Origin of the sequence: Pseudoroseicyclus aestuarii, from assembly GCF_003217255.1 — a bacterium.
Lineage (GTDB): Bacteria > Pseudomonadota > Alphaproteobacteria > Rhodobacterales > Rhodobacteraceae > Pseudoroseicyclus > Pseudoroseicyclus aestuarii.
Genome location: NZ_QJTE01000001.1, coordinates 610,670 through 723,799 on the forward strand (window position 1 = coordinate 610,670; position 113,130 = coordinate 723,799).

The window sequence follows — 113,130 nt, forward strand, 5'->3', positions numbered from 1 at the left end:
GGCAGGCTCTCTCGACGGGATCGTCCCGGCGGGGCTTCTGGCCGGCCTCATCGGCATCGGCGGCGTCGCGCTGGAGGGGGATGCCGAAGCGCTGCGCCCGGCGCGCGAGGCGCTTGCCGCCCGGCTGGGCGCGAGGGTGCCGCTGCTGGCCGAAGAGGATCTGCTGCAACGCGCGGTCTTCGAGCGGCATCTTTGCGTCGACACCACCGCCGCCGGCGGCAATGCCGCGCTGATGGCCGAGGCCAGCTAGGCTGGGGGCGCGACGACGGGCAGGGGGCCGGGGGCTCGCCTGCCTGTCCGGGCCTGTCCGGCGTCAAGGCAGCCGAAGCGCCCTAGCCGGGGCTGTCTTCGAACCAGCCCGTCTTCAGCGCCCGAGCCCAGTCGTCTCGCTGGTACCGCGCCGCGCAATCCGCGGCGCGCTGCGCATCATAGGGGACGGAGCGGAAGGTCACGCTCCAGCCCTCTTTCCGCCGTTCGGCAAGCGCGTAGGAGGCATTCGGCGTCCCCGTCTGCATGACGTGGTAACGGGGGCTGTCGTCATCGTAGGCAGGACAGCCGATGCTGCCGGGGTTTACGATGGTCCGCCCGTCCGGCAGGCGAATGCAGCGCGGGATATGCGTATGGGCGCAGAGGATCAGGCTCGCCTCGACCCCCCTCCGCCTCCGCCGTGATCTCGGCAAGGCTGGCGGAGCGGACGGCACCGGTCTCCTCCACCCGCTCCAGCCAGTAGGTCGAATCCGAGTTTGGCGTCGCATGGCAGAGGAAGACATCGCCGAAGATGGTCTGCGTCTCGGGCAGGCCCGCGATCCACTGAAGATGGTCCCGCGACAGGCTCTCAAAAGCGACCCGGTCCGAGGGGCCCATCCGGCTGGGATCCTGTTCGATCAGGTAGCGATCATGGTTGCCGCGGACCGTGGCAAAGTCTCGCGCCATGAGGAGGGCGGCTGTTCCGGCCGCATCGATGGGGCCGCTGAAGACATCGCCGAGGTTCACGGCCTGCTCGACGCCCAAGGATGCCATGTCCCGAAGAACGGCATCAAGGGCGAAGGAATTGCCGTGGATATCGGCCAGAATTGCAAATTTCACGCGCGGGACCCCTGCGATTGACGTCACGCGCCCGAGTGTAGCCTGCACGGGGCCCCGGCGTTAAGGGCGCACGCCCGGGCCCGGGACGCTGACGCGTGCCGCGCCCTCAGACCGTCTCGCCGCAGGCGCGGCGGAAGCGGCGCACCGTCTCGGCCATGCCATGCTCGAGCGCATCGGCTGTCAGCCCATGGCCGATGGAAACCTCGGCCAGCTGCGGCAGCGCGGCGGCGAGGGGCGGCAGGTTGGCGACCGTCAGATCGTGCCCCGCGTTGACGCCGAGGCCCTCCTGCAGTGCGGCGGCCCCGGCGCTGCGCAGCCGCTCCAGCTCCTGACCCGCGGCATCGGGATCCGAGTGGGTGCCGCCGTAGGGGCCGGTGTAGAACTCCACCCTGTCGGTGCCGGTCGCGGCCGCGGCGGCAATCTGCCCGGCCTCGGGATCGGCAAAAAGCGAGACGCGCCGCCCATCGGCCTTCAGCCGCGCCACCACCGGGCGCAGCAGATCGGCCTGACCCGCGAAGTCCCAGCCGTGATCCGAGGTCGGCTGGTCCGGATCGTCGGGCACAAGGGTCACCTGCTCGGGCCGCGCCTCGGGCAGCAGGGCGAGGAAGTCCTCGCTGGGGTAGCCTTCGATGTTGAACTCGGCGCCGGGAAATTCCGCGTCGATCAGGGCGCGCAGATCGGCGAGGTCCGAGAAGCGGATGTGCCGCTGGTCGGGGCGCGGATGCACCGTCAGCCCATGCGCGCCGGCCTGCAGGGCGATCCGCCCCATGTCCACCACGCTGGGCCAGGGCAGGTCGCGCCGGTTGCGCAGCATCGCCACGGCATTGAGGTTGACCGAGAGCTTGGCGGGCATGGGGTCTCTCCTTGATCCTGTGCCCCTGTCGTAGCCCCGGTGGCGGCCCGGCGCCAGCGCCCCGGCGATCTCGCCGCGCCCGATGGCCAATCCGGAACTTTGCGTGCAGGGTGCGCCTCGCCGCGGGCGGGGCACCCTGCCGCGCGGGACAGGTCGGAACGACGAAGGAGACGGAGATGCACGATCTGGTGTTGCGGGGCGGGCGGGTGATCGACCCGGCCAGCGGGACCGACGCCGTGGCCGATGTCGCCTTTTCCGGCGGGCTTTGCGCCGGGATCGGCACGGGCCTCGAGGGGCGCGAGACGCGGGACGTGACGGGCTGCATCGTCACGCCCGGGCTGATCGACCTGCACACGCATGTCTACTGGGGCGGCACCTCTCTCGGGGTGGACCCCGAGGATTACGCCCGCAGCAGCGCGGTGACGACCATGGTCGATACCGGCAGCGCGGGTCCCGGCAATTTCGCCGGCTTCCTGAACCACGTGATCCGCCCCGCCAGCCCGCGCATCCTCGCGCTGTTGCATGTCTCCTTCGCCGGGATCTTCGGCTTCGGGGTGCGCAGCCAGGTCGGGGAAAGCCACGATCCGCGCCTGATGGCGCCGCGCGAGGCGGTAGAGGTCGCGCGGGCGCATCCCGGCGATATCGCGGGGATCAAGGTGCGGGTCGGCTTCCACGCCTCTGGCCCCACCGGCATCGCGCCGCTGGAGATCGGCCTGCAGGTCGCCGAGGAGACCGGCCTGCCGCTCATGGTGCATATCGACGAGCCGCCGCCCAGCTACGAGGCGGTCGTCTCGCTCCTGCGGCCCGGCGATATCCTGACCCATGCCTTCCGCCCCTTCCCGAATGCCCCCGTGGCCGGGGGCGGGGTGCGGCAGGCGGTGCTGGATGCGCGGGCGCGCGGCGTCCTGTTCGATATCGGCCACGGGCAGGGCAGCTTTTCCTGGGAGACGGCGCGGGCGATGCTGGCCAATGGCTTTGCGCCCGACACGATCTCTTCGGACGTGCATGCCTTCTGCATCGAGGGGCCGGCCTACGACCTTCTGCGTTGCATGACCAAGTTCCTCGCCCTCGGGCTGCCGCTGGGCGATGTGATCGCCGCGGCGAGCCTTGCGCCCGCCGAGGCGCTGCGGCGCCCCGACCTCGGGCGGTTGGCGGCGGGGCTGCCGGGCGATGCCAGCGTGATCGCGCTGCAGCCGGGGGAGATCGCGCTCGAGGATGTGGAGGGGCGGATCGTCACGCATGACGCGCGCTTGGTCGCCCGCGGCACCGTGCTGGGCGGCGCATGGCGGGACGCGGCATGAGCGACGCGGTCTGGAGCTATGCCTGGGATCTGCAGGACATCGGGCTGGAGGAGGTCGCGCGCCGTACCGGCGGGCGCGGCGTCAGCCTTGCCACCTCCTACCACGCAGGGAGGTTCCTGCAGCCGGGCAACCCGCGCCGGCGCAGCTACTTTCCGCAGGACGGCACGGTTTACTGGCAGGTCGATCCCGCGCGCTGGCGCGGCGCCGAGATCGCGCCGGTCGAGGCCGATATCGTCGCGACCGAGGGGGACAAGCTGGGCGCCCTGATCGCGCGGCGGGACGCCGGCGGGCCAGAGGTCGCGGCCTGGTGCGTCTGCCTGCACAATACCCGCGCCGGCATGGCCCATCCGGAGCACGTGACCCGCACTGCCTTCGGCGATCCGAATTTCTACGCGCTCTGCCCCTCGAGTCCCGCGGCGCGCGCCTATGTCACCGGCATGGTCGCCGAGATCGCCGAGCGCTACGCCCCAGACAGGATCGAGCTGGAGAGTCCCGACTTCCTCGGCTTCGCCCATGGCTACCACCACGAGAAGGACGGGCTGGGGCTGCTGGAGGAGGATCTTGTCCTGCTGGGCCTGTGCTTCTGCGAGCATTGCCATGCCCGCGCTTCCGAGGCGGGCGTCGACCTGCGGGCGGCGCAGGAGAGGGTGACGGGGCTTCTCGAAGCCTCTTTCGCGCGAGAGATGCCCGAGGCGCAATTTGCAAGCCTCGCCGAGCTTGCCGCGCTGCCCGAGCTGGCGCCTGTTTTGGCCTGGCGGAGCGAGCCGGTGACGTCGCTCATCGCCGAGGCCAAGGCAGCGGCGGGCGAGGTGCCGGTCTACCTGATCGATGCCGAGGGCAGCGCGGCGGGCGGCGTCGACCGCGCGGCGGCGGCCGCGGCCTGCGACGGGCTGGTGTTCTGCGCCTACGACACGCCCGCCGAGCGGCTGGGCCCGCTTTTGGCGCAGCTGCGGCAAGAGATCGGGACGGCGGGGCTGAGGGCGGGGCTGAGCCTGGGCCTGCCGCAGGTCGCTGGACCCGCGGATCTGCGCGCCCGGGTGGCGGCGGCTCGCCCGCATGTCGAGGGGATCAACTTCTACAACCTCGGCCTCGTGCCGGCGGCGCGCTGGGACTGGCTGGCCGGGCACTGAGCCCCGGCGGGGCAAGCGGGGGGCCAGCCCCCCGCACCCCCCGGAGTATTTCGGGAAACATGAAGGCGCGGCTTCTGGACAGGGGCGGCTGGCGACCCGATATTGGCAGGTATGAAGCTGCCCCCTGGATTCCTGGACGAGTTGCGAGACCGCGTCTCGCTTGGCCGCGTGGCCGGGCGCAAGGTGACCTGGGATCCGCGCAAGTCCAACCAGGGCAAGGGCGATCTCTGGGCGCCGTGCCCCTTTCACCAGGAGAAGACGGCGAGCTTCCATGTCGATGATCGCAAGGGCTTCTACTACTGCTTTGGCTGCCACGCGAAGGGCGATGTGCTGAACTTCGTCCAGGAGACCGAGAACCTCGGCTTCATGGAGGCGGTCGAGAGCCTGGCGCGCGAGGCCGGTATGCCGATGCCCGCGCGCGATCCCGCGGCCAAGGCGAAGATGGACCGGCGCGGGCAGCTGACCGAGGTGATGGAGCAGGCGGCGCGCTTCTACCGCATGCGGCTGCAGGGCGGCGGCGGGGCGGCGGCGCGCGACTACCTGGCCGGGCGGGGCCTGTCCGAGGCGGGGCAGGAGCGCTTTGGCCTGGGCCTTGCGCCCGACGGCTGGCGCGCGCTGACCGATCACCTGACGCAGGCCGGCGTGCCGATGGAGATGCTCAAGGCGGCGGGCCTGTCGAAGGAGAGCGCGAAGGGCGGCAAGCCCTACGACGTCTTCCGCAACCGGCTGATGTTCCCGATCCGCGATGCGCGCGGGCGCTGCATCGCCTTCGGCGGGCGGGCAATGGATCCGGGCGAGAGCGCGAAGTACCTGAATTCGCCGCAGACCGAGCTCTTCGACAAGGGGCGGAGCCTTTACAACGTGGGGCCTGCGCGGGCCGCGCTGGGGCGGGAGGTGCCGTTGATCCTGGCCGAGGGCTACATGGACGTGATCGCGCTGAGCGAGGCGGGCTTTGAGGCCGCCGTCGCGCCGCTGGGCACCGCCGTGACCGCCGATCAGCTGCAGCTGATCTGGCGGCTTTGCCCCGAGCCCGTCGTGGCGCTGGACGGCGATACCGCCGGGGTCCGGGCCGCCGGGCGGCTGGTGGACCTCGCGCTGCCCCTGATTGAGCCGGGGCAGGGGCTGCGGTTCGCCGTGCTGCCGGGCGGGCAGGACCCGGACGACCTGATCAAGGCGCAGGGCGCAGAGGGCATGCGTGCGGTTCTGGAGGGCGCTCAGCCGATGCTGCGGATGCTCTGGCGCCGGGCGACCGAGGGGCGGGTGATCGACAGCGCGGAGCGGCGGGCCGGCCTCGAGCACGAGCTGAAGCAGGCCATCGGCGCGATCCGCGATCCCGGTCTGCGCCGCCATGCCGAGAGCGAGATCCGGCAGCTGATGTGGGACAGCTTCGGCGGCGGTCGGCGCAAGGGGCCGGCGCGGCCGCGCGGGCAGGGCGGAAAGCCCGCCTGGGGCCGCGACCTGCCGGTGCAGGCCAGCGCCGAGGCGCTGGCGGCGGCCGCTGGCGATGCCGATGAAGAGGCGCTGCGCGAGGCCGTGGTGCTGGCCGCGGTGCTCTCGACGCCCGCGGTCCTGCCCGAGGTTGAGGCCGCGCTCGAGCGGATGGAATGCCGGACGCCAGCGCATCGGGCGATCCGCGACGCGGTGCTGCATCACGCCGGTCGTGACGATTTGAGACAATCGGTGCGGCAAGAGCTGGGGGGCGAGGTGCTTGACAGCTTCCTGGGCCAGCACCATCTGGCGATCATGCCGGCGGTGCGGCGGGCGGGCGATCTGGACATCGCGCGCCAATGCATCCTCGAGGAGCTGGCCAAGCTCGCGGTCCAGCGCGGGGTGCCGCGCGAGATTGAGGAGGCGGCCGCGGCCCTGGGCGCGGCGGGCCATCCGCTGGACGAGGCGCTGACCTGGCGCCTTGGACAGGCGGCCGCGGCGCGCGACCGGGCCTGGCGCGGCAATGCCGAGGACCGGACCGAATACGAATCGGCCTCCAACGGTGCGTTGCTTCGCCGGGACGAGCGCGAAGAGCTGAGTGCGCTTCTCGGGGGAATCGACTACAGCAAGTCGTCGGGTCGGCGGTAGCCGCAGGCCCGCGGCGGGACAACCTGGCGGCGCAAAGACAGCGTTATCAGGAAATTAACCAAGGCCGGTTGCGAATCGGGGCAGGGGACGATTGATTCGTCTGGTCCGAATCACTTGTCGGTCGAAGCCTGAGCTCCAGGCTTTCAGGATCACGGAACGCGAGGAGACCCTTGATGGCCGCGAAAGACGCCAGCGACGACCGCACGAAGGACGAGGCCCAGGACGGCGATATCTCGCTGGATATGAGCCAGGCCGCGGTCAAGAAGATGATCGCCGAGGGGCGTGAGCGCGGCTACATCACCTACGACCAGCTGAACGCCGTCCTTCCCCCCGATCAGGTCAGCTCGGACCAGATCGAGGACGTGATGTCGATGCTCTCGGAGATGGGCATCCAGATCACCGAGGCCGAGGAAGGCGAAGAAGCCGAGGATACCGGCAGCCGCGAGGTCGCGACGACTGGCGGCACCCGCGACGTCGCCGTCTCGGCCGGCGATACCGAGAAGCTGGACCGCACCGACGATCCGGTGCGCATGTACCTGCGCGAGATGGGCTCGGTCGAGCTGCTGAGCCGCGAGGGCGAGATCGCCATCGCCAAGCGGATCGAGGCCGGGCGCAACACGATGATCGCCGGGCTCTGCGAGAGCCCGCTGACCTTCCAAGCCATCACGATCTGGCGCGACGAGCTGTTGTCCGAGGACATTCTGCTGCGCGACGTCATCGACCTCGAGACGACCTTCGGCACCCAGATGGGCGAAGAGGAGGCCGATGCCCCCGTGGTCGAAAGCCCGTCGCAGGACAGCGGCGAGCGGCGGCAGGAGGGCGGCTCGGGCCAGGAGCTCGACGCCGATGGCAATCCGATCAGCGGCGACGACGACGAGGATGATGACGAGCAGGCGAACATGTCGCTTGCCGCGATGGAGGCCGCGCTCAAGCCGCGGGTCCTCGAGACGCTCGACACCATCGCCGAGAACTCCGCCCGCCTGAGCGAGATGCAGGACGCGCGCATGAGCGCGACGCTGAACGAGGATTCGAGCTTCTCGAAGGCGGAGGAGCAGGGCTACCAGCAGCTGCGCAGCCAGATCGTCGAGATGGTCAATTCGCTGCACCTGCACAACAACCGCATCGAGGCGCTGATCGACCAGCTCTACGGCATCAACCGCCGGATCATGTCGATCGACAGCAACATGGTGAAGCTGGCCGACCAGGCCCGCATCAACCGCCGCGAGTTCATCGAAGCCTATCGCGGTGCCGAGCTCGACCCCTCCTGGGTGGAGCGGATGGGGCAGAAGCCGGGCCGCGGCTGGCAGGCGCTGTTCGAGCGGTCGACCGACAAGGTCGAGGATCTGCGCGCCGAGATGGCGCAGGTCGGGCAATACGTCGGTGTCGATATCGGCGAATTCCGCCGCATCGTGCAGCAGGTCCAGAAGGGCGAGAAGGAGGCGCGGGCCGCCAAGAAGGAGATGGTCGAGGCGAACCTGCGCCTGGTGATCTCCATCGCCAAGAAATACACGAACCGCGGGCTGCAATTCCTTGATCTCATTCAGGAAGGCAACATCGGCCTGATGAAGGCCGTCGACAAGTTCGAGTATCGCCGCGGCTACAAGTTCTCGACCTACGCCACCTGGTGGATTCGCCAGGCGATCACCCGCTCCATCGCCGATCAGGCGCGGACGATCCGCATCCCGGTCCACATGATCGAGACGATCAACAAGCTGGTCCGCACCGGCCGGCAGATGCTGCACGAGATCGGCCGCGAGCCGACGCCGGAAGAGCTGGCCGAGAAGCTGCAGATGCCGCTCGAGAAGGTCCGCAAGGTGATGAAGATCGCCAAGGAGCCGATTTCCCTCGAAACGCCGATCGGCGACGAGGAGGACAGCCAGCTTGGCGATTTCATCGAGGACAAGAACGCGATCCTGCCGCTGGATTCGGCCATTCAGGAGAACCTGAAGGAGACGACGACGCGGGTCCTCTCCTCGCTGACGCCGCGCGAGGAGCGCGTGCTGCGCATGCGCTTCGGCATCGGCATGAACACCGACCACACCCTCGAAGAGGTGGGCCAGCAGTTCAGCGTCACGCGTGAGCGCATCCGCCAGATCGAGGCGAAGGCGCTGCGCAAGCTCAAGCATCCCAGCCGCTCGCGCAAACTGCGCAGCTTCCTCGACCAATGAGCCTCTGGTCCAAGCTCTTCGGCGGAGGCACCGCCGAGCCCGCGCCCGAGCCTGCAAAGGCAGAGGATTACAAGGGATTCTCGATCCGGCCCGAGCCGATCAAGGACGGCGGCCAGCACCGCGTCGCCGCCCGGATCGAGAAGACGGTCGGCGGCACCCTGCGGTCCCATTACCTGATCCGCGCGGATACCACCGGCAGCGCCGACGAAGCGGCCAGCATTTCGCTGGCCAAGGCCCGGCAGGTGATCGACGAGCAGGGTGAGGCCCTGTTCGACTGATAGCCCCGGTGCCGGTTTCGCGCTGTCGCGGGAAGGCTCCTTTCGCCGCTTGACCTCTTCGGGGTAAAAGGGGAACATCGGGGCAGATTGATCGGAGGCCCGATGCCCGACCTGTCCCTGCTTCTTCTTGCCGCGCTCGGCCTCGTGCTGCTGTGCCTTTGCCTTGCCGCTTTGGCGGGCCTTCGCACGGCGCGCGCCGAGGTGGCGGGGCTGCGCCGCGGCCTCGAAGAGGCGCAGGAACGTGCCCATCGTCACGCCGCCCTGGCCGATGCCCGCGAAACTCGCCTTTCCGAAATGACTGACGAAATCGCCGCCGCGAGGGGCGACCTGCGGGAGGAGCGCGCCGCCCATGCCGCCACCTCGGAGCAGGGGGCCCGCAGTGGCGAGGCCGCCGAGGCCCTGCGCCGGACAGAGGCGCGGCTCTCGGCAGAGCTTGCGGACCTGCGCGGGCAGCACCGGGACCTGCAGGAGCGTCACAACGAGTTGCAGCGCGATCACGCCGCACTCTCCGCCGATACCGAGGGGAAGCTGGCCAGCGCCGAGGAACGCCTGAAGGAATTCAGGGAGATGCGCGAGAAGATGCGCGCCGAGTTCGAGCAGCTGGCACAGGGTGTCCTGCGCTCCACCGGGAGCGACCTGTCCAAGGCGCATGGCGAAAAGCTGACCGAACTTCTGACGCCTTTCCGCGATCACGTCTCCCGCTTCGAGACGGAACTGCGGCAGGTGCACGGCAAGGCCGACGAGGAGCGCGCCCGCCTGGGCGAGCAGATCCGGATGCTGACCGTGCAATCCGAGAACGTGCGCACCGAGGCGGCCAACCTGACCCGCGCCCTCAAGGGCGAGAAGCAGAAGCAGGGCGCCTGGGGCGAGATGATCCTTGAGCGGATCCTCGAGGCCTCTGGCCTGGAACGGGGCACGCATTACGTCGTGCAGGAAAGCCGCACCGATGCCGAGGGCGCGCGCTGGCGCCCCGACGTGGTGGTCAAGATGCCGCGCGAGAAGAGCCTGGTGATCGACAGCAAGGTCAGCCTCGTCTCCTACGAGGCGGCGGTGAACGCCGAGGAAGAGGCCGAGCGTGCCCGGCACATGAAGGACCACGTCCTCTCCGTGCGCCGCCATATCGATCAGCTCGCGGCGAAGGGCTACCACGCGCTCGACGCGGGATCGGTCGATTACGTCCTGATGTTCATGCCGATCGAGGGTGCGCTGTCCGCCGCATTGGCAGAGGCGGGCGATCTGACCGCCTATGCCGTGGCCCGCGGGGTGGGGGTGATGACGCCCTCGACCCTGATGGTCACGCTGCGCACCGTGGATCACATCTGGACGGTCGAGCGGCGCGAGAGCAATGCCGAGGATATCGCCATCCGCGCGGGCCGGCTCTACGACAAGGTCGCAGGCTTCGTCACCGACATGGAGAAGGTCGGCGGCGCGCTGGGGCAGGCGGCCCGGGCGCACGAGGATGCCATGGGCAAGCTCAGCCAGGGCCGCGGCAACGTGCTGGGGCAGATCGACAAGCTCAAGGTCATGGGCGCCCGCACGACGAAATCGCTGCCGACCAGCTTCGACGCCGACGATGACGACGAGGACGCGGCGCAGCCGACCGCGCTGCTCGGCACCGAGGGCTGAGGCATCCCGTTGTCGTGACGCAACGGCAGAGGCCGGGGGAGGCAGGAGCGGGTGCAGCCGCTGGAACCTTGGCCGCGCCAGCCGGTTGCGCTTTCGACTGTTACGGGAGTGCAAGCGATGTCCGCAGGTTTTGCCGCGAAAATCCTCGATCACCTGACCATTGCGATTGCGGCAGTGCTCGCCGCCGTCCTTCTGTGGCTGGCCGGAACGATGCCCTCCCGCGCCGCGATGCCGGACACCACGGCCCCGGCGCAGGGCGTCGAGGTCATCGAGATCACCGTGGCCGCGGATGAGCTGGCGGCTTGCGAGGCGATGCTTTCCGCCGTGACCGGCGCCGGCGCGGCTGCCCCCGGGGCCGAGATCGTGCCGCAGGACGCGCAGGATAGTTCCCTCACACTCGTCTCGGCCGAACAGCAGCAACAGGGTCTTCCGGTCGCGCGCTGCGTCGCGGGCTGATGCACAAGCTTTTCGAGATCGCGACGCGCGGCCCCGCGCTGTACGAGTTCACCGATGACGTGGCCCATTGGGCCTCGAACTGGCCCGAGGAGGAGGGGCTTCTCACGCTTTTCGTGCGGCACACCTCCTGCTCGCTCCTGATCCAGGAGAATGCCGATCCGGAGGTCCGCACCGATCTTCTCGCCTACCTCCGCCGGCTGGTGCCGCCGGGCGACGATGCCAGCATGGCCTACCTGACCCATACCTACGAGGGCCCCGACGACATGCCGGGCCACATCAAGGCGGCACTGCTGCCGACGAGCCTGCAGATCCCGGTGGTCAGCGGGCGCCTCGCACTCGGAACCTGGCAGGGGATTTACCTGGTGGAGCATCGCGACCGTCCGCACAGGCGCAGCGTGCAGGCGCTGCTGCGCTAAAGGGCATTTACGCCACGGTATCTGGTAGGGCCGCCCCCGGATCTACCCAACCCCTGCCGGCTTGCCTATAGTCGTCGCGGGCGCCTTGGCACGGCGTTCTAAAGGCGAGGGGTCCGATGCGCTGCCCATTTTGCGGAAATGTCGACACGCAGGTGAAGGATTCGCGCCCGGCCGAGGATCATGTCGCGATCCGTCGGCGCCGGTTCTGCCCCGCCTGCGGCGGACGCTTTACCACCTACGAGCGGGTTCAGCTGCGCGACCTCGTGGTCATCAAGACCTCGGGCCGGCGCGAGGAATTCGACCGCAGCAAGCTTGAACGCTCGATCCGCATCGCGATGCAGAAACGCCCCGTCGAGACGGAGCGGATCGACCAGATGATCAGCGGCATCGTGCGCCGCCTCGAGAGCCTGGGCGATACTGACATCCCCTCCAAGCGCATCGGCGAGATCACGATGGAGGCGCTGGCCCGCATCGACACCGTCGCCTATGTCCGCTTTGCCAGCGTCTACATGAATTTCCAGGCCGTCGGCGACTTCGACAAGTTCATGTCCGAGCTGCGGCCCACCAGCACCCCCGACGAGGGCTGACCCTGCTGATCCATGCCCATGACCGCCGCTGAGGATCGCCGCTTCATGGCACTGGCGCTGGCCTTGGGGCGGCGCGGGGCCGGGCGTGTCTGGCCCAATCCGAACGTCGGCTGCGTCATCGTCAAGGCGGGCCGCATCCTTGCGCGCGCCCGCACCGCCGATGGTGGTAGGCCGCATGCAGAGGCGCAGGCCCTGGCCCTTGCCGGGGAGGCAGCGCGGGGCGCCACGGCCTACGTCACGCTGGAGCCTTGCGCGCATCACGGCCGCACGCCGCCCTGCGCCGACGCCCTGATCGCCGCCGGAATCGCCCGCGTCGTGGTGGCGGCGGGCGATTCCGATCCGCGCGTCGCGGGACGGGGCCTCGAGCGTTTGCGCGCCGCCGGCATCGCGGTGGAGACGGGGCTGATGGAGGCGCAGGCGCGGGCCGACCTCGCCGGGTTCCTGTCGCGGGTCGAGCGGGGACGCCCGCGCGTCATGCTGAAGCTGGCGACCAGCCTCGACGGGCGGATCGCGACGGCGAGCGGCGAGAGCCGCTGGATCACCGGGCCCGCCGCGCGGGCGCGGGTGCATGCGATGCGCGCCCGGCACGATGCGGTGATGATCGGCGGCGGCACGGCCCGGGCCGACGATCCGATGCTCACGGTTCGCGGCATGGGCGCGGTGCCGCAGCCGGTGCGGATCGTCGTCTCGCGCCGGCTCGATCTGCCGCCCGAGGGCGCGCTTGCCGCCAGCGCCGGCACCATCCCGCTCTGGCTCTGCCACGACGCCGCGCTGCCCGAGGCCGCCTGCGCGCCCTGGCGCGCGCGCGGCGCGCGTCTGATTCCCTGCGCGGTCGAGGGCGGGCAGATCGACATGTCATCCGCCCTCTCGGCGCTGGCCGAGGCGGGGCTGACGCGGGTCTTTTGCGAAGGGGGGGGCGGTCTGGCCGCCTCGCTTCTGGGGGCGGACCTTGTCGACGACCTCGCGCTGTTTCAGGCCGGCCTCGCGATCGGCGCAGAGGGCACCCCGGCGCTGGATGCCATGGGGCTGAGCCTTCTGGCCGAGGCGCCGCGCTTTGCGCTGGACCGCTGCGAGGCGGTCGGGCCCGACGTGCTGAGCCTCTGGCGGCGGGACTGATCGGGGTCAGCCGCGCCGCCGCAGGCGGGCGGGCAGGCCGGGTTGCAGCGCCGCCAGCAGGCGCAGCACCTGCGGCCTGAGCACCGCGCCCGCGGCGAGACGCTCCAGCGCGACCTCCGGCGGGCAGGGCATCCCCGTCACCGGGTCGTGGTAGCGCGGGTAGGCAATCAGAACCGCATGGACCAGCTGCAGCAGGTCGGGCCGCGCCCCTCGGCGCGGGATCGGCGGGCCGAGATCCCGCGTGAGCCCCCAGCCCGCGTAGAAGGGGCGGCCGAGGCAGGTCACCGGGATACCGCGCAGCAGCGCCTCGAAGCCCAGTGTGCTGGTCAGGGTCCAGACCTCCTCCGCCGCGGCCAGTGCGTCCTGCGCAGGAACACGCCGCAGGACCACCTCGGCCTGCCCCTCGGGCCCCTCGGCGCAGAGGGCGCCGGGGCGCAGCCCCGCCTCGACATCCGGGTGCGGCTTGTAGAGCAGCAGCGCATCGGGATTGGCCGCGCGCACCGCCTGCAGCAGCGCCGCGTTGCTGCGCAGCGGGCCGCCGCCCAAGCGCAGCGCGGCATCATCCTCGACCTGCCCGGGTATCAGGATACGCCGGCCCGGGGGCAGCCGTGGCAGCGGATCGCCGGGCAGGTTGTACTTGGTCAGATCGGCCTGCAGCAGCTGCTCCAGCAGCCGGGAGGCGCGGGCGCGGGCATGCTCGGGCAGCGGCCGGGCGATCAGCCGCTCCAGCCGGCTCTCGCGCGCGGGGTCGAAGGGCAGCCCCAGATCGTCCAGCGCCAGTGACAGCGGCGGGGTCAGCGCCGCCCCGAGCCCGCGCGAGCGCAGGACACCGTCCTCGACATGGACCGCGCCCGCCGCCAGCAGCGCCGGGGTGCCGCGCGTGCCCCAGACCATCAGCCGCCGCCCCTCCTGCTGCGCGATCCGTGGCGCACGCTCGGCCGTGGCAAAGCGGATGCGGCGGGAGGCGCCGAAGAAGTCTTGCAGCCGCGCCCGTTTCCAGCGGCGCATGCCGACGGCGACCCAGCCGCGGCAATCCTCGCGCCAGGCGCGGGTCTGCGCCTCGAGGATGTCGAGCGCCGTCTCCAGCGCGCAGAGGCGGTCGCGGTAGGGGTCGTACCAGACCGGCTGCAGGATCAGCGCCGCCGCCACGAGCTGCGCCGGGCTCAGCATACGGCCGCGCCGGGGCAGCGGCGCGCGGTCGTCGCTCAGGCCCCATCCGGCGTAGAAGGGCTGGCCCAGCACCACCGGGCGCAGCCCGGCGAGGATCGCATCGAAGCCAAGCTGGGAGCTGACGGTATAAAGCGCCGCCGCCCCCCTCAGCAGCGGTCCGGGCGGCAGGGCGTCGTCGGCAAAGGCCTCGCCGGGGCCCAGATCGCCGGCGAGGAAGTGGCCGGGCCGCCCGCCGCGCGTCGTCTCGGGGTGGCGGCGGATCAGGATGCGGGCGCCCGGATGCTCGGCCCGGGCGAGGGCCAGCATCGCCGCGAAACTGGCCTGCCCGGCGCCGCAGGCCCGCAGCGCGGCATCGCCGCGCAGCTGATCGGCCAGCAGCACGTAGCCGGGCCGGGGCAGGGGCGCGCCGAGGTCGAAGCCGCTGTACTTCGACAGCGCGCCCTCTTCCAGCCGCGCCATGGCATCGCGCGCCCGGCCCAGCAGCGCGGGCGAGTCCAGCGGCGCCGTCGCCAACAGCACCTCGAGGTCCGAGGGCCGGCTGCCGTCGAAATGCACGCCCCCCCGGTCAAGGAGCAGCCCAAGGGGGGCGCATCGCACCGCCCGCCCCGGCAGGACGGAGCGCAAAAAGGCATCCTCGATCCGCAGGATCGGGGCGCCACTGCGGCGGGCCAGCGCCTCGCCCCGGCGGGCACGCGGGCGCTGGCCCCAGACGCCGACCCAGTCGCCTGCCCGCGGCAGGCCGAGGCGCGGGGTCCAACCGGCCAGCGTCAGGATACGGCCGATCGGAGGGCGCCGCAGGCCGAGGGTCTGCACACAGAGCCGCTGCGGCCCGGGCGGGGCGGGGCGCGCGGCCCCGCCCGTCACTCCGCCAGCCCGTCGGTGGCGGCGCGGGTCGAGGTCAGCGTGCCGGTCACCGCGCCGATCACCTTGTTGAACTCGACGATCGGCGCCTCGGTCACATAGACCGTGTCCTCGTCGCGGATGGCGAAGTCGCGGGCCGTGAACATGCCGTTGGGGCGTGTCAGGTCCAGCACGTAGACGACGCGCTGCGGGCCGGTCAGCCCCTCGATGCCGACAAGCTGCGAGGCGATCTCGGCCGGTTCGTTGCGGAAGACGAAGACGCCGGTCGGATCGGCGGAATTGGGGTTCAGCCCGCCGACCTGTGCGATCGCCTCGATCGCGCTGATCGTGCGGCTGGAAAAGGGCATCTCGGTCTGCCGCAGGGTGGCGCCGAGGGCGGTGAAGCTGCGGTCGTCTTCGCTGACGAGGATGCGGTCGCCGCCGCGCAGCGCGATATCGGCGCCGGGCACGGTATAGAGATCCTCGAGCCAAAGGCTGCCGCGCGTGCCGCCGCGCGTGACGGTGACGCGCGCCAGCTCCGGCTCGACCGAGACGCCGCCCGCCGCCGCGATCATCGCCGAGAGGGTGCGGGTGGGCCGGTCAATCGGGTAGACGCCCTGCGCCACCACGCCCCCCGCGACCGAGACGGTTGCCCCGTCGCCGGCGGTGCGGCGCACCTGGACCTGCGGATCGGGTGTCTGCGTCTCGAGCCGGGTTGTGATCAGCCGGCGCAGCGCCTCGGGCGTCTGGCCCGCCGCGCGCAGGCGCCCGGCATAGGGCACGAAGATGAAGCCGTCGCCATCGACCTGCACCTCTTCGAGGACGGCGGCATTGGTGCCCGTGGGCACCAGCAGACCGGTCTCGACATTCTCCCAGATCGTCAGGCCCAGCACGTCGCCGGGCCGGATGGTGTCGGAGCCGATGACGCCGGCACCCTCGAGCGTCGCCGCGACCCCGAGGGCGGGAACGACGCCGGCGATGGCGTTCACACGGTCGTCCACGGTGACGACGAAGGCATCGCCCTGCCGCATGACCGAGCCGTCGAAGATCTGCCCCCGGCTGGGCCCGGCGCGCGGCACCAGCCCGCATGAGGCGAGGAGGGCCAGCGCCGCGAGGGCGCCCGCGAGGGGGGGTAGCCTAAGGAAGGGGGGTGTCACTGCCGGACCTCTTGCGATGGGGTCTGCCTCGGGCGGGCCTCTCATGGGCCCTCTTTCCCCGAGGGTAGCCGCGGCCCCCGCGCCGCGCCAGCTGGGCGCATCGGCGCGCGGCGCTTGATCGCCTCACTGTTGCGCATAGGGCTCTATGCGTGTCCCTGCGGTCTGCATATCTCCCTCAGGTTGCTGCTTCGATGCGACAAGACGCAGCGGGGGTCGCGCCTGCGCCGCCTCCAGCGCCTCGTAGGGATCGTGCTCTGCCAGCATCATGTCGGTGATCCGGCGCAGGAGGCGGCGTCGCCCGCGGGCCGAGTAGTAGCTGCCGGGTACCTGGCTCGTCGCCAGAAGGTAGCGGCGGTAAAGAGCATAGGCGGCGGCATCGGGGCGGCGGGGCGCGGCGAAGAAGGCGGGCAGGGTCTGCGGCGATGTCAGGCCCGGCTTGTCATAGACGGCGCGGCCGAAGATTCGCAGCGGGATGCCGCGCCAAAGCACCTGCTGCGCCGCCGTGGAATTGACCGTGACGGCGCTGCGGGCCTGGTCCAGAAGCCGCGCGAGCTTGCCGCCCGGAATGAAATGCACCCGCCCCCCCAGATCGCGCGCACGGGCGGCGCGCCGGATCATTCGGCGCAGCGCGGGGGCCGAAGCCTCCAGCGGATGGGCCTTGAAGACAAGGCGGTGATGCGGCGGCGCGCCTTCGGCAAAGCCATCGAGCGTCTGCTCCACCAGCTGCTCACTACCGGTCAGATCCGAGTGGTCTTGCAGGTTGCTGTCGTGATCGAGCTGCAGCAGCACGATGTGATAGGGCTGCCCGCTGCGCAGCAGGAGGCGCGTTGCAAGCCACCGCTCCAGCGCCTGAAGCGGCATCAGCAGCATCCCCAGCATGTGACGCCGCGCTTCCTCGCGCAGCGGATGGGCACGATGGCCGCGATAAAGGCGGTAGCGGTGGGTCAGGGCGAGGACGCACCAGTGATAGAGCGCGCCCCAGACCATGTGGTGCCGCATCTCGCCCCAGCGGTCCGCCGCCTCGCTGGCCTGCGGCGCCTCGGGCGGCAGGACCGCCCGCATCCGCGACAGGCCCAGCTCCATCAGCCGCGAATTTCCGTTGGTCCCGCCACGTTCGTAGGTGATCCACCAGGGCCGCATGTAACCCTCTTCGAAGACATGCAGCCGCAGTGCCTGCTCCCGCGCGGCCTCCACGGCGGCGGCATGGAGCGGGCGGCTGTCGCCGTAGAGCACGAGGTCCGTGATGCCATGCGCCTCGATCAGCTCGCGCAGCTTCTCGGGCCAATCCTCGGGCGCGCCGCGATAGGGGATGTAGCTGCCGGGCTCATGCCAGAAGAGGGCGTCGCCGCCGTTGAAGCCGACGCGCCATGTCCCGGCCCCCGCGGCCCTGAGCGCCCGTCCGAGGCGGTCGAAGAAGGGACCATGCGGCCCTTGCAGGAACAGGAACTGGCGCGAGGCTGGCTGGCTCATGGCCGGCAGCATGGCGCCCGCAGGCCTTTCCATCCGGTTAACGCGGCCCGCTTGCCCGCCCCGGCGCGGGGGCTTAGGTCTTGTGCCCAGCACAGCAGCAAGGGGCCGTCTTCATGTTCACCGGCATCGTCACCGACATCGGAGAGGTCGTCGACATCCGCAAGAGCGGCGACACCACGCTGCGCATCGCCTGCAGCTACGATCCCGACAGCATCGAGATCGGCGCCTCCATCGCCTGCGAGGGGGTTTGCCTGACGGTCACCGCCCTTGGCGCCGAGCCCCGTCCCTGGTTCGAGGTGCAGGCCAGCGCCGAGACACTGGCCCTGACCACCATCGGGCAGGGCAATGGCTGGGGCATCGGCCAGCGGCTGAACCTTGAGCGGGCGCTGAAGGTCGGCGACGAGCTCGGCGGCCATATCGTCTCGGGCCATGTCGACGGCATGGCGCGGGTCACCGGCTTGCGAGACGAGGGGGACAGCCTGCGCATCAGCTTCGAGGCGCCCGAGGCGCTGGCCAAGTTCATCGCGCCCAAGGGCTCCGTCGCGCTGAACGGCACCTCGCTGACGGTGAACGAAGTCGACGGCACGCGCTTCGGCATCAACCTGATCCCGCATACCCGCAGCGTCACCACCTGGGGCGCCGTCGAGGAGGGGGATGCCGTCAACCTCGAGGTCGATACCATGGCACGCTACGTCGCGCGGCTGCAGGAGGCGGGCTGACCATGGCCGGGATCGGGCACAACCGCGGGCCAGAGCTTGGCAGCACCGCCTGGCGTCGCCATGCCTGGGGCCGGGCGCGGCGCGACCTGCTGCCCAGCCTGCCGATCGAGGTCGTGCGGCTGCGCGTCGCGCGGGCGCAGGCGCTGGGGCTGGACTATCGCACCTATGCCTCGGTCCGTGCCGCCACCGGGCATGACGTCGTGGGCTTTCTCTTCTCGACCAATGCGCTGCAGATGCTGCGCCGGGGCGAGGCGCCGCCCGAAGCGCGCGCCGCGCGGCTGGCCCAGCTGGCCGCCGATCGCACCGCGCTGGCGCAGCCCCCCCTCGATCCAGCGCAGGTGCTGGGGCTGGCGCCGCTCGACGCCGCCCATTCCGCACCCTCCTTCGGGCTTGGCTGGGCCGCCATGCGCGACCACCTCGCAGGGGTGATCCGCAGCCGCGGGGTGCCGGCCAACAGGCTGCTGGTGGTGGGCGAGACGGCGGCAGAGCGCGACTGGTCCGAGGCCGCGCGCACGGCGGGCTACCTCAGCGGCGCGCGCTACTTCGGCGCCGCCTGAGAAAGCTTACGCCTGAGAAAGCCTGTCAGCCCCGGCAGATGCCCTGCAGGCTGACCCAGTTCCCGTCGCTCAGCACCGGGGCATAGCCCCTGCTGCCCTCCTGCGCGAGCCGTTCCGCCAGGGCGCCAGAGGGGTCCCGCCAATTGGCCCAGGGCTGGGATGGCACCTCGGCCTCCTCGAAGGCCGCGCGCAGCGCCTCGACCGGCGGTAGCGGCTGCGGCGCCGCCCCCTGCAGGCCCCGCGCCCAGTCCTGCAGCACCTCGGGCGGCACGTCGCCGGTGGTCAGAAGCGTCAGCACCGTCCCGAATCCGGCCTGCCGCAGCATCGTGGCGAGCGGATCCTGCGCCGCGCGCGCCTGCGCGGCGGCCAGCAGCGCGCCCGCGACCACGGCGGGGTCCTGCGTGCGCTCGATCATCGCGCGGGGCAGGGCGATGATGCCCCCCGGCAGGACGGCGGGCGCCTCGAGGCCTGCGGGCAGCACCACCACGGGCTCCGCTGCGGGACCGAGCACGCGGGTGCGCAGGGCGGCCAGCGCCTCGGTACCGAGGGGGTTGCGGCAGGCGGCCTCGCCGGTCTGCTGCTGGATCAGGCCCAACAGCGTGGTGCCGATCTCGCCGCGCCTTGCCTGCGGCACCGCGCTCAGCGTCTGCCGCGTCAGCGCGCCGGGCAGCCAGAAGACGGCGCCCCAGAGCGTCAGCACCGCGAGACCGATCAGCAGGACCCCGCGCAGCCGGCCCGGCCGCGGCCGCTGCGCCGCGACAGCCCGGCGCACCGTCTCGATGGCCTGCACCATGGTCTCGTCGTCGATCTCGAGCGTCTCTGTCGCCTCGGCATCGGGGGCATAGAGCGCCGGCTCCTCGCCGCCGTTCAGCCGCTGCACCGCGGGCAGCGACCAATGCGCCAGCGGCCGCCCCGCCATGTCCGAGATCATCAGCGTCGCCTCGCCGAAGGAGACCGTCACCTCGCGGCGTTGCGCCTCGGGCTCGGGGCGCCAGAGGCCCACCGTCTCGAGCCGCGCGAATTGCTTGAGCGCCGTCATCTGATCCCTGCTGCCGGTGACGGCGGCACCTTAGCCGCCGCCCGGACAAAGGAACAGGGCCAAGACGGGGGCAGACGGCTGCCCCCTCTTCTCTTTGCAAATATCCCGGGGGTGCGGGGGCTGGCCCCCGCTCCACCCGCTTCCGCAGGCACCAAAGTCAGGCGGCCTGCGCCGCCTCTCCGCCGCCCCAGCGGCCGTAGAAACTGCCGCCCCCCTCGGCGAGATCGCGCAGGAGGTCCGGCACGGCAAATCGCGCCCCATGCGCCGCTTCCAGCGCAGAGGCCCTCTCAACCGCCGCGCCTGCACCAAGGATGTCGAGCCAGGAGAAGGGTCCGCCCGACCAGGGCGCGAAGCCCCAGCCGAGGATAGCGCCGACATCGCCTTCGCGGATATCCGTCAGCACCCCGGCCTCGAAGGCGCGCACCGCCTCGAGCGCCTGGACGTAGAGCAGGCGGTCCCGCACCTCGGCCAGCTCCGGCTGCTCCGCGGCCCGCGGGTAGGCGCGCTCCAGCTCGTCCCACAGGCCGATGCGCTGGCCCTTGTCGTCATAGGCGTAGAAGCCGGCGCCGGCCTTGCGCCCCAGGCGGCCTCTTTCGGCCATCGCGAAGAGGACCTCGTCGACCGCCTCGTCGGGATAGGCCTCGCCTAGGGCCGCGCGCGTCGCCTTGGCGATCTTCACGCCGAGATCGATCGAGGTCTCGTCGACAAGCTGCAGCGGGCCGACGGGCATGCCCGCCTGCTTCGCGGCGTTCTCGATCAGCGCGGGGGCGATGCCCTCGGCCACCATGCGGATCCCTTCGTTGATATAGGGGATGATGCAGCGGTTCGCGTAGAAGAAGCGTGCGTCGTTCACCACGATCGGCGTCTTGCGGATCTGGCGCACGAAATCGAGCGCCTTGGCCACGGCCCGGTCTCCGGTGGCCTCGCCCTTGATGATCTCGACCAGCATCATCTTGTCGACGGGGCTGAAGAAATGGATGCCGATGAAATCCCCGGGCCGATCGGAGGCCTTGGCCAGCTCGGTGATCGGCAGGGTCGAGGTATTGGTGGCGAAGATGCAGTCCTCGCCCACGGCCGCCAGCACCTTGGCCGTCACCTCCGCCTTGACGGCAGGATCCTCGAACACCGCCTCGACGACCAGGTCGCAGCCGGCGAGCTGCGCGTAATCCGCGCCGGGGGTGATCCGGCCGAGGACCTCGGCCTTCTTCTCCTCGGTCACCTTGCGCCGCTTGATCCCCTTGTCGAGGATACCCTCCGCATGGGCCTTGCCGCGCTCGGCCGACGCCGCATCGGCATCGATCAGCACGACCTCGATCCCGGCATTGGCGGCGACATAGGCGATGCCGGCCCCCATCATCCCCGCGCCGATCACGCCCAGCTTGCGGACGCTCTGGTCCGGCGCCTCGGGCCGGTTGGCGCCCTTTTCCAGCGCGCCCTTGTTGATGAAGAGGCTGCGGATCATCGCCGAGGACGAGGGGTTGAGCAGCACCGAGGTAAAGTGCCGCGCCTCGATCCTGAGGGCGGTGTCGAAGGGCACGAGCGCGCCCTCGTAGACGGCCTTCAGCAGCGCCTTGGGCGCGGGATAGGCGCCGGCGGTGCGCCCGTTGATCATCGCGCTGGCGCCGGTGAAGGTCATGAAGCCGGCGGGGTGATAGGGCGCGCCGCCGGGCATCTTGTAGTCCTTGCGGTCCCAGGGCTTGACGGTATCGGCCTCGGTGGCCTGCAGCACCCAGGCCTTCGCCGCCTCCAGCGGGTCTGCAACCACCTCGTCGATCACGCCCATGCTCTTGGCGCGGGCCGGATCGTTCAGCTTCGCCTCCAGCAGCAGCGGCGCCGCGGCCATGACGCCCAGCTTGCGCACGAGGCGCGTGGTGCCGCCGGCGCCGGGGAAGATGCCGACCTGGATCTCGGGCAGGCCGATCTTGGCCTTCGGGTTCTCGGCGGCGAAGATGCGGTGGCAGGCCAGCGGGATCTCTAGCCCGATGCCAAGGGCGGTGCCGGGCAGGGCGGCGGCAACGGGCTTGCCGCCCTTCAGCGTCTTGGGGTCCATGCCCGCCCGCTCGATCCGGCGCAGGACGTGGTGCATCTGCATGATGCCGTCGAAGACGCTGGCGGCGGGGCTCTCGCCGCCCGCCTCCTTCATCGAGGCGAGCACCTTGAGGTCCATGCCGGCGGCGAAGTCCGCCTTGCCCGAGGTGATGACGATGCCCTTCACGGCCTCGTCGGCCAGCGCCTCCGCGACGGCCTCGTCGAGCTCGCGCAGGGAGTCGAGCGTCAGCACGTTGAGCGGCCGGCCGGGCACGTCCCAGGTCACGACGGCCACGCCGTCCGCGCCCTTGGAAAGGGTGAAATCGGTCATGACGACCTCCTGGACTTGAAGGAATGGAAGAAGGGGCGAGGATCCGATACCGGGCCGCGGCCCCTGCCGCGCCGAGTCAGAGGCCCAGGACCAGCACCTCTCGGGCGACCTCGGGCATCGCGGTGCTGCAGGTCTGCGTCTCGACCATCTCGATCCGCATGCCGGCCTCGTCCTGCCGGCAGAAATGCACCGTGGGCGTCACCGTGACCCCCGCGGGCGTGGAGACGATGAAATCGCACCACAGGCGGTAGCGCCCCTGCCGCGGCAATTCGATGGCCCTGACGTGCGCCTCGTAGCGCGGCGGCACGCCCTGCGGGATATGGTCGCTCAGCGCCTCGAGAAAGGCTTCGGGCGTCTGATAGATCACGAAATGCTCGTCCCAATGGACGGGCAGGGGAAAGTCGTAGAACCGCGTCACCTCGCGCAGCTTTCGCTCGCTGAGCATGCGCATGATCTGCTGCATCTCTTGTCCAAGGGACTTCTTCACTCGACACACCGCGATAGGGGACGACGGGAGGGCCTTGCCATCCTTCCGTGCCCGACAGGACCTTACCTGCCCACGACAAGGCAAGGCGCGCTGTTTCGGCAAGTCCGGAATTCCCTAGCATCACCCCTCCTTTCGTTCGAATTTTGCAAAAATCAGACGCGTTCGATCACCGTGGCCGCGCCCATGCCGCTGGCGATGCAGAGCGTGGCGAGGCCGACCTCCCGGTCCTGCCGCTCGAGCTCGTCGAGCAGCGTGCCCAGGATGATCGCGCCCGTGGCGCCCAGCGGATGGCCCATGGCGATGGCGCCGCCATTGACGTTCACCCGCTCGGGATCGGCCTCGAAGGCCTGCAGGAAGCGCAGCACGACGCTGGCGAAGGCCTCGTTCACCTCGAAGAGGTCGATATCGCCGATCTCCATGCCGGCCGCCTGAAGCACCTTCTGCGTCGCCGGAACCGGGCCGGTCAGCATGATCGTCGGATCGGTGCCGATCTTGGCGGTGGCGCGGATGCGGGCGCGCGGTGTCAGCCCATGCGCCTCGCCGAAGGCCTTCGACCCGATCAGCAGCCCGGCGGCGCCATCGACGATGCCGCTGGAGTTGCCGGCGTGGTGGATGTGCTCGATCCGCTCGAGGTGCGGGTACTTCAGCAGCGCGACCTTGTCGAAGCCGGGCATCACCTCGCCCATCTCCTTGAAGGCGGGCTTGAGCGCGCCGAGGGCCTGCATGTCGGTTCCGGGGCGCATGTATTCGTCGCGCTCGAGGATCGGCAGGCCGTTCAGATCGCGCACCGCGATGACGGAGCGGTCGAAGCGCCCCTCCTCCCAGGCGCGGGCGGCGCGGCGCTGGCTTTCCACCGCGAGCGCATCCGCATCATCGCGGGAGAAGCCGTATTCGGTAGCGATGATATCGGCGCTGATGCCCTGCGGGACGAAGTAGGTCTCAAGCGCGAGGGAGGGGTCGACCGCGATCGCCGCCCCGTCCGAGCCCATGGGAACGCGTCCCATCATCTCGACGCCGCCGGCGATATAGCCCTCGCCCGCGCCGCCCTTGACCTGGTTGGCGGCGAGGTTCACCGCCTCCAGCCCCGAGGCGCAGAAGCGGTTGATCGCGAGGCCCGGCACGCTCTCGTCGAGGTCCGAGGCCAGCACGGCAGAGCGCGCGAGGCAGCCGCCCTGCTCCTTGACCTGGGTGACGTTGCCCCAGATCACGTCCTCGACCCCCGGCCCCTCGAGGCCGTTGCGCGCCTTGAGCGCGTTGAGCACACCGGCGGAGAGCTGCACCGAGGTCACCTCGTGCAGGCTGCCGTCGGGCCGGCCCTTGCCGCGGGGGGTGCGGACGGCGTCGAAGATATAGGCGTCGGTCATCTGCGGGGCCTTTCGGTCAGGCCGCGCCGGGCAGGGCGCGGGGCATCAGGTCGTAGGGGTGGCGCCAGCCGGGCAGGGCGGCGATGCGGTCCAGCCAGGCGGCGATGGCGGGATAGCTCCCGGCATCGAAGCCGAAGGGTTCGGGGTAGTAGAGATAGCCGCAGCAGGCCGTGTCGGCGAGGCTGGGAACATCCCCGGTGATCCAGTCGCGCGCCTCGAGATGGCGGTCGAGCGTGGCAAGGGCGGCCTGGACGCGTCCGGTCAGGAAGGCGATGACCTCGGCGCTGCGCTTTTCCTCGGGCAGGAAATTCATCTGGAAGCGCAGGGTGCCCTGCTGTGAGGAGCCCTTGTGCGCGTCCCAGAACATCCAGCGCAGCATCTCGGCGCGGTCCTCTGCCAGCAGCTTGCCGGTCCGCTCGGCGACATGGAGCTGGATCACGCAGGACTGGCTGAGGGTGACATCGCCGTCGACGAGGACCGGGACCTCTCCCATTTCGTTCAACGCAAGGAAGTCGGCGCTGCGGCCGGCGCCGCGAAAGAAGTCGATCGGCACCGCCTCCCAGGCGTAGTCCGAAAGCTGCATCGTCAGCGCCGCCTTGTAGGCATTGCCGCTTTCGCCGAAGCAGGTCAGCTGGGCGGTCATGGGCGACCTCCTGCGCGGCGCCGGCGGAGAGCGCCGGGGGCCAGCCCCCGGACCCCCGGAGTATTTCGGGAAACATGAAGGGACGGGGGCATCAATCTATCCTTAACCTCGTGGCCGCAGCCTCGGTCGCACGGTACAGGCGGGAGCGCCGATGACCGTGAAACGTGAAGCTCCGCCCCGGCCCTGCTCCTGGAGACTCCGGCCGGGGCGGGGTCGCGTCCTGCGTGTTTCATGTTTCTAAAAATACTCATGCCCGGCCCGCAGCGAGTGCGCAGGCGAGGACGAGGGCGACGTGGCCGGCGCAGGCCGCCGGGCGTCCGGTCGCGGGAGAGGGTCGAAGCTCGCTCGCTGCGCGTGGACAAGTTGCCTGAGCAGCAGAGCTGTGAGGTGCCTGGCGGAGAGCGGGATATTGTGCCCGATCCCCAATGGGAAGGGCCGGGTCCCGCAGGGCGGCCGGGCCGGGGCGCCCCATGCAAGCGCCACGCCCGGTCCGCCGCAAGCGGCCTTGGCCTCTGGTGGCGCGAGACGGGTGCGGGTCCTGCGGCATCGGTCTCTCCTCCTCCTCGCGCGGCCTGATCGGCCTGCGCCCCCTGTGTCCGGCGCCGCCTCCCCTGCGGCGCCGGGCGCGGATGGCCTCAGAAGTTGGCGGCCTCCAGCGCCATGACCGGCTCTGCCCCGCTTTCGATGCGCGTGAGGTGCATCTTCGTCGCCGGCAGTTGCCTGGCCATGTAGTAGCGCGCCGTCGCCAGCTTCGTCTCGTGGAACGTCACGTCGCGGCCCTCGGCCAGGGCGCGGCGGGCGGCATGGGCCATCTGCGCCCAGCTGTAGCCCAGCAGCACGTGCCCCATCAGGTGCATGAAGTCGTAGCTTCCGGCGAGGGCGACATTGGGGGTCTTCATCCCCTGCTGCATGAAAAGCATCGCCGCCGACTGCAGATCCTTGGAGGCCGATTTGAGCGGGTCGAGGATCGTCTTGCGGAAGGCCTCGTCCTCCTCAGGGGCGGTGGCGACGGCCTTGATCCGCTCCATCAGGCCCATCAGCGGCTTGCCGCCGTGCAGCGCCAGCTTGCGGCCCACGAGGTCGAGGGCCTGGATGCCGTTGGCGCCCTCGTAGATCATCGCGATGCGCGCGTCGCGGGCGAACTGCGACATGCCGTGCTCTTCGATGTAGCCATGGCCGCCGTAGACCTGCTGCGCCTGCACCGCGCCTTCGAAGCCCTTGTCGGTGAGGAAGCCCTTGATCACCGGGATCAGCAGCGAGACCAGCGCCTCGGCCTCCGCGTCGCCCTTGCGATGGCCGCGGTCGAGCAGCATCGCGCCCCAGTAGGTCAGCGCGCGCGCGCCTTCGAGGAAGCTTTTCTGGTCCATCAGCGCGCGGCGGATGTCGGGATGCACGATGATCGGATCGGCGGGGGACTCGGGCGCCTTCGCCCCGGTCACGTCGCGGCCCTGCAGGCGGTCCTGGGCATAGGCGAGGGCGGCCTGGTAGGCCGCCTCGGCGGTGGCCCAGCCCTGCATGCCGACGCCCAGCCGCGCCTCGTTCATCATGGTGAACATGGCGCGCATGCCCTTGTGCTCTTCCCCGACGAGCCAGCCCTTGGCGCCGTCGAAGTTCATCACGCAGGTGGCATTGCCGTGGATGCCCATCTTCTCCTCGAGCTTGCCGCAGGAGAGCGGGTTGCGATCGCCGAGGCCGCCATCCTCGGTCGGCAGGATCTTCGGCACCACGAAGAGCGAGATGCCCTTGGTGCCCTCGGGCCCGCCGGGGATCTTGGCCAGCACGAGGTGGACGATGTTGTCCGCCATGTCGTGATCGCCCGAGGAGATGAAGATCTTCTGCCCGGTGATGGCGTAGCTGCCGTCGCCCTGCGGCTCGGCCTTGGTGCGCATGAGGCCGAGGTCGGTGCCGCAATGCGGCTCCGTCAGGTTCATCGTGCCGGTCCATTCGCAGGAGGCAAGCTTGGGCAGATACAGCGCCTTCTGCGCATCGGTCCCGTGGATGGCGAGGGCCGAATAGGCGCCGTGGGTCAGGCCCTGGTACATGTTCAGCGCCATGTTGGCGCTGACCATCGGCTCGTTGGCCGCGGTATGCATGATGTAGGGCAGGCCCTGGCCGCCCCATTCCTCGGCGCAGTCGATGGCGGTCCAGCCGTCGTCGCGGATGCGGTCGAAGGCCTCCTTGAAGCCGTCGGGGGTGCGCACGACCCCGTTCTCGATGCGGCAGCCCTGCGTGTCGCCGACCGCGTTCAGCGGCGCGAGCACGTCCGAGGCAAGGCGGCCGGCGGCTTCGAGCACGCCGGCCGTGAAATCGCGATCAAGATCGCTGTAGCCAGGGATGTCCTGGTCCGAGATGCTGAGGAAGTCATGCAGCACGAACTGCATGTCCTTCAGGGGTGCGCGGTAGTCAGGCATCTCGGTCCTCCCTGGACGGTTATGATGCGAGGGTCACGCCGCTTCGGAGGCGCCGGCCCTCATGGTTGCGAGGCTGCGGCCTCCCTGGGCGATCTGCTCCTCCAGATCGGCGATGGCCTTGTCGAGCTGGGCGCGCTGCGCCTGCATCTCGGCGAGGTGGGTCTGGGCAACCTCGCGCGTGCGCTCCAGCTGCACGGCGGGGCCGTCCGTGTCGTAAAGGTCGAGGAGCTGGCGGATCTCCTCGAGGCTGAAGCCGAAGCGCTTGCCGCGCAGGATCAGCGTCAGCCGGGCCCGGTCGCGCTTGGTGAACAGGCGGCGGGTGCCCTGACGGATCGGGAAGAGCAGTTCCTTCGCCTCGTAGAAGCGCAGGGTTCGCGGCGTGACGTCATAGGCATCGCACATCTCGCGGATCGTCATGGTCTGTTCGGTCATGTCTGTCGTGTGCCCTCGGTGGCCATCTTGTTGTGAGATGGCGCCACCTGAAGCCTCGAGGCAGAGCATACAAGGAAACAGATTATGGGCATGACAGTGACGCGGCGTCACGGATTTTCTGACGAAACGTCAGAGCCGGATAGGGCCGATTCGAGACATTTTCTTCCGCAGCTTTCCTTACGGAAACGGCGGCGGGCGACCCGAGGGAAGGCGCGAGAATCGGCGGCGGCAGTCCGCGGCTGCCGCCGGTGAGCGAAAGGGGGCGCCGCCGGTCCCTTGGCGGCGCCCCCCCTGGGCCTGGCTTAGAGCCGGATCACGAAGCGGGCGAAGCCGTCAGGCCCCTCGCCGGCGGTGGAGATCTCGACCCCCTCGACCGCATCGACATAGGCCGCGGCCGCTGGGCCGCTGTCGAAGAGGACGGTGGTGCCGTCCATCGGCGCGAAGCCCCAGTTGCCGTCGGCCGAGGGGCTGATCGTGCCTTGGTCGACGATGTAGCGGACGATCACGTCGCGGTTGGTGTCCGGCCCCTCGAAGATGATGGTCGAGCCATCGGCCCCGGGGAAGCTGCCGCCGCCGCTGGCGCGGTAGTTGTTGGTGGCGATCACGAACTCCTGCTCGGGATCGACGGGCGCGCCCTCGAACTGGAGGTTCACGATCCGGTTCGTGCCCTCGTTGATGACATTGCCCTCGCGGTCGAACTTCATCGGCTGGCTCAGGTCGATCTGGTAGGTGACCCCGTCGATGACATCGAAGTTGTAGCTGGGGAAGTCGGGGTTCAGCAGGACCTGATCCTCTTCGCCCGGGGTGATCTGGTTGAACATCCCGGCAGAGCGTTCGAGCCAGTCCTTGAGCTGGGCGCCGGTCACCTTCACCGCCCGCACCGTGTTGGGATAGAGGTAGAGATCCGCCACGTTGCGGATCGCCACGTCGCCCACCGGCACGTCGGTGTAATACTCCGGCCCGCCGCGGCCGCCGGCCTTGAAGGGGGCCGCCGCCGAGAGGAGGGGCAGGTCGGCATACTGCGTGTCGCGCAGCATCTGCTCGATGTACCAGGTCTGCGCGTTCGAGACGATCTGCACCGAGGGATCGTCCGCGACCAAGGCGAAGTAGCTGTAAAGCGGCGCATCGGTCTTGCCGACGGCGCGGCGGACGTAGTCCAGCGTCGCCTCGTGCTCGGCCGCGATGCTCTCCAGCACGGCCTCGTCGCTCTCGACCGTGGCCGAGACATCGCCTTCCTCGTCGCGCAGGTAGATCGGGCGCGCCTCGACCTCGCTGCCGACGACACGCCAGCCCTCGCCCTCGCGCTCAAGCATCAGGTCGATCAGGCCCATGTGGCTGCCCCAGAAGCCGGCCATGACGCCGGGCTTGCCCTGGATGGTGCCGGCGGTCGCATCGAGGCCGTCCCAGCCTTCGTAGTCGGGGCCGGGGAAGACGAGATGGCTGTGGCCGGTCAGGATCACGTCGATCCCCTCGAGCCCCGCCAGCGGCACGGCGGCATTCTCCATCATCGGCTCGTGCTCGGCAGCGCCGATGCCCGAGTGGCAGAGCGCCACGACAAGATCGACGCCCTCGCCGCGCAGCACCGGCACCCAGGCCTCTGCCGCCTCGAGGATGTCGCGCGCCTCGACACGCCCCTCGAGGTGCTTGGCGTCCCACTGCATGATCTGCGGCGGCACGAAGCCGATCACGCCGATGCGGATCGGATGCGTCTCGCCGGCGCCATCGGTGATCTCGCGCTCGACGATGGTATAGGGCGGCACCAGCGTCTCGTCCTGATCCGGCGTGGCGCCGGTGCGGGTCGCGACGTTGGCGCAGACGATCGGGAAGTTCGCCCCGGCGATGGCATGCTGCAGGAACTCCAGCCCGTAGTTGAACTCGTGGTTCCCCAGCGTGCCGGCCTCGATCCCCACGGTGTTCATCGCGGTGACCACGGGGTGCATCTGGCCCTCTTCCATGCCGCGCTCGTAGGCGATGTAATCGCCCAGCGGGTTGCCCTGCAGGAAATCGCCGTTGTCGAAGAGCAGCGCGTTGGTGGCCTCGCTGCGCACGTCCTCGATCAGCGCGGCGGTCCGCGCCATCCCGTGGGTATCGACCGCCCGGTCAGCGTAATAGTCGTAGGGATAGACGTGGACGTGGATGTCCGTCGTTTCCATGATCCGCAGGTGGGCCTGCCCGGCCTGCGCCTTCACGGAGAAGGGGTGCAGGGCGAACATGGCCGTTCCCCCGGCCAGAAAGCCTCTGCGGTTGATGATCAGCGCCATGATGGGTCCCCGGTTTGCCTGATGTCCGGCGTAGGTTAGGCGCCTTTCGTCACAGCGCAATGACCCAAGGCCTTGGGGACGCGGGTGCCGGCGCGGCAGCGCCGCGAAACTGGGCATTGCTCGACGTCCGCTGCGGCCTAGATCGGTCCTGCGGGCGGGCCGCCATGCTGCGGTCGCCCCGATTTCCGAAAGGACACGACATGCGATACAGAACCCTGGGCCGCTCCGGCCTCAAGGTCTCCGAGCTTTGCCTCGGCACGATGACATTCCACGGGCAGGGCGAGATGTGGAGCCAGATCGGCAAGCTCGACCAGTCCGGCGCCAACGAGATGGTCAAGACGGCCTTCGACGCCGGCATCAACTTCTTCGACACCGCCGACGTCTATTCCGAGGGCCGCTCCGAGGAGATGCTGGGCCAGGCCCTGCGCGACACCGGCCTGCCGCGTAATGAGGTGGTCGTCGCCAGCAAGGGCTTCGGCCCGGTGCACGACGGCCCGAACGGGCGCGGTGCCAGCCGCGGGCATATCATCGACGCCTGCAAGGCCTCGCTCAAGCGGCTCGGCACCGATCACATCGACCTCTACCAGCTGCACGGCTTCGACGCCGAGACGCCGATGGACGAGCAGATGGAGGCGCTCGACATCCTCGTGAAGCACGGCCACGTGCGCTACGCCGGCGTGTCGAACTGGACCGGCTGGCAGATCGCCAAGGCGCAGGGCCTCGCCGAGCGGCGCGGCACCGCGCCCCTGCGCTCGGTGCAGTCCTACTACACGCTGGCCGGGCGCGATCTCGAACGCGAGGTGATCCCGGCGATCCGCTCCGAGGGGCTGGGCCTGCTGGTCTGGAGCCCGCTTGCGGGCGGCTATCTCGCCGGCAAGTACACCGATCAGGACGGCTCCGAGGGGCGGCGCGCGAATTTCGACTTCCCGCCGCTGGACAAGGACCGCGCCGACGGCGTTGTGCGCCGCCTGCGCGAGATGGCCGAGGGCAAGGGTGCCAGCGTGGCGCAGCTGGCGCTGGCCTGGCTGCTGCACCAGCAGGCGGTAACCAGCGTTATCGTCGGCGCCACGCGCCTCGAGCAGCTGACCGACAACATCGGCGCCACCGACATCGCCTTCACCGACGAAGAACTCTCGGTGCTGGACGAGGCGAGCAAGCTGCCCCCCGAATACCCCGGCTGGATGCTGGAGCGTCAGGGCGGCAACGCCTGAGCCCCTGAAACAGCAAAGGGGCGCCAGACCCGGCGCCCCTTGTCTTCTCTTTCCAAATATCCCGGGGGGCGAGCCGCAGGCGAGCGGGGGCTGGCCCCCATACTGCGCTGGGTTCAGCCCGAAAGACCGTCCTCCAGCGGGCGCCCGTCCAGCCGCTTGGCAAAGAAATGATGCGTCTCGCCCTTGGGGTAGTCGGGGATTCGGCCGAACTCGGTATAGCCCTGCTTGGCGTAGAAGCCGGGCGCTTGGAACGACAGCGTATCGAGCCAGACGCCGATCTTGCCCCCCTCGCGGGCCAGGCGCTCGATCTCCTCGATCAGCTGCGAGCCGACCTTCTGGCCGCGCGCGTCTTCCGTGGTGGCCAGAAGGCTCACGAAGACCCAGTCGACCATGAAGCGCGCGTGCAGACCGCCGAGATAGGTCTCGCCATCCCAGGCCTCCAGCACCGCCTCTTCGTAGCGGAAATTCTGCCCCGCCGCCTCGGCATGACTGGTGAGCGAGCCGAGGATCCGGGCCACCGCCTCGTGCGGCTCGGTCTTGGGGAGGGGAATGGTGCGAATCTCGACGGTCATGTCTTTGGGTCCGTGTCTTTCGCCGGCGCGGGCCTGCCGCGCGGGCGCCTGAAATGAAAAGGGCCGGCCCGTCGCCGGGCCGGCCCATGCTCGCGTCGGCCTGAGGGTCAGGCCGCGGCGATCAGGACTGCTCGTCCTGGGTGTCGGCATCGTCCTGCTGCTCGCGCGGACGATCGTCGTCATCGTCGTCGCGACCGGCGGCACCGATCTCGTCGAACAGGCCCTGAATCTCGAACTCGGCAGCGGCTTCCTCTTCGGCGGCCAGCTCCTGGATCGATTTGCCCGAAGCCTGAAGCTCGGCTTCCTCGGGGCTGCGCGCCACGTTCAGCTCGACCGTGGCCTCGACCTCGGGGTGCAGAACGATGGTGACGCGGTGCAGGCCGAGTTCCTTGATCGGCGACAGCTGGACCTGCTTGCGGTCGACGCTGAAGCCCTCGGCAGTGATCACGTCCGCGGCGTCGCGGGTGGTGACCGAGCCGTAGAGCGCGCCGCTGTCGGAGGCGGAGCGGATCACGATGAACTGCTGCCCGTCGAGCTTCTCGCCGAAGGCCTCGGCCTCTTTCTTGGTCTCGAGGTTGCGGGCCTCGAGCTGGGCCTTCTGCTCTTCGAAGCGGGCCTTGTTGGCCTCGTTCGCGCGCATCGCCTTGCCTTGCGGCAGGAGGAAGTTGCGGGCGAAGCCCTCTTTGACTTTCACGATCTCGCCCATCTGGCCGAGCTTCGCGACGCGTTCCAGTAGAATGACGTCCATGACGGCCCCCTTACTTCACGGCGTAGGGCAGAAGGGCCAGGAACCGGGCGCGCTTGATCGCACGGGCGAGCTTGCGCTGGTTCTTGGCGCCGACGGCGGTGATACGGCTGGGCACGATCTTGCCGCGCTCGGACACGTAGCGCTGCAGCGTACGGGTGTCCTTGTAGTCGATCTTCGGGGCGTTCTCGCCCTCGAAGGGATCGGTCTTGCGGCGACGGAAAAACGGTCTGGTGGCCATGGCTGTGATCTCCCTTGCTTACCGGCGCTCGCGGCGGCTGTCGCGCTCGTCGCGCTTCTGCATCTGGATGGACGGGCCTTCCTCGTGCGCGTCGACCTTGATCGTCAGCACGCGCATGACGTCGTCGTGCAGGCGCATCAGGCGCTCCATCTCCTGCACGGCCGGCGCGGGGGCGTCGGTGCGCAGGTAGGCATAGTGCCCCTTGCGGTTCTTGTTGATCTTGTAGGCCATCGTCTTGACGCCCCAGTACTCGTTCTCGAGCACCTTGCCGCCATTGTCGGCGAGGACGGTGGAGAAGTGCTCGACGAGCCCTTCTGCCTGCGAGCCGGACAGATCCTGGCGCGCGATGAAGACATGCTCGTACAGCGGCATGCTCACTCCAATCATAATCTGGCGCATTTCAAAGGACGGGGGGTGAGCCTTCCGCACCCCGTCCACGAGAGGCTGCGCATCAAGCGGTCACGCGGAAGGATGGCGCCTTATACGGATCGCGCGCCGGGATGCAAGGGCGCCCGATCCCCGGCCTGCCTGAAACCAATCGCCGCAGGGGCCGGCGCGTATAGTTTGACCATTCCTTCGTCGCATTGCTGCCCGGATCGGAGGTCAGCGTTAACCATAGTGTAACAGCAACTGATGAGGGCCACGATGACTTCGTTCCCCGACGTCGGTACCCAGTTAACCGGTTTAGAGCCGCGCCTGTTCGGGCGTCTGCCCGGTGTCGATGCTGCCCCCTGGGGCTATGCCATCAAGGACCGCGCGGCGCGTCCGCTGCGGCTCAGCGCGCGCAGCCTCGCGGCCTGGGCGGTGGGCGTTGTGCTGACCGATATCGCGCTGGGGGTCTGGCTGCTCGGGCCCCTCGGCCTCGATCCCGCGCCCCTGGTGCTGAAGCTGGGCGCCTCGCTGGCTTGTGCCGCGCTGGCCTGGCAGTTCTTCGTGCTGGCCAATGCCGATGGCCCGCGCGAGTTGCAGATGGATCGCCGCAAGCGGCAGGCGCGGGTCCTGCTGCGCCGCCGCGCCGGCCGGCCCCTGGTGATCGTGACGCTGCGGCTCTCCGATCTTTGCGCCTTCACCCTGCGCCCGGTCGCGGGCTCTGGCGGCGCGCGCAGCGCCTTGATGCTGATGCCGCGCGGCGGCACGGCGGTCGAGATCCTGCGCGGCCCGACCCTCCGGCTCGAGCCGCTGCGCCTGCGGCTCGAGATGGACCGCGCGCTCTGGGCGGGGCGCCGCCCAGGCGCTTGAGCGTTCCGGCCCGGCGCGCTATCTGCCGCTCCCGAACGCAGGAGGGATCAGATGCGCGCATTCGTGTTTCCGGGGCAGGGCTCCCAGACCATCGGCATGGGGCAGGCGCTGAGCCAGGCCTACCCGGCCGCCAAGGCCGTCTGGGACGAGGTCGACGAGGCCCTGGGCGAGAGCCTGAGCCAGCTGGTCTTCGACGGCGATATCGAGACGCTGACTCTGACCCGCAACGCCCAGCCGGCGCTCATGGCGACCTCGATCGCCGCGATGCGCGCGCTCGAAGCCGAGGGCGTGGATATTGAGGCCGCCAGCTACGTTGCCGGCCATTCGCTGGGCGAATACTCCGCGCTCTGCGCCGCCGGCGCGCTGACGCTGGCCGATACCGCCCGGCTGCTGCGCCTGCGCGGCGAGGCGATGCAGGCCGCCGTGCCGGTGGGCGAGGGGGCCATGGCCGCAGTGCTCGGCCTCGATCTCGCGGCAGTGCGCCAGCTCGCGGCGGATGCCGCCGAGGGCGAGGTCTGTCAGGCCGCGAATGACAACGATCCCTCGCAGGTCGTGATCTCGGGCCACAAGGGCGCGGTGGAGCGGGCCGCCGCCCTCGCCAAGGAGTGGGGCGCGAAGCGGGCGTTGATGCTGCCCGTCAGCGCGCCCTTCCACTCGGCACTGATGCAGCCCGCCGCCGAGGCGATGCGCGCCGCGCTGGCCGATATCGCCCTGAACGCGCCCGCCGTGCCGCTGATCGCGAATGTCACCGCAGCTCCGGTCACCGATCCCGACACGATCCGCGGCCTGCTGGTCGACCAGGTCACCGGCGCCGTGCGCTGGCGCGAGAGCGTCGAGGCGATGGCCACCGCCGGCGTGACGGAGTTCTGGGAGATCGGCGCCGGCAAGGCCCTGACCGGCATGATCCGCCGCATCGCCAAGGGCAGCGAGACGCGCAGCATCGGCACCCCGGACGAAGTGGCCGAGGCCGCCGCCAGCCTGAAGGCCTAGGCCGCTGGCCCGCCGCGCGGCGGGCTGCTAAACCCTGCGCCAACGCAACGAGAAGGGGACGGCATGTTCGACCTGACGGGAAAATCGGCGCTCGTGACGGGGGCCTCGGGCGGCATCGGCGCCGCCATCGCGCGCAGCCTGCACGAGGCCGGCGCCACGGTCGCGCTTTCGGGCACCCGCACCGGCCCGCTCGAGGAGCTGGCCGCCAGCCTTGGCGAGCGGACCCATGTCCTGCCCTGCAACCTCTCGGATGCAGAGGCCGTGACCGCGCTGCCCAAGCAGGCGGCCGAGGCGATGGGATCGCTCGACGTGCTGATGAACAATGCCGGCATCACCCGCGACAACCTGATGATGCGGATGAGCGACGAGGACTGGCAGACGGTTCTGGACGTGAATCTCACCGCCACCATGCGCCTGTGCAAGGGCGCCATGCGCGGCATGATGAAGGCGCGCTGGGGCCGGATCGTCAACGTCGGCTCCATCGTCGGCGCGACGGGCAACCCGGGGCAGGCGAACTACGCCGCCTCCAAGGCCGGGCTCGTCGGCTTTTCCAAGAGCCTCGCGCATGAGGTGGCGAGCCGCGGCATCACGGTGAACTGCATCGCGCCGGGCTTCGTCGCCACGGCGATGACCGACAAGCTGACGGACGACCAGAAGTCCGGCATCCTCGGCCAGGTGCCGATGGGCCGCATGGGCGCCCCCGAGGAGATCGCGGCCGCCGCGCTTTACCTCGCCAGCTCCGAGGCCGCCTACGTCACCGGCACCGTGCTGCACGTGAACGGCGGCATGGCGATGCTTTGACCCCCGGCACGCCGAGGGCAAACGGATCAAGGGGCGCCTCCGGGCGCCCTTTTCAGTGCCTGCGGGGCGGTCAGTCCTGGCCGCCGCGGCCCCGGTCCTCGTCGGCGGGGCCGTAGGACAACCAGTCCTCGCCCTCGTCGTTTTGGCCGCTTTTGTGCAGGGCGACGGCGACCTGAGCGAGGCGCGGCAGGCCGATCCAGGCGGCCATCAGGGCGGCGGTGGTCGCGAGGGCAAGGCAAGCCCGGCCCGGGGCGGCGGCCAGAAAGGCAAGGCCGCTGTGCGAAACTGCTGAAAACATCGTCGACTCATCTACAATTTAAGTAACAGGTCAGAGCATGGCACAGGCGCGTGGGCGGTGCAGTGTCCCCCTCGCGGCAGCTCCGTGTCCATTCGACGGCCCGCCGCGCCATCATTCCGGCGCCGATCCGCCGGCTGCGCGAAAGCGTTTGCGCTGCCCGCAATCTCTGGTAAACGACGGCAGGATTTGCCGGGCCGTCCCTTGGGATGGCGTCCGGTCCGGCACCCGTACGGGGGCCGATCATCGCCCCTGACGGGGCAGGCAGAACAGGCCCCCCGGGCCGAAAAGAACGTGAGGAAATGAGATGAGCGACGTCGCCGATCGCGTGCGCAAGATCGTGGTGGAGCACCTGGGTGTCGAAGAAGAGAAGGTGACCGAGAACGCCTCCTTCATCGACGATCTGGGCGCCGACAGCCTCGACACCGTGGAACTGGTCATGGCCTTCGAGGAAGAGTTCGGGATCGAGATCCCCGACGATGCCGCCGAGACCATCCAGACCTTCGGCGATGCCGTCCGCTTCATCAAAGAAGCGCAGTAAGCATTTCCTCCCCTTCGCGGGACGATACGGCGCCTTCGGGCGCCGTTTTTCGTTTCAGGGGAGGGGAGCGCTGACGCCTCGGTGAACCCGCGGCCCGCTCTGACCTGTTCCGCCGGCCGGAATTGCCTAGTATCAGCGGGCCATGGATATCGTCATCGCCGTCGCGATCCTCGCGACATTCTTCCTGCTGATCGGCCTGGGCGAGCCCCTGGCGGCCAAGCTGCGACTGCCTTTCACCGTGCTGCTCGCGGGGTTCGGCATCGCGGTGGGCATCGGCGCGGTGTTCCTGCTGACGACGCAGATCACCGATGCGCTGAACCCGGTCGCCGAGGCGATTTTGGGGCTGCCGATCCGCTCGGGCGTGTTCCTCTACCTCTTCCTTCCGACGCTGCTGTTCCAGGTGACGCTGGGGGTGAACCTGCGGCGGATGCTGGACGACTGGGTGCCGGTCATGGTGCTGGCGGTGGTCGCGGTGATCGTCGCCACGCTGGCCGTCGGCGGCGCGCTCTATGCCACGGGCGTGCTGCCGCTGACCGCCTGCCTGCTGATCGGGGCCATCGTCTCGACCACCGATCCTTCGGCCGTCGTCGGCATCTTCCGCAACCTCGCCGCGCCGCGCCGCCTTGCGCGGATCATCGAGGGCGAGAGCCTGCTGAACGACGCCGCCGCCATCGCGCTCTTCGGGCTTTTCATGGGCTTCGTCATGCGCGGCGTCCCCGATCCGCAGATCGGGGCGGCGCTGGCGAAGTTCCCGGTGCTGTTGGGCGGCGGCGCCCTTGTCGGCTGGCTGGCCGGGCAGGCGGGGCTGTGGCTGATGGCGCGGCTGGGGCGGTTCCTGCTGGCGCAGATCTCGGTCTCGGTGGCGCTGCCCTACCTCTCCTACGTGCTGGCCGAGCAGGTGCTGGGCGCTTCGGGCGTCATCGCCGTGGTGGCGGCGGGGCTGGCGGTGAACCTTTCGGCGCCGGGGCGCCTGTCGCCAGCGGCCTGGACCGCGCTGCGCGAGGTCTGGGACCTCCTCGCGCATTGGGCCGGGGCCTTCATCTTCCTGCTCGCCGCGCTGCTGATCCCGCGCCTTCTGGACGGCGTGCGCTGGTCCGACCTCGGCCTCGTGGCGGTGGTGGCGGGAGCGGCCATCGCGGCGCGGGCCCTGATGCTCTGGGGCGTGCTGCCGGCGCTCGCGGCGCTGCGCCTCTCGCCGGCGGTGCAGCCCAGCTACCGCGTCGCGATCCTCTGGGGCGGCCTGCGCGGCGCCGTGACGCTGGCGCTGGCGCTGGCGGTGACCGAATCCCTGCGCGTGCCGCCAGACGTGCGGCGGATGACGGGCATCCTCGCCACCGGCTTCACCCTGTTCACCCTGATGGTGCAGGGTCCCTCGCTGCGGCCGCTGATCCGCTGGCTGGGGCTCGAGAAGCTCTCGCCGCTGGACGCCGCGCTGGCCCGGCAGGTCGTCGCCGTCGCGCTGCAGGGCGTGCGCGAGGAGGTCTCGCGCCGGGCCGAGGCCTACGGCCTTGCGCGCGAGGTGGTGCGCCCCGAGGCCAAGGAATTCGCTGCCCGGCTCGACCGGGCGCTGGCGGCGGCGGAAGAGGGCGAAGATATCCACGCCCGCGACCGCATCACGCTGGGGCTGATCGCGCTGGCCGGGGCGGAACGCGACCGCGTGCTCTACCTGTTCCGCGAAAGGGCGATCTCGGCGCGCATGGCCGAACGCGCCCTCGCCAATAGCGACCGGCTGATCGAGGGCGCGCGCAGCGGCGGGCGGCTGGGCTACAACCGTGCCGCCCGCCGCAGCCTGGGGCAGGGCGGCGCCTATGGTCTTGCCGCCCTGCTGCACACCCGCGCCCGGCTGTCGCGCCCGCTGGCCCGCGCCGCCGCCGACCGCTTCGAAAGCCTGCTGACGCAGCAGCTGATCCTGACCGCGCTGCCCGAGTTCATCGAATCGCGCATCCGCCGCATCCATGGCCGCCGCGTGGCAGAGCTACTGCGCGAGCTGCTTGAACGCCGCTCCGAAGAGATCGCGCGCGCCCTCGCCGGTCTGCGCCTGCAATTTCCGGGTTACGCCGAGGAGCTTGAGCGGCGGTTCCTGCGCCGCACCGCGCTGCGGATCGAGGAACGGGAATACGACCTGCTGCTGGGCGACGGGCTGATCGGCCCCGAGCTGCACGCCACGCTCAGCGGCGCGCTCGACCGGCGCCGCGGCGCCGCGGAAGAGCGGCCGCCGCTGGATCTCGCGCTGCAGAAGGCCGATCTCGTGGCGCAGTTCCCGCTTTTCGCCGATCTGCCGCCCGCCTCGCGGCGCGGCCTCGCGCGGGCCGTCGTGACCCGGTTCGTCGCCCCCGGAGAGGTGCTGCAGCGGCGGGACGAGGCGGTGACCTCGGTCAGCTTCATCGCCAGCGGCGCGGTCGAGGCCGAGCGGGCGGGCAACAAGGTCCGCCTTGGCCGCGGCGAGATGTTCGGCCAGCTCGCGCTGCTCAGCCGGACGCCGCGGCGGGCCGACGTGCGCGCGTTGACCCATGGCGTCGTGCTGCAGCTCGACGAGGCGCGGTTCCTGCGGCTCCTGCGCCGCAGCAGCAAGCTGCGCCGCGCCGTGCGCGACAGCGCGGTCAAGCGCGGCGCTCCCGCAGATCTCGTCGCGACGCTTGGTGCGCCCGAGGCGGATCAGGACACGGGCTGACAGGCGGCACGCCAGGCCTCGAATTCTTCCGGGCGGCGGCGATGCAGCCGCGCCAGAACGCCCTGCGGCAGTTCCAGCGGCATCGGGGGCGAGACGTTCAGCCGCTGCAGCTTCGGCAGCGGGCCTAGCCGGTCTTCGAGAAACCGCATGAGCTCGGGCATCCGGTCGTGGCGGAACAGATGCGTCACGCCGATGCCCTCCGCGCCCGCGATGAAACGGGCCTGACTGCCGACACCGGCATGGGGCGGCGGCCTGGCGCGCGCATAGTCCGAGACGAATTGCGCAAAATCGACATCGGCGGTGCTGGCGGGCGTGCCGGCGAGATCGGCCCGCCGGCGATAGCGCCACCAGCTGCCCAGCCAATCCACCGGCTCGCGCAGGACGGCCAGCGTCTCGAACCCCTCGGCGCCGACCTGCCGCAGCATGGGCTCGACGAACCGGCGATAGCGGTAGAGCGGCGCATGCTTGATCTGCGGCGGATCGCGCAGCACCAGCCCGGCCCGCGGCGCCAGCGCGGCCTCGAGCGCGGTGGTGCCGGTCTTGGGCACGGCGAGCAGGACCAGGCGCTCCTTGACGAAAATCAGCATGACCCGTTTTCGTCTGCGGGCGTAAACGCTTCATTAACTGCCGTAGTCGAAAGCTGGATCGCGTAAAGGGACTTGAAGTGTTCTCCTTTTGGCCTCATATCTCGGTGCAGAGAACAAGAGGCGAACGAAGCAGCGATTGCCGCCCCGCCCGCGGTGTGGAATAAGGAGCCGATTTTCATGGCAACGGCAGATCTTCTCCAGATGACGGACAAGCGGACAGCGGACCGGCAGAAGGCGCTCGACTCGGCGCTTGCGCAGATCGAACGGCAGTTCGGCAAGGGCTCCATCATGCGGCTCGGCGGCGAGCACCAGATGGCCGATATCGAGGCGACCTCGACCGGCTCTCTGGGCCTCGACATCGCGCTCGGCATCGGCGGCCTGCCGAAAGGGCGGATCATCGAGATCTACGGCCCCGAAAGCTCGGGCAAGACGACGCTGACCCTGCATGCCGTCGCCGAAGAGCAGAAGAAGGGCGGCGTCTGCGCCTTCGTCGACGCCGAACACGCGCTCGACCCGCAATATGCCAAGAAGCTGGGCGTGAACCTCGACGAGCTGCTGATCTCGCAGCCCGACACCGGGGAGCAGGCGCTGGAGATCGTCGATACCCTTGTGCGCTCCGGCGCGGTCAGCATGGTGGTGGTCGACAGCGTCGCCGCCCTGACCCCCAAGAGCGAGCTCGAGGGCGACATGGGCGACAGCTCCGTCGGTGTTCATGCCCGCCTGATGAGCCAGGCGATGCGCAAGCTGACCGGCTCAATCAGCCGCTCCAAGTGCATGGTCGTCTTCATCAACCAGATCCGGATGAAGATCGGCGTCATGTTCGGCAGCCCCGAAACGACGACGGGCGGCAACGCGCTGAAGTTCTATTCCTCCGTCCGTCTCGACATCCGCCGGATTGGCGCGATCAAGGACCGCGACGAGGTCGTCGGCAACGCCACCCGCGTCAAGGTCGTCAAGAACAAGGTCGCGCCGCCCTTCAAGCAGGTCGAGTTCGACATCATGTACGGCGAGGGCATCTCCAAGACCGGAGAGTTGCTGGATCTGGGCGTGAAGGCCGGGGTGGTCGAAAAATCCGGCTCCTGGTTCTCCTATGGCGATCAGCGGATCGGGCAGGGGCGCGAGAACGCCAAGCAGTTCCTCAAGGACAACGTCGATATCGCCTCGCAGATCGAGGACAAGATCCGCGCGGCCCACGGCCTCGATTTCCACATGACCGAGGAAGACAAGGACGAGGTTCTGGACGAATAGTCCGGGCGTCGGTCCGGATCGGTCCGTCAGGGGCCGGGGCGGTGACGCCCCGGCCCCTTTGTCATCTGCGTGGGCGAGACGCTGCGATCCCTTTACGCCCTGCTGCGGCAGGGCTAGGACTGCCCGGCCTGTTGCCTGACCTGAGGACCCCATGACCAGCCTCGCCGATATCCGATCGACCTTCCTCGACTACTTCGAACGCAACGGGCATGCGCGCGTCGCCTCCAGCCCGCTGGTGCCGCGGAACGATCCGACGCTGATGTTCGCCAATTCGGGCATGGTGCAGTTCAAGAACGTCTTCACCGGCGTCGAGAAGCGCGACTACAGCCGCGCGACGACGGCGCAGAAATGCGTCCGCGCGGGCGGCAAGCACAACGATCTCGACAATGTCGGCTATACCGCCCGGCATCACACCTTTTTCGAGATGCTCGGCAACTTCAGCTTCCAGGACTACTTCAAGGAACAGGCGATCAGCCACGCCTGGGACCTGCTGACCCGGGACCTGGGGCTGAACAAGGACAAGCTGCTCGTCACCGTCTACCACACCGACGACGAGGCCGCGGCGCTGTGGAAGAAGATCGCCGGCCTGCCGGACGAGAAGATCATCCGCCTCGCCGACAAGCCCGACGGCAGCAGCGACAACTTCTGGATGATGGGGCCGACCGGGCCCTGCGGCCCCTCGTCGGAGATCTTCTACGACCACGGCGATCACATCTGGGGCGGCCCGCCGGGATCGGCGGAAGAGGACGGCGACCGCTTCATCGAGATCTGGAACCTCGTCTTCATGCAGTTCGAGCAGTTCGAGGACGGCACGCGCCGCCCGCTCGACCAGCCCTCGATCGACACCGGCATGGGGCTGGAGCGGATCGGCGCGCTGCTGCAGGGCAAGCACGACAACTACGACACCGACCTGATGCGGAGCCTGATCGAGGCCTCGGCCCATGCCACCAGCTCTGACCCCGACGGGCCGGGCAAGGTGCATCATCGCGTGGTCGCCGATCACCTGCGCTCGACCTCCTTCCTGATCGCCGATGGCGTCATGCCGGGCAACGAGGGGCGCGGCTACGTGCTGCGCCGGATCATGCGCCGCGCGATGCGGCACGCGCATCTTCTGGGCGCGCAGGACCCGCTGATGTACCGGCTGGTCCCGGCGCTGGTCGGCGAGATGGGCGCGGCCTATCCCGAGCTGGGCGAGGCCCGCGCGCTGATCGAAGAGACGCTGCGCGCCGAGGAGACCAAGTTCCGCCAGACGCTGGACCGCGGGTTGCGCCTTCTGGACGAAGAGCTCGCGCAGCTGCCCGAAGGGGCCAATCTGCCGGGCGAGGCGGCCTTCAAGCTCTATGATACCTACGGCTTCCCGCTGGATCTGACGCAGGATGCCCTGCGCGAAATGGACCGCAGCGTCGATACCGCCGGCTTCGATGCCGCCATGGCCGAGCAGAAGGCCAAGGCCCGCGCCGCCTGGGCCGGCTCGGGCGAGCAGGCCGATGCCGCCGTCTACTTCGACATCGCAGACACCCACGGCGCGACCGAGTTCCTCGGCTACGACGATGAGCAGGCGCATGGCCAGGTCCTCGCGATGCTGAAGGGCGGCGAGCGGGTCGAGACCGCGCAGGAAGGCGACGAGGTCCAGGTCGTGCTGAACCAGACGCCCTTCTACGGCGAAAGCGGTGGTCAGGTCGGCGACACCGGCACGCTGACGACCGACAGCGGCATGATCCGCATCAGCGACACCCGCAAGATCGCCGGGCTGCACCTGCACATCGGCACGGTGACGAAGGGCCAGGTGGAGCGCGGGCAAGGCGCGGAGCTGACCGTCGATCACGCGCGCCGCAGCGACATCCGCGCCAACCACTCGGCCACGCACCTTCTGAACGAGGCGCTGCGCCGCGCCCTTGGCGCCCATGTCGCGCAGCGTGGCTCGCTCAATGCGCCGGACCGCCTGCGTTTCGACTTCAGCCACGGGCAGGCGCTGAGCCGCGAGGACCTGGCCCGCGTCGAGGAAGAGGTGAACGACCTCATCCGCCAGAACGGCAGCGTCGAGACGCGGCTGATGGCCCCCGACGATGCCAAGGCCCTCGGCGCACAGGCGCTGTTCGGCGAGAAATACGGCGACGAGGTCCGCGTGGTCTCGATGGGCCGGATGGATGGCACCGGGAAGGGCGGCTCGGGCGATGTCTACTCGGTCGAGCTTTGCGGCGGCACCCATGTGCGCAGCCTTGGCGAGATCGGACCCTTCGTGATCCTTGGTGACAGCGCGTCGTCTTCCGGCGTGCGCCGGATCGAGGCGCTGACGGGCTGCGCCGCGCTGCGCCACCTCGCCGGCAAGGCCGAGTCGCTGGATGCCGTCGCGCAGATGCTGAAGACCGCGCCCGCCGATGTGCTCGACCGGGTCAAGGCGCTGACGGAAGAACGCCGCGCCCTGACCAACGAGGTCGCGCAGCTGCGCCGCGAGCTGGCGCTTGGCGGCGGCAAGGGCGGCGCGGCGGAGGTGCGGCAGGTCAACGGCCTGGCCTTCCAGGCGCAGGTCCTGCCCGGCGTCACCGGCAAGGAGCTTCCCGGCCTGATCGACGAGATCAAGGGCCAGATCGGCACCGGCGCCGTGCTGCTGATCGCCGATACCGGCGGCAAGGCGGCTGTCGCGGCGGGTGTGACCGAGGATCTGAAGGATCGTCTTTCGGCGGTGGATCTTCTGCGCGCCGCGGTCGCCGAACTGGGCGGCAAGGGCGGCGGCGGCCGGCCAGACATGGCCCAGGGCGGCGCGGCCAGCGCCGAGAACGCGGAGGCGGCCTTTGCCGCCGCCGCCAGCATCATCGAGAACCTGTAAGGGAGGGGCCCATGCCCGCAGCACTCTGGATCGCCCATAGCCGCGTCAGCGACGATGCCGCCTACGGCGAATACGCCAAGCGCGCCACCGGCGCGATCGAGGCTCATGGCGGCAGCTTCATCGCCCGCGGCGGGCGTTACGTCCAGCTCGAGGGGCAGGACAGCCCGCGAAACGTGGTGATCCGCTTCGCCTCGCTCGAGGCGGCGCAGGCCTGCTACGACAGTGCCGAGTACCAAGAGGCGCTGAGCTACGCCAAGGGCGCGGCAGAGCGCGACGTGGTGATCGTCGAGATCAACGACTGAAGCGCGGGCCGTTTCTCTCCGGGGGCGCGATGACCTCGCGCCCCTGATCCGTCAGGCGCCAGGCCTCGCGCCCCTCGATCACGGCAGCGGTCAGCGGCCCGCCGAAGGGGGCGCCGGTGTCCAGCGCGAGCCGGTTGCCGAAGTGCACCGGATCATCGCCGACGACCGTGTGCCCGTGCACCACAAGCCAGGGGAAAGGCTCCGGGTCCGAGAGGAAGGGCTCGCGCAGCCAGATCAGCTCGTTCGGATCCTGATCCTCGATCGCCACTCCGCGCCGCACACCCGCATGGACGAAGACGCAATCGCCGCGCCGGTGCCAGTAGGGGCGGGCGCGCAGGAAGTCGACATGCGCCTGCGGCACCGCCTCGTGCGCCGCGCGGTGAAGGGCGGGCAGGTCCAGCCGCGACCAGCCCAGCCGCGGCACGGTGACGCCATAGCTGCGCAACGTCTCGGATCCGCCCCAGGCCTTGCTGAGCCAAGTCTCGTCCTCGGGCAGGACGGGGTTGGGGCGCGCGGGGTCCAGGACGAACTGCAGGAAGGTCTCGTCATGGTTGCCGCGGATCACGAGCCAGGGCTCGCCCCGCGCAATCCCCTCGATCAGGTAGTCGATGACGCCGCGGCTTTCGGGGCCGCGATCCGTCAGGTCGCCCAGGTGGATGACCGGGGCTGCGGCATCGCCGCAGCGCGCCCGGTCGGCGGCGATCCGGTCGTGCGCCGCGCGCAGCTTGTCCAGATGGCCGTGAATGTCGCCGATGGCGTAGCTTCGTTCCATGCCCGCCACCCTAGCGCGCGGCGCCGCGGCATCAATCGTCCAGCGTCACATCCGGCAGGCTGTCGAAGGCGGCGCGCAGCGCATCGCCCCATCCGGTGGAAAGCCGCGCGAAGTCGGCATCCTCGACCTCGACCCGCCGGATCGGCGGCGCGGTGAGGCTGCCTTCGGGATAGAGCGCGTAGTCCAGCGGCAGACCGACCGAGAGATTGGCCTTGATGGTCGAATCGAAGCTGACCATCAGCAGCTTCATCGCGGCCTCGAAACTCATCGCCGGATCGAAGGCGCGGACCAGGATCGGGCGGCCATATTTGACCTCGCCCGACTGGAACCAGGGCGTATCGGCGCCGGCCTCGATGAAGTTCCCCTCGGGGTAGATCATGAAGAGGCGCGGCTCCGACCCGCGCACCTGTCCGCCAAGGATCAGCGTGGCGCCAAAGGCCTCGGCGCTCTGCCCCTCGCCGGCAGAGCGGGCAATCTCGCCGCGCAGGATCTCTCCGACCGCGCGGGCGATCTGGAACATCGACGGCAGGCCCAGGATCGAGGGGCTGCGGTCCCCCGGCGCCTTCATCCGCTCGTCGATCAGGCTGATGACGGCCTGTGTCGTGGCAAGGTTGCCGGCCGCCAGCAGGGTGATCGCGCTTTCACCCGGCTCGGACCATGTCGTCATCTTGCGATAGGTCGAGATGTTGTCGAGCCCGGCATTGGTGCGGGTGTCCGACATGAAAAGCAGCCCGGTCTCGAGCTTCAGCGCCACGCAATAGGTCATAGGGCGCGCCCTGCGGGATCAGTCCTGCCGCACCTCGAGCGCGACGTGCAGCGATTCGCCGGGCGCGCCGAAGCGGAAGCCGGTGATCGGCGCAGCGCCGAGGTAATCCAGCCCCGTCGCGACGCGGACATAGCGCGTGTCGGGGCTGATGGCGTTCGACACGTCGAAGCCGACCCAGCCCAATCCCTCGACATGGCCCTCGACCCAGGCATGCGTCGCCTCCTGCTGATCCCGGTCATCCATCTTCAGATACCCCGAGACGTAGCGCGCCGGAATGCCTGCCGCGCGGGCACAGGCCAAAAATATATGCGCATGGTCCTGGCACACGCCGCTGCCCGCGACGGCCGCATCCTCTGCGGTGGAGGTCGCGGTGCTGGTCCCGACGAGGTATTCGACCGCGCCGGAGATGACATGCGACAGCGCGTGCAGTTTCTCCAGCGGGCCGAGGGCGGGATCGACCTCGCGCAGGAGGGCGCGGCAGCGCGGGCCGGGCCGGGTGAGGGGCGTCGTCCGCTCGAACAGCCACAGCGGCACGTAGCCGGCATGGGGGCCGTGCACGCCGCTGGTGTCGCTCATGCCGACTTCGCCTTCGGAGACGATGGTGATGCGGTCGACGCCCGGCTCGACCGCGACCAACTCGACCCGGTTGTTGTGCTCGTCGTCGAAGAACAGCTGCCGGGCGCCGCCGGTGATATCGGTGCGCCAGTGCTTCACGGTCTGGGCGCCGGTGGATTTCGGCGTCAGGCGCAGCTGCTGAAGCCCGTATTGCACGGGTTCATCGAAGCTGTAGGTCGTCTCGTGGCGGATGCGCAAAGTGGTCATAGGGAGAACCGGTAATCCATTTCGGTCTGCTGGCCCAACGCGGCCACGCGCGTCTGGAAATCCTGCAGGAAGTCGTGCAGCCCCTCGTCGAAGATGCTGTCGACCGAGGCGCATTTCAGCCGCTGCCGCAGGGCGTCGGCGATATCATGCGCCGGCCCGCGCAGCCCGTAATCGGCGGCCAAGTGATCGAGGTTCTCGCAGAGCATCTCGGCGCAGAACATCAGGCTGCGCGGCATCCGCTGGTCGAAGATCAGGAACTGCGCCACCAGCCGCGGCCGCACCCTTTGCCCCATCGTGTGGCGATAGGACCCCTCGGCCGAAACGGAGCGCAGGATAGTCTCCCACTGCACCGTGTCGAGGCTGCTGCCCACCGCCGAGGCCGAGGGCAAGAGCACGTAATACTTCACGTCGAGGATGCGGGCGGTGTTGTCCGCCCGCTCGACGAAAGTGCCAAGGCGGCAGAAGTTGTAGCGGTCGTCCCGCATCATCGTGCCGTTCATCGCGCCGCGCACGAAGGCGATGCGGGCGCGGATCAGGGCCAGCACCTCTGATAGGTCGCGGTCGGCGACCCTGCGGGCCAGCGCCGCCTTCAGCGTCATGAAGCTTTCGTTCACCGCCTCCCAGACCTCGCGAGTCAGGGCGGTGCGCACGACACGGGCATTCGTTCGCGCCGCCTCGATCGAGGCGAGAACCGAAGAAGGGTTGTCGCGGTCGCGCAGCATCCAGTCGATGGCCAGGTCGCGGGTCACAGCCTCGCCGTACTTGGCCTGAAAGCCTTCGCCGACGCCGGCGGTGTTCAGCACCGAGGCCCATTCATCGTCCGAGGAGGACCGGGTCAGCGCCATGCGCTGCCCCACCTCGACGAGGCGAGCGCCGGTTTCCGAGCGTTCGAGGTAGCGGGACATCCAGAACAGGCCCGCGGCGGTCTTTCCGAGGATCGTCATTCGTCGAGCACCCAGGTGTCTTTCGTTCCGCCGCCCTGGCTGGAGTTCACCACAAGGCTGCCTTTCTTCATCGCCACGCGCGTCAGGCCGCCCGGCGTGATGCTCACGCCCTCGGGGCTGACCAGCACGAAGGGGCGCAGATCGACATGGCGCGGGGCCAGCCCCTTGTTGGTGAAGATCGGCACGGTCGACAGCGCCAGCGTCGGCTGGGCGATGTAGTTCTCGGGCCGGGCGATCAGCTTCTCGCGGAAGGCGGCGATCTCGCGGCGCGAGGCGGCTGGGCCGACGAGCATGCCGTAGCCGCCCGATCCGTGCACCTCCTTGACCACCAGCTCCGGCAGCTGGTCGAGGACGTATTTCAGCGCCTCCGGCTCTCCGCAGCGCCAGGTCGGCACGTTCTGCAGGATCGGCTTCTCGCCGGTGTAGAATTCGACGATCTCGGGCATGTAGCTGTAGATCGCCTTGTCGTCGGCGATGCCGGTGCCCGGCGCATTGGCCAGCGTCAGCCGCCCCGAGCGATAGACGTCGAAGATCCCCGGCACGCCCAGCGCGCTGTCGCGGCGGAAGTTCAGCGGGTCGATCCAGTCGTCGTCGATCCGGCGGTAGAGCACGTCGATCGGCAGGTAGCCGCGGGTCGTGCGCATCGCCACGCGCCCGTCGACGACGCGCAGGTCGTGCCCCTCGACCAGCTCCACGCCCATCTTGTCGGCGAGGAAGCTGTGCTCGTAATAGGCCGAGTTGTAGCTGCCGGGCGTCAGCACGCCCACCACGGGCGGATCGTCCGTCACCATCGGCGCGCAGGCCGAAAGAGAGCGGTGCAGCTTCGACGGGTAGCCCGAGACCGGCTGCACCCGCTGCTTCATGAAAAGCTCGGGGAACATGTGCAGCATCGTCTCGCGGTTCTCGAGCATGTAGCTGACGCCCGAGGGGGTGCGGGCATTGTCCTCGAGCACGTAGAACTCGTCGTCGTCGGTGCGCACGAGGTCGATGCCGACGATATGGGTATAGATGCCGCCCGGCGGCTCGACCCCGATCATCTCGGGCAGGAAGGCCTCGTTGCGGGCGATCATCTCGGCGGGCAGGCGGCCGGCGCGGACGATCTCCTGCCGGTGGTAGATGTCGTGCAGGAAGGCGTTGATCGCCCGCACGCGCTGCTCGATCCCGCGCGAGAGGCGCGACCATTCGCGGCCCGAGATGATGCGCGGGATGATGTCGAAGGGGATCAGCCGCTCGGCGGCCTCTTCGCGCCCGTAGACGTTGAAGGTGATGCCGGTCAGGCGGAAGAGGTCCTCCGCCTCGCGCTGCTTGCGCCGCAGCCGGGCCGGGTCTTCGCCCGAGAGCCAGCCCTCCACCCCTTCATAGGGCCGGCGCAGGCTCTCGTCCCGCCCCCACATCTCGTCGAATGTGCCGCTGCTCTGCGACTGGCTCTGGCCGTTCTGGCTTTGCGTCTGCGTCATGACTTTGATGATATGGGGCGAAACTGCGGCGGCAACCCTTTGCAGTGCCTCGGGCCATCGAGAGCCGGGCGGGGGGTGCTGCCCTTACGTAATTCGATTAAAACTTGTGCAAAATGTGGCTGCCCCCGGCGGGGCGGGCCGGGGTGCGGGTGCGGCGCTTCCGCGCGGCGCCGCCGGGCCTGCCTTGCCGAGGTCATTCTTCGACGCATAGTTGAGCCGAACCGGCAGCGGAGGATCCGAGCATGGAACGACGGGGCAGGGCTATCGCGCCGCGAGGCCGCGGGCTGTTTCGGGCCGCCGTGCTGGCCGCAGCCGGCATCGGCCTCGGCGCCGGTGCGGCGCATGCGGGACAGGTCGAGGTGACGGCGAGCGCGCTGCGCAACACGCAGGGCATGCTTCTGGTGGCGCTATGCAACCGCGAGACCTTCACCCGCGCCGGCTGTGCCCATACCGGCAGTGCGCCCGCCAGCGAGGGGCGGGTTGTCCTGCCCGATGTGCCGCCGGGCATCTACGCGGCGCAGGTCTTCCACGACGAGAACGGCAACACCGATCTCGACCGCAGCCTGCTGGGCAGGCCGCAGGAAGGCTTCGGCTTTTCCAACGACGCGCCGATGCGCTTCGGCCCGCCCGATTTCGACGATGCGGCAATCCGGGTGCCGGACACAAACGTAAGAGTCCCTGTCACGATCAGGTACTTCGAATGATGCTACAGAAAACCGACCACAAGCGCGTCGTCATCGTCGGCGCCGGACCCGGTGGCCTAGCGACGGCCATGCTGCTGCGCGCCGCCGGTGCCGATGTCACGGTGATCGAGCGGGCGGACCGCGTCGGCGGGCGCACCGCCGCCATCGAGCAGGACGGCTTCACCTTCGACGTCGGCCCGACCTTCTTCTTGTACCCGGAATCGCTCGAGGCGATCTTCGCCGCCTGCGGGCGCCATCTCTGGGACGAGGTCGAGCTGACGCGCCTCGATCCGATGTACCGGCTGCAGTTCGACGATGGCGTCCGTTTCGAGGCGACGGCGGATGTCGATGCGCTGGCAGAGCAGGTGGCGGTGATCGACAAGGACGACGCCCGCAACGTCCGCGCCTATCTCGACGCCAACCGCGCGAAGTTCGACAGCTTCCTGCCGATCCTGCGGCGGCCCTTCCTCGGGCTGCGCGACATCCTGCGCGGCGACATGCTGCGGGCGCTGCCGAACCTGCGGCCTTGGTCCGGGGTCGACGCCGACCTCGGGCGCTGGTTCAAGAACCCCGACGTGCGCCTCGCCTTCTCGTTCCAGTCGAAATACCTCGGCATGTCGCCGTTCAAGTGCCCCTCGCTCTTCACGATCCTGGCCCATGTGGAATACGGCTTCGGCGTCTGGCACCCGACGGGCGGCTGCAACCAGCTGACCCGCGCCATGGCCCGCGTCGCGACCGAGATGGGCGTCGAGATCCGCCTGTCGGAGCCGGTGACCGCGCTGAGCTTCGAGGGGCGCAGGGTCACCGGGGCCACCACCGATCACGGCCATTACCCCTGCGACGCGCTGGTGATGAACGCCGATTTCGCCCAGGCCATGCGCACCCTCGTGCCGGACAATCTGCGCCGGCGCTGGACCGACGCCAAGATCGAGGCCAAGCAGTATTCCTGCTCCACCTTCATGCTCTACCTCGGGCTGGAGGGAGAGTTTCCGGACATGCATCACCACACGATCTACATGTCGAGCGACTACGCCGAGAACGTGCGCGAGATCGACGCCGGGCTGGCCCCCGAAGAGCCGACGATCTACGTGCAGAACGGCTCCGTCACCGATCCCACCCTCGCGCCCGAGGGGCATACCGCGCTTTACGTGCTGGTGCCGGTGGGCAACCTGACGGGCGGCGTCGACTGGCAGGCCCTCGCGCCCGCCTACCGCGAGAAGATCCTCGACCGGGTGGCGCGGCTGACGGGGCGGGACGTGCGCCCGCTGATCCGCACGGAGGTCATGTTCACCCCCGAGGACTGGCAGGCGCAGGCCGCCGTCTTCCGCGGCGCGACCTTCAACCTTGCCCATAACCTCGGGCAGATGCTGCACCTGCGGCCGCGCAACCGCTTCGAGGATCTGGACGGCGTCTACCTGACAGGGGGCGGCACCCATCCCGGATCGGGCCTTCCGACCATCTTCGAAAGCGCCAAGATCGCCTCGACCCTCGTGGCCGAGGACCTGAACCTGCCGGAGGCGGACGTCCCGGCGCATACCCTGACGGAGGCGGCGGAATGAGCGGCATCGGCATCATCGGCGGCGGTCTCGGCGGGCTCGCCGCCGCCTGCACCCTCGCGGCGCGGGGCCACAAGGTCACGCTGCTGGAGCGGAACGACTGGCTCGGCGGCAAGGCCGCGGTGCTGGAACAGGACGGCTTCCGCTTCGACATGGGGCCCACGATCCTGACCATGCCCCGCGTGCTCGAGCGGATCTTTTCCGAAAGCGGGCGGCGGATGGAGGATTACCTCGATCTCGTCCGCCTCGATCCGCAGTGGCGCTGCTTCTACGACGACGGCACGGTGCTGGACCTCAAGCAGGACCAGGCCGAGATGGCGCGCGATCTGAACGAACTGGCGCCGGGGCAGGGCGATGGCTACCGCGCGTTCCTGAAGGTCGCCTCGCAGCTGTCCGACGTCTCGGACCGGTTCTTCTTCTGGAAGGCGGTCGAGGATCTGAAGGACACGATGGACTTCAAGGCGCAGATGTCGCTGGACACGCTCAAGGACGTGCTCAGCCTGCGAATGCACCGCACCGTCGCCGACCAGGTCAAGCGCAACGTGAGCGACCGCCGCGTGGCGCAGATGCTGGAGCATTTCATTCAATACGTCGGCTCCTCGCCGCTCGCCTCGCCTGCCGTGCTTTGCGGCATCGCGCAGATGCAGGTGGGCGAGGGGGTCTGGTACCCGATGGGCGGCACCCGCGCCGTTCCCGCCGCGCTGGCCAAGCTGGCCGAAGAGCTGGGCGTGACCTTCCGCACCGGCGTCGAGGTCGAGCGGATCGAGACCGAAGGGGGCCGTGCCCGCGCCGTCGTCGCAAAGGGCGGCGAGCGGATGGCCTTCGACAAGGTCGTGTCCAACATGGACAGCGTCCGCACCTACCGAGAGCTTGTCGGCGGAAAGGCCTGGGAGGGCTTCCAAAAGGGCCGCAAGCGCGAGGCCGCCTGTTCGGGCGTCGTCCTCTACCTTGGGCTCGACCGGGGCTACGATCACCTCGCGCATCACGACTTCGTCTTCTCGCGCGATGCCGAGGAAGAGTTCGACGCGATCTACAACAAGGGCGTGCCCGCGCCCGACCCAACCGCCTATATCGCCGCCCCCGCGCGGACCGAGCCGGGCGTGGCGCCAGAGGGGGGCGAGGCGCTGTATGTCCTCGTTCACACGCCCTACCTGCGCCCCGGCCAGGACTGGAGCCAGATGCTGCCGGGCTACCGGCAGGTGATCCTCGACAAGCTCAAGCGCACTGCCGGGCTCGAGGACATCGAGGAGCGGATCACCTTCGAAAGCGCGCTGACCCCGCAAGACATCAACGACCGCTACAAGGTGCTGGACGGCGCGATCTACGGGCTGGCCAGCCATGGCAAGGTGCTGGGCGCCTTCAAGCCCGGCAATCGCTCTCGTCAGGTCGAGGGGCTGTATCTGGCCGGCGGCTCGGCCCATCCGGGGCCGGGCATGCCGATGGCGCTGATGTCGGGCTGGATCGCCGCCGATGCGCTGGACAGTGATGCCGGCGGGCGGGCCGCGGGGGCCGATGTCGCGGCCGAGTGATCCTGTCGCCCTGCGCTCGCCGGTCATGCTGCGCTTCTTCGCGCGGGTCATGGACCGGCAGCTCGGCCGCAACTTCCACGCCGTAAGGCTGGCGCGTCCGGGCCTGCCCGATCTGCCCGAGGGGCGGCCGCTCATGGTGGTGGCCAACCACCCCTCCTTCTGGGACCCGGCGCTGTTCATGGCGCTGGCGACGCGGCTTTTCCCGCAGCGCGAAAGCTACGGGCCGATCGACGCCGAGATGCTACGGCGCTATCGCTTCATGGCGCGCATCGGCCTTTTCGGCGTGGCGCAGGGCGACCCTCGCGGCGCGGCGCAGTTCCTGCGCACAGCCCAGCCGCTGGTCGAAGATCCGGGCCGGATGCTCTGGATCACCGCGCAGGGGCATTTCGCCGATCCGCGCGACCGCCCGCTGCGCCTGCAACCCGGCGCCGCGCATCTTCTGGCGCGGGTGCCGGGGCTCATGGCCCTGCCCCTGGCGGTGGAGTATCCCTTCTGGACCGAAAGCCGCCCCGAGGCGCTGGCCTGTTTCGGCGCGCCGGTCGAGGCCCGGCCCGGCGAGGGACCCGAAGCCGCGAATGCGCGACTGACTGGGGCGCTGGAAGCGGCGCAGGACCGGCTCGCCGGCCTGTCGCAGGGTCGCGACGCCTCGGCCTTCGACAGGCTGCTTGGCGGGCGGGCGGGCGTCGGCGGGATCTACGACGCCTTCGGCCGCGCCCGCGCCGCGATGACTGGCCGCCGCTGGCAGGCCGAACACATGCCGCAGGAGCGCGCTGACAAGTGATCCTCATGCTGACTGTCCTTGCGGGGCTATGCTGCGCCCTCGCCGCCTTCTTCGCCCTCATGGCCGCCCTCAACCTGCTGGTGTTCCGCGCGCCGCCCCCGGCCGCTCCGGGCGCAGGCCCCCGCGTCACGGTGCTGATCCCCGCGCGGGACGAGGCCGCGACCATCGGCGCCGCAATCGATGCCGTCCTCGCCTCGCGCGGGGTCGTGCTGCGGGTGCTGGTGCTCGACGACGGCTCGACCGACGGGACCGCTGGCATCGTGCGGCGCCGGGCCGAGGCGGACCCGCGGCTGAGGCTGATCTCCGGCAGCGGTCTGCCCAAGGGCTGGAACGGCAAGCAGCATGCCTGCTGGCAGCTGGCCCAGGCGGCGGAGGATCCGCTGCTGGTCTTCGTCGATGCCGATGTGCGGCTGGCGCCCGATGCGCTGGCGCGGATGGCGGCGGGGCTCGAGGCGCGCGATCTCGACCTGCTCAGCGGTTTTCCCCGGCAAAGCACCGGCAGCCTGGCCGAGGACCTGATCGTGCCGCAGATCCTGGTGCTGCTGCTGGGCTACCTGCCGCTGCCCATCGCCCGCCGCCGCGGCGATATCGGCCTGGCTGCGGGCTGCGGCCAGCTCATGGCGGTGCGGCGCGAGGCCTACCTGCGCAGCGGCGGGCACCGCGCCTTCGCCGCCTCCATGCACGACGGGCTGCAACTGCCGCGGCTGCTGCGGCGCCACGGCTACAGGACGGATATCTGCGACGCGGCGCCGCTGGCGGTCTGCCGGATGTACGACGGCTGGGCCCAGGTCTGGAGCGGCTTTTCCAAGAACGCGACCGAGGGGATGGCCACGCCCGTGGCGCTTCCCATCTGGACGCTGCTGCTGGGCGGCGGACATGTGCTGCCCTGTCTGCTGGCGCCGCTGGCCTGGGCGGCGGGGGCCGGCAGCGCGCTGAGCCTGTCGCTGATCGCCGTGGCGCTGGTGCTGGCGGCGCGCGCCGGCATCGCGCTGCGCGGGCGGCAAAACCTGCGCTCGGTCCTGCTGCACCCCCTCGGCGTTGCGCTGTCGCTGGCGATCCAATGGCGGGCGCTGATGACGGCGCGGGCGGGGCGGCAGGTGCAATGGCGCGGGCGGCACTACGATGCCGGCTGAGGGCGGCTTTCCCTGGCACCGGGCCTTTCACCCGCTCTGCGGCGCCGACCCGCTGACGCTGGCCTCGCTGGTCGCGCGGCGCGGCGCGCCATCGTTGCGCGGGGCGCCGACGCTGGCCGTCGCCGCCCTGATGTCGCTGATGCGCGCGCCCTTCACGCTGGCCGAGGCGGCGCTGGACGCGGGCCTCGGCGATCCGGCCCAGCCGCCGGTCTTCGTCGTCGGCCATCCGCGCAGCGGCACCACGCATCTGCACAACGTGCTCGCCGCCTCCGGCGCCTTCGGCCTCGTGCCACCAGTGATCGCCACCCTCCCGTGGGAGCGGCGCAGCATCGGCCCGCTGATGCGCCCGCTGGTCGAGCCGCGCCTGCCGGCCACCCGGCTGATCGACGGCGTGGCGATGCATGGCGAGGATCCGACCGAGGACGAGATCGGCCTCGCGAACATGGGGCCTCTGTCCTACTTCCACGCGCTCTATTTCCCGTCCCGCTTCGCCGAGGACTGGGAGGAGGGGCTGCTGCAGGAGGGGCCGCCGCGGCGTCAGGCGCGGCGCGCCCGCGCGATCCGGGGCTACGTGCGCCGCATGGCCGCGCGCAGCCCCGGCGCGCCGCTGCTGCTGAAGAACCCGGCCTATACCGCGCAGGTGCCGCAGCTTCTGCGGCTGTTCCCCGGCGCGCGGGTGATCCACATCCGCCGCGATCCACGCGCCGTCTTCGCCTCGACCCGCCGCTCGCTGCGGATCGTGCTGTCGGAGATGGCGCTGCAGGACTGGCGCGAGGTGGATATCGAGGCCGCCGTGCTGCGGACCTATCCGCAGGTCATGGCGCGACTGCGCGAAGGGGCGGAGGGCCTGCCCGAGGGCGCCTTCACGGAGGTCGCCTTCGAGGATCTCGTCGCCGATCCCGCCGCCACGCTGGAGGGGCTGTGGCACCGGCTGGCGCTGCCCGGCGGCGCCGAGGCCCTGGGCCGCGCGCGCGCCTATTGCGAGAGCCTGTCGTCCTTCCGCCCCTCCGACAATCCGCTGACGCCCTCCGAGGAGGCGCTGTTGCGACGTCGCTGGCCGCGGGAGCTGGCGGACTACGGCACGCTCAGCGCAGCAGCCGGCGAATGATGTCCTCTGTCCGCTTGCCGTAGGGCGGCTTCGCCATGTCGATCAGCGAGGGGCGCCGCCGCGTCAGCACGCTGCGCGGCCGGGTGAAGCTGCGAAAGCCCTCCTCCCCGTGGTAGCTGCCAAAGCCCGAGGCGCCGGCCCCGCCGAAGGGCAGGCCATGGACGGTGACATGCACGACGGCATCGTTGATCATCGCCCCGCCCGAACGGATCGCCGCCACCGCCGCATCGCAGGCGCGCCCGTCGCGGCCATAGACGTAAAGCGCCAGCGGGCAGGGGTCGGCGTTCACGCGGTCCTGCGCCTCGGTCAGGCTGTCGTAGGGCACCAGAGGCAGGACGGGGCCGAAGACCTCCTGCCGCATCACGGGCGCATCGGCGGGCGGGTCGATCACCGCCCAGGCGCCCATGCGGGGCGGGGCCGGCATCCGCGCCATCAGCGGCTCTGCCCGCTGCCCCTCCAGCAGGACGGCAAGGCGGGCGCGGTCGCTTTCGCGCGGGATCGCGGTGTAATCGCCGCTCTCGGGGTCGGGATAGAGCGCCGTGGTTGCCGCCTTCAGCGCCTGCAGCAGCGGCTCCATCTGCGCGCGCGGCACCAGCAGGTAATCGGGCGCGACGCAGGTCTGGCCCGCGTTCAGCAGCTTGCCCGCGATGATGGAGCGGGCGGCGGCCTCGAGGTCCGTGTCCTCCAGCAGCAGCGCCGGTGACTTGCCGCCAAGCTCCAGCACCAGCGGCGTCAGGTTATCGGCGGCAGCTGCCATGATCCGGCGCCCGGTCTCGGTGCCGCCGGTGAAGAAGAGCCCGTCCAGCGGCAGGCGGCAGAGGGCCTCGGCGGTCCGGGCATCGCCCTGCACCACGCGCACCCGGTCGGGCAGCGCCTCTTCCAGCAGGCCTGCCAGCGCCTGCGCCGTGCGCGGCGCATGTTCGGAGGGCTTCAGGATCACCCGGTTGCCGCCCGCCAGCGCGGCGATCAGCGGCACCAGCGCCAGTTGCAGCGGGTAGTTCCAGGGCGCGAGGATGCCGACGACGCCCAGCGGCACGCGGGACACTCGCCCGCGCGAAGGCCAGAGCTCGTAGGGCAGGGCGATGCGACGGGCCCTGCACCAGCGGCGCAACCGGCGGCGGGTCCAGCGGATGTTGCGCAGCGCCATGGTGATCTCGGCCAGCATGGTTTCGGCCCGGTGCCGCCCGCCGAAATCTGCGTCGACGGCGCGCACCAGCGCCTCGGCCTCGCGGCGCAGCACCTGCGCCAGGGCGTCGAGATGCGCCCGCCGCGCGGCCAGATCCGGCACCTCGGCCTCGGCGCGCAACGCCTCAAGCGCGGCGCGGGGCGCGTCCTGCGTCATCGGCCCGGGGCCGCCTGCGCAACGAGCAGCGCGGCGTGCTCGGCAAGGTAGATGCGCAGCCAGGCTGTGAACCGCTCTGGCGAGACCTCGACCTCCTGCCGCAGGGCCTCCCAGCCGATCCAGCGCGTCTCGCTGACCTCCTCGGGGTCGGGGGCGAGGGTGGGGCGCGCGGCAAGCTCGGCGGTGAAGAGATCGACCACCTCGTGCTCGATCATCCCGCCGCCGACATCGGCGCGGTACTCGATAACGCCGCGGTGCTGCAGGGGGGCGCCCTGCAGACCCAGCTCCTCGCGCAGGCGGCGCTGGGCGCAGGCCTCGGCCCCCTCGTCCCAGTCGGGGTGGGTGCAGCAGGCGTTCGCCCAGAGACCGGCAGAGTGGTATTTGCCCGCCGCCCGGCGCTGCAGCAGCGTCTGCCCCTCGTGGGTGACGAAGACCGAGATCGCCTTGTGCCGCAGCCCCTCGCGGTGAACCGCCAGCTTCTCGCTGGGCGCTAGGCGGCCGTCCTTCCAGGCGGGGATCAAAGTCATGCCGCGTCTCCTGTCCTCGCGCCGCCGTCGCCCGGCCCGGCGGGACAGTCGTAGTCCGGCCAGAGGGGCCTTGACCAGCCCGGGCCGCGGGCGCGGCCGCCGTCATCATCAATTCGCGGAACTGAAACAAAGCTGTCACGCGGCCCGCATAGCACCCGGCGCAGACCGTTCCCCAAGGAGACACTCCCGATGCATCGCAGCATTCTCGCCGGCGCCTCTCTCGCCGCCCTCTGCGCCAGCGGCGCCGCCGCCCAGACCGAGATCACCTGGTGGCACGCCATGGGCGGCGAGCTGGGCACCAAGCTCGAGGAGATCGTGCAGGGCTACAACGACAGCCAGGACGCGTTTGCCGTCACGCCCGTCTACAAGGGCAACTACACCGAGACGATGACCGCCGCGATCGCCGCCTTCCGCGCCGGCGAGCAGCCCGACATCGTGCAGGTCTTCGAGGTCGGCACCGGCACGATGATGGCCGCCGAGGGCGCGATCTACCCGGTCTACCAGCTGATGGAAGACACCGGCGCCGACTTCGACCCCGCGGCCTTCCTGCCGGCGGTCGTCGGCTACTACACCGATACCGACGGCAACATGCTGTCGATGCCCTTCAACTCCTCGACGCCGATCCTCTACTACAACCGGGACGTCTTCGAAGAGGCGGGCCTCGATCCCGAGCAGCCGCCCGAGACTTGGGAAGAGCTTGAGACCGCGTCGCGCCAGATCATGGAGAGCGGCGCGGCCGATTGCGGCTTCACCTCTGGCTGGATCAGCTGGATCCAGCTCGAGAACCTCTCGGCCTGGCACAACCTGCAGATCGGCACGCTCGAGAACGGCTTCGGCGGCATCGACCCCGAGCTGACCTTCAACGGCGAGACGCAGGCTCGCCACTGGGAGAACCTCGCCTCCTGGCAGGAAGAGGGCCTGTTCCGTTACGGCGGCGTCGGCGGCGGCGAGGATGCGGCGCCGGCCTTCTATTCCGGCAGCTGCGCCATGTACATGAACAGCTCGGCCAGCCGCGCCGGCGTCATGGCGAATACCGACTTCGAGGTCGGCTTCGGCATGCTGCCCTACTACGACGATGTCGAGGGCGCGCCGCAGAACTCGATCATCGGCGGCGCGACGCTCTGGGTGCTGCAGGGCCAGCCGGAAGAGGACTATGCTGGCGTCGCCGACTTCTTCTCCTACCTCTCCTCGCCCGAGGTGCAGGCCGATTGGCACCAGTTCTCGGGCTACCTGCCGATCACCCAAGCCGCCTACGAGCTGGGCCAGGAGCAGGGCTATTACGAGGCGAACCCCGGCTCCGAGGTCGCGATCCAGCAGATCACGCTGAACGCGCCGACCGAGAACTCCAAGGGCCTGCGCTTCGGCAACTACGTGCAGATCCGCGATGTCATCGACGAGGAGTTCCAGAACCTTCTTTCGGGCAGCAAGACCGCCCAGGAGGCGCTGGACAGCACGGTCGAGCGCGGCAACGCGCTGATTGCCGACTTCGCCCGCTCCAACAACTGAGCCCGTCCCAGGCCGGACCTTTAGGTGCCCGGCACCTCGCCCCCGCCGCGCGCGGGGGCACAGGCGGGCCTGCCGATGCGCAGGCCCGCCGCCTTCAGAAGACAGGCCTCGATGCAGACCAAACGCACGATCTTCCGCAACCGGTGGCTGCCCTACGCGCTGCTCGCCCCGCAGCTTGCGATCACCATCATCTTCTTTCTCTGGCCGGCGGCGCAGGCCGTGCGGCAATCCTTCCTGCGGCAGGATGCCTTCGGGCTGAAGACCAGCTTCGTCGGGCTCGAGAACTATCTCGCGCTGCTGAAGGACCCCAGCTACCTGCAGTCTTTCCAGGTGACGGCTGTCTTCGCGGTCAGCGTCGCCGCGCTGTCGATGGGGCTTTCGCTGGCGCTGGCCGTCGCGGTGGACCGCGTGCTGCGCGCCAACCAGCTCTACACCACGATGCTGGTCTGGCCCTATGCCGTCGCCCCCGTCGCGGCGGGGGTGCTGTGGTGGTTCATGTTCAATCCCAGCATCGGCATCCTCAGCTACGCGCTGCGCCAGATGGGCTACGACTGGAACCACAACCTCGACGGCACCGACGCGATGATCCTCGTCGTGGTCGCGGCGGCCTGGAAGCAGATCAGCTACAACTTCCTGTTCTTCGTCGCGGGCCTGCAGTCCATCCCGCAAAGCCTGCGCGAGGCGGCGGCGATCGACGGGGCGGGGCCGGCGAAGCGGTTCTTCACCGTGATCTTTCCGCTCCTGTCGCCGACGACCTTCTTCCTGCTGGTGATCAACGTCACCTACACGATGTTCGACACCTTCGGGGTGATCGACGCCGCGACCGAGGGTGGGCCGTCGCAGGCCACCAACATCCTTGTCTACAAGGTTTACCGCGACGGCTTCGTCGGCCTGAACCTCGGCTCTTCGGCGGCGCAATCGGTCGTGTTGATGCTGATCGTCATGGCGCTGACCTTCGTCCAGTTCCGCTGGATCGAACGCCGCGTGCAGTACTGAAGGGGCCTGTCATGGTTGAAAACCGTCCGTATCTCAACATCCTCGCCCATGTGGTGCTGATCCTCGGCGTGGCCGTCGTGGCCTTCCCGGTCTACCTCGCCTTCATCGCCTCGACGCATTCGCCGCGCGACTTTGTCTCGGGGGTCATGCCGCTGCTGCCCGGCGATGCGATGATCGAGACCTATCGCACGATGTTCACCCGCGGCGTCTCGACCGCGGGGGCGCCGCCGCTGTCGCAGATGATGTTCAACAGCCTCGTGATGGCGCTGACCATCGCGGTGGGGAAGATCGCGATCTCGATCCTCTCGGCCTTCGCCATCGTCTACTTCCGCTTTCCCTTCCGGGCGACAGCCTTCTGGATGATCTTCGTCACCCTGATGCTGCCGGTGGAGGTGCGGATCGTGCCGACCTTCGAGGTCGTCGCGAACCTCGGGCTGCTGAACAGCTACGCCGGGCTGAGTATCCCGCTGATCGCCAGCGCCACGGCGACCTTCCTCTTCCGCCAGTTCTTCCTGACCATCCCCGAAGAGCTGGTCGAGGCGGCGCGGATCGACGGCGCGGGGCCGATGCGCTTCTTTCGCGACATGCTGCTGCCCCTGTCGCGCACGAACATGGCGGCGCTCTTCGTGATCCTCTTCATCTTCGGCTGGAACCAGTATCTCTGGCCGCTTCTCGTGACGACCGACGAAAGTTACTACACCGTCGTCATGGGCATCAAACGGCTCTCGGACGTCGCCGACAGCGAGCCGCAATGGAACTACGTGATGGCCACCGTGATCCTGGCGATGCTGCCGCCGATCCTCGTTGTCGTCGGAATGCAGAAGCTCTTCGTCAAGGGCCTCGTCGAGCAGGAGAAATAGCCATGGCCGACATCGAACTGACACAGGTGCGCAAGGTCTATCCCGGCGGCGTCGAGGCGGTGAAGGGGATCGACCTGTCGATCGAGGACGGCGATCTCGTCGTGCTCGTCGGCCCCTCGGGCTGCGGGAAGTCGACCCTTCTGCGGATGATCGCGGGCCTCGAGACGATCTCGGACGGGGAGGTCCGCATCGGCGGGCGCCGCGTGAACGAGGCCGAGCCGGCCGACCGCGACATCGCGATGGTCTTCCAGAACTACGCGCTCTACCCGCATATGACGGTGCGCCAGAACCTCTCCTACGGGCTGCGCAATCGCCGGATGCCCAGCGCCGAGATCAAGACGCGCGTCGAGGAGGCCGCGCGCATCCTCGAGATCGACGGCTTTCTCGACCGCAAGCCGCGCGCGCTCTCGGGCGGGCAGCGGCAGCGGGTCGCCATGGGCCGCGCCATCGTGCGCGAGCCTGCGGCCTTCCTTTTCGACGAGCCGCTGTCGAACCTCGACGCCAAGCTGCGGGTGCAGATGCGCGGCGAGATCAAGCAGCTTCAGCGGCGGCTGGGCACGACCTCGGTCTATGTCACGCATGACCAGCTCGAGGCGATGACGCTGGCCGATGTGCTGGTGGTGCTGAACGGCGGCAAGATCGAGCAGGCGGGCCGTCCGCTCGACCTCTACCGCCAGCCGGCGACGACCTTCGTGGCCAGCTTCCTCGGCTCTCCGGCGATGAACCTGCTGGAGGCGAGGGCCACGGGCGGCACGCTGTCGGTGGGGCAGGTGCCGCTGGTGCGCGGCGTGGCCTGCGCCGAGGGGCCGGTGACGCTGGGCCTGCGGCCCGAGGCCTTCGGCCTGACGCCCGCGCCTTCGGGGCCCTTCGCGCTCGACTACATCGAGGAACTGGGGGCGACGCGCCTGCTGCATGGCCATATCGCAGGGCAGCGCATGATCTGCCAGGTGCCGATCGAGCAGCCCGTCGCCGACCGCATGCAGCCGCAGATCGAGGCCGGCGCGATCAGCCTCTTCGATGCGGCGACCGGCCGCCGGATCGAGACCGCGCCTGCCGCCGCATCGCCGCAGCTTGAGATGGCCTGAGGCGCCGGCCTCCGCCGGGTCTGGAGCCTCGGGGCGATCGGCGCTATGGCGCCGCGGGATCGGCCCGAGGCGAAGGAGACGGAACGCGGATGCTAAGCTGGGGGCCCCTTGCGCTGCTGTTGGCGACCATCGTCAACCAGCTGCCGGTCATCAGCGCTCTCGTGCCGACCGAGCCGATCTACGTCTACCTCGGCACGCAGGTGGCCGAGGGCAGCGGCTACACCAGCCTCGCGGCCTGCCTGATCGGGGCATGGATCGGGATGCAGGCCTCCTACTGGCTGGGCCGGACCGCCGGCGCGCGGCTCGTCTCGCGGATGCGGGTCGGATCGGGGGCCATCGCGCGGGCCAAGCGGCTTTTCGACCGCTGGGGGCCGGGCTTCGTCGTGGTCGCGCAGCTGATCTGGCCGATCGCCACGCTGGCGCAGGTGATGTCCGGCATCTGGGGCATGCGCTACCGCACCTTCTTCTTCGCCTCCGGGCTGGGGGCGATGCTGGCCATCGCGCAATATGCCGCCTTCGGCTGGCTCACTGCCATCGGCCTCGAGAAGCTGGGGCTGCAGCCCGAGGAGACGCTGCTGATCTGGCTCGGCCCCTATGCCGTTCTGATCGGGTTTCTAGTGCTGCTGGCGCTGGGCATCGGCCTGATCCTGCGGCGCGGGCGGCAACCGATGCCGCTGCGCCTCGCCTATGCCGCGCTGCTGGCGGTGGGGATGCTGATCGCCGTCAACATCGGCACCCTCTCGGGCTATACCGATCCGCAGGCGCGGATGGGCCCTGTTCCCTTCGACACCGCCTGCACGGCGCTTTCCGACACGCTGGTCGCGCGCAGCGGGCCGACGCTTCTCAATACCGCGCAGCCGGTGAACCTCGCGCTGATCGGGGTCGAGGATCCGGGCGCGCTGCTGCAGGGGCTGGGCTGGCTGCGCAACCGCACCTATGCCGGCGACGATCTGGACGCCTGGGAGGTGGTGACGCTGACCTACCGCGGGCGGCCGCCGGCCTCGACCCTGCTGCTCGAGGGGGTCAGCACCGACATGGCCTGGCAGGAGACGCGGGGCACCATCCCGCGCACGCAGCTGCGGCTCTGGCCCGTGGCCGTGCCGGAGGGCGCGCCGCAGGTCTTCCTCGCCTCGGTGGTGCGACTCGACTCCATCGCGCTGCGGCTGGCCGGGCGCATCCCATCGCTGGTTTACGATTTGACACCACTGACCGACCGCGCACGCAATCGTGAAGCCCGCTTGCTCTCCGGTGCTCTGGGCGGGCGCGTGGTCTTCGATGGGCCGCTGGATGAGCCGGCGGATGCGGAGGGCTTTCGCACGCTTGAGGAGAGCGATTTCCGGTCGGACGGGCTGATCGCGCAGGTCCTCGCCCCCGGCGCCCCCAGCCTCAAGACGCTCTGCGGCGCGGCCCAGAGGCCGGGCGCGGGCGGCTGAAAATCCGGGCGTTGCCTTTCGGATGCCACATTGCGGTCGCGAGGCCGGCCAGAACCTCGGACTAATCCATTGTTCATGGAACTGGCTCCTATGGCCGATCTCGCAGGGGATTGGCTTGGACGACGGGGGCCGTGAAGGGGAGAACACCGTGGCGTCCGAAGCCTATAGCCAAGCCTTAACCAAGTTGCGCATCAAGTTCCTCAGCGAGGCCCCCGCGCGAATCGAGGAGGCGCGGGCGCATCTGCAGCAGATTCCGGCGCCCGAAGCGCTGACGCTGCTGCACCGGAAGCTGCACGACATGGCCGGCAATGCCGGGATGCTTGGCTGCGGCGCCATCGAGGCCGAGGCCCGCGCCGCTCTGGCGCCGGTAGAGCGCGCCGACCGCCCCGGCGGCGATCTCACCCCCGAGGAGCGGAGCCAGGTCGCCGCGTCGCTGGAGGCCATGACGACGGCGATCCGCGCCGAAAGCGCGGCGCCGGACCAGGCGCCCTCCGCGCAATGAGCCGCCTGATCAGAGCTCTGCCCGCCGCCGCCCTTTTCGCCGCATTGGCCCTCCCGCCGCTGGTCCTGCCTGCCGCCCTCTCGGCGCAGGAGGCCGTCTCCTCCGCGCCCGTCGAGGCCGGCCTCAGGCGCGACATCGCCCTTGCCGAGATCGGCCTGACGCAGGGCCTCGACTTCAGCGGCCTCAGCGGCAGTTCGGAGCTGTTCTTCCCGATCGGCCCCTCCGGCGATGTGGTCACGGGCGCTGTGCTGCGGCTCAGCCTGCGGCACGGGCAGGCCGCCGAAGCCCAGCGCTACCTGCAGCTGCGGGCCGGGGGCCGCATCCTCGAGGTCGTGCCGCTGTCCGAGGAGGGAGAGGCGGCGCAGGAGATCGAGGTGCCGATCCCGCCCGAGGCGATGCAGGGCGGCTTCGTCCAGATCGGCCTGACCTACGGCGGCGGCAACAGCGACGAGGTCTGCTTCGATCCGCGCAGCGCCGGCGATTTCCTGTCCATCGGGCCGGAGAGCGCGCTGTCGCTGCGGCTGGACCCTGCGCGCCTCGACAGTCCCGCGGCCGTGGCGGCGCTGATGCCGGCGCGCAGCCGCGTCTCCATCGGCGCGGGTGTCGATGACGCGGCGGGCCTTGCCTTCGCCCTGCGCGCGGCGGCGCTGCGCGGCGGCGAGGCCGGTCTGGTCAGCGTCCAGCCGGAGGCGGCGGATGCCCCCGCCGCGCCGGGCTGGACCGAGGCGCGGCTTCGGCTGGATGCGGCGGGCGCAGAGCAGGGCGGGGCGGTGACGCTTGCCGATGTGGGCGGGGCGCCGGCGCTGGTCTTCTCCGGTGCGCAGCCGCAGCTGGCCCTCGCCGGGCTCGAGGCGCCATGGGCCGGGCTCGCGGATGCGCCGGGCCTGCGGGTCGATGCGCTCGCCCCCGGCGGCGAGGCACCGCAGGAGGCGGTAAGCATCCCGCTGTCCTCCCTCGGCGCGGGGCTCGCGCCGCAGGATATCGCGACGACGGGACGCTTCGAGATCGGCTTTTCCATCGACGATCTGCCGCCGGGCCGTCTGCCGCGCGCCGTGGCGCTGACGGTGGGGGCGGCGCCCTCGCCGCGGGGCAGCGGCATCAGCCTCTCGGTCTTCCTGAACGGCAGCTTCCTGGGCAGCGAGGCGGTGCCGCCGGGCGCGCCGCTGCGGCTGCGCTTTGCCCTGCCCGAGGCCCTCGTGGGCCGCGACAACGCCCTGCAGATCATCGCCCAGCGCCAGCCCGAGGGCGGCGGCTGCGTGGCCGCGGAGCAGGGGTATCCTGTGCAGATCCTGCCGGATAGCGCGCTCCTCCTCGGTGCCGCGCCCCGGGCGGACCATGACTTCTTCCTGATGCGGCAGGAGTTCGCTGCGGGGGCCGCGGTGATCCTCGACACCGATCTGACGCAGGCGCCGGAGGCGCTGCTGGACTGGCTGATGCCGCTGGCGGGCAGCTTGCTGCCCGGCACCGGGCCGATCACCGTCACCTCCGGCGCGCATCCCGAAGTCGAGGCCGCCGCCGAGGGGCAGTGGCTACCGCCCTTCCTTTACGTCTCGGATCAGCCGCCGGGCGGCAGCGATCCGGCCCTGCGCTTCGACGAGGGCGCGGCCCAGCTTGTCGATGCGGAGGGGGCGGTGGTCTACGGCGGCGATGCGCTGGAGCGGATGGGCGCGGTGCAGATCGTCACCGCGCAGGGCCGGCCGGGCATCTGGATCCGGCCCGGCAGCGGGCCGGCGCCCGAGCCGACGCAGGCCCAGCCGCTGATCCTCGACCGCGGGGATCTGGCGCTGATCGACGCCGAGGGCGTGGCCCTTGCGCTGCCGACGACGGAGCCGGCGCTGGCGCGGATCGGCTATCTCGATGCCAGTCTCTGGCGCGGCATGGCGCGGCAGGCCTGGCCCTGGCTGGTCGGGGTGGGCTGGCTGCTGCTGACGGCGCTGGCCCTGCGGGCGCTGGCACGGCGGCAGGCGCGGCGGCGCGACGGCGCGGAGGGCGAGGGCTGATCCATGGCGCTCGACGCGGAAAGCGAGGCCCTCGGCGATCTGCTCCTCGACCGGGGCGCGCTGACGGCCGACCAGCTGGACGAGGCAGAGGCGCTCTGCGCCGAGTGGAACGTCGGCCTCTTCGACGTGCTGCAAAGCCGGCGCTGGGTCTCGGCTGACGAGATCTATCGCCAGCTTGCCTTCTACCATGACCTGCCGCTGCTGGATCTGACTGGCGACAGGCCGGACGAGGCGCTGATCCGCGAGTACGACGCCCAGCAGATGACCAACGCGATGCTGCTGCCGGTGCGGCGCCAGCCCTCGGGGCGGCTGCTGGTCGCCGCGGCGCGGCCGGGGCCGCAGGTCGTGCTCGCCATGCGGCGGATCTTCGGCGCCGAGGTCGATCTGGCCGTCGCATCGGGCTTCGACATTTCGCTGGCGCTGCAGCGCGCCTTCCGCGAGCGGCAATCCCATCGCGCGGTCTTCGGCCTGGCGGAGGCCGATCCGCTGATGTCGGCGCAGCGGGTGGCGACGCTGCCGCAGATGGTGATCCTCTACGCGCTGGCGACGGTGCTGCTGGCGGGTTTCGCGCTGGCGCCCATCGCCACGCTGATCGCGCTGAACGTGGTGATGACGATCTTCTACACGGGCAACTTCGCCTTCAAGACGCTGCTGGTCTGGGTCGGCGGCGCGGCGCAGGACCGGTCCTCTCGCGCCATCGCGGCGGAGGCCGCCTTGCTGCGGGACGAGGATCTGCCGGTCTACACCGTCCTCGTGCCGATGTTCCGAGAGCCCGAGGTGCTGCCGATCCTGACCCGCGCCCTGCGCGAGCTGGACTACCCGCTCGCCAAGCTCGACATCAAGATCGTGCTCGAGGAGAGCGACGATTCCACCATCGAGGCGGCGCGCTCGCTCGGCCTCGAGGGGGTCTTCGAGATCGTGCTGGTCCCGGCCTCGCATCCGCAGACCAAGCCCAAGGCCTGCAACTACGCGCTGCAATACGCGCGCGGCGAGTTCCTCGTGATCTTCGATGCCGAGGACAAGCCGGAGCCGGACCAGCTGAAAAAGGTGCTCGCCACCTTCCGCCAGCAGGGCGAGAAGACCGCCTGCGTGCAATGCCGGCTGAACTACTACAACGCGGGCGAGAACTGGCTGACGCGGATGTTCACGCTGGATTACTCGCTCTGGTTCGACCTGATGCTGCCGGGGCTGGAGCGTCTGGGCGTGCCGATCCCGCTGGGCGGCACCTCGAACCACTTCCGCATGGACGTGCTGCGCGATCTGGGCGCCTGGGATCCCTTCAACGTGACCGAGGACGCCGACCTCGGCATCCGCCTGACGCAGAAGGGCTACCGCGTCGGGGTGATCGATTCGACCACCTTCGAGGAGGCGAATGTCTCGATCCCGAACTGGATCCGCCAGCGCTCGCGCTGGATCAAGGGCTACATGCAGACCTTCCTCGTGCACACGCGGCGCCCGGTGAACCTGATCCGCACGGTGGGGCCGGCGGGGCTGCTGGGTTTCGTCTTCTTCATCGGCGGCACCTTTCTCTCGGGCCTGCTGAACCCGCTGTTCTGGGCGATCTTCGCCGTCTGGCTCGCCTCGGGCGGATCGCTGATCGAGCCGGTCTTTCCGCCGGCGCTGCTCTATCTGTCGCTGTTCAACCTGCTAGCCGGGAACGGGCTGCTGATCTACCTGACCATGGTCGCGCCCTTCCGGCGGCGCTGGACGCATCTGGCCCCCTGGGGGATCAGCGTGGTCGGCTACTGGGTGCTGATGACCATCGCCTCCTACAAGGCGCTGTCTCAGCTGATCAGCAATCCCTTCTACTGGGAGAAGACGCAGCACGGGCTGTCCAGCCACACGGCGGCAGAGCTGGCGGCGGCCAAGGCCGACGGGGAGGCCGCGGCATGAGGGTGCTTGGACGGGGCCTGACCTGCTGGCTGCTTCTGGTGCCGGTCATGCTGGCGCTGCTGGCCTGGCCGCAGGGGCGGGGCTTTCTGTCGCAGGCGATGATCGAGACGGCGGGGCGCGCGGTTCTGGCCGCTGCCGGGACCACGGGGGGCGGCAGCCTCTACCCGCCCTTGCCCGTGCTGCTGACGGCTGTGGTGCAGACCGCGGGCGCGCCCTTGGGATTGTCGGCGCTGTGGGCGCCGGCGCTGGCCTCTGCGATGCTGGGCGCGCTGGTGCTGCTGTCCTGGTACAAGGAGCTGGTGCGGCCCGGCAGCGGCGCGGGCGGGCAGGGCTATGGTCCCAGCGCGGCGCTGGCGATCCTCGCCCTTCTGGCGCTGAACCCGCTTCTGCCGCGCGCCTTGGCCGAGGGGCCGGGCGCCATGCTCCTGCTGCTGGGGGCGACGCTGGTGGCGCAGGCGCTGGCGCGGCTGCGGCTGGACGACAGCGCGCCGGGCATGATGCAGCTTGGCGCGGCGCTGCTGCTGCTCGTGCTCTCGCATCCCATGGGCATGGTGCTGGCACTGGCCGCGCTGCCCTTCGTCGCGCTGGCGGCGCGGCCCAGCTCCCTCGCCGTCGCGCCATGGGGCTACCTGACGGCGGTCTATTTCCCGGCGCTGGCGGCGCTGCTGTCGCTGGGGTTCGTGCAGGCGGTTCTGGGCACCGACCTCTGGCCGGCGCGCGCTCTTGCCGGCACCTCCGGGCCGGAGGCGGCGCTGATCGCGCTGGCCGCCGGGCTGCTGGCGCTGGCGGCGCTGCTGCCGCTCTGGCGCCTGCCGCGCTATGCCATGCCGGTGCTGGCGCTTCTGGGCGCCGCGCTGAGCGCCTGCCTTTTCAACGCGGTGCTGCGGGCGGAACCCGATCCGGCCATCGCCGCGCTGCCGATGCTGGCCGTTACCGCCCTGGCGGCGCGGCGCTGGCCGCCCTCGGCGCGTCGGGTGCCGCTGGTGCTGCTGCTTCTGGCGCTGACCCTGCCGCTGACGGCGCTGGCCCTGCGCGCCCATGGCGGGGCCGAGAGCCGGGCCTGGATCGCGGCGGCGCTGCCGGGCGCCGAGGCGCCGGGCGATCCGCTGGCGGGCGACCGGGAGGCCGCCGCCCTTGTCGCGGGGCGTGGCGCGCTGCTCGTCGATACGGCCAATGCCCCGGGCCTTGTCGCGCTGCTGGGCAGCGCCGAGGGGCTCTTGCTGCCCGGAAGCCCCGAACGCGACCTGGCATTGCTTTCCGGTCGATCCGGTGGCGTTATATCCCTGATGCGGCGCGAGGCCGGCCCCAGCATCTCGGGGGGCTGGCCGCTGCCGGTGGACCCGGTGGGGGCCGCGCTTTCGCGACAGTTGCATTCTCCGCCGCTCGACGGCAAAAGCATGCAAAATGCAGGTAATTGGCAGATAATCACGTTCGATCGCGCGGAGACCCCACGATGACACGCCCCATTATCGCCGTCGACGATTCCGAGATCGCGCGCGAGCTGATCACGCTGACCCTGTCGGAATTCGGCTACGACGATGTGCGCAGCTTCGGCGATCCGCATGACGCGCTGGCCGCGATGACCGAGCAGAGCGTGCCTGCCGACCTTATCCTGCTGGACGTGATGATGCCGGGGATGGACGGGATCGAGCTTTGCGCCCGCATCCGCGGGCTCGAGGCCTGGCGGGACACGCCGATCATCATGCTGACCACCCGCTCCGAGCAGGAGACGCTGTCGCAGGCCTTCATGGCCGGCGCCAACGACTACGTGACCAAGCCGTTCCAGCGGATTGAGCTTCAGGCCCGGATCAAGAGCCTGCTGCGCCTGAAATCCGAGCTCGACCGTCGCCGCGTCGCGGGCCAGGGGTCGCGGGCCTCCGCCCGGCGGCGCGGCACCATAGAGGCGCCGGCGCCGGGGCTGCTTGCCACTCGTACCGGGCTGACCGAGGTGCTGGGCGCGCTGGAGCCCACCGCGCTGCGAAGGCTCGGCCTCGTCGCGCTGCGCATCGACAGCCTGCGCCGCGATGCGCCCGACTACGACCCGGCGCAGGCGCGCGCGCTGTCCGCCATGGTTTCGGACCTGCTGGCGCAGGTGCCGCTGCCCGCCGGGGATGCGCTGGTTCAGTGGGAAGAGGGGTGCTTCTGCCTCGCCAGCCTGTCGCAGGACGCGCAGACCCTCGTCGAGACCGCAGGCCAGATGGCGCGCGCGTTGGACCGGGACGGGGCGTCGGCGCTGTGGCAGGGCACCCGCCCGAGCCTGAGCGCCGGTCTTGCGCTGCCCGGCCAGTTCGAGACGCTGGCAGCGGGCCTCGGCGATGCTTTCGCGGCGCTGGAGGAGGCGCAGCCGGGCGGGCTGCGCATCGCCGGTGCCGAAGGCCCGGGCCGGGGGAACTGAGGCGATGCTGCTGCGATCGGCCGGTTTGCCCTGCGCCCTTGCGCTGCTGCTCGGCCCCTGGGCGGGCGAGGCACGTGCCGCCGCCTGGCCGCGCGGGGCGGGGCAAAGCTTCCTCACGCTGTCCTACCAGCACGATGTCGCGCCCTCGGACGATGCCTATGGCGGTCTCTATTACGAGCGGGGGCTGTCCGACAGCCTGACCTTCGGGCTGACCGCCGGGCACAACCCGGTCTTCGCGGACAGCAATGCCATTGCCTTTCTGCGCAAGACGCTGACGCCCGAGGGGTCGGACGTCTTCGCCCTCTCTCTCGGCGCTGGCTGGGTGGAGGGCGCGGGCGCGGCCCTGCGGCCCGGCGCTTCATGGGGGCGCGGCTGGCAGCGCGGCGCGTTCAGCGGCTGGTACGGCGTCGAGGCGACCTTCGCCTATCGTGCCGATGCCACGACGGAGCTGAAGGTCGATCCGGTCATCGGCCTGAACCTTGAGGGCGGCGCCCTTGCGGTCCTGCAGCTGCAGACCTCTCGGCTGTCGGGCGGCGATTGGCAGGTCGGCCTCGCGCCCTCCTGGGTGCGGCCCGTGGGCGATGGGCTGATGCTGGAGATGGGCGCCGTCTGGGTGCCTCAGGACGAGAACCTCGCCCTCAAGCTCGGGCTCTGGACCGAATTCTGACGCGGGCGGGGCCACACGCCGGGGACGAGAGCCCCCGTCGATTTTTCGTGCTCCGCCGTGATTCTGCCAGAATTTTCGGGAAGAAAGGCTAACGCTTCATTAACTTCCAGCCGCGTCCCGCGCCGGCTGCGCCCGGCCCAGCGGGAAGGACTGCCGATGCTTGTCGATAACATCGTCACCATGGTGGAGAGCGCCTCCGTCATGCTGCTTCCCGTCCTCGTTCTGGCGGCGATCCGGACGCGCCTGGCGGGGTACAGGGTGGTGCGGAGCCTGACGCTGGGCGCCATCTTCATGCTGGTGGGCGTCTTCGTCGTCGAACACGCGGTGGAGATTCGTCCCGGTATCCGCATCGATCCGCGCGCCGCCGTGGTGGCCGTCGCCACGGCCTTCGGCGGGCCGTTCGCCTCGGTCATGACCGGCACCGCCATCGCCTTCCTGCGCTGGCTGCACGGCGGCAGCGGGGCCTTGCCCGGCGTGGGCTATGTCCTGATCACGACCCTTGTTTCACTGGGCCTCTGGGTCTGGTGGCACCGGGTCAAGCGGCGGGACATCACCCTGACCTATGTCTTTCTCTTCGCGCTGGTCGCCGGGCTGGTGCCGCCGCTGTCGCTTCTGTATCTCTCGAGCGCCCCCTGGTCGATCTATTGGGCGGCGATGGGGCTTGCCGCGCCGACCAATTTCCTCGCGGCGTTGCTGCTGGGATATGGTCTTCTGCGCGAGCAGGAGCGTGTCGCCGCCATCGAGTTCCGCGAAGAGAAACAGGCGCAGATCAACGGCATCGCCGATCACGCGCCGGTCGTCCTGTTCCAGGTCGTCCGCCGTGGCGGGGAAGAGCCCTTCATCAGCTACATCTCGCGCCGCGCCGAGACGATGTTCGGCATGGACCGGGCCGTCCTAGGGCAGCCCCGGCTGTGCTCCCGGCAGATCCTCGGCGAGGAGGGCGGAGAGCAGTTCTACCAGACCCTGCGCGACTGCCTGCACGAGGGGGACAGCATCACCTTCGAGATAGAGCGTCCGCTGGCCGACGGTACGACGCAGTGGTTGCGCACAGATGCCGGCATGCGGATCGACCGCACCGGTGCCCGTGTCTGGGATGGCATGATCTTCGACGTGACCGAGCGCCGGCAGATCGAGCAGATGAAGGACAGCTTCATCTCCATCGTCAGCCACGAGCTGCGCACGCCGCTCACCTCGATCCGCGGCTCGCTGGGGCTGGTGGTCGGCATGGGCGAGGATGCGGTTCCGCCGAAGATCGGCAACATGATCCGGATCGCCAATCGCAATGCCGAACGGCTGGTGACGCTGGTGAACGACCTGCTCGACATGCAGAAGATCCAGGCCGGGCAGATGACCCTCTCGACCGAGGTGCAGCCCGTCGGGCCGATCCTCGACCAGGCGGTCCTGGCGATCGAGGGCTACGCGCCCGACAAGCTGCTGCGCATCGCGCGCGAGGCCGGGGCGCCCGAGGCGATGATCGACGTCGATGCCGACCGCCTGCACCAAGTGCTGATGAACCTCCTGTCGAACGCGGCCAAGTTCTCGCCCCAGGGCGGCACCATCCACCTGCGCACGCGGCTCGTCGAGAACCGGCTGCGGATCACCGTCGCCGACGAGGGGCCGGGCATCCCGCCCGAGTTCCGCGCCCACCTCTTCGACCGCTTCAAGCAGGCCGACACCCGGCGCACGCGCAAGCTCGGCGGCACCGGGCTGGGGCTGAACATCTCGCGCGCCATCACCGAGACGCTGCAGGGCCGGGTCTGGTTCGACGAGACGTCCGAGGGCGGCGCCACCTTCCATCTGGAGCTGCCGCTGGCGGCGCCCCTGCAGGCGCCGGAGCCGGTGCCCGAGATCGCCGCCGCGCGGCTGCTGATCTGCGGCAGCAGCGCCGGGCTGAACGCCCGTGTGATCGAGATCCTCTCGGTCAACGGCGCCAAGTGCGACCTGTGCCCCGACCTGTCGAAACTGCCCGAGCGCATCGCGGCCCGCACCTACTCCGCCCTCGTCATCGACCTCTCGCGGATGAGCGATCTGCGCAAGCTTGAGGCGTTGCGGCCGCAGATCGAAGCCTCGGGGCTGCCGCTGGTGCTCGTCGCCGCCGATCCGCCGCTCGACATGACCGATCTGAGCGACTGGCTGCCCGCGCCGGTCAATGCCGCCGTCCTGCGCGGCGAGATCGACCTCGCGCTGCGGAACCGGCAGCGCAGCACACCGCGCGTCCTCTATGTCGAGGACGATGCCTCGCTGCACCAGATCATCCGCGAGAACCTCGACGAGCGGGTCGACCTCGTCTCGGCCGCCTCCCTCTCGGGGGCGCGGCGCGCGCTGGCGCAGAACGGCTTCGACCTCGTGATCCTCGACAAGGTGCTGCCGGACGGGTCCGGCCTCGACCTGCTGGACGAGATCGACGAGTCGATCCCCGTGATCGTCTTCTCGGCCTTCGAGGTGGGGGCGGACATTGGGCAGCGCGTCTATGCGGTCATGACCAAATCGCGCGTGCGCGAATGCGATGTCGCGCGCGAGGTGACGGCGGCCTTGGCCGCGCGCGGTGCCACCGGCATGTCCTCGGCCGCCTGAGGCCCATGGGCCGGGCGAACAAGAGAGTAGGGAGAGACACGATGAAAATCCTGCATGTCGACGACGACGACGATATCCGCGAGATCACCAAGTTCGCACTGGAGATGAACGGCGAGATCGAGGTGGAGACCGCCTCAGGCGGCCGCGCTGCGCTGGAGCGCCTGAGCGCCCAGTTACCCGACGTCATCCTGCTGGACGTGATGATGCCCGAGATGTCGGGACCGGAGCTGAAGACCGTGCTGAACGGGCGGCCCGAGTATTGCGGCGTTCCGGTCATCTTCATGACCGCCGCCGCCCAGCGCAGCACGATCGACGAGCTGATGGGCCTCGGCGCTGCCGGCGTCATCAGCAAGCCCTACGATCCGATGACGCTTGCCGACGAGGTTGACCGCCTGCTCGGGGCGGCCTGAGGGGCTGCAAAGGGGGCTGGCCTTCGGCCGCCACCCGCGCGATCCTGCCGCGACGCGGGGCAGGAGGGCACGATGCGCAACGGCGGGCAGCTACTGGTCGAAAGCCTGATCGGGCTGGGGGCGCGCAAGGCCTTCGGCGTGCCGGGCGAAAGCTATCTCGCGGTTCTCGACGCGCTGCACGACACCCGGGGCCAGCTTGACTACGTGCTGTGCCGGCACGAGGGCGGCGCCGCCTTCATGGCCGCCGCCTGGGGCAAGCTGACGGGCGAGCCGGGCCTGTGCATGGTCACCCGCGGCCCCGGCGCCACCAATGCCGCCATCGGCGTGCATACCGCCATGCAGGACAGCGTGCCGATGATCCTGCTGGTCGGGCAGGTGGCCACCCACATGAAGGGCCGCGAGGCCTTTCAGGAGCTGGACTACCGCGCCGTCTTCGGCAGCATGGCCAAGTGGGTGACGGAAATCGACGAGGTGGAGCGCCTGCCGGAGCTGATCTCCCGCGCCTGGACCACTGCCGTCTCCGGCCGCCCCGGCCCCGTGGTCATCGCCCTGCCGGAGGACATGCTGACGGCGCAAACCGATGCGGCGCCGCTCACCGCGCCGCTGCGCATCGCGGAGCCTGCGCCCGATGCCGCCGCGCTGGCCGATCTGCACGCCGCGCTCGCCGCCGCGCAGCGCCCGGTGATCCTCTATGGCGGCTGCACCTGGACGCCCGAGGGTGCGGGCGCGCTTCAGCGCTTTGCCGGAGCCAGCGACATCCCGGTGGTCTCGGTCTTCCGCTACCAGGACCAGGTCGACAATGATGCGCCGGTCTTCTGCGGCGAGGCGGGCGTCGGGATGGTGCCCTGGGTGCGCCGCCTGCTGGAAGAGGCCGACGTGATCCTCGCCATCAACGCCCGCTTCGGTGAGAATTCCACCGGCGGCTATACCGTCATGCAGGTGCCAGCGCCGCGGCAGAAGCTGCTGCACGTCCATGCCAGCACCGAGGAGCTGGGCAAGATCTACCGCCCCGCGCTGGCGCTGCAGGCCGGACCCAATGCCTTCGCCACGGCGCTCGAGGCGCTGGGGCCCGTCTCCGGCCCATGGGGCGGTTGGCGGGCCGAGGGTCGCGCCGCCTACGAGGCGGGCTTCGATCTGCCCGACCAGCCGTCCCCCGTGGACATGGGGCGCGTCTGCGCGCTGCTCGAGCGGCGCCTGCCGGAAGACGCCATCGTCACCAACGGCGCCGGCAATTTCGCCATCTGGCCGAACAAGCAGATGCGCTACGGCCCGAAGGCGCGGCTTCTGGCGCCGCAATCGGGCGCCATGGGCTACGGCATCCCGGCCGCCATCGCGGCGAAGGTGGCCCATCCGGAGCGCTGCGTTGTCTGCTTCGCCGGCGACGGCGATTTCCAGATGACGGGGCAGGAGCTTGCCAGCGCCGCGCAGGCCGGGGCGCAGCCCATCGTGCTGGTGCTGAACAACGGCATCTACGGCACGATCCGCGCGCACCAGGAACGGCACTATCCCGGCCGCGTCTCGGGGACCGAGATGGTCAGCCCCGACTTCGTCGCCCTCGCCAAGGCCTACGGCTTTCACGCCGAGCGGGTCGAGCGGACGGAGGGCTTCGAGGCCGCATTCGAGCGGGCGATGGAGGCGCCGGGCGGCGCGCTGCTGGAACTCGTGGTCTCGGCCGAGGCGCTGACACCGCGGCAAAGCCTGTCGCAGATCCGCGCGCAGGGCGAGGCGGCCCAGCGCGCACCCGAATAGGGGGCGCCTAGCCGCCGAAGAAGGCGACGAAATGCGTGCTGGTCCAGACCGTGACCGGATCGGGATGCAGCAGCAGGGCCAGAGAGCGCTCGGCCAGCGTGCCCTGCGCCAGGTCGTGGATCGCCCGCGCGTAATCGGCGCGCCCCATCCAGGCATGGGCCAGCGCCTTGAACATCATGAAGGCGGTCAGGATCGTGGCGATGCGCAGCTGCGTGGAGGCCTGCTGTGCCGCCCGCGGGCGCACCGCGGCAAGCCTGTTGACGCGTCGTCGCGGCAGCACGCCGCGCGCGCGCCCGAGAGTGGACGCGGAGGAATGGGGCATAACGGGCCTCCTTCGATCGTAAACCTACAACGTCCGGAGAGCATGCCGCGGGGCTATGGCGTCAATATGGCGCAACGGGCCGCCCCGCGGCGGCGGCGGCCCCCGTCGAGGGCCGCCACAGGGTGTCAGGCGGTCGCCTTGCGCAGGGCCGGGGCGACCTCGGTTCCCAGAAGCTCGATCGCCTTCATCATCTTGTCGTGCTCGATCACGCCGATGGCCATCTGGATCAGCACACGCTCGAAGCCCATCTTCTCGCGCAGGCCGAGGATCTTGTCGGTGATCTCGGCCGGGCTTCCTACGAAAAGGGCGCCATCCGGCCCGCGCGAGGCATCGTATTGCGACCGGCTCTGCGGGCCCCAGCCGCGCTCGCGGCCGATCTGGTCCATGACCTGCTTCTGCGGCTCGAAGAAGGTATCGGCGGCCTCCTGCGTCGTCTTGCCGACGAAGCCGTGCACGTTGATCGAGGTCGGGCCGGGCGTCTGGTTCGACTGCTCCGCCGCGCGGCGATAAAGATCGAAGAGCGGCGCGAAACGCGCCGGCTCTCCGCCGATGATCGCCAGCGCCATCGGTAGGCCCAGCGCGCCGGCGCGGATCACCGAGTTCGGGGTGCCGCCGACGGCCAGCCAGATCGGCAGGCTGCCGTTCACCGGGCGCGGGTAGATGCCGCCATTGGCGGGGCGGGTATGGGCGGTGCCCTTCCAGCGCAGATTCTCGCCCTCGTTGATCCGCAGCAGCATCTGCAGCTTCTCGTCGAAGAGCGCGTCGTAATCGTTCAGGTCGTAGCCGAAGAGCGGGAAGCTCTCGATGAAGCTGCCGCGCCCGGCCATCAGCTCCGCGCGGCCACCCGTCAGCGCGTCGAGCGTGGCGTATTGCTGGTAGACCCGGATCGGATCGTCCGAGCTGAGCACGGTGACGGAGCTTGTCAGCTTGATCGATTTCGTCAGTGGCGCGGCGGCGGCGAGCACGGTGGCGGGGCTGCTGATCGCGTAGTTCGGGCGGTGGTGTTCACCCAAGCCGAAGACATCGAGGCCGACCTCGTCCGCGAGGCGGATCTCCTCGATCAGCTCGCGCAGGCGCTGGGGCGCATCGACCTTGGCGCCCGTGACCGGATCGGTGCCGATATCGCCAAAGGTATAAAGACCGACTTCCATGGCAAATCTCCTTTGCGGCCAGAGATGCCATGGGCGCCCGGCGGGTCAATCTGCACCAGCGCACGGCCCCCGCGCGCGGCGCCGGGACGGGCGCACGGGCCTGGAGCTGAGGACATGACGCAACGTCAGTGACAGCTAATCCAGCCAACTGCGGCGTCTTTGTTGCAAAGTTGTGTTGCCCGCCGGGAAGATGGGGCGGGTAAGACAGGCTTCGGGGGACGTCATGGCATTCAACTTCTTCGCACCGTTTCTGGGATGGGCCCCGGCGGGTCGCAGCATCGCGGGGGGTGCGCGCACGGATATCCTCTTCGGCTTCGGCGGGGACGACAGCCTCTACGGCGGTGGCGGCAAGGACCTGCTGTTCGGCGGCGCGGGCAGCGACCTGCTGGACGGCGGCGCGGGCAATGACGTCATCAGCGGCGGGCGCGGCGACGATACCATCCTTGGCGGGGCCGGGTCGGACGTGATCTCTGGCGGCTCGGGCACGGATACCATCGTCTACGAAGGCTCGATCCTCGAGTATCAGATCGGCGCCCGCTCCCGGCTGCTGGGCAGCACCGCCGTGACCGATGGGGCGGGCGGGCGCGACATCCTGACCTCTGTCGAGCGACTGGTCTTCGACGACTTCGTCCTCCGCCTCGATGGCGGCAACAACGCGGCGCTGGCGCAGGACGACAGGGCCGCCACGGATGAGGATGGCGCCCTTGTCATCGATGTCGCCACGCTGCTGGCCAATGACCGCGACTTCGACGGCGATGCCTTGAGCGTCACCGGCGTCTCGGCCACCAGCGCGGGCGGCGCCAGCGTCAGCCTCGAGGACGGGGTGGTGACCTACGATCCCGCCGGCCTTTTCGACGCGCTGGCCGAGGGCGAGACGGCGACCGACAGCTTTACCTATACCGTCAGCGACGGGCGCGGCGGCATCTCCACCGCGCGGGTCGAGGTGACGATCACCGGCACCAACGACGCCCCGGTGCTGACCGGCCCGGCGACCGCGAGTTTCGAGGAGAACGCCTCCGGCCCCATCGCCAGCTTCGACGCCACCGACGCCGAGGGCGATGCGCTGACCTACAACCTTGCGGGCGCGGATGCCGCGCTGTTCCAGATCGACGAGAGCGGCGCGCTCTCCTTCATCGCCGCACCCGATTACGAGGCGCCGGCCGATGCGAATGGCGACAATGTCTACGACGTGACGGTGATCGCGAGCGATGCCAGCGGCGCCACGGACAGCACCGAAATTGGCATCACCGTGACCGACCTGCCCGAGACGCCGATCCTGATCTCGGAATTCCAGCCCAACCCTTCCGGCTCCGACCCCGCGACGCAGCAGGTGGAGCTGACCGGCACGCCGGGCGCCACCTTCTCCGGCGTCCTCGTCGCGATCGAAGGCGATGCGGGCGGGGCCAACCCCGGCTCGATCAACGTGATCGAGACGGTGGAGGGCATCTTCGACGCGAATGGCATCCTCACCGTTACCATCGCGGATCTGGAGAACCCCAGCTTCACGCTGGTCCTTGCCGACAGCTTTGCCGCCGATGCGGGCGTCGACCTCGATGCCGATGATGACGGCGTGCTTGACGATGCCTCCGTCTTCGGGACGGTCTTCGACGCCATCGGCGTGCCCGATGCGACGGGCGACGAGGTCTATTCCTACGGCGCGCAGCTGGGCGGTACGGATTTCGCCTATACCGGCAGCGAGCCGGAGCTGATCTTCCGCGACGGCGGCGACGGCACGCTCTGGGCGGTGAACGGCATCGGCGGTGACACGGTGGTCGGCGCCGACGGCACCGAGGTCGCGGCGGCAGATTTCGACAGCGCGCCCGGCCTGACCTTCGGCGCGGCGAACCCGACCTACCTGGGCGAGGGCAATGGCGGCGGCGGCGAGACGCCGGCAGTCACCCTCGTCATCAACGAATTCCTTGCCGATCCCGCAAGCGGCCTTGACGGGGATGCCAATGGCGACGGCACCCGCGATGCCACGGATGACGAGTTCGTCGAGATCGTGAACACCGGGGATACGCCGCTCGACCTGTCCGGCATGACCATCTCGGACGCGGTGCAGGTCCGCCATGTCTTTGCACAAGGCACCACGCTGGCGGCGGGCGAGGCCATCGTCGTCTTCGGCGGGGGCACGCCCACGGGCAGCTTCGGCGGCGCGCAGGTCGTGACCGCCAGCAGCGGCGCGCTGGGGCTGAACAACGGTGGCGATAGCATCACGCTGGCCGGTGCCGACGGCAGCCCCATCGACACGGTCACCTACGGCTCCGAAGGGGGGCGCGACGTCTCGCTGACCCGCGATCCCGACCTGACGGGCGGCTTCGCCGAGCACGACACCGTGTCGGGAACGGATTACAGCCCCGGCACCGAGGCCGACGGCACGGCCTTTCCCGGCAACACGGGCGGCGACACCGACGGGCCGCTCGCGGATATCTTCATCAACGAGCTGCGGCACAGCCAGGGCGGCGGCTTGTCGGACGGCTTCTTCGAGCTTTACAGCGCCGATGCCTCGGCCTCTCTCGAGGGGCTGACACTGATCTCGATCTCGGGCGAATACGAGCCGGGGACGGTGGACTTCGCCCTCGATCTTTCGGGCGGGTTCTTCGACGAGAGCGGCATCTTCATGATCGCGCAGGACAGCCTTTCGACCGGCACCTTCGACGCGGGGGATCTGGTGATCCCGGCGGGTACCGACATCTTCAGCAGCCCCTCGACCTACATGTTGGTCTCGAACTTCACAGCGAGCGCCGGCGACGACCTCGATGCCGACAACGACGGCACCTTCGATGTCGCCGCTTGGGACGCGGTTCTCGACAGCGTCTCGATGCCCGACGGCGACGGCAATCCGGACGTGAACTACTCGGATGTGGTGACGGGGGCGGACGGGAACTACACCTACGGCGGTATCGCTGCCGTTCCCGACGGCTCGGACGCTTACGTCGAGCTGCCCTATGGCTCCACCGCCGGCGACACGCCGGGCGAGCTGAACCAGGACCCCGGCGACGGCGGCGAGGCCGGCGCGGTGCTGATCAGCGAGGTGCAGGGCATCGGCGGGGACAGCCCGCTGGCGGGGCAGACTGTCAGCGTGACCGCCATCGTGGTGGGCGATTTCCAGGACGGCGATGCCGACGGGACGCGCAACCTCAACGGCTTCTTCCTGCAGGAGGAAGCCTTCGATCAGGACGGCGATGCCGCCACTTCCGAAGGCATCTTCATCTTCGATCCCTCCTTCCTCGCGGATGTGCAGATCGGCGACCGTGTCACCGTCACCGGGCAGGTCAGCGAATACTTCGGCAAGACGCAGATCACCGCCGCCTCGACCGTGATCGAAGAGGCCGGCGCCGTGGCCGATATCAACGACCTCGCGGTGACGGTGGACCTCGATGCCATCGACGGCGTGCAGGGATCGAACGGCACCTATGCCGCCGATCTCGAGGCCTACGAGAGCATGCTCGTCACCTTCTCGAACACGCTGACGGTGACCGAGACCTTCAACCTCGACCGCTTCAACGAGGTGGTGCTGACGACCGGAGAGCAGCCGCAGCAGTTTACCCAGACCAACGATCCGCAGACCGGCGCCTACGATGACTACCTGCGCGAGATCGCGTCGAACCAGGTCTACTTCGACGACGGCCTTGCCGTGCAGAACGCGCCGATCTTCGCGGAGGCGGATCTGAACGGCGACGGGGTCTTCGACACCGCGGATGGCTTCGGCTCTGGCGATACGATCACGGGGCTGACGGGCGTCCTCGACTTCAACTTCGACGAGTTCCGGGTCCGCAGCGCCGAGGACGGCGTCAACGATTTCGAGGATACGCGCACGCGCGAGGAGACGCCGCCCGATCTGTCAGCAGAGGATGGCACCGCGCCGGACATCACCGTCGCCGGCTTCAACGTGCTGAACTTCTTCACCACCATCGACGAGAACGGCAATGTCTCCGGCCCCTCGGGGCTGGAGCCGCGGGGCGCCGACAGCCTGGCGGAATACGAGCGGCAGTTCGACAAGCTGATCACCACGCTTGAGGCGATCGACGCCGATATCTTCGGGGTGGTGGAGCTGGAGAACGAGTTCCAGTTCGATCAGAACGGCGACGGCACCTTCGCCATTCAGGCCATCGTCGACGGGTTGAACGCGGCCTATGGCAGCGATGTCTGGGCCTCCGTCGATCCGGGGCAGCCCTTCGTCGACAGCTCCGACGCGATCTCGGTGGGGATGATCTACCGCACCGACAGCGTCACGCTGATCGACGACTCCGTCTCGATCCTGAACGACGATGTGCTCGCCAGCCTGCCGGGCGACTATGGCAGCGATCCGCTCTTCGACGGGTCCAGCACCAACCGCGCGCCGCTCTCGGCCAACTTCACCTATGCCTGGGATACGGGGGCCGAGGATTTCAACGTCACCGTCGCCCACATGAAGTCCAAGGGCGGCTCTGGTTCGGGCGGCGATGCGGACGCGAACGACGGGGCGGGGGCCTATAACGAGACCCGGACCGAGGGCGTGCGCGCGCTGACCGACTGGTTGGACGCGGATCGGAGCGGCGCCTTTGCCGATGCCGACCAGATCGTGCTGGGCGATTTCAACGCCTACGCGATGGAGGATCCGATCGACGCGATGAAGGACCGCGGCTACGTGAACCTCGAAGAGACCTACAACCCCGGCGATGCCACCTATGTCTTCGACGGGCAGCTCGGGACGCTGGACTATGCCTTCGCGAGTGCGGCGGCCGCGGGGAACGTCACCAATGCCGCGACCTGGCACATCAACAGCAGCGAGCCCGACGTGTACGACTACAACCTCGACTTCGGGCGCGATCCGGCGATCTTCGATGGCGAGACGCCCTGGCGCACCTCGGACCACGATCCGATGCTGGTGGGGCTGAACTTCTCGGACGAGTTCGTGCTGGCCTGACGGGGCAGCGCCCGGCGGCGGAGGGCCGTCGCCGGGCGCCAAGACACGGCGATGCGCCGGGCGAAAGTCGCCCGCGCGCGCTCGGTCAGGCCATGGGCCGAATGATTACTTGCGGAACTTGTCCAGGCTGACGACCTCGGCCGCGCCTTTCTGGGCGGGCTCCGGCTCCTCGTCCTCGACCATCTCCTGCATCGGCGCCTCGTCCTGATCCTCGTCCTCGATCTCGCCGTCCTGGCTTTCGAAGCGCAGGCCGAACTCGACCGAAGGATCGACGAAGGTGCGGATGGAATCGTAGGGCACGTAGAGCGGCTCGGGGTTGTCGCCGAAGTTCAGCGTGATCGCGAAGCCGTCGTCGTTCACCACGAGATTGTCGAACCAGTGCTGCAGCACGATGGTCATCTCGCCGGGGTAGCGGTCGGACAGCCAGTCGGCGATCTCGACATCCGGATGCATGGTGTCGAAGGTGATGAAGAAGTGGTGGTTGCCGGGCAGCCCCTCGCGCGAGACATCCTCCAGCACCCGCTGGATCAGGCCCCGCATCGCGCGGTGCATCAGCTTGCCGTAGTCGATGGTGCGGTCGGACTGGGCCATGCGGCAGCTTCCCTCTTGTTCGGAGACGATCATACGTCATTCGCGGGCAGAGAAAAGGGGGCCGGGCGGCTTACCCGGCTGCCAGCAGGGTCGCAGAAAGGGCCAGACCGGCCGAGAGTGCCAGCACCGCCACGAGGGGCCAGCGCCGCCAAAGCAGCAGGGCGCAGGACAGCGCCGCCAGCCCCATGGCCAGTGGCCGCGGCGCCGGCAGCACCGGCAGCACCATGTCCAGTGGGCCTTGGGTGATCTGCACCGTCTCGCGGAACAGCACATGCGCCGCGAACCAGAGCGAGAGATTGGCGATCACGCCCACCACCGCCGCCGTCACCCCCGCAAGCGCCGCTGATAGGCGCGGCATCTCGCCCAGCCTCTCGACCAGCGGGGCGAAGGCGAAAATCCATAAAAAGCACGGCACAAAAGTGACCCAGAGCACCAGCAGACCCGCCGCCACGCCGCTGCCGCCCTGGCCCTGGCCGGCGAGGATGCCGACGAACTGCGTGACGAGGATCAGCGGCCCCGGCGTCGTCTCGGCCAATCCCAGCGCGTCGATCATCTGCCCGGCGGTCAGCCAGCCGAAGTCGCCCACGACCGCATCGGCCATCCAGGCCAGCACCGCATAGGCGCCGCCGAAGGTCAGCACCGCGAGCCAGGCGAAGAAGCGGCCCAGCTCGGTGAGAAAGCCCTGACCCGCCAGCGGCAGCAGCGCCAGCGGCGCCAGCCAGAGCGCCGCGCCAAGGGGCAGCAGCCGCAGCCCGCGCCAGGCCCTCGGATCGCCCGGCGCCGGATCGGGCAGGGCCGCATGGCGGCCCCGCCAGGCGCCCCAGAGCGCGGCGAGAAGGATCACCAGCGGGAAGGGCGCCGAAAAGACGAAGAGCGCGAGGAAGGCGAGACAGGCGAGGATCGCGTCCTGCGGCCCCTTGAGCGCCCGCTGCCCAAGCCGCCAGAGCGCCTGCGCGACGATGCCCACGACTGCCGCCTTGACCCCCAGGAAGGCCGCCTGCACCGGCGGCAGCGTGCCGTAGCGCCCGTAAAGCAGCGCCAGCACGAAGATCACCAGCGCGCCGGGCAGGGTGAAGAGAAGCCCGCCCATCAGGCCGCCGCGCCAGCCGCGCAGGCGCCATCCGGCATAGGTCGCCAGCTGCATCGCCTCGGGCCCCGGCAGCAGCATGCAGAAGGATAGCGCGCGCAGGAACTGCGCCTCGCTCAGCCAGGGGCGGTCCTCGACCAGCTCCTTGTGCATCAGCGCGATCTGCGCCGCCGGGCCGCCGAAGGACAGAAGGCCGATGCGCCCGAAGGTGCGGATCAGGGCGGGCAGGGGAACAGGCGCGGTCATCCCGTCTTGGTGACGCGCGCCTGTGACGGGATCAAGACACCGCGTGGGGGGCCGGCGCGGGGCCCGCGTTGCGTCGCAGCTGCGCGGCCTCGATCCGGCTCAGCTCCTCGCAGGCGGCGATCTCGCAGCCGCCGGTCCGGCCCAGTGCCGCGCGCCAGGCGCGCCGGGCCGAGGCGGGCGACCAGGGCAGGGCCGCCTGCGCCAGCCAGCGGCGCAGCGCGGGCGGCAGCCTGTCGAAGGCCTCCATCGGCGGGGCGCTGCGGCGGCGGCGGGGCAGGTCGCAGGCGCCGAGGTTGCAGCGGCGCCCGCTCATTCCGCCGCCATGGCGTCGCGCCAGCGCGGGAAGGGGTCAGGCAGGCCCGCCCAGCCCTGCGGCTGGAACTCCGTCTCGGGCACCAGCGCGGCGTCGAGCGCGGCGGTCAGCGCGGCCTTGTCCATGCCGGCGCCGATAAAGACCATCTCCTGCCGGCGGTCGCCCCATGCCTCGTCCCAGTGCTGCGCGATATAGGCCTGCGCGCCCGGATGATCGGGCCAGCGCGCCTGCGGCACCGTGGCCCACCAGCGGCCCATGGGCTTGACGCTCGACAGCGCCCCGGCAAGCGAGAATTCCGCCAGCCAGTCGGGCCGCGTCGCGATCCAGAAGTGCCCCTTGGCCCGGATTACGCCCGGCAGCGGCCCGTTCAGCACCCGGTGGATCGCCGCGGGGTCGAAGGGCCGCCGCGCCCGGTAGACGAAGGAGGAGACGCCGTATTCCTCGGTCTCCGGCACGTGATCGGCAAAGCCGTACAGCTCCTTCGCCCAGAGCGGATGCTCATGCGCCGTCTCGAAATCGAAGAGGCCGGTGCCGAGGATATGATCCGCGTCGACCTGGCCGAAGGTCGCCTCGACCAGCCGGGCATCGGGATTGAGCGCGGTGATGATCTTGCGCGCCGCATCCAGCCCCTGCGGGCCGGCATCGGCGCATTTGTTCAGCACCACGACATCCGCGAACTCGATCTGGTCGACCAGCAGGTCGACCAGCGTGCGCTCGTCCCCCTCGCCAAGGCTCTCGCCGCGGTCGCGCAGGAAGTCGTGGCTGGCGTAATCCTTCAGCAGGTTCACCGCATCCACGACCGTCACCATGGTGTCGAGACGGGCGAGGTCCGAGAGGCTCTGCCCGCGCTCGTCGCGGAACTCGAAGGTCGCGGCGACGGGCAGCGGCTCCGAGATGCCGGTGGATTCGATCAGCAGGTAGTCAAAGCGCCCGGCCTCGGCGAGGCGCCGCACTTCGGTCAGAAGATCGTCGCGCAGGGTGCAGCAGATGCAGCCGTTGCTCATCTCGACCAGCGTTTCCTCGGTATGGCTGAGATCGGCGCCGCCGCTGCGCACGAGGTCGGCGTCGATGTTCACCTCGGACATGTCGTTGACGATGACGGCAACGCGCCGCCCCTCGCGGTTGTTCAGAACCTGGTTCAGCAGCGTCGTCTTGCCGGCGCCGAGAAAGCCCGAGAGCACGGTGACGGGCAGGCGGGTGTCGAACGGGAACGGGTGCGGCATCGCGGCTCTCCGAATTAGATACGTTATACCGTAACATACCAAGCGCCGCGATAAGGGCAAGCGGGCCGCGAACCCGCGGCAGGTCTAGATGATCGAGGGGGGGGGGGTAAAGTGCAGGCTTCTGTTGCCAGGTGCCTGCGAACCCCGCCTTACGCTGCTAGGCGCAAGGGCTTAAGTTTCGGCAACTCGGACTGCTTAAGCAGCCAGAGCCATAGCCGGAGCACGGTTGTTGTTGGCAACTGTACAATTCGGACCGATAACGGTGGTACCTCACCGGGACAAAGCATACCCCTTTAGACGTTCGTCGATCCTGTTTCGGCCCCATGTCCCCCCAACAAAGGGTGTTTGGTGGAGCCGCCGGGTACCGCCCCCGGGTCCGATCCGCGTATTACGAGCGCGTTTATGTCCATAGTCCCCTTGCGGAGACAGCATGGAATATAGGCCCCGCGCTCGGGCCTTGCAAGGCCGGCGCCGCAGGCGGCTTCACGCGAAGATGACCGGGACGGGGCGGCTGCGATCTGGCCATCGGTCGGTAAAGCCGCATGGTCCTGAGGCATGACAGACCCCGCACAGACCCGCCCGACCCGCCGCGCCACGCTCGCCTCCCTCGGGGCGGCGGCGCTGCTGCCTTCCGCGCTCGCCGCCCCGGCCCGGGCGCAAGCGGCCTTCGACCGCACGGCGCAGGCCGCCGAGTCGCTGGACCAGCTGCACGGCCTCGCCGTGGCGCGGCAGGGCGAGACGGTCTTCTCTCGCGCCTTTCGCGGGCCGGCACTGGATGTGCCGGTGAACGTCAAATCGGTCTCCAAGACCATGGTGGCGCTGTGCCTCGGCGCGGCCATCGACAGGGGCGTGGTGCCGGGCGTCGATGTGCGGCTGGACGCGGTGGCGCCCAGGCTGATCCCGGCCGGCGCCGATCCGCGGGTGGGGGCGATCACGCTCGAAGACCTCGTCAGCCTGCGCGCCGGGCTCGAGCGGACCTCGGGGCCGAACTACGGCGGCTGGGTCGCCAGCGGCAACTGGGTGGCCGATGCGCTCTCGCGTCCCTTCGTGGACGAGCCGGGCGGGCGGATGCTCTATTCCACCGGCTCCTTCCACGTGCTGGGCGCCGCGCTGACCGAGGCCTCGGGCCTCACGCTGCTGGAGATGATGCGCGACTGGCTCGGGGCGCCGCTGAACATCCAGATCCCGCCATGGACCCGCGATCCGCAGGGCTACTACATGGGCGGCAACCAGATGGCGCTGTCGCCGCTGGCGATGCTGCGGATCGCCGAGATGGTGCGTATGCAGGGGCGGTCGGACGGCACGCAGGTGCTTTCCGAGGAGTGGATCGAGGCGAGCCTGCAGCCGCGAACCCGCTCGCCCTATTCCGGGCTCGCCTATGGCTACGGCTGGTTCCTCGGCACCCTCGCCGGGGAACGGCTGGCCATGGCGCGGGGCTACGGCGGGCAGATCATCGCCGTGCTGCCGGGGCTGGAGGCGAGCCTTGCCATTACCTCGGATCCTAACCGCCCGGCGCGATCCGACGGCTACTTCGGTGATCTTTTGGCGCTGATCGAGAGGCAGGTCATCCCGGACCTGCGCGGCTGATGGCCTTCGCGCAGAACGCGAGGATCATCCTTTAAGCTCTTGAAACGAAAACGGGGCAGGCCGATGGCCCGCCCCGTTTCTACGTCCGTTCGGCCCGATCAGAAGCCGGACTTGATAAGCTCGAATTCCTCGGCCTGGCGCTGGCGCAGCTCTTGCGGCATCGGCAGCTGCGCGGCGATCGGCGCGTCGATCTGCTCGAGGCCCGAGGCGGCGAGGCGCTCTTCGTCGAATTGCTCCAGCGCGGCGCGGTTGGCGCTGCCGTAGCCGTCCTCGAGCAGCGGCTCGGCCGAGACCGGGTCCAGCACGGCATTGGCGTAGTCGTAGACCTTGTCCTCGGAGCCGGGCCCATCCGCGATGTTCACCAGCCCGCAGACCCAGAGCGAGGACCCTTCTTCGGGCGTGCGCTCGAAGCCGATCGGGCGCCCCTCGTCGGCCATGGCGGGATAGGTCTCGTTCCAGGCCCAGGAGATGACCACCTGCCCGGAGGAGAGCATCTGCGCCAGCTCCGCGGGATCGGTCCAGTAGGTCACGAGATTGGGGTGGACCTGCCGCAGCCAGTCGGAGGCGGCCTGGAACTCTTCCTCGCTGGCGCCGGCGATATCGGTCGTGCCGGTGGCGAGATAGGCCAGCGCATAGGCGTCGTCGACGTTGTCGGGGATGGTCATGCGGCCCGCGTAGGCCGGGTCGTTGAACACCGCGAGGGTCGAGACGTCCTCTTCCGGGACCTCTTCGGGATTGTAGGCGATGGCGGTGGAGCCGAAGTCGGTCGGCACGAAGTAGACATCGCCCTCGCCCGTGACGTCAGAGCCGGTCAGCGCGCTTTCCAGATCGTCCCAGGCGTCGATGCGGCTGGTGTCCCAGGGCTCGATCAGTCCGCTTTCGACCCATTTGGTGACCGAACCGGCGCAGATATGGGCGGTATCGGCCTCAAAGCCCGAGCGCAGCTTCTGAAAGGCCTCTTCCTCGTCGCCGAAGAAGGAATAGGTCGGCTCCGTGCCGTGTTCTTCGGCGTAGGGCGCGTGGAATTCCGGCCGCTCGAAGCCGGAATAATCGAGGATCATCAACTCGCTGTCCTGGGCGGCGGCGGCGCTGGCCAGGGCTGCGAGGCCCACGCCGGAAAGAAGGCGGGGTGTCAGGCGCAGAAGGGTCATCGGGGGCGTCTCCCAATCGGTGGCAATGAAATCGCCGCCAAGGCTAGGCCGCGGCGGCTGGCGGGGCAAGGGCGAGGCCATCGGTGGCGCATCGGTGCATCGCGGCAGGGGGGCGCGAGGCGGATCGGCCAAAGATTGCTGGCCGCTGCTGCTGGTCGGCGATAGGGTATAGGCCGAGTTTGGCTTGGAAGCCTGCGCGGATGGCGGCAATCCGCCACCCGCGCGTCACGCCGATAGACAGCATGAAGGGGCAGCAATGAGCGACGAAACGGCACATCCACGAGACGAGGGCGACGAGGCGCCCAAGCTCATCGACGAGATCGACTACGAGGTCGGGCAGGACAACTACACCACGGAGATCGCCGGTCTCGGCATCGACATCCACAACCCGGTGTTCCCGATTGCCGGCCTCTCGGTCGTCCTCTTCGTGATCATCACGCTTTTCGCGCCCGAGACGGCGACGGACGCCTTCCTCGGCCTGCGCGACTGGCTGACCGGCAACTTCAGCTGGTTCTTCATCCTGGCCGGCGACATCTTCGTGCTGTTCGGGATCGTCCTGATCTTCACCCCGCTGGGCAAGGTGCGCTTGGGCGGCAAGGACGCGCGGCCCGAATACGGCTACGCCGGCTGGTTCGCGATGCTCTTCGCCGCCGGCATGGGCATCGGTCTGATGTTCTACGGCGTGTCCGAGCCGCTGAGCCATTTCTCGACCTCGCTGGCCGATACGGCGGGCACGCCCGAAAGCTGGGCGCCGCTGAACGGCGCGCCGGGCGACGAGGCGGCGGCACGCGATCTCGGCATGGCGGCGACGATCTACCACTGGGGTCTGCACCCCTGGGCGATCTACGCCGTCGTCGCGCTGGCCCTTGGCCTGTTCAGCTACAACAAGGGCCTGCCGCTCTCCATCCGGTCGGCCTTCTACCCGGTCTTCGGTGACAGGGTCTGGGGCTGGACGGGTCACATCATCGACGTGGTCGCGGTCTTCGCGACGCTCTTCGGCCTGGCGACCTCGCTGGGGCTGGGGGCAGAGCAGGCGGTGGCCGGCCTCGACTTCCTCTTCGGCAGCGGAGACGTGGTGGACAACAGCCGGCAGGTCTTCGGCTTTTCCTACAACAACCCGCTGTTCAATCCCGCAGGGGACGAAATCGGCCGCACCGGCGCCACGATCAAGGTGCTGCTGATCCTGCTGATCACCGGCATCGCCACGGTCAGCGTGCTCGCCGGCCTCGACGGCGGCGTGAAGCGCGCCTCCGAGATCAACATGGTACTGGCGACGCTGCTGCTGCTCTTCGTGCTCTTCGTCGGGCCGACGGCGGCGATCCTGACCAACTTCGTCACCTCGCTCTGGGCCTACGTGACGAACTTCGCGGCGCTGTCGAACCCCTTCGGCCGCACGGACGCGAACTTCAGCCAGGGCTGGACGGCCTTCTACTGGGCCTGGTGGATCAGCTGGTCGCCCTTCGTCGGCATGTTCATCGCCCGCGTCAGCCGCGGCCGCACGGTGCGCGAGTTCATCATCTGCGTGATGCTGATCCCGAGCCTCGTCTGCGTGCTGTGGATGTCGATCTTCGGCGGCGCGGCGATCTTCCAGGTGGTTCAGGACGGCTTCCTCGGCGCCGCCGAGGCCGCGCTTCCGGTGCAGCTCTTCGAGATGCTCAGCCAGCTGCCGCTGGCCTCGATCACCTCGTTGATCGGCATCGTGCTGGTGATCGTCTTCTTCGTCACCTCCTCGGACTCCGGCTCGCTGGTGGTGGATACCATCACCTCTGGCGGCAAGCTCGAGGGGCCGCTGGCGCAGCGGGTCTTCTGGTGCGTCTTCGAGGGGCTGGTGGCCATCGCGCTGCTGCTGGGCGGCGGTCTGGCCGCGCTGCAGGCCATGGCGGTGGCGACGGGCTTCCCCTTCACCATCCTGCTGCTGATCATGTGCTTCTGCATCGTGAAGGTGCTCCGCTCGGAGCATCGCGGCGAGCCGTAAGGCAGGGCCAGGCGCCCGGGAAACCGGGCGCCCGAAAGACAAAGCCCGCGCCGGACCAAGGGTCCAGCGCGGGCTTTTTCAGTTCTGGCGGAGGCTGGCCTCAGTACGGCACGTCTTCAAGCACGCCATCCGCGCTCATCTGCGCGTAGAGCAGCCCCTCGCGCAGGCCGCGGTCGGCCACCGAGAGGCGGTCCGTCGGCCAGAGCCGCATCAGGGCCTGCAGGATGGCCGAACCCGACATGATCAGCGCCTGCCGGTCGCGGCCGATCCGCGGATCGCGGCGCCGCCCCTCGGGGCCGAGCACGAGGTAGTCGCGGATCACGCTGTCGATCTGGTCCGAGGTCATGCGCAGCCCGTCGACCTTGGTCCGGTCGTAGCGGCGCAGCCCGAGATGGCTGGCGGCGACGGTGGTCACGGTGCCCGAGGTGCCGATGATCTGGAACCCGTCGCGCGCCTGCTCGGCCCCGTAGGGCGTGAAGCCCGAGAGGCTTTCCTCGAAATACCAGCTCATCAGGGCGAAGCGCGCGGCATCGTCCTCGACGTCGTCGAACTGGTCGCGCAGCGTCGCGACGCCCAGCGGGACGCTGATCCAGTCGACCACGCGGGCATTAGGGAAGCGTCCCGCGGCGGGGCGGAAGCCCGCGTGCAGCCGCATGATCGCGCGCGGACGTTCCCGCCGTGGGACGCGACTGAGGTCGATCCAGACCAGCTCGGTCGAGCCTCCGCCGATATCGACGACCAGCAGTTGTTCGGTGCGGGTCGAGACCAGCGGCGCGCAGGAAATCACCGCCAGGCGGGCCTCTTCCTCGGGCTTGATGATCTCGAGGTGCAGCCCGGTCTCGCGCTGCACCTGTGCCAGAAAGGCGCGCCCGTTGCGGGCACGGCGGCAGGCCTCCGTCGCGACGAGGCGCATGCGGGTGACCTTGTGCTTGGACAGCTTCTGGCGGCAGATCCGCAGCGCGTTGATCGTGCGGTTCATCGCGGCACGGGACAACCGCCCGGAGCCCTCAAGCCCCTGGCCCAGTTGAACCGGCTTCGAAAAGCTGTCGATGACATGGAACTGACTGCCCTTCGGCTGGGCAATCAACATCCGGCAGCTGTTCGTTCCAAGATCCAGGGCCGCGTAAAGCGTTGCCGGATCCGGTATCGGCGCGGGGCTTTCGACCGCCCTCGGGAACGCGCCCGCACCATCGGGACGCTTGGGCGCCATCGGTCACGCCCTCCAATATGAGTTGTCCCCAAGCTATGGCTTCGGCAGGTCTTGTGCAAGCGGCGAGGCACGGACCTAGCGCGCGCAGCCGCCGGTCCTCGGCGCAGCAGATCCATGGGTCATTCCGGGGGTGCGCGGGGTCGCTTCTTAAGGCTCGAGGGGGTGCTGCAGAGGAGCTTCATTCAGAAAATGATGAATGGTCTGCAATTCCTTGAAATATAATTATAGAACCACGGAATCCTCCGGCGTCTGGCTTGGTCGCCACGTAAAAAAACCCGCGTCCGGGTAGGACGCGGGGGCGGTCACATCTTGCGATGCGGTGGGCTTTAGTTGCCGGCGGGCTGGGCCGGCTCTTCGTCCATCGTGGTGTCGGCAGAGCCGGTGGCGGGATCGGCCGTCGGAGCGAGGGCCGGATCGGCGGTGCCGGTCGTGCCGGCGGTTCCGGTGGTGTCCATGCCGGTCGTATCCATCCCGGTGCCCATGTCACCGGCCGGGGCCGGCATGGCTTCCTGCTCGCGGAAGACGTACTCGGGCGCGGCTTCGGCTTCCTCGCGGCTCAGCGACGCGGTGACCTCGTTGGCATCGTAGTCCACTTGCAGGTCGGCCCAGTCGACGGCGATCTGCTTGGAGCCGATGCCGAGGAAGCCGCCGACGGAGACGATGGCCGCGGTGAGCTGCCCGGTTTCGCCGTCGTAGATCACGTCGTTGATGTCGCCGATGGTCTCGCCATCAGGGGACATGACGGTGGCGTCGGTGATCCAGTCGATCCGCAGCTCGTTCTGGGACTGCTCGCGCATCACCGAATCCGGCGTCGGCACGGCGGCCTCGTCGCCGGTAGCCTCCATATCGCCATCGCCCATGGTTGCCGCGTCGCCGTCCATCTCCGTGCCCGCGGGCGCCGTCGTCTCGGCCTCGTCGGGGCTGACGGTCTCGACCTGAACGGTTTCGGTATCCGTCGTTTCGGTCTCGGTGTCCTGCGCGTAGGCGCTGGTGCTTGCCAGCGTCAGGGCCATCGCGGTTCCGGTCAGCAGCTTGTGCATGGTCTTCCTCCAACTTCGCGCCGGTCATCGCCGGCGCCTTGCATGGCTGACCAACCCGGCGGCCGGCGGGCGGTTCAGGTGGGGCAGGCGGGCAGGCGGAGAGCCGCCTGTTCGCCCCGTGGCGATGAGCCGGTTCCCGTTCATGCCGGGCCTGCCCCTGCATGCGCGGGGTCTTGCCAAGGGGCGCCGGCTCGCCTAGCTGCGCGACATGACGAAAACACCCACGGGCAAGTCCGGATCCGGTCGCGGCCAGCGCGACCTGACGATCAAGGTCAAGACGGCGCGGGGCCGCAAGATGTCGAGCAAGCTGTGGCTCGAGCGGCAGCTGAACGATCCCTACGTCTCCCGCGCCAAGGCCGAGGGCTATCGCGGCCGCGCCGCCTACAAGATCCTCGAGCTCGACGACAAGGTTCGCTTCCTCGTGCCCGGCGCCCGCGTGGTCGACCTTGGCTGCGCGCCCGGCGGCTGGTGCCAGGTCGCGGTGCAGCGGGTCAACGCCCTGGGCGAGAGGTCCGGCAAGAAGCAGGGCCGCGTTCTGGGCATCGACCTGCAGGAGGTGGAGCCGATCCCCGGCGCCGAGATCCACCAGCTCGACTTCATGGACGAGGGTGCGGACGAGGCGGTGAAGGCCTGGCTCGACGGGCCCGCCGATGTCGTCATGTCCGACATGGCGGCCTCGAGCTCTGGCCACAAGCAGACCGATCACCTGCGGATCATTGCGCTCTGCGAGGCGGCGGCCGAGCTGGCCTTCGACGTGCTGACCGAAGGCGGCACCTTCGTCGCCAAGGTTCTTGCGGGGGGCGCCGAGGGCGAGCTTCAGAAACTGCTGAAGCTGCGGTTCGACAAGGTCCAGAACGTCAAGCCGCCGGCAAGCCGGTCGGACAGTTCCGAGAAATTCGTGGTCGCCACGGGCTACCGCGGCGCGCGCTAGGGCGCGGGGTCACTCCATCTTCGCCAGGACATCGGCCGAGGGGGCGCAGGAGGGCGCCGCCTCGAAGGCGCCTGTGTCGCCGAGCGGCGTGAAGCTCATGCAGTAGACGTCCGCCGCGGCACGGGTGCCGGCGCGCGTCGTGCCCGACCAGCTGTCGATGATCGGATCGGCGGCCCAGAGGTTCGCGAAGAGCATGCCGGGAACCTCGGGCAGGGGGCCGTCGTCGCGCGTCACCTCGAGGATCATCCGGTCGTCGACGTACCAGCGGATCGCGTCCGGCAGCCATTCGAAGGAATAGAGGCGCGGCTCGTCCGCGGCATCGAAGCCCAGCGGCACGGTGCGCGACTGCAGGACGCCGTCGACGAACCAGGCGGCGTTCATCGCGGTGGTGTCGCGGCCCAGGAACTCGATGTCGATCTCGTCGTGGCGGGTGCCGTAGGCGGCGCCGGTATAGGTGAAGAAGCCGGTGATGATGCCCTCGCCGGCGGCGGGTTGCATCAGCACGCTGTAGCGGCCGTAATGCGTGGCCTCCTCGCGGCGGACGGAGGCGCCCGCAAAGTCGTTCTCCTTGTCCGGCTGGGGCGTGAGCGACAGGTGCAGGCCGTCGTCGAAGGTGGCGTGGTCCGCGTGCCAGTCGGTGTCGAACTTGGGGTGGCTGAAGTCGTAGTCGGCGACGTACCAATTCTCTTCGGCGTCGCCGCCGAAGCCTTCGGTGAAGCCCTGCGCCGAGACGCTTCCGATGCTCGTGATGGCCGCGAGGACCAGACCCGTGAGACGTCGCATAACTTACCAAACCCTTAATTCCGTCGTTAAGGGCTAGGTAAGGAATGGCGGCGGCTTAACCAATTTTAAACCTGACGAAGGGTTAACGTCGCTTTCGCCGGTGGCAGTAACCGCGCCTTAAGACGGGGAGGGGCAGGGTCGGGCGTCAGGCGGAGGATCCCGAATGACATATCGGTTTCGCGTGCTCGCCCTGGCGGCGGGCCTGCTGCCCGCCGCGCCGCAGGCGCAGGAGGTTAATAACCTGTGGCTGATGTGGGAACGCTCGGGCCTGTCCTCACCGAGCTGCGCCGATCCGGCCACCGGGGCCTGCGACGGCGACAGCCAGTTCCGCAGCCACTTCCTGATGCAGGTGCCGGGCGACGAGGCGCTGGATCTCTTCCGCTTCCTCTCGCCCCGCGCGCAGCGCTACGGCACCGCCGATCTCGTGCATTCGGCGCTGCCGATCTGCATGGACCGGCTGAACGAGGCGCCGGATGAGGGCGATCCGGAAATGGCCACCGCGATCGAGACGCTCGAGGGGCTGGGCGGTGTGCATGCCGATTTCAGAGGGGTCCGCGGTCCTGCCGGCTACCCGAGCGACTTCGGCGGCGATGCGCAGCGCGCGGTGGAGCGGATCCTCTCGGAGGCCGGCGTCCCCCTCGTCTCGGAGGAGGAGCTCGCCGCGATCCCGGGCCGGCCCGAGCTGAGCCTGCGGTTCAGCCCCGAGGTGGTGGGCTGCCGGCTCTGGTCGGTCTCGCTTTCGCTGCGGCAGACGGTCGTGCTGGACCGCGACCGCAGCAAGGCGCTGACCACCACGACCTGGAGCAGCTCGGCCGGGCAGAGCGAGGACGACGTCGACTTCGGCGCCGGCGACGCCATGCGGCAGGTGATCGAGGCCTTCGCCCAGGCCTGGGCCGAGGCGCAGGCGGCCGACCTGCTGGCCGAGGTTGAGCAGACGGCGGACTGACCCGCGGCAAGTGCGACGCGGGCCGGTTGCCGCCCCTCAGGGCAGCAGCGGACCGAAGGCCTTGTAGTGCAGCGCCTCGAGCAGGATGCCATTGGTGTTCAGCGTGCGGATGTCATTGGCCGAGCCGTCCGCCTCGTAAAGCCCGGCGGCCCAGCCGGTCGGTCCGGCCAGCGGCTCCAGCGTATCGCGCAGGAGGGCGGTGTAGTCGGTGCCATAGAGCGCATCCCAGCCGAAGGCGGCCTTCAGGCTGATGGTCCGCAGCTCGGGGTGGAAGCTGCCCTCTTCGGTCACCACGCCCCAATCCCGCCCATTGGCGAAGACCGAGTTGTAGAGGAAGGAGGGCGCCTGATCGATGTGATCCTCCGAGACGGCGGTCAGCTGTCCGGTGTCGCGGTAGCGCGCCTCCTGCGCCAGGTAGATGCGTTCGGCCAGCTGCGACGCCTCGCCGTTCAGCCCCATCTCCAGCGCCTGCAGCAGGTAGGGCTCGCTGACGACGGGGGTGATGGCGCCGAAGGCGGAGGCGCTGCGCAGGTCGACCGCGACCTCGACGCCCGTCACGTCTCGCCAGTCGAGGATCCGGGCCGCCGAGATGGCGGAGGTGGTGTCCAGCGCCCAGAGGGCGGCGGCGCGGGCGGCATATTGCTCGTAGCCGATACGCCCTTCCTGCAGGTATTCGAGCTCGTCGCCCTCGCGCGCGGTGCCGTAAAGCTCTCCGCCGATGGCCATACCCTTGAGGTTCCAGCCCGAGAGGATGCCGCGGATCCAGTCCCGGTACTGCGGATGCCGTTCCTCGAGGACGCGCAGGGCGACCAGCAGGCGCCCCATGTCCACGGCGGACCAGCCGATCCCCTCGGGGGCCGGGCTGTTGTCGTAGTTCACCATGGCGAGGGTGCGGGTGTCGTAGGCCTTGTTCGGCAGCTGCCCGTCGACCAGCGGCAGATCGGCAAGGCTGGTCAGGAAGCGCTCGATGCGCCAGGCGCGCTCGCCGTCGTCGATCACCTCCAGCCGCTCGGCCGCGACGACGCCCAGCAGGTAAGAGGCCTGGTCCCACATCGTCGCCGAAGGGAACCCCTCGACCGAGCCGACGAACCCGGTCTCGGGGTCGGTATTGGCGGTCATGTAGCCCCAGGCGGCTTCGGCGGCCTGCCGGTCGGCTGCAGTCAGGGCGCGCGGCGGTAGCGGCGCAAGGTCCGGCGCGGCGGTGAAATCCATCGCCGCCATCGTGCGGGCGCCGACGCGGCCCGCGCCGTCCGCCGCGATGGCGAAGCTGGTGGCAAGGCCGAGACCGGCCAGGAACAGCAGGCTCGGCTTGAGGGAGAAGGGGCTGGTGGCCATGGGGTCGGTCCCTTTCTGAAGGGCGGTGTCAGGTGGGAAGGGCGGGCTGCAGCGGCGCGGGCTCCTGCGGGTCGGCGGTCTCGGGGCGCCAGAGCGCGGCGAGGACGACCTGCGCCAGGGCCGACATGTTCCAGGCCAGCCAGAAGCTGTTCACGACCAGCATGGAGGCGCCGTAGTCCGGATCGTTCTGCGCGTGGCGCAGCAGGGCCCAGAGCAGGGACGCGCCCATCAGGGCCAGCAGCACGACGTTCGGCATCACCCGCCGCAGCGAGGGCGAGATCACCGGCGTCTTCGGCGTCGGCGGAAAGCGCGGGCGCTTGCCACGCACCACCGCCCAGACCGCCTTGAGCTGCAGCGGCAGCGAGGCGATGGCCATCGAGCGGCCGTGGTGGATGTTGTAGCCCTTGCAGGCCGCCAGCATCGCCAGCTCGTTCAGGACCAGCATCGGCAGCAGGTGCAGGAAGAAGTCCGTCGTATAGGCGCGCACCGGCGCCACGCCGAAGGCGAGGGCAACGGCGGGGGCCAGCAGCAGCACCGGCGCCCAGAGCGTGCCGAGGTAGGACCAGAAGGTCGCGGCGTAATGCAGCTTCTTGCGCCAGTCCATGCCGCGGCGAAACACCGGGTTCTCGCGCAGCATGATGTCGAAGGTGCCGCCGGCGTACTTCAGCCGCTGTGTCGTCCAGGCGTCGATCGACCAGGGCGAGAGCATCCGGCATTCGACCTGCGGGTGATAGACCGAGGTCCAGCCTGCCGCCTTGTCCGCATGCAGGTGGATGGAGGTCAGGATGTCCTCGGAGACGTGGTAGCGGAAGGGCTGCATCTCGGCCCCGCGCAGGAAGGCGGCGGCACGCTGGTAGGGCGCGGGCCGGGGACCGCGGGCATGGCGCAGCCAGGGCATCGCCGCGATCTTCAGCATCCGGCCCAACCGCGCCGGAAGCGGCGGGCGGGCCCGGTTGCGCAGCCCTGTCGCCGCCCCGGCCTGATGCTGCAGCGCGCCGCTGAAGACGGCCTCGCGCCGGTGGATCGAGCCCGCGCCGCAGCAGAAGGAGGCGCCGTGGCGATTGCGGCGGCGCTGGATCACGTCGAAGAACAGCATCGCATCCGAGCGGAAGGGATCGGTGCCCAGACGCTGGATGCCCGTCACCCGGCGCAGCGCCGGGGCGAGGGCCGGGGCGATCCTGCGGCCGACTGGCCCCAGGCGCCGCCGCAGCCAGCTTTCCCAGCTGGTGCCTTCGGGGATGTCGTAGAACCAGTGCGGCGTCTGTACCCAGGCGACCTTGGGGTCGCGGAAATAGCCCAGCGTGTTTTCCAGGAAGCTCGGCAGGACGCGGGTGTCGGCGTCGCAGATCGCGACGAAATCGCCGCCCGAGCGGAACAGCGCGTTGCGCAGGTTGCCGGCCTTGTAGCCGCGGTTTCCCTCGCGCCGGAAGTAGCCGATGCCGTGGCACGCGGCCAGCGCCGCCATCTCGGGGCGGTCGCCGTCGTCGCAGAGGTGGATCGCAAGGTGGGTGCCCGGCGGCACCCGCAGCGCCAGTGCCGCACGGATCGAGGGCTCCACCACCTCGACCTCCTCGTCGTAGGTGGTCAGGTAGAGATCGACGCCGATGGCGCCGTCCCCCGCCAGACCTGCCTGCGCCCGCGTCTCGGGCGGGGCGGCCTGGGGCGTGTCGCCCTCGCGCCAGATGTCGTAGAAGAACAGCAGGGTGCCGATCAGGCCCAGCGTCTCGGCCGCCGCGACGGCGACCGAGAAGACCATCGCCTCCGGATTGAGCGAGGCGGTCCAGCGCCAGTGCAGATACCAGACCGCAAGGCCGATCGTCGCCCCGGCCAGGACCTGCCAGAGCATGGCCTGGCGCGGCGAATGCGCGGGAACGCGGGCCGGCATGCGCGCCTCGTAGGCCGCGAAGTAGGGCTTCATGGCATAGCTCCCCTCGGGATCTCGTTGGGTCTCGGCGGCGGGGCGGCGGGTGCGCCCCGTCAGGCGATGCGGGGCAGGCTGCGCAGGCCCGTGGCGCGCAGGTCGCCGGCTGCGGGCTCCTGCGCCTGCGACAGCATATCCAGCGGCAGCGGCTCTTCCTGGGAGCCGGTGGCAAAGCGATGCTCGACCGCCCAGTCCGCGCCGGCGATCATCTCGAGAACCATGGCGCCGGCCTCGACCCGGGTGCCCGGGCGGATGACGCTGTTGTCGATCACGCTGCGGCCCTCGACGATGCAATGGGCGCCGATCGCGCAGGCGCCCTTGATCACCGCGCCCGCCTCGATCACGGCGCCCTCGCCGATGTGGCAGGGGCCCTCGATCCGCGCCTGCGGCGAGACCTGCGCGCCGGGCATCACCCAGAGGCCGGGCCGAATCTCGGTCCCCTCCGGCGTGACGCAATCGCGCTGCCCGCGCAGGCTTCCCGCCACCGCGTCGTAGTAGTCGCGGCCCGTGTCGATCGAGGTCCAGAAGAAGGGCGCTTGGTAGGTGCGGATCCGCCCGCCCCGGGCCAGGATCTCCGGCAGCAGGTCGCCGGCGATGGTGCGCCCGGCCTGGTCGTGCAGCGCGTTGAGGACCTCGGCCTTGAAGAGGTAGACCCCGACGTCCTGCGGCACGGCAAGGGCGAGCGGCTGGGCCGCGCCCGCCGCCGCCAGCAGCCGCGCCGCCGCCGGCATGTCCTGATCGCGCTGGGCGACGGCGACGGTGACGTCGGCGCCGCTGGCGCGGTGCTGCCGGGCCATGTCGGCAAGGTCGATGTCGGTCAGGACATCCCCGGCGATGACGAAAACATCGCCGGTGAAGGCGGCGTGATCGCGCGCCAGCCGCGCGAGGGTCGAGCCGGTGCCCAGGGGGCGCGATTCCCAGCGCCCGTCGGGCATCCTGCGCCCCTCGGGCGCGAAGAAAAGCGCCGGCCCGCAGCGGCCCGACTCGCGGAAATGGGTGCGGATCACATCGCCGCGGTGGGCGGTATTCACGATGGTATCGCCGATACCGAAGCCCGCCAGATGCGCGAGCATGCGCTCCAGCATCGGCCGGCCCAGAAGGTCGATCATCGGCTTTGGCGTCTCGTCGCTGAGCGGGCGCATCCGCTTGCCGCGCCCGGCGCAGAGCAGGATCGCGGTGGTGCCGCTCAGCGCGTGGCGCTGCATCTCGGGCGCGGCCGCGGCCTGCGCCGCGCTGTCGAAGAGCGGCAGGATCCCCGTCAGCCCGGCGCGGTCGAGCGCCCTGCGGCCCTCGGCCTCGAGCCCGGCGAAGACCAGCCGCATCCGCTCGCTGTAGGTGGTGTAAAGCTCCATCAGCGCGGCGATCCCGGTGTAGCCAGTACCGGCGCAGCCGCCCAGATCGACGATGGCGGCCTCGACACCGCGGGAGAGGGCCTCCTCGCAGGCGTCGCCGAGCCGGGCCGCCGATGTGCTGGTCAGGCTGGCACCGGTCAGGCGCAGGACGCAAAGGGTCTGGGACAGGGCTTCGGTCTCGATCCGCATCAGGTCAACTCCGGGTTGGGGGCGCGCTTTCGCGCCTGGAGGGAGGGCAGCTTGCCTAGGCCGATGGTCCAGGCCAGGGGCCGGCACCGGCGCAAAGCCGCGACGAGCAGGGCCGTTCCGGCCAGCGCCAACGCGATTTTGGTCAGGACCTGCGCCATCGGGCCCATCTGGGTGCCGCGCAGGGCGATCTCCGCGAGGTCGAGGAAGATCGGGTGGCACAGGTAGATGCCGAAGGAATAGGGTGCGAGGCGCGAGATCCAGGCCGGCCAGCGACGATGCCCCAGGCAAAGGCACAGCGCGAAAAGCGCGACCGGCATCAGGTAGTCGGCCCAGTAGGCGACCTGCAGGCCATGCGGCCATTCGCCCCGCGTCACGGTCATCCAGGTGCCCGCGAGCTTGCCCATGAACAAGAGCCCCCCGGCGAAGAGCAGCGCCGGGATCAGCGCCTCGCGCTGCTGTGGCGTGCTGCGGCGCCAGAAGCCGAGCATCGCCCCGGCGACCATGCCGTAGCCGATGTAGGAGGCGATCTTGACCAGCCGCACCAGCCAGGACAGCGCCTCGGTCCCCCAGAAGGCCGGATAGATCACGCCGTCGAGCTCGCGCCGGAAAAAGAGCGCGCCGATCACCACGAGGCCGAGGGCGGGCTGCTGCACCGACAGTCGATAGAGCGGATAGGCCAGGATGATGCCGAAGAGCGTCGGGATGAAGTGCATGTGGTACTTCACGTCGCCCAGCAGCAGGTGGCCCAGCCAGGCGGCGGGATCGGTCAGCTGCGCCAGGATCGCTTCTTCGAAGCCGAAGCTCTGCGCCTTCACCAGGTTGTAGAAGGCGTAGAACACCGTCCAGAAGGCGAAGGGCACCAGCAGGCGCCGCGCCTGCTCGGCCACCACCCGGCGGTAGGGGCGCGGCCTGCGGTCCAGCGCCATGAGCAGCAGGAACAGGGCGATGATGATGAAAAGCTCGGTCCGCGCGATGTAGATCACGGCGCGCAGCAGCATCGGGGCGATGCGCTCCGAAGGGGCGTAGTCGGTGAAGGGCTGACCCGCGGCATCTGCGGTCGCGTGCAGCCCGATCATCGAGACGCCCGCCGTCAGCCGCAGCGCGTCGAGCCAGACGTAACGTTCCGTTTCGGCCATGGATTCCCGTCCGCTCCGCTGTTTGGCTGGTCGCGGTCACATTCCACCGGAAGCGCTAATTTTCCTTCAACGGAGGGGGCAACGCGGCGGGTTTTAGCCATTCGGAGCGGCGGGCAGGACCGTTAGCCTGCCTTTAACCATCCCGGCTTATCTCCCGTGGCATCCAGCACGTCAGGAGTCGCGCTCATGCCGTTCAAGGTCCTTACCTTCTGCGCTTTCGCCGCGGTCGTGCCCTCTGCGGTCGCCGCGCAGGGCCTTCCGACGCCAGAGCATTGCGCTGCGTTGTGGCAGGGCTACGGCGTGACGACGGAGGCCTGCCGTACCGCATTGGCGGGCGGCACGGATGGGGCTGCGGTTCCGGCCGCGGTCCGGCCGGCGGCGCGCGAGGGGCTGGCGCAGGAGGAGGGGGCGGCGCCGTCGGCGCCGTCAGACCCGGCCGGCGCTGACGGCCTGACGCCCTGGATGGAGGCCAACCATATCTTCTTCACGCAGGGGGGCTCCAGCCTCGACGACGCTGCGCGCGAGCGGATTCGGCTTCTGGCGCAGGTCCTCGAGACGCGCAGCCTGCGCGGCAGTTGCCTGCGCCTCGTCGGACATGCCGACACGGTCGGAAGCGCCGCCGGGAACGAGCGCCTGTCGATGCAGCGGGCCGAGACCGTCGCCCAGGAGCTGCGCCGCTGGCTGAGCGCGCCGGAGCGCGTCGGCGCCGTGCTGGGGGCCGGCGAGGGTCAGAGCCTGGCCGGCTTCGAGCCCGAGGCGCCCGAGAACCGGCGTGTCGCCATCCACGCCCGCGACTGCCGCTAAACCCGCCGCCCCGCGGCTGGCGCCACTGGTGCCTTCGGCCTGTGCTCTGGCGCTGCGATCCAGCGCCTGAAGGACCGGCATCGCCACGGGGGCACCCTTGGCCGCCCCAGAGGGCGGCAGTCTCTTCGTGCCGTTCAGCGCAGGTCTTTGCCTATGCTCGCTTGCATTCGCTGGGTGATTAGGCGCCGTTGCCATGGTGCCCGCACCCCGAGCGGCTGGAGCGGCAAGGGACGAGAGGTCCGGCCGAAAAGGGCGACTTTCCTGGCGGCGCCATCGGGATACTAAGTCGATGCGTCCCTGTCGGCGTGTTGACGGCGAGAGGGCGCGGGCCTGCATCGTGCTGGGGTGGAGGCCGCCCTAGTGGGCGACCTTGACAGTAACCTTCGACGGCATGCCGCGCGGCGGAGCGCAGCCTCAGAGGTCTTCGGCCGCCGGCGCGGCGCCGGGGCCTTCTGCGCGGGTCTGCCACAGCGATGCACCCCTGCCGTAGGCGGGCCGCTCCGGCGCCAGCTCTGGCTGGGGCTCCGTCGCACCGGGCTCGGATGGTACCCCCTCGGCCCGGTGCCCCGGCCAGGTCCGCGCATCGCGCGAGCGGCGGGCGGCGTCGCCCTGCAGCCAGCCCAGATAGGCGGCGACCGAGTCCGCGCCCGCGGTGAAGAGCATCTGCGCCGGCTCGTCGGGCTCTTCGATGACTAGCGCGGCGTCCGGCAGTGACAGCTGCTCCAGCAGCGCCTCGGGAACCGGCGCTCCGAACAGGCCGGGCGCCGGCTGCCGGTCCCCGCCGGCCTCGATCGCCAGCTGCGCACGGGGCGAGGCGCTGGCGATGATCCAGGGGCGCCGCCTGTTGTCCATGCTCAGGACCAGGCCCGGCGCGCGGGCGATGCAGCCGCGCAGGGGCACCCGGCAGGTGACCGTCCAGACCGTCCTGCGCCCCTCCGGCCCTTCCTCGAGGAAGCGGGCCCCGCCATCTGCGTCGATGTGCTGCACGATCCGCCTGGCCGCGTCGTCACCGGAGGAGGAGAGGGGGCGCGTCTCCTGCAGACGCGGCAACAAGAGCAGCATCAGCACGACCAGCAGCGCGGCGCCGGCGGCTCCGGCCACCGGCAAGGCGAGGCGCCGGGCCTCGGGAGAGAGGTCCCGCGGCAGCCAGGCAGGCAGATCGAGGGTCGGCAGTCGAACTCTTGCAGGCATGAAAAGGCCCTCCTTGCCGCATCAGCATGCCGCGGCAGGAGGGCCTCGATCGTCTGGGGGCGCGGCAGAATCTGGGCACTGCCGTCAAATGCGCGCAAAACTGTCTCAGGGTTGGACCAGCGCGGCTTGCTGGCTGGCCAGGAGCTCGGTGAAGACGAGGCCGAAATACTCGGTCAGCAGGCTGAACTCGGCGCGCGTCAGCTGCGCCGGAGCGCTGCTTTCAATTGCCGCCTCGACGGTCGGGTCCGTGCTCTGGTCGGCCAGATCGCTTGCGCTGATCCCCAGCTCGTCGAGCAGGGCGAGCACGGAGCTGCCGCCGCCCTCCTCGGTGCCGAGCGGGCTGTCGGTCTCCTCGTTCATCTGCAGCAGCATGACGGCGGTCTGCGGATCGAGGCCGATCTCGTTGATAAGGTAAGCGATGTGGCGGGCGATCCGGTCGCCGGGCATTTCCTCGGCCCCTGCCTCCGCTTCCGCGTCCGACTCCGCCTCGGCGATCAGGGCGGCAGCGGGCGGCTCTTCGGGCACCCCGATCTCGTTCATGCGCGCGACCTCGAGCTGGCGCTGATGCGTCGCGTCCTGGGGACCGGGCTGGGGCAGGTCGGCAGTCGCGGCGACCCCTGCGCCAGAGCGTTGGAGGAGCATCTGCCGCAGCACATTCAGCTCTCCGCGCACCTCGGCGACTTCGGTCGATCCCTGCGCGGCCATCGGCATGACCGGCTGCGCCTGAGGCTGCGGCATGGGCGAGGCCCATTCCTGCGGCTGCGTCAGGCGTCCGCCCTCGGCCAGTCCGACGGCATTGGGGACCGGCCAGCCCCGCGGCAGGACGGTGTAGTCCTGCCGCGCCGCGACCCAGCGCAGGTAGGCCGACATCGCGCTGAACCCGACCAGCGAGACGCGCGCCTTCTCTTCGCCGTCGCGACGCACCACCAGCTCTCCGCCCGAGGAGAGCAGCGTCTCCAGCTGCGGCGTCAGCGGCATCAGGATCTGCTCGGGCAACTGGATTTCGCTGACGCCCTCGGCGAGGTAGAAGGTGTCGCCCTGCATCACCTCGTCGAGCCGCAGCTCGAACTGGCCGCGGGCGTTCAGGAACAGCGTCATGATGTCCTTGCGCCCCATGCAGGACAGGGTGCGCGGGCGGCAGATCGCCTCGAAGATATCGGTGTCCAGCCGCGGGGTGGGAGCGAAGCGGGCATAGCCGTCGGGATCGAAGCGGAAGTAAACGCCCTCGACCATGCCCTCCTGGAAGGTCGGCCAGCCGAAGGCCCCGCGCAGCTCTTGCCGGGCCTCGCGCGCGCCGATGGCGAAGGGGATCGAGGTGTCGAGCACCGCGTTTTCCGAGGCGAAGCCTTCTTCGGGGGTGGCCTGCGCCTGCAGGGCCGGCGCCGTGGTAAGCAGGAGAAGGGCGGTCAGGCCGCCGGAGATCAAGGTTTTCATCAGTATTCCGCCTCGCTTCTGACCGAGTGCCGGAGGGCCGGAAGCCAGTCCTCCTGCCTCGGCGGATCGGGGTAATTGCGGGTCTCCCGGATGGTGGATTCGCGGTAGGCCGTGAACCAGACCTCGGAGCCGCCCTCGTAGGGGGTAAGCAGCGTGCCCTGCACCTTGTGCAGCAGCCCCGCCAGGATGATGCCGTTGTTGTTGGCGGTGAAAATCTCCACCCGGCCCTGACCGCGCTCGTAGAGCCCCTCGTACATGCCGCGCTCGGGGTCGTAGCTTTCGATGATCGCGTCGAAGAGCACGTCGGTGTAGTCGGTGTCCCAGAGCGACCAGAGGCCGATCGCGGCCTTGGCGGCGATGGCGGCATGGTCGGGGACGTAGTCGCCGCGCGGCGAGACCGTGTTCCAGGGATACCCGTCCGAGAAGATCGTGTCGTAGGTGAAGTAGGGCGGGCCAGAGACGTTGTGCTCGGACCGGGCGGTCATGAAACCCGTGTTCTGCCAGCGCGCCTCCTGCACCTCGTAGATGCGATCGGCGAATTCCGCGCGCCAGCCGTCGGAATGCAGCCAGTCCGGCGTGATGTCGTCGTGCGGCAGGTCGAACCCCAGCTCTAGCCCGTCGAGCAGGTAGGATTCCGTCACCACGTAGTTCTGCGAGTGGAACAGCCGCGGATCGCGCCCGTCGTAGGGCACCGGCACGCCGAAGATCGAGGCGGTGAGATAGGGCTCGGCCCGGTGCGACAGCAGCGGCCGGAATCCCCAGAGGGCAAAGCCCTTGGCGGCATATTCCTCGTAGCCCAGGCGTCCCTCCTGGGCATAGACGGTCTCGTTGGTTTCCTTGTCGATATAGGCGCCGATCAGCAGACCTTCCTCGTCGACGATATTGCTGAAGTCCCACTTGAGCAGGACGGCGTCGATGCTGTTGCCGAGGTAGGGGTAGCGGTGCTTGAGAATCCGCATCCAGACGAGGAACCGGCCGATGTCGAGGGCGGAGAAGCCGATCTCGCCCGATCGGTTGGTGTAGTTCACCTTCTCGCCGGTGCGGGTGTGATACACCTTGTTCGGCATTTCGCCGCGGAACAGGTCCAGCCCCTTGAGGGTGGTGAGAAGTTGCATCGCCCGGCGGTCGAACTCCGGCTTTTCGATCAGGCACAGCTCGTAGGCGGCGACCATGCCGCTGACGTAGGAGGCGGTGTCCCACATCGTGGTCGAGGGGTAGTTTCCGACCGAATTGGCCAGGCCCGTCTCTTCCTGCGTGTAGGTCTCGAAGTAGTGCCAGGCGACCTCGGCTGCGCGCATCTCGCGCTCGTCGAGAAAGCCGCGGCGGGGGCTGTACTGGCTGACGTATTCGTTGCGGGCGGTGTAGCCGACCTGCACCTGATCCGCCGCGGGTCGCGCATCGGGCATGGTTTCAAAGTAATCCTCGGGCATCTCGCACATCCGCGGCGGGCGTTCGCGCATCGGGCGGCCTTCGATGCTGCTGAGGGTCTCGATCGGAAGGCTGCCGCGCATCAGGGCCGGCATGTCGTCCAGCGCGCTGCCGGCAAGGACAGGCACCGCCTGGTCAGGCTGCTGCAGGAAGATGGCCCGGGCAGCAACGCCGGCAGAGACGGTCAGCCCGAGCAGCGCCGCCGTCGAGACGGCCAGAGAGGCAAGGCCGAAGCCAGCGGATCTGCGCGGGGTCTTGTGACGGTGCGGCATAGAGGATTCGCCTTCCTGGCAGGAGCGATTTCGCCACCATAGGCAAAACGTCCTTAACAAAGGCGGAATCGCGCTTCATTAGGCCCGGTTCTTATCTCCCGCGCTTGTCAAGGGGTTTGCGAAGCGGTTTGTTAAGGCCGGTGCTGTAGGTCTGCTGCTGTCCGAGAAAGGGAGCAGCCATGCTGTACCAGAGCAAGTTCACGGCAGAGCCCGGCGCCGCGCAGGCGCAGCCGGCCCCCCCGTCGCGCTGGAGCAGGGCGACCGACGCGGCAGAGCCGCAGACGGCGATCCTCTGCGCGCCCCGGTCACTGCCGTCCTGGGCCGCGACGCTCTCCGCGGTCTTCGCGATCGGGGCCGGGCTCTGCCTGCTTGCCGTCGGTCTTCTGGCCGTCTTCTTCCAGGCGCTGGTGGCCGAGCAGGCGCAACCGGTCTTCGCGTTGCTGCTGGCCCTCGTCGGCCTTGTGCCGGTTCTGGGGGCCTTGCTTTTCGACTTCGCCCATGGCCGCTCTCTCTGGGGCTACCGCGTGCTGCGCGGGGCGCAGGCGCGGCGGGCCCAGGCCGGGCTGGCGTTGCTGGTCGGGGTGCTGCTGGGGGTGCTGCACCCGCTGCTGGCGCTGGGCGTTGCGCTGTCCGGCCTCGGCGGACTGGCTGGCGGCTGGCTGTTGTCGCGCCGCGACCGGGCGGAGCCGCTCTGGGATGTCACGCCCGCCGAGGCGGCGGGCATCCTGGCCGGGCGCGATGCGGTCGGGCTGGCGATGGCGACGACCGCGCCGGACAGCCATGCGCTCGAGGCGCCGCTGGCGCGCAGCCTGTGCTGGGGCGGGGCCCTGGTCGGGCTGGCCTGCGCGAGCCTGCTGGCGGCGCAGGGGCATCTGACCACGGCGGCGGTGCCGGGCGTCGGGCTGATCACGCTCTGGGCCTCTGGCGCGCTGGGCGGGCACCTCCTGGCCCGGACGCGCCCCGAGAGCCGGGCCGAGGGGCTGACCCGCAGCCTCGACCGCCTCGAGGCCGCGGAGCCGGACATGACGCCCGGGCTGCATGTCGCGGCCCTCAGCGTGATGCAGCCCGCCGGGCCGAGCCTCCTGTCGGAGGTCAGCCTCGATCTCGAGCCGGGCTCGATCCTTGGGGTGACGGGGCCGAGCGGGGCGGGCAAGTCGCTGCTTCTGCAGGCGCTGGGCGCGCCCTACGATCTTGCCGGGCTCGACCTGCGCGGGGCGGTGCGCGCCAATGGCCGGGACCTGTGGCAGCGCGACGCGCAGACCGACATGGTGCCCGCCGTCCTGCTGCCGCCGCAGCCGCTGATCCTTCCGGCCGGCGGGCGCGACAACCTGACCTGTTTCCACGGTGGCAGCGCGCCCCAGCAGGGGCAGCATATCCTCGAGAGCCTGATCCATTCCGCCGAGGAGGCGGAGGTGATCTGCGCGGCGCCGGATGCCACGCGCCTGCCGCTGGGCCGGCGCAAGGCCCTGGCGCTAGCCCGCGGCCTTCTCATGGCGCCGGACGTCTACCTTTTCGACCGGCCCGAGGACGGGCTGTCCGATCCGGTGATTGCCGCGCTGGCGGAGCGTCTGCTGCAGGAAAAGCGGCTCGGCCGCTGCATCGTGATGGTCACCGGCAACCGCGCGCTCCTCGAGATCTGTGATCGGCTGCTGGCGATGGAGGAGGGGCGTGTCGTCGATTACGGCGATGCCCGCGAGATCCGGCAAAAGGCCGTCGCTGGCTGGCTGCGCTACTCGGGGCGGCGAGCGCTAAGTTCGGAAGAGGGGCTGACGCGCTGGGTGCGCAACCAGTTCCAACGCACCGGGGACGAGCCGAATCGCCGCGCCATGTCCCGCGTCGCGGCCGAGATGCTCGCCCTGTCGTGCCAGAGCGCGCCGCGGCTGGGCGAGCCGCGCATCCGCTTCGAGCTGAAGAAGACCCGCACCCATGCCCTGCTGCGGATGATCGACGACGATCCCGGCCTGTCCAGTGGCCGGATCGAGAGGGCGCGTCTCGAGATGGAAGAGGCCGAGGAGGGCATGCGCCTGACGCCGCTGGCCGAGGTGCTGCGCCATGTCGAGGATCTGCAGACCACGGTCGAGCGGGACAAGCGGGTGATCACGGCGCAGGTCGCGACCTTCGATCCGCGCCGGATCCAGCCGGGGGGAGGCCCGCTGTGAGCCGGTCCGCCCGAGGCGCCTTCCGCCACTGCCCGTCGCGCCGGGCCGGTCTGCGCCGCCTTCTCTGGGCGGCGGGGGCGGTGACGGCCGTCCTCGCGCCGCTGCCGGGCCTGTGGCAGGGGGCGCTCGCCGTCCCGGTTCCAGCGCGCGAGAGCTTTGTCGGTGCCCTGACGGCCGATGCCACGCCCCTCGCGCTCGAGGTGCCGGCCGGGGCCTCCTTGCGGGCGATCCTCGTCTCGGCCGGAGAGCGGGTCGCGCCGGGGCAGACGCTTGCCGTGCTGGACGAGGCCGCGCTGGCGCGGCAGGCGCTGCTGCGCCGCGCCGACAGGCTGGTCGCGCGGGGCCTGCGCGACTGCCTGCTGTCGGGGCAGATGCCGGCGCAGGAGATGCCGCCCGACCTCGCCGAGGATCCCGAGACCCTGGCCGAGACGGAGGCCCGGCTGATGGCCGCCGAGGAGAGCTGCCACCAGCAGCGCGGCCTGTCCAGCCGCGAGCGGGAGCGGCTGCAGGCGGGTCTTGCCGCCGTCGCCGCCGACATGGCGGTGATCGAGGCGAGCCGGCGCATGCTGGTCGAGACAGTCACCGCCGGCGGAGGCGAGGGGCAGGAGACGGCCAACCGCGCCATCTCGCTGGCGGCGGAGCGCAATCGGCTCGAGGCACGGCGCAGCCAGCTCGAGGAGGCGCTGAGCGAGCGGGGGCGCGAGCAGGACAGCGCGCGCCTGGAGCAGATCGCCGGGCTGACCGAGGAGATCGCCGGGGCGCGCCGGGACGAGGCCGCGCTGCTGGCGCTCCGCGCGAGCCCGCGGCTGAGCCTGCCGCGCGGCGGGCGCGTCACCCGGGTGCGCCAGGTCGCCCTCGGCGCCGCCATGCCCGAGAGGGGCCCGATCCTGGAGGTCATGCCCGAGGCGACGGCCGGCTATACGGTGCGCTTCGACATGCCGCTGGCCCGCGCGGCGAGCTTGACCCTGGGCGAGGGGGTGCAGGTCACCCTGTCCGGTTTCCTCGGCCGCTCCCTGTCGCTCGAGGGGGCGATCGCCGGCGTCGCGCCCTCCTCGCAGGAGGGAATGGCGCGGCTGACGGCCAGGCTGGCGCCCGACAGCCGGCGGCTGATCGCGGCCCATCCCGTCGCGGCCAGCCTGCAGATGGAAGGCAGCATGGTGACCATCGGTGTCGCGGCCGCCGAAACCACGCTCAGCCGCGCGATGTCGCGGGTGCTGCGGCAGGCCGGAACGCAGGTCGCCGCCGGCTGGGAGGCGCGCCTGGGACGGCCGCTGCTGGGCCGGCAGGCTGCGCCCGAGGAGGGTGCGGCCGCGCCGCCGGGCCCCGCCCCGGCCCAGGGCAGGGCGATGGAGAGCGGGGCGGTGGAGGCGGGGACCGCGGCAGGCGCAGGCGCGGGCCGCGGCTGAGTGCGCCGTGATGACCCGGGCGTGATCGCGGGCGGCCTGCAGCCGCTGGCGCTTGCCCCTCGGGGCCGTTACCATCCGGGCGAAAGCCGGGAGGGTGGCCATGGCCGAGCATGATGATCTGGCGCAGCTGATCGCCTGCCCGCATTGCGACGCGCTCTACCACGTGCGCCTGCCCGAAGAGGGCGAGCGGGCGGTCTGCGGGCGCTGTCACAGCGTGCTGATCCGGCCGCGCAAGCGGGCCGGCATGCGGATCATCATGATCGCGGCGGCCGTCGCGGTGCTGGTGGTGGGCGCCGTCTGGTTTCCCTTCCTGCGGATCAGCCGGGCCGGGTTCTCGAACGATGCGACGCTGTTGGGCACCGCGCTTTCCTTCGGGACGGGGCCGCTGGCGCTGCTCTCGGTCGCGGTGACGCTGATGATCGTGCTGCTGCCGCTCACGCGCGCATTGCTGCTGATCTACGTCCTCGGGCCGATCGTCTTCGACCGGGCGCCGCGGGTGCTCGCCCGCCCGGCCTTCCGCCTGTCGGAGGCGCTGCGCCCCTGGTCGATGGGCGAGATCTTCGCGCTCGGCTGCGCCGTGGCGCTGGTCAAGGTGGCCGATCTCGCGCAGCTCAGCTTCGGGCCGGCCTTCTGGATGTTCTCGGCCCTCGTGGTGCTGACGGTGGTGCAGGACCGGACGCTGGACCGCTGGTCGGTCTGGCAGGCGCTGGAGCCGCAGCCGCTGCCGCCGCAGGATCATGCCGCCGCGATCGCGGACCCGGCCTCCCGCGCCGGGACGCCCGCATGAGCGCGCCGAGAAGCGCGCGCGAGGCCGGCCTCGTCGCCTGCACCCGCTGTAGCCGGGTCTGGCCGATGGGAACGGAGCGCTGCGGCCGCTGCGGCAGCCATCTCGTCAGCCGCGACAGCCGCAGTCTCAGCCGGGTCTGGGCCTGGTGGCTCGCCGGGCTGATGTGCTACATCCCGGCCAACATGTACCCGATGCTCGTCACCAGCACGCTGATGTCGAGCCAGTCCAACACCATCGTCGGCGGCGCCATAGAGCTGGTCGAACACGGTGCGCCCGTTCCGGGGCTGATTGTCCTCGTCGCCAGCGTCTGCATCCCGATCGGCAAGTTCATCGCCATCGCCTGGCTCGCACTCTCGGTGCGGCGGGGCAGCAGGGCGCAGCCGCGCCGGCGCCAGCATGTCTACGAAATCGTGGAATATATCGGCCGCTGGTCGATGATCGACGTCTTCGTGGTTGCCATCCTGACGGCGCTCGTGCAACTCAACGTCGTCGCCTCCATCCACCCGGGGCCCGCGGCCCTGGCCTTTGCCCTATCGGTGATCTTCACGATGCTTTCCGCCCAGGCCTTTGACTCCCGCATGATCTGGGACCGCATCGACGAGGCGCGGGCTTGAGCGATGCGGCCCCCGAGGTGCCGGTGCAAAGCGGCCGTCGCAGCCTGTGGCAGCGCGTCTCCATCGTCTGGGTCGTGCCGATCGCCGCGCTGATCGTCGCACTCGGCATCGCCTGGAACAGCTGGCGCGAGCAGGGCCCGCTGATCGAGATCGTCTTCCTCGACGGCGCCGGCGTGACCGCCGGCGAAACCGAGCTGCGCTTCCGCGACGTGACGGTCGGCCTCGTGGAGGAGGTCGGCTTCACCGAGGATCTCGACCAGGTCCGGGTCTCTGTCCGGATCGACCGCGACGTCGCGCCCTACGTCGACGAAGAGGCGAAGTTCTGGATCGTCCGCCCCGAGGTTTCGACCCGCGGTGTCTCCGGCCTCGAGACCGTGCTCTCGGGCGTCTACCTTCAGGGCCAGTGGGATACCGTCCAGGGCGAGCAGACCTCGGAGTTCGAGGGCCTGACACAGGCGCCGCTTCTCGGGCCCGACCGCCTTGGCCTCAGCATCGTGCTGCGGGCCAGCGGCGGGCTGCTGTCGTCGAATTCGCCGCTGCTTTACAAGGGCGTCGAGGTCGGCCGCATCGGCGAGGCGCGGGTCAGCGCCGACGGCTTCTACGTCGAGGCGCCGGCCGTGATCTACGCGCCCTACGACAACCTCGTGACCGAGGCGACGCGCTTCTGGGACACCTCGGGCTTCTCGGTCTCGCTGGGCAGTCAGGGGGCCGAGATCAACTTCGATTCCATCGCCTCGCTCGTCGCTGGAGGCCTGACCTTCGACACCTTCGTCTCGGGGGCGGAGCTGGCCGAAGAGGGCGATGTCTTCGAGGTCTTCGACGACGAGGAGCCGGCCCGCAACAGCGTGTTCCAGACCACCGATCAGAACTCGCTCAACCTTTCCGCGCTCTTCGACGGGAACGTCGCAGGGCTGACCATCGGCTCGCTGGTCGAGATCAACGGCATCCGGATCGGCACCGTCGCCGGGCTGACCGGCCTCGTTGATCGTGCACGCTTCGGCGATACCGACGTGCGGCTGCAGACGATCCTGCAGATCCGGCCCTCGGCCCTTGGCCTCGATCAGGAGGCCGGCGCCGAGGAGGCGCTGGATTTCCTGACCGCCGCCGTCGGCGAGGGGCTGCGCGCCCGGCTGGTCACCGGCAACCTGCTGACCGGCGGGCTCAAGGTGCAGCTCTTCTACCCCGAGACCGTGCAGCCGGCCTCTCTCGATCTGGACGCGGAGCCCTTCCCGGCGCTGCCGACGGTCGAGAGCGATATTGTCGACGTGCAGGCCACGGCGCAGGGCACGCTCGACCGGATCAACGACCTGCCGATCGAGGCGCTGCTGCAGAACGCCTCCGACTTCCTCGACAATGCCGCCGCTCTGCTGGGCAGCGACGACCTGCAGCGCACCCCCGCCGAGGTGCGCGGCCTGTTGGCCGATGTGCGCGGCGTCGTCGGCTCTGACGGGGTGCAGCAACTGCCCTCGCAGCTGAGCGAGGTCATGGCGGGTGCCAATGCGCTGGTCGCCGATGTCGATCTGATCCTGCAGGACATCGACGAGAACGAGGCCGTGCCACGTGTCCTCGCGGCTGTCGACGCGCTCTCGGCTGCGGCCAGCGACGTGAACGACGGCCTCGAGGGGCTGCCCGCGCTTCTGAGCAGCCTCACCGCCGTGGCGGACGAGGCAGGCGACCTGCCGCTGGACGCGCTGGTCTCCGAGATCGCGGGCCTCGCGCAGGATGCGCGCAGCCTCGTCGGCTCCGAGGCGATTCAGGCCGTTCCCGAGCGTGTCGCCTCCGTCACCGAAGAGCTGGACGGCGCGGTGCAGCAGCTGCGCGGCCTGCTTGGTCAGGTCTCTGACCAGCAGGGCGTGGCGCGTGCGCTGGCCGCTG

General features: G+C 69.9%; 96 protein-coding genes, 1 other RNA gene and 1 pseudogene (2 of these 98 only partly in view). 53 read left to right on the top strand and 45 right to left on the bottom strand.

Annotated features, from left to right (window positions below; all coding sequences use genetic code 11):
* Positions 1 to 250 carry the 3' end of a bifunctional proline dehydrogenase/L-glutamate gamma-semialdehyde dehydrogenase PutA gene (gene putA, locus DFP88_RS02875; RefSeq protein WP_110813300.1) on the top strand. The gene continues 3,212 nt to the left of window position 1, outside the view, so only the last 250 of its 3,462 coding nucleotides appear in the window; its start codon lies off the left edge, out of view; its stop codon occupies positions 248 to 250.
* An 82-nt stretch (positions 251 to 332) separates the two neighbouring features.
* On the opposite strand, the gene DFP88_RS17290 is transcribed toward putA, so the two are convergent.
* The 3 genes from DFP88_RS17290 to DFP88_RS02885 form a co-directional block, all read right to left on the bottom strand.
* Positions 333 to 515 carry a hypothetical protein gene (locus DFP88_RS17290; protein WP_245904649.1) on the bottom strand — a complete coding sequence of 61 codons (183 nt, stop codon included), beginning with the start codon at positions 513 to 515 and terminating at the stop codon, positions 333 to 335.
* 22 nt (positions 516 to 537) lie between these two features.
* Positions 538 to 1,086, bottom strand: coding sequence for a metallophosphoesterase family protein (locus DFP88_RS02880; RefSeq protein ID WP_245904651.1), 549 nt, complete (start codon positions 1,084 to 1,086; stop codon positions 538 to 540).
* Positions 1,087 to 1,192: 106 nt separating this feature from the next.
* The gene (locus DFP88_RS02885) at positions 1,193 to 1,939 is read right to left on the bottom strand and encodes a pyridoxine 5'-phosphate synthase (protein ID WP_110812919.1); all 747 of its coding nucleotides are present in this window, start codon (positions 1,937 to 1,939) and stop codon (positions 1,193 to 1,195) included.
* 176 nt (positions 1,940 to 2,115) lie between these two features.
* On the opposite strand from DFP88_RS02885, the gene DFP88_RS02890 reads away from it, so the two are divergent.
* The 10 genes from DFP88_RS02890 (at position 2,116) to ribD (ending at position 13,093) form a co-directional block, all read left to right on the top strand.
* On the top strand, positions 2,116 to 3,240 hold the full coding sequence (locus DFP88_RS02890) for an amidohydrolase/deacetylase family metallohydrolase (protein ID WP_110812920.1): 1,125 nt from the start codon (positions 2,116 to 2,118) through the stop codon (positions 3,238 to 3,240).
* On the top strand, positions 3,237 to 4,370 hold the full coding sequence (locus DFP88_RS02895) for a hypothetical protein (protein ID WP_110812921.1): 1,134 nt from the start codon (positions 3,237 to 3,239) through the stop codon (positions 4,368 to 4,370). Before DFP88_RS02890 ends, DFP88_RS02895 begins: the two co-directional genes overlap by 4 nt.
* A 111-nt stretch (positions 4,371 to 4,481) precedes the next feature.
* Positions 4,482 to 6,446: a DNA primase gene (gene dnaG, locus DFP88_RS02900; RefSeq protein ID WP_110812922.1), complete on the top strand. Its 1,965-nt coding sequence runs from the start codon at positions 4,482 to 4,484 to the stop codon at positions 6,444 to 6,446.
* A 173-nt stretch (positions 6,447 to 6,619) separates the two neighbouring features.
* A complete protein-coding gene (rpoD, locus tag DFP88_RS02905) occupies positions 6,620 to 8,614 on the top strand; it encodes an RNA polymerase sigma factor RpoD (RefSeq protein ID WP_110812923.1) in 1,995 nt (664 codons plus the stop codon).
* Positions 8,611 to 8,892, top strand: a complete 282-nt coding sequence (locus DFP88_RS02910) for an HlyU family transcriptional regulator (RefSeq protein ID WP_110812924.1) — start codon at positions 8,611 to 8,613, stop codon at positions 8,890 to 8,892. The genes rpoD and DFP88_RS02910 overlap by 4 nt, the downstream gene beginning before the upstream one ends.
* Positions 8,893 to 8,994: 102 nt before the next feature.
* A complete protein-coding gene (locus tag DFP88_RS02915) occupies positions 8,995 to 10,518 on the top strand; it encodes a DNA recombination protein RmuC (RefSeq protein ID WP_110812925.1) in 1,524 nt (507 codons plus the stop codon).
* 117 nt (positions 10,519 to 10,635) lie between these two features.
* Positions 10,636 to 10,974 carry a hypothetical protein gene (locus DFP88_RS02920; protein WP_110812926.1) on the top strand — a complete coding sequence of 113 codons (339 nt, stop codon included), beginning with the start codon at positions 10,636 to 10,638 and terminating at the stop codon, positions 10,972 to 10,974.
* Positions 10,974 to 11,390, top strand: a complete 417-nt coding sequence (locus DFP88_RS02925; protein ID WP_110812927.1) for a secondary thiamine-phosphate synthase enzyme YjbQ — start codon at positions 10,974 to 10,976, stop codon at positions 11,388 to 11,390. The genes DFP88_RS02920 and DFP88_RS02925 overlap by 1 nt, the downstream gene beginning before the upstream one ends.
* A gap of 116 nt (positions 11,391 to 11,506) precedes the next feature.
* The gene (gene nrdR / locus DFP88_RS02930) at positions 11,507 to 11,977 is read left to right on the top strand and encodes a transcriptional regulator NrdR (RefSeq protein ID WP_110812928.1); all 471 of its coding nucleotides are present in this window, start codon (positions 11,507 to 11,509) and stop codon (positions 11,975 to 11,977) included.
* An 18-nt stretch (positions 11,978 to 11,995) separates the two neighbouring features.
* The gene (gene ribD, locus DFP88_RS02935; RefSeq protein WP_110812929.1) at positions 11,996 to 13,093 is read left to right on the top strand and encodes a bifunctional diaminohydroxyphosphoribosylaminopyrimidine deaminase/5-amino-6-(5-phosphoribosylamino)uracil reductase RibD; all 1,098 of its coding nucleotides are present in this window, start codon (positions 11,996 to 11,998) and stop codon (positions 13,091 to 13,093) included.
* A gap of 6 nt (positions 13,094 to 13,099) precedes the next feature.
* Here ribD and DFP88_RS02940 read toward each other — a convergent pair whose 3' ends face one another.
* The 3 genes from DFP88_RS02940 to DFP88_RS02950 all read right to left on the bottom strand — a co-directional run bounded on the left by DFP88_RS02940 (position 13,100) and on the right by DFP88_RS02950 (position 17,730).
* Positions 13,100 to 15,076: a capsular polysaccharide biosynthesis protein gene (locus DFP88_RS02940; protein WP_245904653.1), complete on the bottom strand. Its 1,977-nt coding sequence runs from the start codon at positions 15,074 to 15,076 to the stop codon at positions 13,100 to 13,102.
* Positions 15,077 to 15,123: 47 nt separating this feature from the next.
* Positions 15,124 to 16,260: a polysaccharide biosynthesis/export family protein gene (locus DFP88_RS02945; protein WP_245904655.1), complete on the bottom strand. Its 1,137-nt coding sequence runs from the start codon at positions 16,258 to 16,260 to the stop codon at positions 15,124 to 15,126.
* A gap of 123 nt (positions 16,261 to 16,383) precedes the next feature.
* Positions 16,384 to 17,730 (bottom strand): capsule biosynthesis protein, encoded by a 1,347-nt coding sequence (locus tag DFP88_RS02950; protein ID WP_245904657.1) that lies wholly within the window; start codon positions 17,728 to 17,730, stop codon positions 16,384 to 16,386.
* 113 nt (positions 17,731 to 17,843) lie between these two features.
* Here DFP88_RS02950 and DFP88_RS02955 point away from each other — a divergent pair, with 113 nt between their 5' ends.
* Both DFP88_RS02955 and DFP88_RS02960 read left to right on the top strand, forming a co-directional pair.
* Positions 17,844 to 18,449: a riboflavin synthase gene (locus DFP88_RS02955; protein WP_110812932.1), complete on the top strand. Its 606-nt coding sequence runs from the start codon at positions 17,844 to 17,846 to the stop codon at positions 18,447 to 18,449.
* A 2-nt stretch (positions 18,450 to 18,451) separates the two neighbouring features.
* A complete protein-coding gene (locus tag DFP88_RS02960; protein WP_245904658.1) occupies positions 18,452 to 19,006 on the top strand; it encodes a hypothetical protein in 555 nt (184 codons plus the stop codon).
* Positions 19,007 to 19,031: 25 nt separating this feature from the next.
* Here DFP88_RS02960 and DFP88_RS02965 read toward each other — a convergent pair whose 3' ends face one another.
* The 8 genes from DFP88_RS02965 to DFP88_RS03000 all read right to left on the bottom strand — a co-directional run bounded on the left by DFP88_RS02965 (position 19,032) and on the right by DFP88_RS03000 (position 30,002).
* A complete protein-coding gene (locus DFP88_RS02965) occupies positions 19,032 to 20,045 on the bottom strand; it encodes a hypothetical protein (RefSeq protein WP_110812934.1) in 1,014 nt (337 codons plus the stop codon).
* 157 nt (positions 20,046 to 20,202) lie between these two features.
* Entirely contained in the window at positions 20,203 to 22,404 is a 2,202-nt protein-coding gene (locus tag DFP88_RS02970) for a 3-hydroxyacyl-CoA dehydrogenase NAD-binding domain-containing protein (protein ID WP_110812935.1), read from the bottom strand.
* A 76-nt stretch (positions 22,405 to 22,480) separates the two neighbouring features.
* Positions 22,481 to 22,855 (bottom strand): hypothetical protein, encoded by a 375-nt coding sequence (locus DFP88_RS02975; protein ID WP_146227397.1) that lies wholly within the window; start codon positions 22,853 to 22,855, stop codon positions 22,481 to 22,483.
* 188 nt (positions 22,856 to 23,043) lie between these two features.
* Positions 23,044 to 24,255, bottom strand: a complete 1,212-nt coding sequence (locus tag DFP88_RS02980; protein WP_110812937.1) for an acetyl-CoA C-acetyltransferase — start codon at positions 24,253 to 24,255, stop codon at positions 23,044 to 23,046.
* Positions 24,256 to 24,271: 16 nt separating this feature from the next.
* Entirely contained in the window at positions 24,272 to 24,898 is a 627-nt protein-coding gene (locus tag DFP88_RS02985) for a glutathione S-transferase family protein (protein ID WP_110812938.1), read from the bottom strand.
* A gap of 635 nt (positions 24,899 to 25,533) precedes the next feature.
* Positions 25,534 to 27,309: an acyl-CoA dehydrogenase C-terminal domain-containing protein gene (locus DFP88_RS02990; protein ID WP_110812939.1), complete on the bottom strand. Its 1,776-nt coding sequence runs from the start codon at positions 27,307 to 27,309 to the stop codon at positions 25,534 to 25,536.
* Between the two features lie 33 nt (positions 27,310 to 27,342).
* Positions 27,343 to 27,741 (bottom strand): MerR family transcriptional regulator, encoded by a 399-nt coding sequence (locus DFP88_RS02995; protein WP_110812940.1) that lies wholly within the window; start codon positions 27,739 to 27,741, stop codon positions 27,343 to 27,345.
* A 302-nt stretch (positions 27,742 to 28,043) separates the two neighbouring features.
* Positions 28,044 to 30,002 carry a bifunctional 2',3'-cyclic-nucleotide 2'-phosphodiesterase/3'-nucleotidase gene (locus tag DFP88_RS03000; protein WP_110812941.1) on the bottom strand — a complete coding sequence of 653 codons (1,959 nt, stop codon included), beginning with the start codon at positions 30,000 to 30,002 and terminating at the stop codon, positions 28,044 to 28,046.
* Between the two features lie 200 nt (positions 30,003 to 30,202).
* Between DFP88_RS03000 and DFP88_RS03005 the strand changes: the two genes are divergently transcribed.
* A complete protein-coding gene (locus tag DFP88_RS03005) occupies positions 30,203 to 31,213 on the top strand; it encodes an aldo/keto reductase (protein ID WP_110812942.1) in 1,011 nt (336 codons plus the stop codon).
* 113 nt (positions 31,214 to 31,326) lie between these two features.
* Here DFP88_RS03005 and DFP88_RS03010 read toward each other — a convergent pair whose 3' ends face one another.
* The 4 genes from DFP88_RS03010 to rpsF form a co-directional block, all read right to left on the bottom strand.
* Complete coding sequence (locus DFP88_RS03010) at positions 31,327 to 31,785, bottom strand: GNAT family N-acetyltransferase (RefSeq protein ID WP_181418542.1); 459 nt, start codon at positions 31,783 to 31,785, stop codon at positions 31,327 to 31,329.
* 121 nt (positions 31,786 to 31,906) lie between these two features.
* Complete coding sequence (gene rplI / locus DFP88_RS03015) at positions 31,907 to 32,533, bottom strand: 50S ribosomal protein L9 (RefSeq protein WP_110812944.1); 627 nt, start codon at positions 32,531 to 32,533, stop codon at positions 31,907 to 31,909.
* A gap of 10 nt (positions 32,534 to 32,543) precedes the next feature.
* Complete coding sequence (gene rpsR, locus DFP88_RS03020) at positions 32,544 to 32,771, bottom strand: 30S ribosomal protein S18 (RefSeq protein ID WP_110812945.1); 228 nt, start codon at positions 32,769 to 32,771, stop codon at positions 32,544 to 32,546.
* An 18-nt stretch (positions 32,772 to 32,789) separates the two neighbouring features.
* On the bottom strand, positions 32,790 to 33,143 hold the full coding sequence (rpsF, locus tag DFP88_RS03025) for a 30S ribosomal protein S6 (protein ID WP_110812946.1): 354 nt from the start codon (positions 33,141 to 33,143) through the stop codon (positions 32,790 to 32,792).
* 273 nt (positions 33,144 to 33,416) lie between these two features.
* Between rpsF and DFP88_RS03030 the strand changes: the two genes are divergently transcribed.
* The 3 genes from DFP88_RS03030 to fabG all read left to right on the top strand — a co-directional run bounded on the left by DFP88_RS03030 (position 33,417) and on the right by fabG (position 35,801).
* Complete coding sequence (locus tag DFP88_RS03030) at positions 33,417 to 34,010, top strand: hypothetical protein (RefSeq protein WP_110812947.1); 594 nt, start codon at positions 33,417 to 33,419, stop codon at positions 34,008 to 34,010.
* A gap of 51 nt (positions 34,011 to 34,061) precedes the next feature.
* The gene (gene fabD / locus DFP88_RS03035) at positions 34,062 to 35,000 is read left to right on the top strand and encodes an ACP S-malonyltransferase (RefSeq protein ID WP_110812948.1); all 939 of its coding nucleotides are present in this window, start codon (positions 34,062 to 34,064) and stop codon (positions 34,998 to 35,000) included.
* Positions 35,001 to 35,063: 63 nt separating this feature from the next.
* Positions 35,064 to 35,801: a 3-oxoacyl-[acyl-carrier-protein] reductase gene (gene fabG, locus DFP88_RS03040; protein ID WP_110812949.1), complete on the top strand. Its 738-nt coding sequence runs from the start codon at positions 35,064 to 35,066 to the stop codon at positions 35,799 to 35,801.
* Positions 35,802 to 35,871: 70 nt separating this feature from the next.
* Here the strand turns inward: fabG and DFP88_RS03045 are convergent, their stop codons facing one another.
* Positions 35,872 to 36,099: a hypothetical protein gene (locus DFP88_RS03045; RefSeq protein WP_110812950.1), complete on the bottom strand. Its 228-nt coding sequence runs from the start codon at positions 36,097 to 36,099 to the stop codon at positions 35,872 to 35,874.
* A 304-nt stretch (positions 36,100 to 36,403) separates the two neighbouring features.
* On the opposite strand from DFP88_RS03045, the gene DFP88_RS03050 reads away from it, so the two are divergent.
* Entirely contained in the window at positions 36,404 to 36,637 is a 234-nt protein-coding gene (locus DFP88_RS03050) for an acyl carrier protein (RefSeq protein WP_110812951.1), read from the top strand.
* Between the two features lie 142 nt (positions 36,638 to 36,779).
* Positions 36,780 to 39,308 carry a cation:proton antiporter gene (locus tag DFP88_RS03055; RefSeq protein ID WP_110812952.1) on the top strand — a complete coding sequence of 843 codons (2,529 nt, stop codon included), beginning with the start codon at positions 36,780 to 36,782 and terminating at the stop codon, positions 39,306 to 39,308.
* Here DFP88_RS03055 and DFP88_RS03060 read toward each other — a convergent pair.
* Positions 39,293 to 39,895: a gamma-glutamyl kinase gene (locus DFP88_RS03060; protein ID WP_110812953.1), complete on the bottom strand. Its 603-nt coding sequence runs from the start codon at positions 39,893 to 39,895 to the stop codon at positions 39,293 to 39,295. The genes DFP88_RS03055 and DFP88_RS03060 overlap by 16 nt on opposite strands.
* Before the next feature lie 177 nt (positions 39,896 to 40,072).
* Between DFP88_RS03060 and recA the strand changes: the two genes are divergently transcribed.
* From recA to DFP88_RS03075, 3 genes are all read left to right on the top strand, one after another.
* The gene (gene recA, locus DFP88_RS03065) at positions 40,073 to 41,143 is read left to right on the top strand and encodes a recombinase RecA (RefSeq protein WP_110812954.1); all 1,071 of its coding nucleotides are present in this window, start codon (positions 40,073 to 40,075) and stop codon (positions 41,141 to 41,143) included.
* 151 nt (positions 41,144 to 41,294) lie between these two features.
* Entirely contained in the window at positions 41,295 to 43,970 is a 2,676-nt protein-coding gene (gene alaS / locus DFP88_RS03070; protein ID WP_110812955.1) for an alanine--tRNA ligase, read from the top strand.
* Between the two features lie 11 nt (positions 43,971 to 43,981).
* The gene (locus DFP88_RS03075; RefSeq protein ID WP_110812956.1) at positions 43,982 to 44,272 is read left to right on the top strand and encodes a DUF1330 domain-containing protein; all 291 of its coding nucleotides are present in this window, start codon (positions 43,982 to 43,984) and stop codon (positions 44,270 to 44,272) included.
* Here the strand turns inward: DFP88_RS03075 and DFP88_RS03080 are convergent.
* The 5 genes from DFP88_RS03080 to DFP88_RS03100 are packed head-to-tail and all read right to left on the bottom strand — an operon-like array spanning position 44,262 to position 49,033.
* Entirely contained in the window at positions 44,262 to 45,044 is a 783-nt protein-coding gene (locus DFP88_RS03080) for a metallophosphoesterase (RefSeq protein ID WP_110812957.1), read from the bottom strand. The genes DFP88_RS03075 and DFP88_RS03080 overlap by 11 nt on opposite strands.
* Before the next feature lie 31 nt (positions 45,045 to 45,075).
* Positions 45,076 to 45,810, bottom strand: coding sequence for a proteasome-type protease (locus DFP88_RS03085; RefSeq protein ID WP_110812958.1), 735 nt, complete (start codon positions 45,808 to 45,810; stop codon positions 45,076 to 45,078).
* Between the two features lie 18 nt (positions 45,811 to 45,828).
* Positions 45,829 to 46,632, bottom strand: a complete 804-nt coding sequence (locus tag DFP88_RS03090; RefSeq protein ID WP_110812959.1) for a transglutaminase family protein — start codon at positions 46,630 to 46,632, stop codon at positions 45,829 to 45,831.
* A complete protein-coding gene (locus DFP88_RS03095; protein ID WP_110813302.1) occupies positions 46,629 to 47,570 on the bottom strand; it encodes an alpha-E domain-containing protein in 942 nt (313 codons plus the stop codon). The genes DFP88_RS03090 and DFP88_RS03095 overlap by 4 nt, the downstream gene beginning before the upstream one ends.
* A 2-nt stretch (positions 47,571 to 47,572) precedes the next feature.
* Complete coding sequence (locus DFP88_RS03100; RefSeq protein ID WP_110812960.1) at positions 47,573 to 49,033, bottom strand: circularly permuted type 2 ATP-grasp protein; 1,461 nt, start codon at positions 49,031 to 49,033, stop codon at positions 47,573 to 47,575.
* Positions 49,034 to 49,275: 242 nt separating this feature from the next.
* Between DFP88_RS03100 and DFP88_RS17200 the strand changes: the two genes are divergently transcribed.
* From DFP88_RS17200 to DFP88_RS03125, 6 genes and pseudogenes are all read left to right on the top strand, one after another.
* Entirely contained in the window at positions 49,276 to 49,737 is a 462-nt protein-coding gene (locus tag DFP88_RS17200; RefSeq protein ID WP_220032276.1) for a DUF2141 domain-containing protein, read from the top strand.
* Positions 49,728 to 51,275 (top strand): annotated as a pseudogene (crtI, locus tag DFP88_RS03105) (phytoene desaturase family protein); the annotation flags it as partial. The gene DFP88_RS17200 and the pseudogene crtI, both read left to right, overlap by 10 nt.
* On the top strand, positions 51,272 to 52,801 hold the full coding sequence (locus DFP88_RS03110; protein ID WP_110812962.1) for a phytoene desaturase family protein: 1,530 nt from the start codon (positions 51,272 to 51,274) through the stop codon (positions 52,799 to 52,801). The pseudogene crtI and the gene DFP88_RS03110, both read left to right, overlap by 4 nt.
* Positions 52,785 to 53,582, top strand: a complete 798-nt coding sequence (locus DFP88_RS03115; protein ID WP_110813303.1) for a lysophospholipid acyltransferase family protein — start codon at positions 52,785 to 52,787, stop codon at positions 53,580 to 53,582. The genes DFP88_RS03110 and DFP88_RS03115 overlap by 17 nt, the downstream gene beginning before the upstream one ends.
* A 5-nt stretch (positions 53,583 to 53,587) precedes the next feature.
* Complete coding sequence (locus DFP88_RS03120) at positions 53,588 to 54,715, top strand: glycosyltransferase family 2 protein (protein WP_181418543.1); 1,128 nt, start codon at positions 53,588 to 53,590, stop codon at positions 54,713 to 54,715.
* A complete protein-coding gene (locus DFP88_RS03125) occupies positions 54,705 to 55,823 on the top strand; it encodes a sulfotransferase family protein (protein ID WP_110812964.1) in 1,119 nt (372 codons plus the stop codon). Before DFP88_RS03120 ends, DFP88_RS03125 begins: the two co-directional genes overlap by 11 nt.
* Here DFP88_RS03125 and DFP88_RS03130 read toward each other — a convergent pair.
* Both DFP88_RS03130 and idi read right to left on the bottom strand, forming a co-directional pair.
* On the bottom strand, positions 55,801 to 57,165 hold the full coding sequence (locus tag DFP88_RS03130; RefSeq protein WP_110812965.1) for an aldehyde dehydrogenase family protein: 1,365 nt from the start codon (positions 57,163 to 57,165) through the stop codon (positions 55,801 to 55,803). The two genes, DFP88_RS03125 and DFP88_RS03130, sit on opposite strands and share 23 nt — an antisense overlap.
* Complete coding sequence (gene idi, locus DFP88_RS03135; protein ID WP_110812966.1) at positions 57,162 to 57,692, bottom strand: isopentenyl-diphosphate Delta-isomerase; 531 nt, start codon at positions 57,690 to 57,692, stop codon at positions 57,162 to 57,164. The genes DFP88_RS03130 and idi overlap by 4 nt, the downstream gene beginning before the upstream one ends.
* Positions 57,693 to 57,881: 189 nt before the next feature.
* Between idi and ugpB the strand changes: the two genes are divergently transcribed.
* The 14 genes from ugpB (at position 57,882) to DFP88_RS03205 (ending at position 75,762) form a co-directional block, all read left to right on the top strand.
* Positions 57,882 to 59,198 carry a sn-glycerol-3-phosphate ABC transporter substrate-binding protein UgpB gene (gene ugpB / locus DFP88_RS03140; RefSeq protein ID WP_110812967.1) on the top strand — a complete coding sequence of 439 codons (1,317 nt, stop codon included), beginning with the start codon at positions 57,882 to 57,884 and terminating at the stop codon, positions 59,196 to 59,198.
* A gap of 111 nt (positions 59,199 to 59,309) precedes the next feature.
* On the top strand, positions 59,310 to 60,194 hold the full coding sequence (gene ugpA, locus DFP88_RS03145) for a sn-glycerol-3-phosphate ABC transporter permease UgpA (protein WP_110812968.1): 885 nt from the start codon (positions 59,310 to 59,312) through the stop codon (positions 60,192 to 60,194).
* Positions 60,195 to 60,205: 11 nt separating this feature from the next.
* Positions 60,206 to 61,054: a sn-glycerol-3-phosphate ABC transporter permease UgpE gene (gene ugpE, locus DFP88_RS03150; protein ID WP_110812969.1), complete on the top strand. Its 849-nt coding sequence runs from the start codon at positions 60,206 to 60,208 to the stop codon at positions 61,052 to 61,054.
* A 2-nt stretch (positions 61,055 to 61,056) separates the two neighbouring features.
* Positions 61,057 to 62,139, top strand: a complete 1,083-nt coding sequence (gene ugpC, locus DFP88_RS03155; RefSeq protein WP_110812970.1) for a sn-glycerol-3-phosphate ABC transporter ATP-binding protein UgpC — start codon at positions 61,057 to 61,059, stop codon at positions 62,137 to 62,139.
* Between the two features lie 89 nt (positions 62,140 to 62,228).
* Positions 62,229 to 63,572: a VTT domain-containing protein gene (locus DFP88_RS03160; RefSeq protein ID WP_110812971.1), complete on the top strand. Its 1,344-nt coding sequence runs from the start codon at positions 62,229 to 62,231 to the stop codon at positions 63,570 to 63,572.
* Positions 63,573 to 63,756: 184 nt separating this feature from the next.
* On the top strand, positions 63,757 to 64,074 hold the full coding sequence (locus DFP88_RS03165; protein WP_181418544.1) for an Hpt domain-containing protein: 318 nt from the start codon (positions 63,757 to 63,759) through the stop codon (positions 64,072 to 64,074).
* Entirely contained in the window at positions 64,071 to 66,074 is a 2,004-nt protein-coding gene (locus tag DFP88_RS03170) for a cellulose biosynthesis cyclic di-GMP-binding regulatory protein BcsB (RefSeq protein ID WP_110812973.1), read from the top strand. The genes DFP88_RS03165 and DFP88_RS03170 overlap by 4 nt, the downstream gene beginning before the upstream one ends.
* A 3-nt stretch (positions 66,075 to 66,077) precedes the next feature.
* Positions 66,078 to 67,967, top strand: a complete 1,890-nt coding sequence (locus DFP88_RS03175; protein ID WP_110812974.1) for a glycosyltransferase family 2 protein — start codon at positions 66,078 to 66,080, stop codon at positions 67,965 to 67,967.
* Entirely contained in the window at positions 67,964 to 69,424 is a 1,461-nt protein-coding gene (locus DFP88_RS03180; RefSeq protein WP_146227399.1) for a hypothetical protein, read from the top strand. Before DFP88_RS03175 ends, DFP88_RS03180 begins: the two co-directional genes overlap by 4 nt.
* Positions 69,421 to 70,362 carry a response regulator gene (locus DFP88_RS03185; RefSeq protein ID WP_110812976.1) on the top strand — a complete coding sequence of 314 codons (942 nt, stop codon included), beginning with the start codon at positions 69,421 to 69,423 and terminating at the stop codon, positions 70,360 to 70,362. The genes DFP88_RS03180 and DFP88_RS03185 overlap by 4 nt, the downstream gene beginning before the upstream one ends.
* 4 nt (positions 70,363 to 70,366) lie before the next feature.
* Positions 70,367 to 71,029 carry a hypothetical protein gene (locus tag DFP88_RS03190; RefSeq protein ID WP_110812977.1) on the top strand — a complete coding sequence of 221 codons (663 nt, stop codon included), beginning with the start codon at positions 70,367 to 70,369 and terminating at the stop codon, positions 71,027 to 71,029.
* 156 nt (positions 71,030 to 71,185) lie between these two features.
* Positions 71,186 to 73,603 (top strand): ATP-binding protein, encoded by a 2,418-nt coding sequence (locus DFP88_RS03195; RefSeq protein WP_110812978.1) that lies wholly within the window; start codon positions 71,186 to 71,188, stop codon positions 73,601 to 73,603.
* A gap of 41 nt (positions 73,604 to 73,644) precedes the next feature.
* On the top strand, positions 73,645 to 74,013 hold the full coding sequence (locus DFP88_RS03200) for a response regulator (protein ID WP_110812979.1): 369 nt from the start codon (positions 73,645 to 73,647) through the stop codon (positions 74,011 to 74,013).
* A gap of 72 nt (positions 74,014 to 74,085) precedes the next feature.
* Positions 74,086 to 75,762, top strand: coding sequence for a thiamine pyrophosphate-dependent enzyme (locus DFP88_RS03205; protein ID WP_110812980.1), 1,677 nt, complete (start codon positions 74,086 to 74,088; stop codon positions 75,760 to 75,762).
* A gap of 7 nt (positions 75,763 to 75,769) precedes the next feature.
* Here the strand turns inward: DFP88_RS03205 and DFP88_RS03210 are convergent, their stop codons facing one another.
* The gene (locus tag DFP88_RS03210; protein ID WP_110812981.1) at positions 75,770 to 76,084 is read right to left on the bottom strand and encodes a hypothetical protein; all 315 of its coding nucleotides are present in this window, start codon (positions 76,082 to 76,084) and stop codon (positions 75,770 to 75,772) included.
* Positions 76,085 to 76,209: 125 nt separating this feature from the next.
* A complete protein-coding gene (locus DFP88_RS03215) occupies positions 76,210 to 77,235 on the bottom strand; it encodes an LLM class flavin-dependent oxidoreductase (protein ID WP_110812982.1) in 1,026 nt (341 codons plus the stop codon).
* A gap of 223 nt (positions 77,236 to 77,458) precedes the next feature.
* On the opposite strand from DFP88_RS03215, the gene DFP88_RS03220 reads away from it, so the two are divergent.
* Positions 77,459 to 82,144: an ExeM/NucH family extracellular endonuclease gene (locus DFP88_RS03220; RefSeq protein ID WP_181418545.1), complete on the top strand. Its 4,686-nt coding sequence runs from the start codon at positions 77,459 to 77,461 to the stop codon at positions 82,142 to 82,144.
* Between the two features lie 105 nt (positions 82,145 to 82,249).
* Here the strand turns inward: DFP88_RS03220 and DFP88_RS03225 are convergent, their stop codons facing one another.
* The 5 genes from DFP88_RS03225 to ssrA all read right to left on the bottom strand — a co-directional run bounded on the left by DFP88_RS03225 (position 82,250) and on the right by ssrA (position 86,071).
* Positions 82,250 to 82,735: an SspB family protein gene (locus DFP88_RS03225; protein WP_110813304.1), complete on the bottom strand. Its 486-nt coding sequence runs from the start codon at positions 82,733 to 82,735 to the stop codon at positions 82,250 to 82,252.
* A 70-nt stretch (positions 82,736 to 82,805) separates the two neighbouring features.
* Positions 82,806 to 84,068 (bottom strand): chromate efflux transporter, encoded by a 1,263-nt coding sequence (chrA, locus tag DFP88_RS03230; protein ID WP_110812984.1) that lies wholly within the window; start codon positions 84,066 to 84,068, stop codon positions 82,806 to 82,808.
* 31 nt (positions 84,069 to 84,099) lie between these two features.
* Positions 84,100 to 84,381, bottom strand: a complete 282-nt coding sequence (locus DFP88_RS03235; protein ID WP_110812985.1) for a DUF6525 family protein — start codon at positions 84,379 to 84,381, stop codon at positions 84,100 to 84,102.
* Entirely contained in the window at positions 84,378 to 85,604 is a 1,227-nt protein-coding gene (gene zigA, locus DFP88_RS03240) for a zinc metallochaperone GTPase ZigA (protein WP_110812986.1), read from the bottom strand. Before zigA ends, DFP88_RS03235 begins: the two co-directional genes overlap by 4 nt.
* A gap of 110 nt (positions 85,605 to 85,714) precedes the next feature.
* Positions 85,715 to 86,071, bottom strand: a transfer-messenger RNA (tmRNA) gene (gene ssrA / locus DFP88_RS03245).
* An 88-nt stretch (positions 86,072 to 86,159) separates the two neighbouring features.
* Here ssrA and DFP88_RS03250 point away from each other — a divergent pair.
* On the top strand, positions 86,160 to 87,191 hold the full coding sequence (locus DFP88_RS03250; protein WP_110812987.1) for a serine hydrolase domain-containing protein: 1,032 nt from the start codon (positions 86,160 to 86,162) through the stop codon (positions 87,189 to 87,191).
* Positions 87,192 to 87,289: 98 nt separating this feature from the next.
* On the opposite strand, the gene DFP88_RS03255 is transcribed toward DFP88_RS03250, so the two are convergent.
* Entirely contained in the window at positions 87,290 to 88,342 is a 1,053-nt protein-coding gene (locus DFP88_RS03255) for an extracellular solute-binding protein (protein ID WP_110813305.1), read from the bottom strand.
* A gap of 256 nt (positions 88,343 to 88,598) precedes the next feature.
* Here DFP88_RS03255 and DFP88_RS03260 point away from each other — a divergent pair, with 256 nt between their 5' ends.
* Positions 88,599 to 90,317, top strand: coding sequence for a BCCT family transporter (locus DFP88_RS03260; RefSeq protein ID WP_110812988.1), 1,719 nt, complete (start codon positions 88,599 to 88,601; stop codon positions 90,315 to 90,317).
* Positions 90,318 to 90,417: 100 nt separating this feature from the next.
* On the opposite strand, the gene DFP88_RS03265 is transcribed toward DFP88_RS03260, so the two are convergent.
* Both DFP88_RS03265 and DFP88_RS03270 read right to left on the bottom strand, forming a co-directional pair.
* Positions 90,418 to 91,527 (bottom strand): Ppx/GppA phosphatase family protein, encoded by a 1,110-nt coding sequence (locus DFP88_RS03265; RefSeq protein ID WP_110812989.1) that lies wholly within the window; start codon positions 91,525 to 91,527, stop codon positions 90,418 to 90,420.
* Between the two features lie 326 nt (positions 91,528 to 91,853).
* Complete coding sequence (locus DFP88_RS03270) at positions 91,854 to 92,567, bottom strand: PRC-barrel domain-containing protein (RefSeq protein ID WP_110812990.1); 714 nt, start codon at positions 92,565 to 92,567, stop codon at positions 91,854 to 91,856.
* 208 nt (positions 92,568 to 92,775) lie between these two features.
* Here DFP88_RS03270 and DFP88_RS03275 point away from each other — a divergent pair, with 208 nt between their 5' ends.
* A complete protein-coding gene (locus DFP88_RS03275) occupies positions 92,776 to 93,498 on the top strand; it encodes an RlmE family RNA methyltransferase (RefSeq protein WP_110812991.1) in 723 nt (240 codons plus the stop codon).
* Positions 93,499 to 93,507: 9 nt separating this feature from the next.
* On the opposite strand, the gene DFP88_RS03280 is transcribed toward DFP88_RS03275, so the two are convergent.
* The gene (locus DFP88_RS03280; protein WP_110812992.1) at positions 93,508 to 94,281 is read right to left on the bottom strand and encodes a family 16 glycosylhydrolase; all 774 of its coding nucleotides are present in this window, start codon (positions 94,279 to 94,281) and stop codon (positions 93,508 to 93,510) included.
* Between the two features lie 163 nt (positions 94,282 to 94,444).
* Here DFP88_RS03280 and DFP88_RS03285 point away from each other — a divergent pair, with 163 nt between their 5' ends.
* Positions 94,445 to 95,227, top strand: coding sequence for a hypothetical protein (locus tag DFP88_RS03285; RefSeq protein ID WP_110812993.1), 783 nt, complete (start codon positions 94,445 to 94,447; stop codon positions 95,225 to 95,227).
* A gap of 36 nt (positions 95,228 to 95,263) precedes the next feature.
* On the opposite strand, the gene DFP88_RS03290 is transcribed toward DFP88_RS03285, so the two are convergent.
* The 4 genes from DFP88_RS03290 to DFP88_RS03305 are packed head-to-tail and all read right to left on the bottom strand — an operon-like array spanning position 95,264 to position 101,160.
* Complete coding sequence (locus DFP88_RS03290) at positions 95,264 to 96,562, bottom strand: DUF3131 domain-containing protein (RefSeq protein WP_110812994.1); 1,299 nt, start codon at positions 96,560 to 96,562, stop codon at positions 95,264 to 95,266.
* Positions 96,563 to 96,590: 28 nt separating this feature from the next.
* Positions 96,591 to 98,480: a glycosyltransferase family 2 protein gene (locus DFP88_RS03295; protein ID WP_110812995.1), complete on the bottom strand. Its 1,890-nt coding sequence runs from the start codon at positions 98,478 to 98,480 to the stop codon at positions 96,591 to 96,593.
* A gap of 59 nt (positions 98,481 to 98,539) precedes the next feature.
* A complete protein-coding gene (locus DFP88_RS03300; protein ID WP_110812996.1) occupies positions 98,540 to 100,024 on the bottom strand; it encodes a sugar phosphate nucleotidyltransferase in 1,485 nt (494 codons plus the stop codon).
* Positions 100,024 to 101,160 carry an acyltransferase gene (locus DFP88_RS03305; RefSeq protein WP_110812997.1) on the bottom strand — a complete coding sequence of 379 codons (1,137 nt, stop codon included), beginning with the start codon at positions 101,158 to 101,160 and terminating at the stop codon, positions 100,024 to 100,026. The genes DFP88_RS03300 and DFP88_RS03305 overlap by 1 nt, the downstream gene beginning before the upstream one ends.
* Before the next feature lie 186 nt (positions 101,161 to 101,346).
* On the opposite strand from DFP88_RS03305, the gene DFP88_RS03310 reads away from it, so the two are divergent.
* On the top strand, positions 101,347 to 101,964 hold the full coding sequence (locus DFP88_RS03310; protein ID WP_110812998.1) for an OmpA family protein: 618 nt from the start codon (positions 101,347 to 101,349) through the stop codon (positions 101,962 to 101,964).
* Positions 101,965 to 102,378: 414 nt separating this feature from the next.
* Here the strand turns inward: DFP88_RS03310 and DFP88_RS03315 are convergent, their stop codons facing one another.
* From DFP88_RS03315 to DFP88_RS03325, 3 genes are all read right to left on the bottom strand, one after another.
* The gene (locus DFP88_RS03315; protein WP_110812999.1) at positions 102,379 to 103,155 is read right to left on the bottom strand and encodes a hypothetical protein; all 777 of its coding nucleotides are present in this window, start codon (positions 103,153 to 103,155) and stop codon (positions 102,379 to 102,381) included.
* 105 nt (positions 103,156 to 103,260) lie between these two features.
* Positions 103,261 to 104,589, bottom strand: coding sequence for a hypothetical protein (locus DFP88_RS03320; RefSeq protein WP_110813000.1), 1,329 nt, complete (start codon positions 104,587 to 104,589; stop codon positions 103,261 to 103,263).
* Entirely contained in the window at positions 104,589 to 106,289 is a 1,701-nt protein-coding gene (locus DFP88_RS03325) for a DUF3131 domain-containing protein (RefSeq protein WP_110813001.1), read from the bottom strand. The genes DFP88_RS03320 and DFP88_RS03325 overlap by 1 nt, the downstream gene beginning before the upstream one ends.
* Positions 106,290 to 106,468: 179 nt before the next feature.
* Between DFP88_RS03325 and DFP88_RS03330 the strand changes: the two genes are divergently transcribed.
* From DFP88_RS03330 to DFP88_RS03350, 5 genes are all read left to right on the top strand, one after another.
* Positions 106,469 to 108,448, top strand: a complete 1,980-nt coding sequence (locus tag DFP88_RS03330; RefSeq protein ID WP_110813002.1) for an ATP-binding cassette domain-containing protein — start codon at positions 106,469 to 106,471, stop codon at positions 108,446 to 108,448.
* Positions 108,445 to 109,854: an HlyD family efflux transporter periplasmic adaptor subunit gene (locus tag DFP88_RS03335; RefSeq protein ID WP_146227401.1), complete on the top strand. Its 1,410-nt coding sequence runs from the start codon at positions 108,445 to 108,447 to the stop codon at positions 109,852 to 109,854. Before DFP88_RS03330 ends, DFP88_RS03335 begins: the two co-directional genes overlap by 4 nt.
* A gap of 100 nt (positions 109,855 to 109,954) precedes the next feature.
* Positions 109,955 to 110,641 carry a paraquat-inducible protein A gene (locus DFP88_RS03340; RefSeq protein ID WP_110813004.1) on the top strand — a complete coding sequence of 229 codons (687 nt, stop codon included), beginning with the start codon at positions 109,955 to 109,957 and terminating at the stop codon, positions 110,639 to 110,641.
* On the top strand, positions 110,638 to 111,255 hold the full coding sequence (locus DFP88_RS03345) for a paraquat-inducible protein A (protein ID WP_110813005.1): 618 nt from the start codon (positions 110,638 to 110,640) through the stop codon (positions 111,253 to 111,255). The genes DFP88_RS03340 and DFP88_RS03345 overlap by 4 nt, the downstream gene beginning before the upstream one ends.
* Positions 111,252 to 113,130, top strand: partial view of an MlaD family protein gene (locus DFP88_RS03350; RefSeq protein WP_110813006.1) — the 5' portion only. Its footprint extends 1,139 nt past the window's final position; the window shows 1,879 of its 3,018 coding nt (coding positions 1-1,879); its start codon is at positions 111,252 to 111,254; its stop codon lies beyond the right edge, outside the window. Before DFP88_RS03345 ends, DFP88_RS03350 begins: the two co-directional genes overlap by 4 nt.

Coding starts and splice junctions, on each gene's coding strand:
- DFP88_RS02965 (WP_110812934.1), bottom strand. CDS start 20,045: ATGACGGCGCTCAAGCAATTCGCGCGGCTCGAGACGGTGGGCCTCTGG.
- ugpB (WP_110812967.1), top strand. CDS start 57,882: ATGCATCGCAGCATTCTCGCCGGCGCCTCTCTCGCCGCCCTCTGCGCC.
- ugpA (WP_110812968.1), top strand. CDS start 59,310: ATGCAGACCAAACGCACGATCTTCCGCAACCGGTGGCTGCCCTACGCG.
- DFP88_RS03295 (WP_110812995.1), bottom strand. CDS start 98,480: ATGAAGCCCTACTTCGCGGCCTACGAGGCGCGCATGCCGGCCCGCGTT.
- DFP88_RS02890 (WP_110812920.1), top strand. CDS start 2,116: ATGCACGATCTGGTGTTGCGGGGCGGGCGGGTGATCGACCCGGCCAGC.
- DFP88_RS03005 (WP_110812942.1), top strand. CDS start 30,203: ATGCGATACAGAACCCTGGGCCGCTCCGGCCTCAAGGTCTCCGAGCTT.
- DFP88_RS03340 (WP_110813004.1), top strand. CDS start 109,955: ATGGCCGAGCATGATGATCTGGCGCAGCTGATCGCCTGCCCGCATTGC.
- DFP88_RS03115 (WP_110813303.1), top strand. CDS start 52,785: ATGTCGCGGCCGAGTGATCCTGTCGCCCTGCGCTCGCCGGTCATGCTG.
- DFP88_RS03175 (WP_110812974.1), top strand. CDS start 66,078: ATGGCGCTCGACGCGGAAAGCGAGGCCCTCGGCGATCTGCTCCTCGAC.
- DFP88_RS03085 (WP_110812958.1), bottom strand. CDS start 45,810: ATGACCTATTGCGTGGCGCTGAAGCTCGAGACCGGGCTGCTTTTCATG.
- DFP88_RS03060 (WP_110812953.1), bottom strand. CDS start 39,895: ATGCTGATTTTCGTCAAGGAGCGCCTGGTCCTGCTCGCCGTGCCCAAG.
- DFP88_RS02995 (WP_110812940.1), bottom strand. CDS start 27,741: ATGACCGAACAGACCATGACGATCCGCGAGATGTGCGATGCCTATGAC.
- DFP88_RS03075 (WP_110812956.1), top strand. CDS start 43,982: ATGCCCGCAGCACTCTGGATCGCCCATAGCCGCGTCAGCGACGATGCC.
- DFP88_RS02910 (WP_110812924.1), top strand. CDS start 8,611: ATGAGCCTCTGGTCCAAGCTCTTCGGCGGAGGCACCGCCGAGCCCGCG.
- DFP88_RS03325 (WP_110813001.1), bottom strand. CDS start 106,289: ATGCCGCACCGTCACAAGACCCCGCGCAGATCCGCTGGCTTCGGCCTT.
- DFP88_RS03170 (WP_110812973.1), top strand. CDS start 64,071: ATGAGCCGCCTGATCAGAGCTCTGCCCGCCGCCGCCCTTTTCGCCGCA.
- chrA (WP_110812984.1), bottom strand. CDS start 84,068: ATGACCGCGCCTGTTCCCCTGCCCGCCCTGATCCGCACCTTCGGGCGC.
- DFP88_RS02960 (WP_245904658.1), top strand. CDS start 18,452: ATGGCCGGGATCGGGCACAACCGCGGGCCAGAGCTTGGCAGCACCGCC.
- DFP88_RS03285 (WP_110812993.1), top strand. CDS start 94,445: ATGACATATCGGTTTCGCGTGCTCGCCCTGGCGGCGGGCCTGCTGCCC.
- DFP88_RS03290 (WP_110812994.1), bottom strand. CDS start 96,562: ATGGCCACCAGCCCCTTCTCCCTCAAGCCGAGCCTGCTGTTCCTGGCC.
- DFP88_RS03100 (WP_110812960.1), bottom strand. CDS start 49,033: ATGACGCAGACGCAAAGCCAGAACGGCCAGAGCCAGTCGCAGAGCAGC.
- DFP88_RS03200 (WP_110812979.1), top strand. CDS start 73,645: ATGAAAATCCTGCATGTCGACGACGACGACGATATCCGCGAGATCACC.
- ugpE (WP_110812969.1), top strand. CDS start 60,206: ATGGTTGAAAACCGTCCGTATCTCAACATCCTCGCCCATGTGGTGCTG.
- DFP88_RS03345 (WP_110813005.1), top strand. CDS start 110,638: ATGAGCGCGCCGAGAAGCGCGCGCGAGGCCGGCCTCGTCGCCTGCACC.
- DFP88_RS03120 (WP_181418543.1), top strand. CDS start 53,588: ATGCTGACTGTCCTTGCGGGGCTATGCTGCGCCCTCGCCGCCTTCTTC.
- DFP88_RS03030 (WP_110812947.1), top strand. CDS start 33,417: ATGACTTCGTTCCCCGACGTCGGTACCCAGTTAACCGGTTTAGAGCCG.
- DFP88_RS03055 (WP_110812952.1), top strand. CDS start 36,780: ATGGATATCGTCATCGCCGTCGCGATCCTCGCGACATTCTTCCTGCTG.
- DFP88_RS03050 (WP_110812951.1), top strand. CDS start 36,404: ATGAGCGACGTCGCCGATCGCGTGCGCAAGATCGTGGTGGAGCACCTG.
- DFP88_RS03185 (WP_110812976.1), top strand. CDS start 69,421: ATGACACGCCCCATTATCGCCGTCGACGATTCCGAGATCGCGCGCGAG.
- DFP88_RS03265 (WP_110812989.1), bottom strand. CDS start 91,527: ATGGCGCCCAAGCGTCCCGATGGTGCGGGCGCGTTCCCGAGGGCGGTC.
- zigA (WP_110812986.1), bottom strand. CDS start 85,604: ATGCCGCACCCGTTCCCGTTCGACACCCGCCTGCCCGTCACCGTGCTC.
- DFP88_RS03110 (WP_110812962.1), top strand. CDS start 51,272: ATGAGCGGCATCGGCATCATCGGCGGCGGTCTCGGCGGGCTCGCCGCC.
- DFP88_RS02990 (WP_110812939.1), bottom strand. CDS start 27,309: ATGCCTGACTACCGCGCACCCCTGAAGGACATGCAGTTCGTGCTGCAT.
- DFP88_RS03195 (WP_110812978.1), top strand. CDS start 71,186: ATGCTTGTCGATAACATCGTCACCATGGTGGAGAGCGCCTCCGTCATG.
- DFP88_RS02970 (WP_110812935.1), bottom strand. CDS start 22,404: ATGACCGATTTCACCCTTTCCAAGGGCGCGGACGGCGTGGCCGTCGTG.
- ribD (WP_110812929.1), top strand. CDS start 11,996: ATGACCGCCGCTGAGGATCGCCGCTTCATGGCACTGGCGCTGGCCTTG.
- alaS (WP_110812955.1), top strand. CDS start 41,295: ATGACCAGCCTCGCCGATATCCGATCGACCTTCCTCGACTACTTCGAA.
- DFP88_RS03260 (WP_110812988.1), top strand. CDS start 88,599: ATGAGCGACGAAACGGCACATCCACGAGACGAGGGCGACGAGGCGCCC.
- DFP88_RS03250 (WP_110812987.1), top strand. CDS start 86,160: ATGACAGACCCCGCACAGACCCGCCCGACCCGCCGCGCCACGCTCGCC.
- DFP88_RS02975 (WP_146227397.1), bottom strand. CDS start 22,855: ATGCGCATGCTCAGCGAGCGAAAGCTGCGCGAGGTGACGCGGTTCTAC.
- DFP88_RS03315 (WP_110812999.1), bottom strand. CDS start 103,155: ATGCCTGCAAGAGTTCGACTGCCGACCCTCGATCTGCCTGCCTGGCTG.
- fabD (WP_110812948.1), top strand. CDS start 34,062: ATGCGCGCATTCGTGTTTCCGGGGCAGGGCTCCCAGACCATCGGCATG.
- DFP88_RS03125 (WP_110812964.1), top strand. CDS start 54,705: ATGCCGGCTGAGGGCGGCTTTCCCTGGCACCGGGCCTTTCACCCGCTC.
- DFP88_RS03310 (WP_110812998.1), top strand. CDS start 101,347: ATGCCGTTCAAGGTCCTTACCTTCTGCGCTTTCGCCGCGGTCGTGCCC.
- DFP88_RS02920 (WP_110812926.1), top strand. CDS start 10,636: ATGTCCGCAGGTTTTGCCGCGAAAATCCTCGATCACCTGACCATTGCG.
- DFP88_RS02980 (WP_110812937.1), bottom strand. CDS start 24,255: ATGACCGACGCCTATATCTTCGACGCCGTCCGCACCCCCCGCGGCAAG.
- DFP88_RS02955 (WP_110812932.1), top strand. CDS start 17,844: ATGTTCACCGGCATCGTCACCGACATCGGAGAGGTCGTCGACATCCGC.
- DFP88_RS03300 (WP_110812996.1), bottom strand. CDS start 100,024: ATGCGGATCGAGACCGAAGCCCTGTCCCAGACCCTTTGCGTCCTGCGC.
- DFP88_RS02885 (WP_110812919.1), bottom strand. CDS start 1,939: ATGCCCGCCAAGCTCTCGGTCAACCTCAATGCCGTGGCGATGCTGCGC.
- DFP88_RS03255 (WP_110813305.1), bottom strand. CDS start 88,342: ATGACCCTTCTGCGCCTGACACCCCGCCTTCTTTCCGGCGTGGGCCTC.
- DFP88_RS03275 (WP_110812991.1), top strand. CDS start 92,776: ATGACGAAAACACCCACGGGCAAGTCCGGATCCGGTCGCGGCCAGCGC.
- rpsR (WP_110812945.1), bottom strand. CDS start 32,771: ATGGCCACCAGACCGTTTTTCCGTCGCCGCAAGACCGATCCCTTCGAG.
- DFP88_RS17290 (WP_245904649.1), bottom strand. CDS start 515: ATGCAGACGGGGACGCCGAATGCCTCCTACGCGCTTGCCGAACGGCGG.
- DFP88_RS03320 (WP_110813000.1), bottom strand. CDS start 104,589: ATGAAAACCTTGATCTCCGGCGGCCTGACCGCCCTTCTCCTGCTTACC.
- DFP88_RS03180 (WP_146227399.1), top strand. CDS start 67,964: ATGAGGGTGCTTGGACGGGGCCTGACCTGCTGGCTGCTTCTGGTGCCG.
- ugpC (WP_110812970.1), top strand. CDS start 61,057: ATGGCCGACATCGAACTGACACAGGTGCGCAAGGTCTATCCCGGCGGC.
- nrdR (WP_110812928.1), top strand. CDS start 11,507: ATGCGCTGCCCATTTTGCGGAAATGTCGACACGCAGGTGAAGGATTCG.
- DFP88_RS03205 (WP_110812980.1), top strand. CDS start 74,086: ATGCGCAACGGCGGGCAGCTACTGGTCGAAAGCCTGATCGGGCTGGGG.
- DFP88_RS03280 (WP_110812992.1), bottom strand. CDS start 94,281: ATGCGACGTCTCACGGGTCTGGTCCTCGCGGCCATCACGAGCATCGGA.
- rplI (WP_110812944.1), bottom strand. CDS start 32,533: ATGGACGTCATTCTACTGGAACGCGTCGCGAAGCTCGGCCAGATGGGC.
- DFP88_RS03235 (WP_110812985.1), bottom strand. CDS start 84,381: ATGAGCGGGCGCCGCTGCAACCTCGGCGCCTGCGACCTGCCCCGCCGC.
- DFP88_RS03225 (WP_110813304.1), bottom strand. CDS start 82,735: ATGGCCCAGTCCGACCGCACCATCGACTACGGCAAGCTGATGCACCGC.
- DFP88_RS03000 (WP_110812941.1), bottom strand. CDS start 30,002: ATGGCGCTGATCATCAACCGCAGAGGCTTTCTGGCCGGGGGAACGGCC.
- DFP88_RS03215 (WP_110812982.1), bottom strand. CDS start 77,235: ATGGAAGTCGGTCTTTATACCTTTGGCGATATCGGCACCGATCCGGTC.
- DFP88_RS03080 (WP_110812957.1), bottom strand. CDS start 45,044: ATGGAACGAAGCTACGCCATCGGCGACATTCACGGCCATCTGGACAAG.
- DFP88_RS02950 (WP_245904657.1), bottom strand. CDS start 17,730: ATGAGCCAGCCAGCCTCGCGCCAGTTCCTGTTCCTGCAAGGGCCGCAT.
- DFP88_RS17200 (WP_220032276.1), top strand. CDS start 49,276: ATGGAACGACGGGGCAGGGCTATCGCGCCGCGAGGCCGCGGGCTGTTT.
- DFP88_RS03190 (WP_110812977.1), top strand. CDS start 70,367: ATGCTGCTGCGATCGGCCGGTTTGCCCTGCGCCCTTGCGCTGCTGCTC.
- dnaG (WP_110812922.1), top strand. CDS start 4,482: ATGAAGCTGCCCCCTGGATTCCTGGACGAGTTGCGAGACCGCGTCTCG.
- DFP88_RS03160 (WP_110812971.1), top strand. CDS start 62,229: ATGCTAAGCTGGGGGCCCCTTGCGCTGCTGTTGGCGACCATCGTCAAC.
- rpsF (WP_110812946.1), bottom strand. CDS start 33,143: ATGCCGCTGTACGAGCATGTCTTCATCGCGCGCCAGGATCTGTCCGGC.
- DFP88_RS03010 (WP_181418542.1), bottom strand. CDS start 31,785: ATGACCGTCGAGATTCGCACCATTCCCCTCCCCAAGACCGAGCCGCAC.
- DFP88_RS03305 (WP_110812997.1), bottom strand. CDS start 101,160: ATGGCCGAAACGGAACGTTACGTCTGGCTCGACGCGCTGCGGCTGACG.
- DFP88_RS03330 (WP_110813002.1), top strand. CDS start 106,469: ATGCTGTACCAGAGCAAGTTCACGGCAGAGCCCGGCGCCGCGCAGGCG.
- DFP88_RS03130 (WP_110812965.1), bottom strand. CDS start 57,165: ATGACGCAGGACGCGCCCCGCGCCGCGCTTGAGGCGTTGCGCGCCGAG.
- DFP88_RS03210 (WP_110812981.1), bottom strand. CDS start 76,084: ATGCCCCATTCCTCCGCGTCCACTCTCGGGCGCGCGCGCGGCGTGCTG.
- idi (WP_110812966.1), bottom strand. CDS start 57,692: ATGACTTTGATCCCCGCCTGGAAGGACGGCCGCCTAGCGCCCAGCGAG.
- recA (WP_110812954.1), top strand. CDS start 40,073: ATGGCAACGGCAGATCTTCTCCAGATGACGGACAAGCGGACAGCGGAC.
- DFP88_RS02985 (WP_110812938.1), bottom strand. CDS start 24,898: ATGACCGCCCAGCTGACCTGCTTCGGCGAAAGCGGCAATGCCTACAAG.
- rpoD (WP_110812923.1), top strand. CDS start 6,620: ATGGCCGCGAAAGACGCCAGCGACGACCGCACGAAGGACGAGGCCCAG.
- DFP88_RS03220 (WP_181418545.1), top strand. CDS start 77,459: ATGGCATTCAACTTCTTCGCACCGTTTCTGGGATGGGCCCCGGCGGGT.
- DFP88_RS03045 (WP_110812950.1), bottom strand. CDS start 36,099: ATGTTTTCAGCAGTTTCGCACAGCGGCCTTGCCTTTCTGGCCGCCGCC.
- DFP88_RS02895 (WP_110812921.1), top strand. CDS start 3,237: ATGAGCGACGCGGTCTGGAGCTATGCCTGGGATCTGCAGGACATCGGG.
- DFP88_RS03270 (WP_110812990.1), bottom strand. CDS start 92,567: ATGCACAAGCTGCTGACCGGAACCGCGATGGCCCTGACGCTGGCAAGC.
- fabG (WP_110812949.1), top strand. CDS start 35,064: ATGTTCGACCTGACGGGAAAATCGGCGCTCGTGACGGGGGCCTCGGGC.
- DFP88_RS02925 (WP_110812927.1), top strand. CDS start 10,974: ATGCACAAGCTTTTCGAGATCGCGACGCGCGGCCCCGCGCTGTACGAG.
- DFP88_RS03090 (WP_110812959.1), bottom strand. CDS start 46,632: ATGACCACTTTGCGCATCCGCCACGAGACGACCTACAGCTTCGATGAA.
- DFP88_RS02915 (WP_110812925.1), top strand. CDS start 8,995: ATGCCCGACCTGTCCCTGCTTCTTCTTGCCGCGCTCGGCCTCGTGCTG.